General features: G+C 52.5%; 98 protein-coding genes and 1 pseudogene (2 of these 99 cut by a window edge). 66 read left to right on the forward strand and 33 right to left on the reverse strand.

Annotation, left to right across the window (positions count from 1 at the left end):
- The 3 genes from AC1W8Y_RS04000 to AC1W8Y_RS04010 all read right to left on the reverse strand — a co-directional run.
- Positions 1-1,324, reverse strand: partial view of an MATE family efflux transporter gene (locus AC1W8Y_RS04000; RefSeq protein ID WP_482013177.1) — the 5' portion only. The gene continues 86 nt to the left of window position 1, outside the view; the window shows 1,324 of its 1,410 coding nt (coding positions 1-1,324); its start codon is at positions 1,322-1,324; its stop codon lies beyond the left edge, outside the window.
- Positions 1,321-3,057: an ArnT family glycosyltransferase gene (locus AC1W8Y_RS04005; protein ID WP_482013178.1), complete on the reverse strand. Its 1,737-nt coding sequence runs from the start codon at positions 3,055-3,057 to the stop codon at positions 1,321-1,323. Before AC1W8Y_RS04005 ends, AC1W8Y_RS04000 begins: the two co-directional genes overlap by 4 nt.
- Positions 3,058-3,148: 91 nt before the next feature.
- Positions 3,149-3,415 (reverse strand): type B 50S ribosomal protein L31, encoded by a 267-nt coding sequence (locus tag AC1W8Y_RS04010; protein ID WP_482013179.1) that lies wholly within the window; start codon positions 3,413-3,415, stop codon positions 3,149-3,151.
- Between the two features lie 225 nt (positions 3,416-3,640).
- Between AC1W8Y_RS04010 and AC1W8Y_RS04015 the strand changes: the two genes are divergently transcribed.
- From AC1W8Y_RS04015 to pgsA, 10 genes and pseudogenes are all read left to right on the forward strand, one after another.
- Entirely contained in the window at positions 3,641-4,405 is a 765-nt protein-coding gene (locus tag AC1W8Y_RS04015) for a class I SAM-dependent methyltransferase (protein ID WP_482013180.1), read from the forward strand.
- Between the two features lie 25 nt (positions 4,406-4,430).
- Entirely contained in the window at positions 4,431-5,393 is a 963-nt protein-coding gene (locus AC1W8Y_RS04020; protein ID WP_482013181.1) for an ABC transporter substrate-binding protein, read from the forward strand.
- Positions 5,394-5,506: 113 nt separating this feature from the next.
- A complete protein-coding gene (locus tag AC1W8Y_RS04025) occupies positions 5,507-6,658 on the forward strand; it encodes an efflux RND transporter periplasmic adaptor subunit (RefSeq protein WP_482013182.1) in 1,152 nt (383 codons plus the stop codon).
- 9 nt (positions 6,659-6,667) lie between these two features.
- Positions 6,668-9,772: pseudogene (locus AC1W8Y_RS04030) on the forward strand (multidrug efflux RND transporter permease subunit); the annotation flags it as partial.
- A gap of 26 nt (positions 9,773-9,798) precedes the next feature.
- Positions 9,799-11,268, forward strand: coding sequence for an efflux transporter outer membrane subunit (locus tag AC1W8Y_RS04035; RefSeq protein ID WP_482013183.1), 1,470 nt, complete (start codon positions 9,799-9,801; stop codon positions 11,266-11,268).
- Positions 11,265-12,029 (forward strand): pyridoxine 5'-phosphate synthase, encoded by a 765-nt coding sequence (locus tag AC1W8Y_RS04040; RefSeq protein WP_482013184.1) that lies wholly within the window; start codon positions 11,265-11,267, stop codon positions 12,027-12,029. Before AC1W8Y_RS04035 ends, AC1W8Y_RS04040 begins: the two co-directional genes overlap by 4 nt.
- A gap of 3 nt (positions 12,030-12,032) precedes the next feature.
- Positions 12,033-12,446 carry a holo-ACP synthase gene (gene acpS / locus AC1W8Y_RS04045; RefSeq protein ID WP_482013185.1) on the forward strand — a complete coding sequence of 138 codons (414 nt, stop codon included), beginning with the start codon at positions 12,033-12,035 and terminating at the stop codon, positions 12,444-12,446.
- Between the two features lie 11 nt (positions 12,447-12,457).
- The gene (nagZ, locus tag AC1W8Y_RS04050) at positions 12,458-13,510 is read left to right on the forward strand and encodes a beta-N-acetylhexosaminidase (RefSeq protein ID WP_482013186.1); all 1,053 of its coding nucleotides are present in this window, start codon (positions 12,458-12,460) and stop codon (positions 13,508-13,510) included.
- A 53-nt stretch (positions 13,511-13,563) separates the two neighbouring features.
- Positions 13,564-15,402 (forward strand): excinuclease ABC subunit UvrC, encoded by a 1,839-nt coding sequence (gene uvrC / locus AC1W8Y_RS04055; RefSeq protein WP_482013187.1) that lies wholly within the window; start codon positions 13,564-13,566, stop codon positions 15,400-15,402.
- A 55-nt stretch (positions 15,403-15,457) separates the two neighbouring features.
- Positions 15,458-16,030, forward strand: a complete 573-nt coding sequence (gene pgsA / locus AC1W8Y_RS04060; RefSeq protein WP_482013188.1) for a CDP-diacylglycerol--glycerol-3-phosphate 3-phosphatidyltransferase — start codon at positions 15,458-15,460, stop codon at positions 16,028-16,030.
- 67 nt (positions 16,031-16,097) lie between these two features.
- Here pgsA and queF read toward each other — a convergent pair whose 3' ends face one another.
- The 4 genes from queF to AC1W8Y_RS04080 all read right to left on the reverse strand — a co-directional run bounded on the left by queF (position 16,098) and on the right by AC1W8Y_RS04080 (position 19,230).
- Positions 16,098-16,982, reverse strand: a complete 885-nt coding sequence (gene queF / locus AC1W8Y_RS04065; protein ID WP_482013189.1) for an NADPH-dependent 7-cyano-7-deazaguanine reductase QueF — start codon at positions 16,980-16,982, stop codon at positions 16,098-16,100.
- A gap of 21 nt (positions 16,983-17,003) precedes the next feature.
- A complete protein-coding gene (locus AC1W8Y_RS04070; RefSeq protein WP_482013190.1) occupies positions 17,004-17,468 on the reverse strand; it encodes a MaoC family dehydratase in 465 nt (154 codons plus the stop codon).
- Between the two features lie 68 nt (positions 17,469-17,536).
- On the reverse strand, positions 17,537-18,001 hold the full coding sequence (locus tag AC1W8Y_RS04075) for a MaoC/PaaZ C-terminal domain-containing protein (protein WP_482013191.1): 465 nt from the start codon (positions 17,999-18,001) through the stop codon (positions 17,537-17,539).
- Positions 17,998-19,230 carry a CaiB/BaiF CoA transferase family protein gene (locus AC1W8Y_RS04080; RefSeq protein ID WP_482013192.1) on the reverse strand — a complete coding sequence of 411 codons (1,233 nt, stop codon included), beginning with the start codon at positions 19,228-19,230 and terminating at the stop codon, positions 17,998-18,000. Before AC1W8Y_RS04080 ends, AC1W8Y_RS04075 begins: the two co-directional genes overlap by 4 nt.
- 116 nt (positions 19,231-19,346) lie before the next feature.
- On the opposite strand from AC1W8Y_RS04080, the gene AC1W8Y_RS04085 reads away from it, so the two are divergent.
- The 5 genes from AC1W8Y_RS04085 to AC1W8Y_RS04105 are packed head-to-tail and all read left to right on the forward strand — an operon-like array spanning position 19,347 to position 23,865.
- On the forward strand, positions 19,347-20,498 hold the full coding sequence (locus AC1W8Y_RS04085) for an acyl-CoA dehydrogenase family protein (RefSeq protein WP_482013193.1): 1,152 nt from the start codon (positions 19,347-19,349) through the stop codon (positions 20,496-20,498).
- Between the two features lie 22 nt (positions 20,499-20,520).
- Entirely contained in the window at positions 20,521-21,534 is a 1,014-nt protein-coding gene (locus AC1W8Y_RS04090) for an acyl-CoA dehydrogenase family protein (RefSeq protein ID WP_482013194.1), read from the forward strand.
- A 53-nt stretch (positions 21,535-21,587) separates the two neighbouring features.
- Positions 21,588-22,616 carry a TauD/TfdA family dioxygenase gene (locus tag AC1W8Y_RS04095; protein WP_482013195.1) on the forward strand — a complete coding sequence of 343 codons (1,029 nt, stop codon included), beginning with the start codon at positions 21,588-21,590 and terminating at the stop codon, positions 22,614-22,616.
- A 29-nt stretch (positions 22,617-22,645) separates the two neighbouring features.
- Positions 22,646-23,143 (forward strand): hypothetical protein, encoded by a 498-nt coding sequence (locus AC1W8Y_RS04100; RefSeq protein ID WP_482013196.1) that lies wholly within the window; start codon positions 22,646-22,648, stop codon positions 23,141-23,143.
- On the forward strand, positions 23,140-23,865 hold the full coding sequence (locus AC1W8Y_RS04105) for a class I SAM-dependent methyltransferase (RefSeq protein ID WP_482013197.1): 726 nt from the start codon (positions 23,140-23,142) through the stop codon (positions 23,863-23,865). The genes AC1W8Y_RS04100 and AC1W8Y_RS04105 overlap by 4 nt, the downstream gene beginning before the upstream one ends.
- Before the next feature lie 6 nt (positions 23,866-23,871).
- Here AC1W8Y_RS04105 and AC1W8Y_RS04110 read toward each other — a convergent pair whose 3' ends face one another.
- Positions 23,872-24,120, reverse strand: a complete 249-nt coding sequence (locus AC1W8Y_RS04110; protein ID WP_482013198.1) for a hypothetical protein — start codon at positions 24,118-24,120, stop codon at positions 23,872-23,874.
- Positions 24,121-24,319: 199 nt separating this feature from the next.
- On the opposite strand from AC1W8Y_RS04110, the gene AC1W8Y_RS04115 reads away from it, so the two are divergent.
- Positions 24,320-24,772, forward strand: coding sequence for a (2Fe-2S)-binding protein (locus AC1W8Y_RS04115; protein ID WP_482013199.1), 453 nt, complete (start codon positions 24,320-24,322; stop codon positions 24,770-24,772).
- Positions 24,773-24,795: 23 nt separating this feature from the next.
- Positions 24,796-26,901: a xanthine dehydrogenase family protein molybdopterin-binding subunit gene (locus AC1W8Y_RS04120; protein WP_482013200.1), complete on the forward strand. Its 2,106-nt coding sequence runs from the start codon at positions 24,796-24,798 to the stop codon at positions 26,899-26,901.
- 48 nt (positions 26,902-26,949) lie between these two features.
- Here AC1W8Y_RS04120 and AC1W8Y_RS04125 read toward each other — a convergent pair whose 3' ends face one another.
- Positions 26,950-27,831, reverse strand: coding sequence for a TauD/TfdA dioxygenase family protein (locus AC1W8Y_RS04125; protein WP_482013201.1), 882 nt, complete (start codon positions 27,829-27,831; stop codon positions 26,950-26,952).
- Between the two features lie 169 nt (positions 27,832-28,000).
- Here AC1W8Y_RS04125 and AC1W8Y_RS04130 point away from each other — a divergent pair, with 169 nt between their 5' ends.
- Positions 28,001-29,860: a phosphoenolpyruvate carboxykinase (GTP) gene (locus AC1W8Y_RS04130; protein WP_482013202.1), complete on the forward strand. Its 1,860-nt coding sequence runs from the start codon at positions 28,001-28,003 to the stop codon at positions 29,858-29,860.
- On the opposite strand, the gene AC1W8Y_RS04135 is transcribed toward AC1W8Y_RS04130, so the two are convergent.
- Complete coding sequence (locus AC1W8Y_RS04135) at positions 29,857-31,116, reverse strand: Zn-dependent hydrolase (RefSeq protein ID WP_482013203.1); 1,260 nt, start codon at positions 31,114-31,116, stop codon at positions 29,857-29,859. The genes AC1W8Y_RS04130 and AC1W8Y_RS04135 overlap by 4 nt on opposite strands.
- 121 nt (positions 31,117-31,237) lie before the next feature.
- On the opposite strand from AC1W8Y_RS04135, the gene pyk reads away from it, so the two are divergent.
- Genes pyk through AC1W8Y_RS04150 form a run of 3 tightly spaced genes read left to right on the forward strand, consistent with a single transcriptional unit; the run spans position 31,238 to position 35,099 of the window.
- Complete coding sequence (gene pyk / locus AC1W8Y_RS04140; RefSeq protein ID WP_482013332.1) at positions 31,238-32,668, forward strand: pyruvate kinase; 1,431 nt, start codon at positions 31,238-31,240, stop codon at positions 32,666-32,668.
- Between the two features lie 60 nt (positions 32,669-32,728).
- Positions 32,729-33,697, forward strand: coding sequence for a Bug family tripartite tricarboxylate transporter substrate binding protein (locus AC1W8Y_RS04145; RefSeq protein WP_482013204.1), 969 nt, complete (start codon positions 32,729-32,731; stop codon positions 33,695-33,697).
- Between the two features lie 34 nt (positions 33,698-33,731).
- The gene (locus AC1W8Y_RS04150; RefSeq protein ID WP_482013205.1) at positions 33,732-35,099 is read left to right on the forward strand and encodes an APC family permease; all 1,368 of its coding nucleotides are present in this window, start codon (positions 33,732-33,734) and stop codon (positions 35,097-35,099) included.
- On the opposite strand, the gene AC1W8Y_RS04155 is transcribed toward AC1W8Y_RS04150, so the two are convergent.
- From AC1W8Y_RS04155 to AC1W8Y_RS04165, 3 genes are all read right to left on the reverse strand, one after another.
- Complete coding sequence (locus tag AC1W8Y_RS04155; RefSeq protein WP_482013206.1) at positions 35,058-35,393, reverse strand: hypothetical protein; 336 nt, start codon at positions 35,391-35,393, stop codon at positions 35,058-35,060. The two genes, AC1W8Y_RS04150 and AC1W8Y_RS04155, sit on opposite strands and share 42 nt — an antisense overlap.
- The gene (locus AC1W8Y_RS04160; RefSeq protein ID WP_482013207.1) at positions 35,393-36,307 is read right to left on the reverse strand and encodes a recombination-associated protein RdgC; all 915 of its coding nucleotides are present in this window, start codon (positions 36,305-36,307) and stop codon (positions 35,393-35,395) included. Before AC1W8Y_RS04160 ends, AC1W8Y_RS04155 begins: the two co-directional genes overlap by 1 nt.
- Before the next feature lie 75 nt (positions 36,308-36,382).
- A complete protein-coding gene (locus tag AC1W8Y_RS04165) occupies positions 36,383-37,000 on the reverse strand; it encodes a TetR/AcrR family transcriptional regulator (RefSeq protein WP_482013208.1) in 618 nt (205 codons plus the stop codon).
- 111 nt (positions 37,001-37,111) lie between these two features.
- Here AC1W8Y_RS04165 and AC1W8Y_RS04170 point away from each other — a divergent pair, with 111 nt between their 5' ends.
- The 9 genes from AC1W8Y_RS04170 to AC1W8Y_RS04210 are packed head-to-tail and all read left to right on the forward strand — an operon-like array spanning position 37,112 to position 44,534.
- Positions 37,112-37,597 carry a chalcone isomerase family protein gene (locus AC1W8Y_RS04170; protein ID WP_482013209.1) on the forward strand — a complete coding sequence of 162 codons (486 nt, stop codon included), beginning with the start codon at positions 37,112-37,114 and terminating at the stop codon, positions 37,595-37,597.
- A complete protein-coding gene (locus AC1W8Y_RS04175; protein ID WP_482013210.1) occupies positions 37,594-38,916 on the forward strand; it encodes an NAD(P)/FAD-dependent oxidoreductase in 1,323 nt (440 codons plus the stop codon). The genes AC1W8Y_RS04170 and AC1W8Y_RS04175 overlap by 4 nt, the downstream gene beginning before the upstream one ends.
- Positions 38,909-39,712 (forward strand): DUF1365 domain-containing protein, encoded by an 804-nt coding sequence (locus AC1W8Y_RS04180; RefSeq protein ID WP_482013211.1) that lies wholly within the window; start codon positions 38,909-38,911, stop codon positions 39,710-39,712. The genes AC1W8Y_RS04175 and AC1W8Y_RS04180 overlap by 8 nt, the downstream gene beginning before the upstream one ends.
- Positions 39,709-40,929, forward strand: a complete 1,221-nt coding sequence (locus tag AC1W8Y_RS04185; RefSeq protein WP_482013212.1) for a class I SAM-dependent methyltransferase — start codon at positions 39,709-39,711, stop codon at positions 40,927-40,929. Before AC1W8Y_RS04180 ends, AC1W8Y_RS04185 begins: the two co-directional genes overlap by 4 nt.
- Complete coding sequence (locus AC1W8Y_RS04190; protein WP_482013213.1) at positions 40,902-41,432, forward strand: chalcone isomerase family protein; 531 nt, start codon at positions 40,902-40,904, stop codon at positions 41,430-41,432. Before AC1W8Y_RS04185 ends, AC1W8Y_RS04190 begins: the two co-directional genes overlap by 28 nt.
- Positions 41,429-42,700 (forward strand): MFS transporter, encoded by a 1,272-nt coding sequence (locus AC1W8Y_RS04195; protein ID WP_482013214.1) that lies wholly within the window; start codon positions 41,429-41,431, stop codon positions 42,698-42,700. Before AC1W8Y_RS04190 ends, AC1W8Y_RS04195 begins: the two co-directional genes overlap by 4 nt.
- Positions 42,690-43,271: a DUF3833 domain-containing protein gene (locus tag AC1W8Y_RS04200; RefSeq protein WP_482013215.1), complete on the forward strand. Its 582-nt coding sequence runs from the start codon at positions 42,690-42,692 to the stop codon at positions 43,269-43,271. Before AC1W8Y_RS04195 ends, AC1W8Y_RS04200 begins: the two co-directional genes overlap by 11 nt.
- A complete protein-coding gene (locus AC1W8Y_RS04205; RefSeq protein ID WP_482013216.1) occupies positions 43,268-44,068 on the forward strand; it encodes an SDR family NAD(P)-dependent oxidoreductase in 801 nt (266 codons plus the stop codon). Before AC1W8Y_RS04200 ends, AC1W8Y_RS04205 begins: the two co-directional genes overlap by 4 nt.
- Before the next feature lie 7 nt (positions 44,069-44,075).
- A complete protein-coding gene (locus AC1W8Y_RS04210; protein ID WP_482013217.1) occupies positions 44,076-44,534 on the forward strand; it encodes a nuclear transport factor 2 family protein in 459 nt (152 codons plus the stop codon).
- 79 nt (positions 44,535-44,613) lie between these two features.
- Here AC1W8Y_RS04210 and AC1W8Y_RS04215 read toward each other — a convergent pair whose 3' ends face one another.
- On the reverse strand, positions 44,614-46,338 hold the full coding sequence (locus tag AC1W8Y_RS04215; RefSeq protein WP_482013218.1) for a cation acetate symporter: 1,725 nt from the start codon (positions 46,336-46,338) through the stop codon (positions 44,614-44,616).
- A complete protein-coding gene (locus AC1W8Y_RS04220; protein WP_482013219.1) occupies positions 46,338-46,643 on the reverse strand; it encodes a DUF485 domain-containing protein in 306 nt (101 codons plus the stop codon). The genes AC1W8Y_RS04215 and AC1W8Y_RS04220 overlap by 1 nt, the downstream gene beginning before the upstream one ends.
- A 393-nt stretch (positions 46,644-47,036) precedes the next feature.
- Between AC1W8Y_RS04220 and recA the strand changes: the two genes are divergently transcribed.
- From recA to AC1W8Y_RS04270, 10 genes are all read left to right on the forward strand, one after another.
- Positions 47,037-48,152, forward strand: coding sequence for a recombinase RecA (recA, locus tag AC1W8Y_RS04225; protein ID WP_482013220.1), 1,116 nt, complete (start codon positions 47,037-47,039; stop codon positions 48,150-48,152).
- A gap of 11 nt (positions 48,153-48,163) precedes the next feature.
- Complete coding sequence (recX, locus tag AC1W8Y_RS04230; protein ID WP_482013221.1) at positions 48,164-48,667, forward strand: recombination regulator RecX; 504 nt, start codon at positions 48,164-48,166, stop codon at positions 48,665-48,667.
- A gap of 81 nt (positions 48,668-48,748) precedes the next feature.
- Positions 48,749-49,342 (forward strand): DUF2889 domain-containing protein, encoded by a 594-nt coding sequence (locus AC1W8Y_RS04235; RefSeq protein WP_482013222.1) that lies wholly within the window; start codon positions 48,749-48,751, stop codon positions 49,340-49,342.
- 60 nt (positions 49,343-49,402) lie between these two features.
- Positions 49,403-50,563, forward strand: coding sequence for an ADP-forming succinate--CoA ligase subunit beta (gene sucC / locus AC1W8Y_RS04240; RefSeq protein ID WP_482013223.1), 1,161 nt, complete (start codon positions 49,403-49,405; stop codon positions 50,561-50,563).
- A gap of 18 nt (positions 50,564-50,581) precedes the next feature.
- Positions 50,582-51,463, forward strand: coding sequence for a succinate--CoA ligase subunit alpha (gene sucD, locus AC1W8Y_RS04245; protein WP_482013224.1), 882 nt, complete (start codon positions 50,582-50,584; stop codon positions 51,461-51,463).
- 255 nt (positions 51,464-51,718) lie between these two features.
- Positions 51,719-52,651 carry a hydroxymethylbilane synthase gene (hemC, locus tag AC1W8Y_RS04250; RefSeq protein ID WP_482013225.1) on the forward strand — a complete coding sequence of 311 codons (933 nt, stop codon included), beginning with the start codon at positions 51,719-51,721 and terminating at the stop codon, positions 52,649-52,651.
- Between the two features lie 31 nt (positions 52,652-52,682).
- Positions 52,683-53,519: a uroporphyrinogen-III synthase gene (locus AC1W8Y_RS04255; RefSeq protein WP_482013226.1), complete on the forward strand. Its 837-nt coding sequence runs from the start codon at positions 52,683-52,685 to the stop codon at positions 53,517-53,519.
- Positions 53,516-54,712, forward strand: coding sequence for a uroporphyrinogen-III C-methyltransferase (locus tag AC1W8Y_RS04260; protein WP_482013227.1), 1,197 nt, complete (start codon positions 53,516-53,518; stop codon positions 54,710-54,712). Before AC1W8Y_RS04255 ends, AC1W8Y_RS04260 begins: the two co-directional genes overlap by 4 nt.
- Positions 54,713-54,715: 3 nt before the next feature.
- Entirely contained in the window at positions 54,716-56,245 is a 1,530-nt protein-coding gene (locus tag AC1W8Y_RS04265; protein ID WP_482013228.1) for a heme biosynthesis HemY N-terminal domain-containing protein, read from the forward strand.
- A 32-nt stretch (positions 56,246-56,277) separates the two neighbouring features.
- The gene (locus AC1W8Y_RS04270; RefSeq protein ID WP_482013229.1) at positions 56,278-56,976 is read left to right on the forward strand and encodes a fumarylacetoacetate hydrolase family protein; all 699 of its coding nucleotides are present in this window, start codon (positions 56,278-56,280) and stop codon (positions 56,974-56,976) included.
- Positions 56,977-56,994: 18 nt separating this feature from the next.
- Here AC1W8Y_RS04270 and AC1W8Y_RS04275 read toward each other — a convergent pair whose 3' ends face one another.
- Together AC1W8Y_RS04275 and AC1W8Y_RS04280 are read right to left on the reverse strand one after the other, a co-directional pair.
- Positions 56,995-58,185 carry a CaiB/BaiF CoA transferase family protein gene (locus tag AC1W8Y_RS04275; protein WP_482013230.1) on the reverse strand — a complete coding sequence of 397 codons (1,191 nt, stop codon included), beginning with the start codon at positions 58,183-58,185 and terminating at the stop codon, positions 56,995-56,997.
- Positions 58,170-59,120 (reverse strand): cation diffusion facilitator family transporter, encoded by a 951-nt coding sequence (locus AC1W8Y_RS04280; RefSeq protein ID WP_482013231.1) that lies wholly within the window; start codon positions 59,118-59,120, stop codon positions 58,170-58,172. The genes AC1W8Y_RS04275 and AC1W8Y_RS04280 overlap by 16 nt, the downstream gene beginning before the upstream one ends.
- Positions 59,121-59,228: 108 nt before the next feature.
- Between AC1W8Y_RS04280 and AC1W8Y_RS04285 the strand changes: the two genes are divergently transcribed.
- The 5 genes from AC1W8Y_RS04285 to AC1W8Y_RS04305 all read left to right on the forward strand — a co-directional run bounded on the left by AC1W8Y_RS04285 (position 59,229) and on the right by AC1W8Y_RS04305 (position 67,315).
- Entirely contained in the window at positions 59,229-60,143 is a 915-nt protein-coding gene (locus AC1W8Y_RS04285) for an NAD(P)-dependent oxidoreductase (RefSeq protein ID WP_482013232.1), read from the forward strand.
- A gap of 4 nt (positions 60,144-60,147) precedes the next feature.
- Positions 60,148-61,263 (forward strand): cation diffusion facilitator family transporter, encoded by a 1,116-nt coding sequence (locus AC1W8Y_RS04290; RefSeq protein WP_482013233.1) that lies wholly within the window; start codon positions 60,148-60,150, stop codon positions 61,261-61,263.
- 161 nt (positions 61,264-61,424) lie between these two features.
- A complete protein-coding gene (locus AC1W8Y_RS04295) occupies positions 61,425-62,996 on the forward strand; it encodes an efflux transporter outer membrane subunit (protein ID WP_482013234.1) in 1,572 nt (523 codons plus the stop codon).
- Positions 62,993-64,123: an efflux RND transporter periplasmic adaptor subunit gene (locus AC1W8Y_RS04300; protein WP_482013235.1), complete on the forward strand. Its 1,131-nt coding sequence runs from the start codon at positions 62,993-62,995 to the stop codon at positions 64,121-64,123. Before AC1W8Y_RS04295 ends, AC1W8Y_RS04300 begins: the two co-directional genes overlap by 4 nt.
- 18 nt (positions 64,124-64,141) lie before the next feature.
- On the forward strand, positions 64,142-67,315 hold the full coding sequence (locus AC1W8Y_RS04305; RefSeq protein ID WP_482013236.1) for an efflux RND transporter permease subunit: 3,174 nt from the start codon (positions 64,142-64,144) through the stop codon (positions 67,313-67,315).
- Positions 67,316-67,367: 52 nt separating this feature from the next.
- Here the strand turns inward: AC1W8Y_RS04305 and AC1W8Y_RS04310 are convergent, their stop codons facing one another.
- A complete protein-coding gene (locus AC1W8Y_RS04310) occupies positions 67,368-68,546 on the reverse strand; it encodes an acyl-CoA dehydrogenase family protein (protein WP_482013237.1) in 1,179 nt (392 codons plus the stop codon).
- Positions 68,547-68,653: 107 nt separating this feature from the next.
- Here AC1W8Y_RS04310 and AC1W8Y_RS04315 point away from each other — a divergent pair, with 107 nt between their 5' ends.
- From AC1W8Y_RS04315 to AC1W8Y_RS04325, 3 genes are all read left to right on the forward strand, one after another.
- Positions 68,654-69,538, forward strand: a complete 885-nt coding sequence (locus AC1W8Y_RS04315; RefSeq protein WP_482013238.1) for an NAD(P)-dependent oxidoreductase — start codon at positions 68,654-68,656, stop codon at positions 69,536-69,538.
- 29 nt (positions 69,539-69,567) lie between these two features.
- A complete protein-coding gene (locus AC1W8Y_RS04320) occupies positions 69,568-70,929 on the forward strand; it encodes a hypothetical protein (protein ID WP_482013239.1) in 1,362 nt (453 codons plus the stop codon).
- A gap of 88 nt (positions 70,930-71,017) precedes the next feature.
- A complete protein-coding gene (locus tag AC1W8Y_RS04325) occupies positions 71,018-71,542 on the forward strand; it encodes a carboxymuconolactone decarboxylase family protein (protein WP_482013240.1) in 525 nt (174 codons plus the stop codon).
- A 21-nt stretch (positions 71,543-71,563) separates the two neighbouring features.
- Here the strand turns inward: AC1W8Y_RS04325 and AC1W8Y_RS04330 are convergent, their stop codons facing one another.
- The 6 genes from AC1W8Y_RS04330 to AC1W8Y_RS04355 all read right to left on the reverse strand — a co-directional run bounded on the left by AC1W8Y_RS04330 (position 71,564) and on the right by AC1W8Y_RS04355 (position 79,145).
- Entirely contained in the window at positions 71,564-73,441 is a 1,878-nt protein-coding gene (locus tag AC1W8Y_RS04330) for a TRAP transporter large permease (protein ID WP_482013241.1), read from the reverse strand.
- Positions 73,438-74,448: a TRAP transporter substrate-binding protein gene (locus AC1W8Y_RS04335; protein ID WP_482013242.1), complete on the reverse strand. Its 1,011-nt coding sequence runs from the start codon at positions 74,446-74,448 to the stop codon at positions 73,438-73,440. Before AC1W8Y_RS04335 ends, AC1W8Y_RS04330 begins: the two co-directional genes overlap by 4 nt.
- Before the next feature lie 117 nt (positions 74,449-74,565).
- Entirely contained in the window at positions 74,566-76,137 is a 1,572-nt protein-coding gene (locus tag AC1W8Y_RS04340) for an acyl-CoA synthetase (protein ID WP_482013333.1), read from the reverse strand.
- A 14-nt stretch (positions 76,138-76,151) separates the two neighbouring features.
- Positions 76,152-77,318, reverse strand: coding sequence for an acetyl-CoA acetyltransferase (locus AC1W8Y_RS04345; RefSeq protein WP_482013243.1), 1,167 nt, complete (start codon positions 77,316-77,318; stop codon positions 76,152-76,154).
- A complete protein-coding gene (locus AC1W8Y_RS04350; RefSeq protein ID WP_482013244.1) occupies positions 77,315-78,103 on the reverse strand; it encodes an SDR family NAD(P)-dependent oxidoreductase in 789 nt (262 codons plus the stop codon). The genes AC1W8Y_RS04345 and AC1W8Y_RS04350 overlap by 4 nt, the downstream gene beginning before the upstream one ends.
- Positions 78,104-78,224: 121 nt before the next feature.
- Positions 78,225-79,145, reverse strand: coding sequence for an alpha/beta hydrolase (locus tag AC1W8Y_RS04355; protein ID WP_482013245.1), 921 nt, complete (start codon positions 79,143-79,145; stop codon positions 78,225-78,227).
- Positions 79,146-79,203: 58 nt separating this feature from the next.
- Here AC1W8Y_RS04355 and AC1W8Y_RS04360 point away from each other — a divergent pair, with 58 nt between their 5' ends.
- The 9 genes from AC1W8Y_RS04360 to AC1W8Y_RS04400 all read left to right on the forward strand — a co-directional run bounded on the left by AC1W8Y_RS04360 (position 79,204) and on the right by AC1W8Y_RS04400 (position 89,524).
- Positions 79,204-80,787, forward strand: coding sequence for an ABC transporter substrate-binding protein (locus AC1W8Y_RS04360; RefSeq protein WP_482013246.1), 1,584 nt, complete (start codon positions 79,204-79,206; stop codon positions 80,785-80,787).
- A 92-nt stretch (positions 80,788-80,879) separates the two neighbouring features.
- Positions 80,880-81,947 (forward strand): aldo/keto reductase, encoded by a 1,068-nt coding sequence (locus AC1W8Y_RS04365; protein WP_482013247.1) that lies wholly within the window; start codon positions 80,880-80,882, stop codon positions 81,945-81,947.
- A gap of 25 nt (positions 81,948-81,972) precedes the next feature.
- A complete protein-coding gene (locus AC1W8Y_RS04370; protein WP_482013248.1) occupies positions 81,973-83,493 on the forward strand; it encodes an ABC transporter substrate-binding protein in 1,521 nt (506 codons plus the stop codon).
- Between the two features lie 22 nt (positions 83,494-83,515).
- Complete coding sequence (locus AC1W8Y_RS04375; RefSeq protein ID WP_482013249.1) at positions 83,516-84,439, forward strand: ABC transporter permease; 924 nt, start codon at positions 83,516-83,518, stop codon at positions 84,437-84,439.
- The gene (locus tag AC1W8Y_RS04380) at positions 84,436-85,281 is read left to right on the forward strand and encodes an ABC transporter permease (protein ID WP_482013250.1); all 846 of its coding nucleotides are present in this window, start codon (positions 84,436-84,438) and stop codon (positions 85,279-85,281) included. The genes AC1W8Y_RS04375 and AC1W8Y_RS04380 overlap by 4 nt, the downstream gene beginning before the upstream one ends.
- Before the next feature lie 54 nt (positions 85,282-85,335).
- A complete protein-coding gene (locus AC1W8Y_RS04385) occupies positions 85,336-87,168 on the forward strand; it encodes a M14 family metallopeptidase (protein ID WP_482013251.1) in 1,833 nt (610 codons plus the stop codon).
- Entirely contained in the window at positions 87,165-87,782 is a 618-nt protein-coding gene (locus AC1W8Y_RS04390; RefSeq protein WP_482013252.1) for a LysE family translocator, read from the forward strand. Before AC1W8Y_RS04385 ends, AC1W8Y_RS04390 begins: the two co-directional genes overlap by 4 nt.
- A 100-nt stretch (positions 87,783-87,882) precedes the next feature.
- Positions 87,883-89,142, forward strand: coding sequence for a DNA recombination protein RmuC (locus AC1W8Y_RS04395; RefSeq protein ID WP_482013253.1), 1,260 nt, complete (start codon positions 87,883-87,885; stop codon positions 89,140-89,142).
- A 64-nt stretch (positions 89,143-89,206) separates the two neighbouring features.
- The gene (locus tag AC1W8Y_RS04400; RefSeq protein WP_482013254.1) at positions 89,207-89,524 is read left to right on the forward strand and encodes an NIPSNAP family protein; all 318 of its coding nucleotides are present in this window, start codon (positions 89,207-89,209) and stop codon (positions 89,522-89,524) included.
- A 14-nt stretch (positions 89,525-89,538) separates the two neighbouring features.
- On the opposite strand, the gene xth is transcribed toward AC1W8Y_RS04400, so the two are convergent.
- The 3 genes from xth to AC1W8Y_RS04415 form a co-directional block, all read right to left on the reverse strand.
- On the reverse strand, positions 89,539-90,315 hold the full coding sequence (gene xth, locus AC1W8Y_RS04405; RefSeq protein ID WP_482013255.1) for an exodeoxyribonuclease III: 777 nt from the start codon (positions 90,313-90,315) through the stop codon (positions 89,539-89,541).
- A 65-nt stretch (positions 90,316-90,380) separates the two neighbouring features.
- Positions 90,381-91,445 carry an alanine racemase gene (gene alr / locus AC1W8Y_RS04410; protein ID WP_482013256.1) on the reverse strand — a complete coding sequence of 355 codons (1,065 nt, stop codon included), beginning with the start codon at positions 91,443-91,445 and terminating at the stop codon, positions 90,381-90,383.
- The gene (locus AC1W8Y_RS04415; protein ID WP_482013257.1) at positions 91,442-92,737 is read right to left on the reverse strand and encodes a D-amino acid dehydrogenase; all 1,296 of its coding nucleotides are present in this window, start codon (positions 92,735-92,737) and stop codon (positions 91,442-91,444) included. The genes alr and AC1W8Y_RS04415 overlap by 4 nt, the downstream gene beginning before the upstream one ends.
- A 365-nt stretch (positions 92,738-93,102) precedes the next feature.
- Here AC1W8Y_RS04415 and AC1W8Y_RS04420 point away from each other — a divergent pair, with 365 nt between their 5' ends.
- Positions 93,103-93,306, forward strand: a complete 204-nt coding sequence (locus AC1W8Y_RS04420) for a cold-shock protein (protein WP_028816786.1) — start codon at positions 93,103-93,105, stop codon at positions 93,304-93,306.
- A 103-nt stretch (positions 93,307-93,409) separates the two neighbouring features.
- Positions 93,410-93,997: a nitroreductase family protein gene (locus AC1W8Y_RS04425; RefSeq protein WP_482013258.1), complete on the forward strand. Its 588-nt coding sequence runs from the start codon at positions 93,410-93,412 to the stop codon at positions 93,995-93,997.
- On the opposite strand, the gene AC1W8Y_RS04430 is transcribed toward AC1W8Y_RS04425, so the two are convergent.
- Positions 93,994-96,330 carry a heavy metal translocating P-type ATPase gene (locus AC1W8Y_RS04430; protein WP_482013259.1) on the reverse strand — a complete coding sequence of 779 codons (2,337 nt, stop codon included), beginning with the start codon at positions 96,328-96,330 and terminating at the stop codon, positions 93,994-93,996. The genes AC1W8Y_RS04425 and AC1W8Y_RS04430 overlap by 4 nt on opposite strands.
- Before the next feature lie 85 nt (positions 96,331-96,415).
- On the opposite strand from AC1W8Y_RS04430, the gene AC1W8Y_RS04435 reads away from it, so the two are divergent.
- The 3 genes from AC1W8Y_RS04435 (at position 96,416) to AC1W8Y_RS04445 (ending at position 99,033) form a co-directional block, all read left to right on the forward strand.
- Positions 96,416-96,634, forward strand: a complete 219-nt coding sequence (locus tag AC1W8Y_RS04435) for a heavy-metal-associated domain-containing protein (RefSeq protein ID WP_482013260.1) — start codon at positions 96,416-96,418, stop codon at positions 96,632-96,634.
- 153 nt (positions 96,635-96,787) lie between these two features.
- The gene (locus AC1W8Y_RS04440; protein ID WP_482013261.1) at positions 96,788-97,522 is read left to right on the forward strand and encodes a glutathione peroxidase; all 735 of its coding nucleotides are present in this window, start codon (positions 96,788-96,790) and stop codon (positions 97,520-97,522) included.
- Positions 97,523-97,608: 86 nt separating this feature from the next.
- On the forward strand, positions 97,609-99,033 hold the full coding sequence (locus tag AC1W8Y_RS04445; protein ID WP_482013262.1) for a dihydrolipoyl dehydrogenase: 1,425 nt from the start codon (positions 97,609-97,611) through the stop codon (positions 99,031-99,033).
- Positions 99,034-99,039: 6 nt separating this feature from the next.
- Here AC1W8Y_RS04445 and AC1W8Y_RS04450 read toward each other — a convergent pair whose 3' ends face one another.
- The 5 genes from AC1W8Y_RS04450 to AC1W8Y_RS04470 all read right to left on the reverse strand — a co-directional run bounded on the left by AC1W8Y_RS04450 (position 99,040) and on the right by AC1W8Y_RS04470 (position 105,099).
- Positions 99,040-99,609 carry an SCO family protein gene (locus AC1W8Y_RS04450; protein WP_482013334.1) on the reverse strand — a complete coding sequence of 190 codons (570 nt, stop codon included), beginning with the start codon at positions 99,607-99,609 and terminating at the stop codon, positions 99,040-99,042.
- Between the two features lie 92 nt (positions 99,610-99,701).
- Complete coding sequence (locus AC1W8Y_RS04455; protein WP_482013263.1) at positions 99,702-101,780, reverse strand: M3 family metallopeptidase; 2,079 nt, start codon at positions 101,778-101,780, stop codon at positions 99,702-99,704.
- 84 nt (positions 101,781-101,864) lie between these two features.
- Positions 101,865-102,722, reverse strand: coding sequence for a bifunctional methylenetetrahydrofolate dehydrogenase/methenyltetrahydrofolate cyclohydrolase FolD (folD, locus tag AC1W8Y_RS04460; protein WP_482013264.1), 858 nt, complete (start codon positions 102,720-102,722; stop codon positions 101,865-101,867).
- Positions 102,719-103,345, reverse strand: coding sequence for a response regulator transcription factor (locus AC1W8Y_RS04465; protein ID WP_482013265.1), 627 nt, complete (start codon positions 103,343-103,345; stop codon positions 102,719-102,721). Before AC1W8Y_RS04465 ends, folD begins: the two co-directional genes overlap by 4 nt.
- Positions 103,342-105,099 carry a PAS domain-containing sensor histidine kinase gene (locus AC1W8Y_RS04470; RefSeq protein ID WP_482013266.1) on the reverse strand — a complete coding sequence of 586 codons (1,758 nt, stop codon included), beginning with the start codon at positions 105,097-105,099 and terminating at the stop codon, positions 103,342-103,344. Before AC1W8Y_RS04470 ends, AC1W8Y_RS04465 begins: the two co-directional genes overlap by 4 nt.
- A gap of 243 nt (positions 105,100-105,342) precedes the next feature.
- Between AC1W8Y_RS04470 and aceE the strand changes: the two genes are divergently transcribed.
- The 4 genes from aceE to purL form a co-directional block, all read left to right on the forward strand.
- Entirely contained in the window at positions 105,343-108,042 is a 2,700-nt protein-coding gene (gene aceE, locus AC1W8Y_RS04475; RefSeq protein ID WP_482013267.1) for a pyruvate dehydrogenase (acetyl-transferring), homodimeric type, read from the forward strand.
- 30 nt (positions 108,043-108,072) lie between these two features.
- Positions 108,073-109,440 (forward strand): dihydrolipoyllysine-residue acetyltransferase, encoded by a 1,368-nt coding sequence (gene aceF / locus AC1W8Y_RS04480; RefSeq protein ID WP_482013268.1) that lies wholly within the window; start codon positions 108,073-108,075, stop codon positions 109,438-109,440.
- A gap of 9 nt (positions 109,441-109,449) precedes the next feature.
- A complete protein-coding gene (lpdA, locus tag AC1W8Y_RS04485) occupies positions 109,450-111,264 on the forward strand; it encodes a dihydrolipoyl dehydrogenase (RefSeq protein ID WP_482013269.1) in 1,815 nt (604 codons plus the stop codon).
- Between the two features lie 98 nt (positions 111,265-111,362).
- A protein-coding gene (gene purL, locus AC1W8Y_RS04490; RefSeq protein ID WP_482013270.1) for a phosphoribosylformylglycinamidine synthase crosses the window boundary here: on the forward strand, positions 111,363-115,343 show its 5' portion. 54 nt of this gene lie beyond the right edge of the window; the window shows 3,981 of its 4,035 coding nt (coding positions 1-3,981); its start codon is at positions 111,363-111,365; its stop codon lies off the right edge, out of view.

Consider the following 115,343-nt stretch of genomic DNA (forward strand, 5'->3'; position numbering starts at 1 on the left):
CCATCAACCACATACTGGTCGCGCCAAGTGGGGCGCCTGGCAGCAGCTCACGAATCACTGGGGCTAGATAGGCACTACCAGAACCAAATCCAAACCACCACCCGCCCATCAAGCCTACGCAGAGTAGCGCAAAGATCTGTAAAAGCATGGGCACAATCGCAATCTTGTGGGCACGTAGTATGTAACTATTGATGCATTGCATTGAATCGATGATGTGGAACCACGGCAGGATGGCAAGCAGCGTGAAGGCAACGGCTGCGACCTCGGCCTTATCCGTGTAGATGCCAACAATGGTTTGACGTTCAAAGAAAAGCAGTAACGCTGTCAGTATCGCCCCTGCGAGGCAGATACCCAGCCCCACCATACTGGTGCGGTGAGCATGCGCGAAGGCTTTCGCCCCTAAAGATTGGGCAGACAGCGCAGCAGTGGTGACGCCAATTGACATTGGCATCATGTACGCCAGCGCGGCAAGGTTGGACATGATTTGGTGTCCACCAATCACCGCGGTGCCTTCTTGAGCAACAAGTAAAGACATGAACGTGAAGGCGCATACTTCGACGAAGTAGGATCCCCCCATAGGAATACCTAATCTGAGAATACTGCCAATTTCTGCCCAATCAGGCCAACCAAAACGAAGATTGAATTGTTTGTAAAAAGGTGTGCGGCTCACGATCCACATGCCGACGATCAAACTGATCCAGTTGACAAGACAGGTCGAAACACCGGCACCGGCGGCGCCGAGCGCAGGCACGCCCCAATGACCAAAAATCAGTAACCAGTTACACACTGCCTTTAAGGCAATCCCGAGCAGATTGATCATCATGACTAATTTAGGTCTCGAGACAGCATTGGCCAGGGAATAGATCGTTCTGAAGATCAAAGCAGCCGGCAATGCCAGTGTCAGCGCTGAGAGGTAGTGGCTCATGCTGATTTTGACTTCAAGCGGAACGTCACCCGAGAAACTCAACCAGATATTTGGATACAGCATGACCAAGCCGCCTGCAACTGACAAACCCAGCGCAACCCAAATACCTTGACCCCAGGCGTGCCCGATGCGATCAAGCTCGTTTGCACCGTAATACTGAGCCAGAATCGGGATTAACGCATGCATGACCCCCATCAAGCCGACAAAAACCGTGATGTAAATCGACACGGAAAGCGCCATGGTGGCCAGATCATTGGCGCTGGCATGACCGGTCATGATGGTGTCCAACACGCCGAAAGCAATACCTGCCCAGGCACTGATTAAGGTCGGCCAGGATTGCTTCAGGATTGCCTTTGCTGTTGAAGACACAGACTTGGTCACGACGAGATCAACGCTCACTTGGCCAAGATCCGCAACAAGCGGTAGCGATCGAAACGATCTGCACCGCGCGAACCTTGCCAAATAACCCGTGCGCCCTCTGCGTAGCCAGCAGAGCTATCCTCAAGTTGTTGCAATGAGGTTTGCTGCAGCACAATCGGACAAGCGGAGTCGTAAGTGAAGGTAATTCTGTCGAAAACATAAAGTGAAGCACGCGGTCCCGCGGACAAGCCTTGCGCCCGAACACATTGCACAGGTTGTCCAGGTTTTGTCAGTTTCAGAAGTTCAATTTTGATGGCCTCTGACATAGGTCGATAACTGCGAACATAATCAACCGCAGGCATCCAGAGTAAGCATAAGAGTACCCAGGTACAGGTGATGCCCACTGAGCAAAGAATGACGCCGCGCCAAAGCACGCTCGGATGGAAGCGTACACGCCAGATCACTACCCAGACCCATCCCCCGGTTACAGCAGCAGCAGCGATGACTGTCCACCACCGGATCTGCGGGATGTACCCAACCGTTTGGCGGGCAATGTTGAGCGAAATTCCATGGGGGATGTCAAAGTGCAACGCCATCCAACCGACCCAAACGCAGACGACGGTCACAGAAAAACACATGACGCCAAACCAGTCCAAAGTATTGACCACCCCGCGTCGCATGGTTGGTAGCGAGAAGGCACCCAGCACCGCGCATGGTACGACTAGCATCATGTAGTCAGGTTCACCAGGCTCAGAAATAAACAGCGACACAACAAGTGTGCTGATCAAGAGGGACAAAGGGATCCAGATGTGAGGGGCAGCAAGCCATCGCCGCCACTGCCACAAAGCAAGTGCGGCCAAAGGCCAGGTTGGCCAGAGAAACCAAGGCAAGTCTCGGATCGGTCGTAAGATGATGTCCCACAGTGGTTTGCTGAAGTAGTCGCGGTTCCATTGGGCCCATTCTTGCAACCAAGCAATATTCAAGCGCTTGGCGGTCAACCACCAGCCCAAGCCAAGCGTTGCTGCGATTAACAAGGCCCAAATAAGCCAATGGACGCGACGCCAGAGTGCGCCTCTTGGCTGAAACGCTAACGGCAGCGCCAATAAGATTGGCAAGAGCCCGGGCAGCGCCTTGGTCAGGAAAGCAGCCGTCATCGCGAGCCCCAACATGGTTGCGCCGAATTTTGGCTTATCAAGCATGCGAGCTAACGCATAAAACGCGAATGCCTGACATGCTAAGGACGCGATGGCAATAGAGGTTTCATGCACTCGTAACAAAATACCGACGGTGGCCAGAATGAGCAAAATTGACGCGTCTGCCAGTAAACGTCCGTAATCTTTTTCAGAAGGTTCACCACCAAAGGGCAGGGCAAGTGGTTGGGCCTCTGCCCGACGGCCCAGCAAGTAGGTGCCATACCAAACCGATGTGATCGTGATGGCAAACCAAGCAACATTGGTGAGTCGTGAGGAGAGCACTTCGCCCATCAGTGGGCCAAAGACATAGATAAACCCGGCGCCCAGCCACATCGTCAGCGGGCCGTCTTGCGCCAGCGGGGCTGTGCCAACTTGAGGTAACCACCATGCATTGCCACCCAGATCGAGCGCGCTCAGCATCGTTGCTAAGCCGACGGCGTCATCTGTCTTCCAGGGATCACGCCCGATTAAGCCGGTCAGGATGTAAGTCACCGCCAGCAGAAAGAGCCAGACCCGGGGGAGCTTGACCGTTGCGGGCGCCGTGAGTCTGGCAGGTGTATGTGGGGTTTGGAATTGCACGTGCGATTAAGACCTTAGTAAAAAAAAAGCAGCCAACGGCTGCCTTTTGTCACGGCGAGCAAGACCCATCTCTGGATGAGTCGAGCCATGATTACGCCGTTGCTTTTTTGATGCCTGTGGTACGAGCAAAACGGGCACGGAATTTCTCGACGCGACCAGTCTCAACGATACGGGTTTGGGCACCCGTATAGAAAGGATGCGATTCTGAGGTAACGTCACACTTGAACAGCGGATAAGTCTTGCCATCAATGTCGATGTTTTCGCGGCTGTTGAGCGTTGAACGGGTGATGAACTTGTTGCCAGTTTGCAGGTCAACAAAAACGACATCACGGTATTCTGGATGGATACTGTCTTTCATAAATTTCCTTTGAAGTGATCGGGTCGCCAGCTTTTGTTTTGCACGCGGTGTTTGACCTTCGCGCTTTTCCGTCAAAGACGAACAAAAACAACGTATCCATTAGTTAGCCCGCAATTCTACCTACATTCGTGTTTTTTTGCAAAAAATCAATGATTTGCAAGGTCTTTGCTCTGCTGGTACCTGGGGTTGTTATAGTTCGATCCTTACGAGAGACGGAGTCGATTTTTGTCCAATAAGCCATCTATTCACGATGCCCCCACCATTTCTGAAGCTCAAGGGATCCGTTATCTGCATTTTGGAACAGAATGGGTGCAGGGGGCGATGTGGGTTGCCAAGCCTCACGAGCTTGTTCTTGAGTACACCGCGCAGATGATGGCGTGGCAGTTGTTCCTTGATCCTCCCGACACTCAGCGGATTGGGTTGCTGGGATTGGGGGCTGGTTCGCTCACTCGGTTTTGCTTAAAACACTATCAAAATCCTGTCACTGTTGTTGAATGGAACCCCCAGGTCACCGCTGCCTGCGAAATGTATTTCAAACTTCCAAGGCCGCGTCGCTTGAGTATTGAGCACTTGGATGCGGCCGTGTGGGTAACTCAAACTGAGCAGGCGGGGCAGATTGCTGCGTTAATGGTTGATTTGTACGATGCGCAGGCGCGTGGCCCCGTGCGTGACTCAGTCGCTTTCTATACGGATTGTCGACGCGTCTTGTCTGATGTTGGGGTCTTGACCGTCAACTTGTTCGGTGCTCACGAGAGTTTTGAGCGCAATATGAAGCATTTGAATGAGGCGTTTGAGGGCCGTTTACTGACGTTGCCGCAAATGGACGCTGGCAATCAAATTGTGATTGCCTTTAAGGGGCCACGACTTGAGGTCGCGGTCAGCGATTTACTGAGCCGGGCTGAGTTGGTAGAGTCTCAGTGCGGATTGCCCGCGCGTAAGTGGGCAAAATCGCTCGTCTCGCAATCAAAAGAGGGCATCCTGAGTGTTTGATGGGTTCAGCAGAGGCTTGCGTGTGATGAGATATGTGACTGTGCTGCTGTTGGCTTTTTGCAGTCTCAGCTTATCTGGGACATCGATGGCTCAACAGAAGCAAGTGGTCGTGGTGGTTGGACGCGACACAAGTGCGACCCCTCTTTTGCTTGCAGGGGTCAAAGACGCGCTAAAAGCAGCAGGGCTCGTCGAAGGCAAACAATACAACCTCAGCCTTCAGTCCATTGATGCGCAAGGTGGCGATTTAAACCGCCGAGCTCAAGCAGCCATTGCTGGCAAGCCCGATATCATCGTCGCGCTGACAGCACCGGCAGCGCTTGCTGTGCTTGCCCAAGAAAGCAAAATCCCGCTGCTGTTTGGTGATGTGTACGACGCCGATGCTGGCCGGCTGACCGCCGCTCAAATTTCGGTGACGGCGCCGGTGGCAGGGGTCATTTCATCGATTGCGCCTAGCCGACAAGTAGAGCTGATCAGAACGTTGGCGCCTGGCGCAAAGCGAATTGGTGTTTTGTACCGAGCCGGTTCGCCCACATCGCTTGCGTTAGTCAAACCGTTGACTGAAGCGCTGTCGAAGTTTGGGTTAGTGTTGATTGAGTCGTCCGTCAATCGAAGCGCAGATGTTGGCGCGGCTGCTCGTAGCATGATTAGTAAGGTCGATGTGTTTTTTAGCATCGATGATGCAACCGTGTCGCAGGCTTATCCTGCGCTGGTCAAAGTGGCGATTGACGCCAAGTTGCCGCTTATTGCCTCTCAAGCGCAAGCCGTAGCGCAGGGGGCACTTGCCGGTTTAGAGTTTAATCAACGCGAAGTTGGTCAACAAATGGGGCGACTTCTTGTCAAATTATTAAGAGGCAACGCGCTGGGCGCGACGCCCATCGAAACCATTGCTAAGCCCGCCTTATGGATTAATCAAGAGACAGCCCGCAAGCTTGGCTTAGTACTTCCCGATGCAGTGATGAAGAGCGCTGCTCAAATTCTCGATAGGTGAGCAATCCCCACCAGTTGTTCAGATCGTTGCGGCGACCGTGATACAGTGTTTTCCCTTGGTATTGATGCTGGTGTGTGGTTCACCACCCATTTTTGTTTGAAGAGATCTCCGACATGCGAATTTTCAGCCTATCTATGACTCGGTGGGTTGCTTTGCCCGCGGGGCTGCTGGGTGCCGTTTTTGTGTTGGCGGGTTGCAGCGACAAGCCAGCCTTCAACCCTGGCCCTCCCCAAGTGGTCACCGTGACCCTTGTGCCAGAGTCTGCGGTGGTTCAGTCCGACTTGCCTGGCCGAGTAGCGGCAGTGCGCGATGCGCAGATTCGTGCACGCGTGACAGGGATCGTTCAAAAGATCGTGTTTAAACAGGGTGCACTCGTCAAAGAAGGGGATTTGTTGTTCAAAATCGATGCCGCTCAGTATCAAGCGGTATACGACCAGGCTGCGGCACAACTTAAAAAAGCCCAAGCCGATGAATTTTCTGCAAAGATGCTGGCTCAGCGATATCAACCGCTGGTTGCAGCGAACGCTATTAGTAAGCAAGACTATGACAATGCCCGTGCTGCGGCTAACCAGACAGCAGCGCTCGTGGCCGCGGCGAAAGCCACGCTTGAAAGTGCCAAAATTAATCTTGAATACACCAATGTCAGATCCCCGATTACAGGGCGTATTGGCAAAGCGTTGGTCACTGAGGGTGCTCTAGTCGATTCAACGTCGGCGACGCAAATGGCCGTAGTACAGCAGCTCGATCCCATGTATGTGGACGTCAACGAGACGACAGCTAACCTTGCACGTCTGCGTCGACAGTTTAAAGAAGGTCTGCTGCAGCGAATATCCGAGAACGAAGCACAAGTGTCCATCGTCCTTGAAGATGGATCCCTTTATGCGAAGCCAGGGAAACTGTTGTTCACCGGTGTCTCTGTGAATGAGACGACAGGTCAAGTCGCTTTGCGTACCGAGATTCCCAACCCTGCGGAAGTCTTATTACCTGGTATGTTTGTGAGAGTTCGTGTCGAAGAAGGCATCAACAAGTCGGCCATGTTAGTTCCACCGCAGTCCATACAGCGCACGCCTGATGGTCGCACCAATGTGCTGATTGTCAAAGACGGAAAAGTCGCTCTGGTGCCTGTAAAAACTGGCCCCTCGTTCGCGGGACGCGTCATCGTTGATGCGGGTTTGCAAGCGGGTGATGAAGTCATCACTGAGGGTTACCAGAAAGTCAGGCCCGGTATGCCGGTCAAGGTTGTTCCCGCCAGCAAACAGCAATAGGGCCGTTTCATGCCACAATTTTTTATTGACCGTCCGATCTTCGCTTGGGTTGTCGCAATCTTTATCAGCTTCCTGGGTATTTTGGCGATACGGTTCATGCCGATCTCTCAATATCCGATTGTGGCACCACCGGCCATCACGATCACGGCCCTTTATCCCGGGGCTTCAGCCAAAGAGGTCTCTGAAACGGTCACCAGCATCATTGAAAACCCTTTAAATGGTGCCAAAGGCCTTTTGTATTACGAGTCAGTGAGCGACTCGAACGGCCAAGCGCAAATCACGGTGACTTTTGCCCCCGGCACTAACCCCGATTTGGCGCAAGTCGATGTGCAGAATAGAGTAGCCAACGTGGCTGCTCAGTTGCCCGATGTCGTCAATCAGCAGGGTCTGCAATTTCAACAAACCGGGACCGGCTTTCTATTGATCGGGACCTTATCGTCAACCGACAACGCCCTAGATCAGGCAGCGCTAGCGGATTACATCACCCGTAACATTCAGAATCCAATCGCTCGCTTGGATGGCGTCGGTCAGTTCCGGTTGTTTGGTGCACCTCGAGCCATGCGCATCTGGGCAGATACCGATAAGCTGACCGCGCTTGGCCTGAGCACCACCGATTTAATCACCGCGCTCAAGCAGCAGAATGTGTTGATTTCGGCGGGTAGTATTGGTTCGCCACCTAACGATCCCAAGCAGCGCACCATGGCGACGGTGTTGGGTAACGGGCAATTGACAACGCCTGAAGGGTTTGGCGAAATTGTTGTTCGAGCTAATGCTGACGGATCATCGGTTCGTTTGAAAAACGTGGCTCGGATCGAGGTCGGCTCCGATAGCTATTTGTTGGCGGCTCGTTTGAATGGCAAACCCACTGCCGCCTTTGCCGTCGTGTTAAAGCCTACTGCAAATGCACTGGATGTGGCCACAGCGGTGCAAGCCAAGATGAAAGAACTGACGCCTTACTTCCCGGCTAACGTCGAGTTCAAAATCCCGTACAACACAGCACCCTATGTTTCAACGTCAATCGAGCAAGTGATTCACACCTTATTTGAAGCAATGGTATTGGTGTTTTTGGTGATGTACTTGTTTTTACAAGATTTCAGGTACACGCTGATCCCCGCCATCGTGGTGCCCGTGGCCATGCTGGGTACCTTTGCCGTCATGCAGGTGTTCGGGTTGACGATCAACGTGCTGACCTTGTTTGCGATGGTGCTGGCAATCGGCATTTTGGTGGACGATGCTATTGTGGTGGTTGAAAACGTTGAACGCATCATGGTCGAAGAAGGCTTGTCGCCTAAACAAGCGACGGCCAAGGCAATGCCTCAGATCTCTGGGGCAATTGTCGGTATAACGGCTGTTCTGACGACGGTGTTTTTGCCACTGGGGTTCATGAGTGGCTCGGTGGGCGTGATTTATCGACAGTTCGCGATCGGGATGTCTGTCTCGATTATGTTCTCGGCGTTCCTCGCGCTGAGTTTCACGCCCGCTCTGTGTGCCACTATCCTCAAGCCAATTGCGAAAGGCCATCATGTTGAAAAAAAGGGCTTCTTTGGTTGGTTTAACCGAGCGTTCAAGCGCACGACCGATTCCTATGAAACCGGTGTGACCAAGCTTTTGCGTCGCGGCAAATCGGTCATGTTTATTTATATCTTGATGTTGGGTGTTTTAGCCTTTCTATATTTGCGAATGCCTTCTAGCTTTTTGCCTGAAGAGGATCAAGGCTACATGCTCGCGAATATCGAGTTGCCAGCAGGTGCCTCGTCGAATCGCACATTGGATGTGCTGAAGAAGGCCGAGGCCTATTATCTGTCAGATCCGAACGTGAAAGACTTGATCACCGTGAATGGCTTTAGCTTTAACGGTAATGGTATCAACACGGGGTTAGCTTTTATCACCCTCAAAGACTTTGCCCAACGTAAAGGCAAGCAAAACTCTGCGCAAGCGACTGCAGGCAAGGCGTTAGGTGCCTTGCTAACAGGCATTCCCGATGCCGTGGTTTTTACTGTCGTCCCGCCCGCGATTCGAGAGCTTGGTAACGCAACTGGCTTTGACTTCAGATTGCAAGACCGAAGCAACCTGGGTTACGAGGCCTTGATGGGTGCAACCACGCAATTGATTGGGTTAGCCATGCAAAATCCCTCGCTTGCCCAAGTGAGGATCAGCGGCTTAGGGCCAGGGTCGCAGCTATCGCTCAAGATTGACCGTGAAAAAGCGGCTGCGCAAGGGGTGAATTTTTCTGAAGCGTCGAGCTTGCTTTCTTCAGCGATGGGGGCGGCTTATATCGGCAAGTTTCCCAATATGGGATGGATGCAGAACGTTTGGCTGCAGGCTGATGCACCATTTCGCATGCAAGTCGAAGATGTCCTGAAGCTGAACGCACGCAGCGCTTCAGGCGTGATGGTGCCCCTGTCGTCGTTCGTCGATGTGGAGTGGAAGCAAGGGCCAACGCAGGTGATTCGCTATAACAGCTACCCGGCGATTCGTATTGCTGGGACGTCTGCGCCGGGGCATTCGACCGGAGAAGCTATTGCGCAGATGCAAAATTTAATGGCGCAATTACCCCCTGGGTTCGCCTATGAATGGGCGGGCTTGTCCTACCAAGAAAAGCAAGCTGGTACGCAAGCGCCTTACCTTTTATCGCTTGCCTTAATGGTTGTATTTCTGGTGCTGTGCGCACTTTACGAAAGCTGGGCGATCCCGTTTTCCGTGATGCTTGTCGTGCCGTTGGGGATGCTGGGTGCGGTTGGCTTGGCCGTTGCAATCGGGATGAGCAACGATGTCTATTTTCAAGTGGGCATGGTGACAGTGATTGGGTTGGCGGCTAAAAACGCCATCTTGATTGTCGAGTTTGCGAAAGACCTTTTCGCTCAAGGCAGAACCTTGACCGAGGCATCGATTGAAGCGTCCAAGCTACGCTTTCGTCCCATACTGATGACATCCTTCGCCTTCATTTTGGGCGTATTGCCGTTGACGCTGGCAACAGGCGCCGGTTCTGCGAGCCAGCGAGCGGTGGGGTTTGGCGTGCTTGGCGGCATGCTGGCTGCGACGCCGTTTGCGGTGTTGTTCGTCCCGCTTTTCTTTGTTATCGTGCTGCGGTTCTTTAAAACGCAACCGAGCGTGCTTGGTAACACAGGGGCCACGCCGTGATGACATTGCGTATCCTAACGAGTGCGACGCTAGTCACTTGCTTGTTGACGGGTTTGTCTGGCTGCAACTTAGCACCAGACTACGCACGGCCCGATTTGCCAGTTCAAGCTGCTTGGCATGATCAATCGACTGCCAGCTTTGATGCCACAAAAAACCTGACAACGGTGACGGTTCAGCCTGTTCGGTCGATAGAAAGCGGTCGTGCGATCTCAGAAATTGGTTGGAAGGCGTTTTATCAAGATATACGATTGCAGGCCTTGCTTGAAATCGCGCTAACAAACAATCTTGATTTGCGTTTGGCGGTGCAACGGGTTGAGCAGACACGTGCACAATACGGCATCCAGCGGAGCGCTCTTTGGCCACAAACTCAGCTCAATGTCAGTGCCACGAGAACAGGGACTGCTAACGATTTCATTTCTTCGACAGCCACCAGCGCTGTGTCAAACGCTTATACAGCCACTGCCGGTTTAACGTCTTTTCAAATCGATTTGTTCGGACGTCTGCGCAACCTCTCTGAAGCGGCTTATGAGACGTACTTGTCAACAGACGACGTTGCTCGAAACGTGAAAATTACGCTGATCGCTAGCGTTGCTCAGCAATATTTTCGCGTTCGTATGGACGACATGCTGGTTGAGTTAGCTCAACAAACCATGGCCTCACGCAAGGCATCATACGATCTCGCCACGCGCCGTTTCGACGCAGGCATTACGTCAGAGCTCGACCTGAATCAAGCAAAGTCCCTGTTGGATTCATCCGCAGCCGACATGGCTAAATACAATCGAGACCGTGCGCAGGCAACGAATGCACTTGAGGTGTTGCTTGGGCAAGCCTTCCCTTCAGACTTGCCTGCAGCAGGGCCTTTGAGTACAGAATCCATGCTCCAGCAGTTGCCGGCGGGTGCGCCGCTTGATTTACTCGTCAACAGGCCTGATATTCGCGCTGCAGAGCACACGTTGAAATCGAACAATGCCAACATTGGGGCAGCTCGCGCCGCGTTTTTCCCTTCTGTGAATTTATTGGCGTTTTTCGGGTACAGCGCTGTTTCACCGAGTTCCGTGTTTCTGGGGCAATCCAATACATGGCAGGTAAGCCCGGCAATGACGTTACCGATATTTAACGGTGGCGCCCTTATCGCAGGTCTTGATCTAGCAGATGCCAACAGCAGAGCGGCAGTGACAAGCTATCAAAAAGCGATTCAAACTGCGTTTCGAGAAGTGTCTGATGGATTGGCGGGTGAGGCAACCTATCAGGCTGAATTGAACGCTATCCTCGCTCAGCAAGCCAGTCTTAAACGCAGCCTTGATCTCTCTAATCTGCGTTACAGTCAGGGCGTGGATAGCTATTTACAGGTGCAAGTCGCCCAGATTAACTATTACACTGCTCGGCAATTAGCGCTTTTGACCACGTTCAATGCGATGGTAAATCGGGTTCAACTCTATACGGCACTAGGAGGTGGCCTCAAGCCATGATTGATCTAGGTGTGAACATTGATCACGTTGCGACCCTCAGGCAACAGCGGCATACGGTCTATCCAGACCCTATCCGCGCCGCGCTACTCGCGGAAGAAGCTGGGGCAGATTTAATTACCCTGCACTTGCGAGAAGATCGCCGGCATATTCAAGACGCTGACGTCTTTGCGATTCGTCCTTTGTTGCGAACTCGGATGAACCTCGAATGTGCGGTCACTGAAGAGATGCTTGCGATTGCGTGTCAAGTTTTACCGCAAGATGTTTGCCTTGTGCCTGAGAAGCGCACCGAGCTCACCACCGAAGGCGGTCTTGACGTGATGGGTGGGTTTACGGCGATTAAGTCTGCCGTCAGCCAACTTCAGTCACAGGGGATACGCGTGTCGCTCTTTATCGATCCTGATGAGCAACAAATCAAAGCCGCGAGCGATGCCGGTGCGCCTGTGATTGAGCTGCACACGGGGGCATACGCCGAAGCAAAGACAGCGGCTGAAATTTCCTTTGAGCTTGATAGACTGCGAGCTGCAATTCAAGTCGCGGTTGCCGCCGGGTTAAGAGTCAATGCCGGACACGGCCTGCACCTGCTCAATGTCTCTCCCATTGCTGCGATGCCAGGGATTGCCGAACTCAACATTGGCCATGCCATCGTTGCGCAAGCTATTTTTGATGGTTGGGAACCGGCCATTCGGCAAATGAAAGCCACGATGCTCACGGCCCGGTTGCAGGCACAGCGGGGCAACGCGGCAACGCATAGCCAGGCATAACCGATGCAGCCAGTCAGCGCTATCGCCGGTATCGGTTTAGACCTCGTCAAGATGGATCGAATTGATCGTGCCTGGCTGCGGCATCCAGAACGTTTTCCCGAGAAAATACTGGGCGCAGACGAGTTAAAGGTATTCAAAGCCCGTGCAGCACGCGATCGACTTCGCGGGGTCCGGTATCTGGCAACACGGTTTGCAGCCAAAGAAGCATTTTCAAAGGCGATTGGTTTAGGCATGCGATCGCCGATGTGGTGGACAAGGATGCAAACGCTCAATATGGCTGGCGGACGACCCTGTGTCGTTCTGTCCTCACCGTTAAAAGAATGGTTCGAAGATCGATTTGGTGCAGCGCATATATCTCTCACGGACGAGTCAGCGTATGGTGCAGCTTACGCGATCGTTGAATCCAAACCGCTATAAAAGGCAGTGCTATGTCCAGTAAGAAAAGAAAATCAATGACCCCCCGCGGTCCTCTGATGGTCGATGTCGAAGGTGTGACGCTGACCGATGTTGAAAAAGAGCGACTTTGCCATCCTATGGTAGGTGGCGTGATTTTGTTTAGCCGCAATTTTGAAAGTAGAGAGCAGTTGGTTGAACTGACTCGCAAAATTCATAAGCTGAGAAAGCCACGCCTGCTGATTGCCGTTGATCACGAAGGTGGTCGTGTGCAAAGATTCCGTGAGGATGGCTTCACGGTGCTGCCATCGATGCGTGATCTTGGTGACGCCTGGATGAAAAATCCGCTTACCGCGATGCGTATCGCGACAGACGTCGGTTACGTGCTCGCAGCAGAGTTGCTCGCTTGTGGCGTCGATTTGAGTTTTACGCCCGTACTGGATCTTGATTACGGGGTGAGTTCGGTGATCGGCGATCGCTCGTTTCATCGAGATCCGCGAGTCGTCGCGATGCTGGCGAGAGCTCTGGCCCAGGGACTAGGTTTTGCCGGCATGGCCGCCTGTGGTAAGCATTTCCCCGGGCACGGTGCCGTGACCGCAGACTCTCATCACGAGATTCCGCGCGATGATCGTAGTCTGACTCGAATACTTCAAGAGGATGCGGCACCGTACCAATGGTTGGGCGATCAGGTTATCTCATCCATCATGCCAGCACATGTAATCTACACCAAGGTCGACAACAAGCCAGCGGGTTTTTCTAAGGTTTGGATTCAAGAGATTTTGCGCACTCGCCTGGGTTACGACGGGGTTGTGTTCTCTGATGACCTTACCATGGAAGGTGCTTCAGTGGCCGGAGACATCGTTGATCGCGCGCGGGCCGCACTCGATGCAGGATGCGATATGGCATTGGTTTGCAATCGCCCCGATTTGGCCGATGATTTGATTCAACGCTACAGCATAGCGCCAACAAAAGCGGCTCAAAACAGAATTGCTCGATTGATGCCCAGGCGCGGTCAATTGGATTGGAAGACATTACAAAAGTCTGACGCCTATCAGCAGGCGTTGCAGTCATTGAAGTCGCTTAAATGACGGGCGTTCGGCCGACCTCAACGTTAACACCTGAGTCACCGAAGGCATAAGTGGTGACACAGCATACTGACGCGCCCGCGTTTGATATCAAGGGGTTCTTGGCGCAACTGCCGCATTTGCCCGGGGTGTATCGGCATATTGATGCAGACGATGTTGTCCTTTACGTCGGTAAAGCCCGAGACCTTAAGAAAAGGGTTTCTTCCTACTTTCAAAAGACTCCCTCCAGCCCACGAATCGGTCACATGGTGGCTCGGGTGGTCAGGCTGGAGTTCACGGTCACGAGATCTGAAGCCGAGGCGTTGATCCTCGAAAACAATCTCATCAAGACACTGCGCCCCCGCTACAACATTTTATTTCGCGACGATAAGTCCTATCCTTACTTGATGCTGTCTGGTCATGTGGCACCACGCATTGCGTATTACCGGGGGTCGACGCAAAAGAAAGGGCAGTTTTTTGGGCCTTATCCAAGCGCTTGGGCGGTGCGAGAGACCATTCAGATTTTGCAGAAAGTGTTTCGTTTGCGGACTTGCGAAGACACCGTATTTTCAAATCGTTCACGGCCCTGTCTGCTGTTTCAAATCGGTCGGTGTTCAGCGCCTTGTGTGGGTGAAATTTCAAAAGATGACTATGCGGCCGATGCCCATCGAGCGGCTCGTTTTTTAAATGGCGAAACCCGCGAGATCATGGGAGACATTGAGACACGCATGCACGAAGCCGCCAGCGGGCTTGAATTCGAGAAGGCTGCGCTGCTGCGTGACCAGATGGGGGCGCTTGCTCGGGTGTTACATCAACAGACGATGGAAGATAGCGATAGCGCTGATACCGATATCATTGCCATTGCGTCTTCCAGCGGCAAGATTTGCGTCAATCTGGCGATGGTGAGGGGGGGCCGCCATCTTGGCGATCGGGCTTTTTTCCCGACGCATACGGATCACGATGTCCCTGCAGATGTCCTCGAGGTCTTTATCGCCCAGCACTATATCGATAATCCTCTGCCTGCCATCATGGTGGGATCGCATGCACTGCCTGACCCTGAATTGATTGATTTACTGGCGAGTTCAAGGCATACCAAAGTGCGGTTTCTAACTCGGCCACAAGGATTGTCTAAGGCGTGGCTTGAACAAGCCGTGCGCAATGCAGAGATGGCTCTGGCAAACGCGTTATCTGAAGCGGGGGCGCGAAGTGCCAGAACGCTGGCCCTCGCTGAGACCCTGAGTCTTGATACCGATCCCCTGGCACTCGACGAGCTGCATATTGAGTGTTTTGATATCAGTCATACGGCGGGGGAGGCTACCCAGGCTTCTTGTGTGGTTTACAACCACCATTCGATGCAGCCCTCTTTGTACCGACGCTACAACATCGCGGGCATCACGCCCGGTGATGACTATGCGGCCATGCGGCAAGTGCTGACTCGTCGTTTCGGTAAAGTAGCTGATGGGCAAGCACAGATGCCGGGGCTGGTGTTGATTGACGGCGGTAAAGGCCAAGTCGAGATCGCTCGCCAAGTATTCGCAGAGTTAGGCCTTGACATTCAGGTGATCGTCGGTGTGGCCAAAGGCGAAAATAGAAAAGTAGGGCTTGAGACGCTAATCTTTGCAGACGATCGATCCGCCTTAGTGCTTGGTCAAGAATCGGCTGCGCTGATGTTGATCGCGCAGATCCGCGACGAAGCGCATCGCTTTGCAATCACGGGCATGCGTGCCAAGCGAGCGCGGGCCCGCAACGTCTCCAGGCTCGAGGATATTGATGGGGTAGGGGCTAAGCGCAGGCAGAAATTGCTTGCACGTTTCGGTGGTTTCACTGGGGTGGTGTCTGCAAGCATCGAGGACTTGGCTTCCGTCGAAGGGATTTCACCCGACCTGGCCGAGCGTATTTACTTCGCACTCAGGTAATTGTCTTAGACCGATTGGTCAGAACACAAGTGGTGGTATCGGTTAGCATACGGACATGCCTATTAATCTACCTATTATTCTCACGTGGTTTCGGATCGGCATGATCCCCCTCGTTGTCGCCCTTTTTTACGTGCCAGACAGCATCATGCATACGCAATTGCGCGACGCAGTTGCCGCTTCGGCCTTTATTCTCGCTGGTTTCACCGATTGGTTGGATGGTTGGCTGGCTCGACGCTGGAATCAAACCTCGTCCTTTGGCGCCTTTCTCGATCCGGTGGCCGACAAGCTCATGGTGTGTGCTGCCCTCGTTGTTTTGTTAAGCCTCGATCGCGTTGATTCGTTAATTGCCGTCGTGATTGTTGGGCGTGAAATCACCATTTCAGCGCTACGTGAATGGATGGCACAACTCGGTGCGCGCGCTAACGTCGCGGTGCATTGGCTGGGTAAAGTAAAGACAGCGGCTCAAATGGTTGCCATTCCCTGCTTGCTCTACCCTTATCCGTTGCTCGGGTTGCCCTTAGCAAAGGCGGGGGTCGTCTTGATTGTGATTGCCGCTATTTTGACCGTCTGGTCGATGCTTTATTATCTTCGACGAGCCTGGCCCGTCATTCGCGAAAAAGCGATTTAAGCGCCGGCCGCCGCTTTGGCTTAGCACGATCACGCCTCATTTTTCGGATGAATTGACCGGCTAACGATCACTGCCTCGCACTGCGATGCAATAAGGGCTCAATCATGTCCGGCGTTGCCCGCCAGGGGTTGATATCCAGACCACCCCTTCTGGTGTAGCGCGCATACACGGACAGAGAGCTGGGTTGGCATTGCTTCATGATGTCTAAAAAGATCTTCTCGACGCAATGCTCGTGAAAGCCATTATGCAGGCGGTAAGAAACGACATATTTGAGCAAACTGGCGTGATCAATAGCTGGGCCGACGTATTCGATCTCGATACATGCCCAATCGGGTTGATCCGTGATCGGACAATTAGACTTTAATAGCCGCGAAAAAACTTTTTCTCGAACCACCGGTGCGACTGGGTTGGCGTTGTCGCCTCGTTGACCAGCGAGCTTTAACAGTGCTGCGTTGGGCTGATAGCAATCAATGTCGATATCAAGCTTGTCTAGGTTGATGCCGTCGAACTCTTGTATTTGTTCTCGATCGAACTGATCAGGCCCCACCATGTCGATATCGATATCGCCGTCAACCGCTGCTTGCAAATCCTTGCGCAGCGTATCAAACACCTGGTGCACGCTTGCAAATGTTGTTTGATTAAAACTGTTGAGATAAAGCTTAAAAGACTTAGATTCAATGATGTGTGGTGTCGTACACGGCACTTTGATTTTCAGTAAGGCGACCTTAGGCAGCCCTTTGGGGTTGAGCCACGAGATCTCATAGGCGGTCCAGAGATCCCATCCCTGGAAGGGCAGTGGCTGGCCGTCGGCTAAACCGAGTTGCTCTCTGGCATCTTTGCGGGGAAATGGGCAGAGCAGTGAAGCGTCATAGTCTTTTGGATAGACAACCTCTTTGCCCAGCGGTACTGCTGAAGGGATGTTCGGTGAACTGGACGGCAGGTGTGAGGACATGGTTGAAAATCAAGCGCCCTATTAACCGTGGACGACGCTAGAAATGATACGCGTGGCTGTGTAGGTCATGACAACGACCTCATCCTGATTTTTAACATTGATTTTTGACGTGACGATGGCCCCATGACTCAATGGCGTTGGCTTGATATCGGTGATTTCGACTTCAGCCCAAATGGTGTCACCTTGCATGACAGGCGCATGCATCTTTTTCTGAACCTCGAGCAGCATTTGTACGGTCCCTCGCAACATCCCCATCGAAACCAGGCCTTCGCTCAACACGTAAGTCAAAGCGCCCGGGGCCGGCCTGCCATTGACAACCCCGTCGTTGATGGTGCTATCGATAAACACTGGCGCTAACTGGCCCGTCGACGTGACAAAGTTGGTGATGTCTGTTTCAGTAATTGTCCGCTTAAAAGTACGCATCTTTTGGCCAATGGACAGCTTTTGCCAAGGATAGCCCGCACTCATCAACGGTATTTCGTTCATTTTTTAAACCTCAGCGAGTCAGTTTGCTAGTTTGTGGATGACACCAATTGAAAAAATAATCAGTGACGTTAGCCTTTGATATCGCCCGCAATAAACCGCACGGCGGTATAGGTCATGACCTCGACATTATCTTGATTTTTGACGTCGATTTTAGTGGTGACAACAGCCCCATGATCCAGGGGCGATGCCTTGATATCCAGCACTTCTATTTCAGCCCAGATCGTATCGCCTTGCGCAACGGGCGCCAGCATTTTTTTTCGGATTTCCAATAGTGCGGGTCGAGTACCACGTGCGATGCCTTGCATGATAAAGCCCTCGATCAGCGAGTAGGTTAGCGCCGCTGGTGCAGGTTTACCCACCGTCATATAGTTATTAATCGTTGCATCAATAAATAACGTCTCTAACTGACCCGTGACGGTAATGAAATTGACGATGTCCGTTTCAGTAATCGTACGTTTGAAGGTGCGCCACCTTTGGCCGATTTGTAGGTCTTGCCAGACAATGCCGGCACCCATCAACGGGAATTCACTCATTCTGCTTCTCTCATCGTAGGTTGTTTTGCTGCGCCACTCGCAATTAAGGCGTTGACGTTCTCGACGGGCAGGCCAGCCGCTAGCAAGGTTTCGCGGGTATCAGCCCCCAATCTGGGTGGAAGCTTAGGTTGGACGTGCGATTTTTGCATACGGACGGGGTTTCGGGTAAATCGGTATCTGCGTCCCTGTTCATCCAGCAGATCTTGAAAAAAATCGACACTCAGCAGATGGGGATCAGATTCTAAGTCTTCCAGGCGATTGATTGCGGCCCCAGGTATTTCGTACTTCTCACAAAAGCTAAGCCAAAAGGCTGTGCAGTCACCCGCAACAATGGCCCCTGCGGTTTCATACAGGGCGGCAATGTGCTTCGTTCGCATCGCCATCGTGGCAAACCTTTCGTCAGTTGCTAGGGCCGGATTGCCCGTTCCATTGAAAAAGCTTGCCCAGTGCTTATCGGTGTAAGGCATCATGCAAACATAACCGTCGTTCGTCTGATAGGGTTTGCGCCACGGGGTCAACGCTCGCGGGTAACCGATTTCGTCCGAAATGTCGGGCAAGTGATGGCCATAAAAATGCTCAACCATGACAAAGCTTGTCATGGTTTCAAACATGGGGATTTCGATGAATTGGCCTTGGCCGGTTCGCGCTTTCTGAAGCAAGGCGGCAAGAATGGCATGGGTTGCGACTAGCCCGCAGGTTTTGTCTGCGGCAACGGTAGGTAAGTAACGAGGGGTACCACTTTGCCGCGTCATTAAATCCGCAACGCCGCTGAGTCCCTGAATCACGTCGTCGTAGGCAGGTTGACCTGAGTAAGCGCCATTATTGCCAAAGCCATGAAGTCCTGCATAGATGAGTGTTGGACAGCGAGCCAGCAGTGTTTCATGGTCGAGTCCAAGTGCGGCCATCTTTTGAGGACGCACGCTGTGCATGAAAACGTCGGCTTGATCGATCAGCATGAGCAGCGCCGCGAGCGCCTCGGGTTGTTTCAAATCCAAGCAGATGCTTTTCTTGTTGCGATTGACCCCCAGAAATATCGCTGACAAGCCAGGCTCGTGGTGATCACCCGTATAACGGGTCGAGTCTCCCTCGGGGGCTTCGACTTTAATCACTTCGGCGCCATAGTCCGCCAATGTCTGGCTCGCATAGGGGCCGAAAAGGACCGACGTCATGTCGATGATCTTGATACCCTCAAGTGCTGATGTTGGCTGAGCCGGCGTTGGGTTACTCATTTTTTATATGTTTTGCTTTGATGAAATGGGGCTTTTGCCAAGAAGAAAACACTCACCATGAAGCGGGTTAATCTCTTGCGTATGAAACCTTAACATGTCTATTGACGGATCCCCCTATGTTGACCGCGCTTGACTATACCCCTGTGCCCGCTGAGGAGATCGCTTTTCGAGGCGAGATCAGAGCGTTTCTGCAAGAGACGCTGGTTGACTATCCCTATCATCAGCGTGCACGCTCTTGGATGGGTTCCAGTGCTGAGTTCAGCCGCAAGCTAGGGCAGCAGGGCTGGCTGGGTTTAACCATCCCGAAAGCGTATGGCGGGGCCGGCAAAGGGTTCTTTTCTCGCTTTGTGTTGGCCGAAGAGCTACTCGCCTCTGGTGCACCGGTCGCCAGCCACTGGATCGCCGATCGGCAAAGTGCGCCCTTGCTGCTGCGTTTCGGAACGCAGGCCCAACGGCAGCGACATATCCCCTTAATTTGCCGGGGTGAGTCGTTTTTTTGTATCGGGATGAGCGAACCCAACTCTGGTTCAGATCTTGCGAGCATCAGAACGCGAGCACAACCCAATCAAGAAGGATGGTTGCTCAACGGCAGCAAAATCTGGACAACCAACGCTCACCACTGCCATTACATGATCGCCTTGGTCAGAACGTCAGGCGAGGGCGTCGATCGACAGAAAGGGTTGTCGCAGGTACTGGTTGACTTGAGTCTTCCCGGGGTGACACGCAAGCCCATCCTCGATCTGGCGGGAGACGCACACTTCTCAGAGGTGTTCTTTGACAACGTTCAATTACCGCATGACGCCCTCATTGGGGTTGAAGGTGAAGGTTGGGATCAGGTCAACGCCGAGCTGGCGTTCGAGCGCAGCGGCCCCGAGCGCATCTACTCGAGTATGGCCTTGCTCGACTGCTGGCTCAATGCCCTGCGGGTGCAAAAAGTCGCTGACTCGGCGACGCAGTCCTTAGTTGGTTCACTGGTGGCAGAGATGACTGTGTTGAGAGGCTTGTCGTTGGCCGTGACGCAAAAGTTGGTGAACGGCGAAACCCCGGCGATTGAAGCCTCTGTCGTGAAAGATTTTGGGACGGATTTCGAGCAAAAAGTCATTCGACAAATTAGTGCATGGCTGGGGTCAAATCCAGACTTCGTCGTGTCTGGCGATTTACTTAAGTCTCTCGGCTATCTCGAGCAAATGGGCGTGACGTTCTCGCTGCGCGGTGGTACTCGTGAAATCTTGCGAGGCATCATTGCTCGCGGTCTCGGTTTGCGTTGAACTCTTAAAGAAGCGAATCCTCATGCAAGACTCTTTTTTTGAAAGCACAGAAAAACTATTGTCCGACGTTTGCACGCCAGCATCAATCCGTAACATTGAACATGGCGGTGAGACGAGTGCTCTGTGGGCAAGCCTTGATTCTTCTGGGTTTGGTGATGCCCTTCTGCCAGAGCAGGCGGGCGGTGCCGGCCTTGCTCTCAGGGACATTGGCTCAGTGCTTTTTTCGATTGGCAGGCATGCGGTGCCCTTGCCGTTTGCCCATACGATCCTGGCTCGCGCGTGGCTCAATCAGGCAAATCAAGTGATCCCCGCGGGGGCTATCACCTTTGCGCCGTTTCAAGTCGAAAAGACGGGCAGTGGCATTACCGCGCATGCTGTCAATTTTGGTAAAACCACCGACTGGGTATTGGCACAACAAAAGGATGATGTGTGGTTGCTGCCGGTTGCCGAGGCGACAGTGACCACCTCGGGGGGGTATGGCTCGTTGGATGCGGATTTGCGTTGGTCAGCAGAAGTTGGGAAGCGCAGCGTGATTGGCCGCTGGCAGGTCGATCAATTCCAAACATTGTTGGCCCTGTCGCTTGCGTCAATGATTGCCGGGGGGGCAGACCGTGTTTATGAAATGACGCTTGTGTATGCCAATCAGCGCGTGCAGTTTGGCAAGCCGATTGGCAAGTTCCAAGCTCTCCAGCAGCAAATAAGCGAAATGGCTGAACAAGTATTTGGAACCCGGATGGCTGCGCAAATGGCTTGCCAGAGCAGCAGTTGGTGCCCCCAGCCGGCATTAGTCGCCATGGCTAAGGCACAAAACAGTCAGGCAGTGGCTCGTGTCACAGCGACCGCACATGCGGTTCACGGCGCAATTGGGGTAACCGCAGAGTATGACTTACAGCTGTACACTCGCCGGCTCAATGAGTGGGCAAGGCTTGGCGGGGGTCACGGCTATTGGGCGCAACAGCTCGGGGCTGCCGTATTACAATCCGAGTGGTCTGCGCTGGATTACGTCAGACTGGATTTGTTTGGTGAGCCTGCCTAGGGCAATGAACGCTTTGAACTGTGTGTATGAACCCGCAAGATTTGCCTGATTTTATGACGGGTCCTTCCAGCTGGAAGGGGCCTGCATTTGCCGCCCAAGAGAGCTGGCGCCACCAATTGACCGACGATGAAGTCATGGATGTCGAACGAGCCGCACGATCTTTTTTGCAGCATTCAGATGACATCAGCAAAATGACAAGGTCGCAGTTTGCCCTGCCACTGCTCGGTCCTCGCCTGCGGATGATTCACGACGAGTTGATCAATGGCTCTGGGGTCGCGCTGCTCAACGCATTACCCGTGAAAGAGTGGCCATTGCAGTTAAGTGCCACGGCATTTTTTGGGATTGGTTTGTATTTGGGTTTGCCGAGACCGCAAAATGCCAAAGGGCACGTGCTTGGTCATGTGGTTGATCTGGGGCTTGACGCAAACGATCCCAATGTCCGGATTTACCAGACCCATGAAAGACAAACCTTCCATACCGACAGTAGCGATATTGTCGGTTTATTGTGTTTGCAGCAAGCCAAAGCCGGGGGCGATTCGGCTTTAGTATCCTCCAACACGATATACAATGAGATCAAGCGCAAGCATCCAGCGTTGGCGGCTGCGCTGTTTGATCCGATCGCAACCGATCGACGCGGCGATATTGGCGCGGGTCAAAAGCCGTTCTTCGAAATACCTGTGTTTAACTGGCATGCGAATTTACTGTCCAGTATCTATCAACGCCAATACATTGATTCAGCGCAGCGTTTTGAAGACGCCATGCGATTGACGCCAACGCATGTTGAAGCCTTGGATTGCTTCGATACGCTGGCAAATGATCCGTCACTTAACTTTCTGATGCGGCTAGAACCGGGGTCGATGCAATTTGTGCATAATCACAGCTTGCTGCACGATAGAACGGCTTTTGAAGATTGGGCTGATTCTAGGTTGCGTCGACATCTGTTGCGTTTATGGATTTCTTCCCCACAAGCACGGCCTCTACCTGAGGTGTTTGCACAACGTTATGGCACCGTTGTGCCAGGCGAACGTGGTGGCGTGATGGTGCCGCTCGATCAGTGGCACGCGCCTTTGACACCTGTTTAATCATTATTTGTCTATATAAAGGGATTTTCATGCGTCAGTTAACGTTAAACAACCTGTTGAAACTGACGAGCATTAGTTTGCTATTGCTTGCACTTTCAGGGTGCCAATCAAGCGGTGACGCCAAGCAAGACCCTAACCGTCCGGTGCCCGTCAGTGCCATGATGAGCGGCAGCACCTTGATCGCTGCTAAAAATGCGATTTATGGGGCTTGTACCAACCTTGGTTTTAAACTGATCGCAACAAACGACCTCATTGTTTGTGAGCAAATGACGTTGAGCGAAAATCGTGAGCGAGAATTGGTGCGAGGCTTGGGTGAACAGATTCAAGGGCTGGACAACTCGTACACATTAAAGCCGCGCTCATTGGTCAGTTTTGCAGTTACCTCTAATGGCGCAGATGTCAATGTCGTCGCGAACGCGTACGCAACCATTCAAGATTTGGGTGAAATCCCAAGACAATTGAACCTGCATGATGAAACGTCCCTGCAGCAAGTTCAAGCCTTGCTTCGAGCGGCGGGCGCTAAATGAGTGGTTCGGATCATCCGGGCCGATGGGACTTCAAACCTTATCGCTTGACCGTTGCTCGGATTCTGAACGACAGTAAGCCTGCGTCGGTATTGGATATCGCGTGTGGAGAAGGGTGGGTCAAAAAATGTATGAAGACGCCAGTCTTCGTGCATGGTCTTGATTATTATGAGGCCGCCCCAGAAGATTACGATCTGTTTTCTTCATTCTGGATGGATGATGGCGTGCCTGACAGTTGTGGGGTGTTTGACACGGTAATCTGTTGTGAGGCCATCCCCTATCTACAAAACTTCGGTGTTTTTTTGCAAAGTGTGCGCCGACACCTCAAACCACAAGGCATGTTTATCCTGTCGGTCCCCAATCCCATTTACGCGGCCGCCAGAATTGATCACGTCATTCAAGGCTTTCCTCGCGCAAACAACTATTTCGTCCACGCAAAGCCTGATTCGCATATGCCTTGGTTACCGCTGAACTTTTATCAACTTCGGTTTTTGCTCGGTTTGAACGGATTTAACGATATTCAAATTCATGAGGTTGACGAGCCTAAGCCCAAACATGGCTGGGAAAGACTCGTTGGGTTCATTGCCAAGGGATATGTTCGCCGCCGCTTACGTAAGGCAACCAGTGATCAAGAGCGCCTGATGTGGCAGCAAGCCTTGTCTGATCAATTAATTTACGGTCGCCGTCTGGTGCTGTCTGCCGTCAAACAGGGTGAGCCAAATTAACGGTTGTTAACCTGACGTTTTGGCTGTTTTTGTCTTTGCAGTCTTAGACTTAGTCGATTTGCTCGCTTTTTTCTTGGCCGACGAGCTTTTCGAAGAAATTTTCTTCGTGCCGGACGCTTTCTTTGAATGGCTAGCTTTCTTTGCCTGTGTGGAAGAGGTGGCGTCAGTCGTGGCTGCCTGCGCTGAGCCCAACGGCGCAGCCGCAATCACAAACGCCGCCAAGGTCGTACTCACCAGCAATTTTTTTAACAACATAACCATTCCTTTTTACAACTTCACTGTTTTGTAACTTGATCTGACTACATTTTAATCCTATTCGCCTGATATGAATTGTCACGGCAATGACCAATTTGTAATATCCTTGCATTTGAAACACTTAGTAATGGTTATTCTGGGTGGATTCCGCTGGACGGATCCCTTTGCATAACAAAGAGAACAACTAACTGGAGCAGACATGAAGCTAAACGTAAACGGCAACACGGTAGATTTTGAAGGGGATTCAAGCACACCATTGCTTTGGGTGTTGCGCGATCATCTCAACATCACCACCCCGAAATTTGGCTGTGGTGCTGGGCTTTGTGGGGCCTGTACTGTCCATGTGGACGGGGAAGCCATTCGGTCATGCTCGTTCCCGGTCTCAGCCGCTGTTGATAAGCGAGTGACGACGCTTGAGGGTTTGCCTGTTGCACTCGCCAAGCCTATTCAAGAAGCCTGGATAGCCGAATCAGTGCCACAGTGCGGTTACTGTCAATGCGGGCAAATGATGTCTGCAGCAGCGTTGTTGTCAAAAAACAAGACGCCTAGTGATAGTCAGATTGTCGACGCCATGGACGGCAACATTTGCCGCTGTGGTACCTATTCACGCATTAAGAAAGCCATTGTTCGCGCTGGCAACAACATTGCTTGATGAACGCAATAGGAGACTAAAAAATGGATCGTCGCTCATTTATTAAATCAAGTGCCGCGCTCAGTTCGGGGCTCTTAGTTGGTTTTTCTTTCAAACAAAATACGGCGGTGGCTGGTGAGGCCGCCCTGGCGAATCCTTGGCTTCGGATCGACGCCGATAACTCGGTAACCATCACGGTCGCGCGCTCAGAGATGGGGCAAGACGTCTACACGTCGATGAGTATGTTGATTGCCGACGAGTTAGATTACCCGCTTGGCAAAATTAAGGTCGAAATGGCGGGCGTTGATCCAAAGTCCTACGGTAACGCCGCGTTAGGCGGGGCACAGATCACGGGCGGTTCAACTTCCATGCGTGATGCATGGATCAAACTGCGCACCGTGGGCGCAACCGCTCGTGAAATGCTGGTGGCAGCCGCCGCGCAAAAATGGAATGTCTCGGCGACGCAATGCGTCGCAAGCGATGGGATGGTGACCTCAGGATCAAATAAAGCAAGCTATGGTGAGTTGGCCGCTGCTGCTTCGATGATCAAGCCTAATGAAAAGCCAAAACTGAAGACATCAGACCAATTCAAATACATCGGCAAAGCGTTTCCTCGCTTGGATACCCCCGCAAAAGTCATGGGTAAGGCGCAGTACGGGATAGACGTTCGCCAACCCGGCATGCTGTCAGCCGCGATCGCGATGAGTCCGGTGATCGGTGGCAAAGTCGTTCGTTATGACGACACCGCTGCAAAAGCAGTCCCTGGCGTAGAAGCGATCGTACAAGTGCCCGATGGTGTCGCTGTGGTTGCTCGCGATTTTTTCATCGCGAAGAAAGCACGTGATCTATTGAAAGTCGTTTGGGATAATGGCAACACGGCACCTGTGGCCGATATGGCCGCCATTAAGAAAGGTCTTCGCGAGGCCAGTAAAACCAAGGGTGCGATCGTTGGTAAAGCCGGTAACGTCGAAGCACCGATGACCGGGGCTGTTAAGCAATTGAAGGCTGAGTATGAGTTGCCGTTTGTTGCTCATGCCACACTTGAGCCGATGAATTGCTCGGTAACGATTGCAAATGGTGAATGTCATGTCTGGGGGCCCGTACAGTTTCAGCAAGGGACGCAGGGGGTCGCCGCAGCCGCAGCAGGTATCCCGCCCGAAAAGGTATTTGTTCACACGACATTTTTAGGGGGTGGCTATGGTCGCCGACTTGAGAATGATTTTGTTGGTCAAGCGGTTTCAATTGCCAAAGCGAGCGGTAAGCCGATTCGGATGACATGGTCGCGTGAAGATGACATGACGCACGACTATTATCGGCCGGTCAGCTTAAGCCAGCTCTCCGGCGGGTTTGACGCCAAAGGCAATTTGATCGGATTGTCGTCAAAGTTGACGTCCCCATCTGTGACGGCGCGGGCTTTTCCGGGCTTTGTGGTGAAAGGTAACGATCCTTTCATGACGGAAGGCACCGCTAACTTGACCTACGGCGTCAAAAACTATCGCGCAGAAAATGTCATTCACGATACCGGTATACGCGTGGGCTACTGGCGGTCGGTCAGCAATAACTTGAACTGTTTTGCGATCGAGAGCTTTATGGATGAATTGGCGGCAGAGGCCGGCAAAGATCCGGTTGAGTTCAGAATGGCATTACTGAGCAAGCAACCAAGGGCGCAAAAAGTGTTGGCCACTGCCGCCGAGCGCGCTGGTTGGGGCGTGTTGCGTCAGCGAGGACGAGCGTTAGGGGTGGCCCAGACCGAATGTTATGGTGCTTATATCGCGATTGTGGCGGAAGTGTCATTGAAAGACGGTCATCCCATGGTCCACAAACTAACGTGTGTTGTGGATGTCGGGGTTGCTGTTCGCCCTGATCAGGTACGTGCGCAGATCGAAGGTGCCATGTTGTTAGGTTTTTCCACCTCGATGAAGAACGCGATTACTTTTAAAGACGGCGCTGCCCAGCAGCGTAACTTCGACACCTATCCATTGATGCGTATGTCTGAGTTGCCTGTGATTGACATCACTGTCCTTCAAGAGGGAGGTGACCCCTCCGGTATGGGTGAAGTGGGCGTACCACTGGTTGCCCCAGCCATTGCCAATGCCATCGTGGCAGCTGGTGGGCAGAGAACTCGCTCACTACCCTTTATCAAAACTTGACCTGTGTGAGTAAAACGCCCGCTCTGTGAATCACTTCAGAGCGGGCAGTTAGGCTGCTTGCGGGTCGCGACGCGGTAAATCCAAGGTGGTCACTCGGGTGAGCTCTCGCTTGTAGCGCGTATCGTCAAAGGGCCGCGCTCGATGCAAGCTGGCGCGATTGTCCCAAATGACCAAATCGCCAGGCAACCATTCATGTGAGTGAACGTATTTTTCTCGAGTGGCATGTTCGATCAGGTCTCTGATCAGTAGCCGTCCCTCCGGGATCGGCCAGTCCACGATATGAGAGGCATGTGAGGCAACGTAAAGTGCCTTGCGATCGTTCTCTTCAAACGCCCGTACCAGTGGATGCGTGGCGCCGGGCAATCGAGCACTTTCTTCTGGCGAAAAATCGAATCCCATGGTGTGGCGCGAATAGACAATGGAATGATAGGCACGCAAACTTTCGAGCCTTGATTTGGTGCCGCTATCCAGATCGTCGTAAGCTGTTCGAGTATCGGCAAATTCGGTATCGGCGCGAACGGGGGGCAAGTTCCGTGCAAACAATAGTGAGTAGCGCCCCCCCGGATCTTCAAAGGAGGCATCTGTATGCCAGATTCGATTGCTGATGCCGTTCATGCGACGTCTGTCATTCGCAGACAAAATATCGCCGTCTGACCCCACGTTTGAGATGTCGGTCAAGGCCTCATTGCCGTAACGGTTTTTTGTCATCGCCGCTGAAGAAGTCTTAGCGTGCAGTTCGCCGTCAAGACGTTGAGCAAACTCAAGCTGTTCGTCGAAGGAGAAGGTTTGATTGCGAAAGATTAATACCGCGTAAGTTGACATCCCATCTCGGATCGCCTGCAAACAGGCTTCGTCGCGCACGCTGTTCAAATCAATCTGGCTCACTTCACCGACAAAACTCGCATGGCACTGAGTAATCGTGAATGACATGTTTTCTCCTCCAGCATATTTTTATAATCAATATACCTTGCCATGGTAATAAAGATTTACTTAGACATTCATGTTGCGATGCAACAATGAAATAGGCGTGTTCTGAGTGCTACAATTTTTGGCTAATTTCAAACTTTGTCGCGATTACTCGCATAACTGAAACAATCCTATGACAGCCTCCCTTAACACTCCTGATTACGTCCGCCATGAAGGCCTGAAAACCTGGGTCGCACAAATCGCGGCAAAGACCCGTCCAGCTAAGGTGGTTTGGTGTGACGGTTCGCAAGCCGAATACGACAGGCTTTGTGCTGAGATGGTTCAGTCTGGGATGCTACACAAGCTAAACGCTGCCAAACGGCCGAACTCCTATCTGGCCAGATCGTCACCCGACGATGTGGCGCGCGTTGAAGATCGCACGTTTATCTGTAGCAAAGACAAAGCAGACGCTGGCCCAACCAACAATTGGATTGAGCCAGCAGAGATGCGCACGAAACTCGGCGAGCTGTTTGACGGTGCAATGGCCGGACGTACACTGTATGTGGTGCCGTTTTCCATGGGTCCATTGGGGTCGCCGATTGCACAGATTGGTGTCGAGCTATCTGACTCCCCCTATGTGGTCGTCAATATGCGCATGATGACTCGGATGGGGCGTAAAGTATTTGATGTACTGGGCACTGACGGCGATTACGTCCCTTGTGTTCATACCGTCGGTGCGCCACTGGCGGCAGGTCAAGCGGATGTTGTCTGGCCTTGTAACGAAACGAAATATATCGTGCATTTTCCTGAAACCCGCGAAATTTGGTCATACGGTTCTGGTTACGGCGGGAATGCGTTGTTAGGCAAGAAGTGTTTTGCACTTCGTATCGCCTCCAACATGGGTCGCAGTGCTGCGCAGGGTCAGTCACCTGGCTGGTTAGCAGAGCACATGTTGATTTTGGGTGTACAGACACCTGCCGGCAAGAAATATCATGTGGCAGCGGCCTTCCCATCGGCATGTGGCAAGACGAATTTTGCGATGTTGATCCCACCCGCTGGTCTGGCACAAGAAGGCTGGAAGATCACCACCATTGGTGACGATATTGCGTGGATCAAGCCCGACGCGCAAGGCAATCTGCGTGCCATCAACCCAGAAGCAGGTTATTTTGGTGTTGCCCCCGGTACGAACAAGTCATCGAATTTCAATTGCATGGAAACCCTTGCACGCGACGTGATCTTTACGAACGTCGGTTTGACCGATGACGGTGACGTCTGGTGGGAAGGCATGACCAAAGAAGCCCCCGCTCATTTGATCGATTGGCAAGGCCGCGATTGGACCCCCGAAATAGCTAAAGAAAAGGGGATCAAAGCTGCGCATCCTAATGCGCGCTTCACCGTGTCGGCGACGAACAATCCTGTACTGGATGCCGAGTGGGATAATCCAGAAGGTGTTGTGATTGATGCGTTTATTTTTGGGGGCCGTCGATCGACCACCGTGCCATTGGTCACTGAAGCTCGCAATTGGGCAGAAGGCGTCTACATGGCCGCGACCATGGGTTCTGAAACAACCGCCGCTGCAACCGGTCAGCAAGGCGTTGTCAGGCGTGACCCTTTCGCGATGTTGCCTTTTTGCGGCTACAACATGGCTGAGTATTTTCAACATTGGTTGTCGCTGGGCGAGCATCTCGTTGACGCTGGCGCCAAGTTGCCCAAGATCTTCTGTGTGAACTGGTTCCGTACGGATGAAAACGGCAAGTTTGTGTGGCCTGGTTTTAGCGAGAACACCCGTGTGCTGAAATGGATGTTAGGTCGTATCGAACAGCAAGCCCAAGGCGTTGAGCATGTTTTCGGGATTACCCCTCGTTACGAAGATCTTGACTGGCGTGGCATGGATTTTTCGCTTGAAAAGTTTACAAAAATCACCTCGATCGATACCCAAGCGTGGCGTAAAGAGTTCGAGTTGCATACCGATTTGTTCAAGCTACTGGCTCACGGCTTGCCCGAGCGCCTGCTCAACATTAAAACAGCCTTCGAAGCACGTTTAGGTTATTAAACACGGGCAGCACTAAGCATGGCCTGCAACAAGACGTTGCAGCCTGCTTCGACATGCTCAGGCAGGGCATCCTCAATTTCGTTATGACTAATGCCATCCTTGCACGGGATGAAAATCATGGTCGTCGGGGCAACGCGGGCAAGATAAACGGCGTCATGCCCCGCGCCACTCACAATATCCATCTCGGATAGCCCCAGCGTTCGGGCACCTGCACGAATTGCCTCAACAAGCTGGGGCGAGAACGCCTGAGGCGGGAAGTAAACCACTTGATTGATGTCAATCTTCACCTGATGTGCTTTGCTCAGTTGGTCAGCAGCGAGCCTGAGCGCTGCATCCATATCGAGCAAAGTCTGGTCATTGTCTGCCCTGAGGTCTACTGACATGTTGACTCGCCCAGGAATCACATTGCGCGAGTTTGGATAGACATCCATCATGCCAACCGTGCCCCGTGCATGGGGCGCATGGCGCATGGCGCACTCGTTGACCGTGTGCACCAGGGCCGAGGCAGCGATCAGCGCATCTTTGCGCAGTGCCATCGGGGTCGGTCCCGCGTGCGCTTCCATCCCAGTCACGACGACGTCATACCAGCGTTGCCCGAGCGCACCAAGCACGACACCGATGGTCTTGGCGTTGGCCTCGAGCACGGGCCCTTGTTCAATGTGTGCCTCGAAATAAGCGGCAATGTGGTGAGGATCGACCTGATCTACGCCAGCGTATCCAATCTTCTGTAGCGCCAGACTGACGGTCACCCCTTCTTTGTCTTTTTGTCCCAGGACAACGTCGGTTGAAAACTCTCCGACGAAGGCGCCAGAGCCCATCATGACGGGCACAAAACGTGAGCCTTCCTCGTTAGTCCAAACGACGACCTCTAGCGGCGCCTCGGTCGTCACGGCGGCGTCGTTGAGTGTTTTGATGACTTCAAGACCCGCCAAAACCCCGTAGTTTCCGTCAAACTTGCCGCCGGTGGGCTGAGTGTCAATGTGACTGCCTGTCATGACAACCGGTAGTTGGTTGTTTCGCCCAGCACGTCTGGCGAAGATATTGCCAACGGCATCAACGCGGATGGTGCAGCCTGCAGCACGAGCCTCGGCCACAAAAAAATCCCGTCCCTGACGATCAAGATCCGTCAGGGCGAGCCGGCAGACCCCACCCTTTGGGGTGGCACCAATCGAAGCCAGCTTCATCAGCGAATCCCACAATCGTTGCGGATGAATTCTCAAAGAGGACAAAGAAGATACTGTCGTTGTGTCTGACATGTCATCACCATTCGTAATATTCAGGCATACTTTCATACATACGCACGCACCCACTGAGTCGGTATGGTACGCGATTGACTTGTCTACTGAAGGCCATGAAAAAATGAAACTAGACGCCATTTTGCACCGCAATCGCAACACTAAAATCGTTGCTACGCTTGGGCCGAGTAGTAAAGATGCAGACATGATACGCCAGCTGTTTCTCGCTGGGGTAGATGTGTTCCGCATGAATTTCAGTCACGGTACGCACGCCGACCATCAGATCCGCTACGACATGATCCGCCAGCTCGAACGTGAAATCGGTCGGCCAATTGGGATACTGATGGATCTGCAAGGTCCCAAATTGCGGTTAGGTCAAATGACGGATGGCAAACTGGCTCTCGAGATTGGCCAGCGCTTGCGTCTGGACATGAATCCAGCCCTTGGGTCCCGAGAGCGCGTGCCGCTGCTGCATCCCGAAATTTTTGCGGCCGTCAAAGCCGGTGAAGATCTGTTGATTGATGATGGCAAAGTACGTCTTCGAATACTGTCTTGTGATGGTCAAAGTGCCGAGGTTGAAGCGCTCAATGCAGGGGTGATCTCGGATCGAAAAGGCGTCAATGTGCCGGGCGCGATTCTGCCGCTGTCTCCGCTGACGCCTAAAGATCGTGAAGATCTCGAGTTCGGCTTATCGCTTGGGATGGACTGGATCGCCCTGTCTTTCGTGCAACGGCCTGAGGATATGCTTGAACTCAAAGCGCTGGTTGGTAATCAAGCGTCGATCATGGCTAAGCTCGAAAAGCCCTCCGCGATTGACTCTCTGGAAGCGATTGTCGCGGCGTCTGACGGGGTCATGGTCGCGCGTGGTGATTTGGGGGTCGAACTGCCGCCAGAGCAAGTCCCGGTCCTGCAAAAGCGCATCGTACGGGCAGCTCGCGAGGCGGGCAAACCCGTGATCGTTGCGACCCAGATGCTTGAATCGATGATTGCCTCGCCCGTACCCACCCGGGCAGAAGTGAGCGATGTAGCCACTGCCGTGTACGATGGCACCGACGCGGTGATGCTGTCAGGTGAGTCGGCTGCAGGGGCTTATCCAGCAGAGGCGGTTCAGATGATGGATCGAATTTTACAAAGCATTGAAAAAGATCCCTTGCAGCGAGTGACCATGAGGGCCGTTCACTCACATCGACGCAGCGACGCCCGAGACGCGATTTCAGCGGCAATCCGCACCGTTGCAGAGACCTTACCGGTCGCAGCAACCGTCGCTTACACGTCATCTGGGTCGACCACTTTGCGAGTGGCCCACGAACGCCCCCCTGCGCCAACGCTCAGCATGACCCCCAGTCTGCCTGTCGCTAGACGTTTGTCGCTCGTCTGGGGGGTTCATTCGATTCAGGCGCAAGACGTAAGCAGTATGGAAGAAATCGTTGACAATGCGACCCAGACAGCCGTTAAACACGGGTTTGGCAACACTGGTGATGCCTTGCTCATCGTGGCGGGCCAACCCTTCGGTATTACTGGCACGACCAACCTGCTGAGAATCGCCTACATTACAGAGTCCGATAAAAATTAAACCAAAAAAAGTATCCCATAAGAATCGACGGTAAAAACATGTCGAAACGGAGACCATCAGATGAAGACCTTAAAATTATGCCTACTGCTTGCGGGTTGCTTACTCAGCGTAACCAGTGGGATCGCGCAAACCACAGATTTTCCGAATAAGCCTATTTATATCCTTGTGCCCTATGGTGCAGGTAGCGGCGGTGATCTTTACAGCCGGTTTTTTGGCAAAAAACTGTCAGAAATCCTGAAGGTACCGGTGATCGTTGAAAATAAATCTGGCGGCGGCGGCACGGTTGCGATTCAAACAATCAAGAGCAACCCAGCAGATGGTTACACCCTGTTCATGGGAAGCAATTCGCCCGCTGCTGCCAACGTGGCGACGGTGAAGAATCTCACCTATGACCCGCTTAAAGACTTTCGCCCTGTCTCGGGTATGACCCGGTCGATGGCTGTGTTCATGGTGAGCAACGATTCACCCCTCAAAACCATGGCCGATCTCTTGAAACGAGGTCATCAGCAACCCCCGTTGAATATGGCGTATTACACCTATGGCTATCAACTGGCCGCCGCACAGCTCACCGTTAAAGCGGGGATCAACAGTCAATCGGTCATGTACAAAGGTCTGTCCCAGGTGATGACTGATGTGATCGGAAATCAGGTCGATATTGGCGTGGTTGACTCAACTGGTTCGGTAAATACGGCAGTGTCGGGTAAGGTGAGGGCGCTTTTCGTGACCGGGACAAAACGCCACCCCGAGCTACCTGATGTGCCGACGTTGGTAGAAAGTGGTTTTCCCGAAGCTGTTCATTACAGTTGGACCGCGTTCTTCGTCAACTCGAACACGCCGGATAGCGTGGTGAAGGTGTTGGCCGATGCGATGCAAGTTGCGCTCGCTCAGCCAGACAGCGTTGAATTTATCGTTAAAACGAGTGCCGAACCGATGCCCTTGAATCCTGAGCAGATGCGTCAGTTTCAGAAGTCAGAAATTGAACGCTACATCAAGGCTGCTCAATCCATTAATTTTCAGGCGGTCGATTGATGTTGATTAGCATTTTTTTCAGGATTTGAATTCAGTGGCAAACCTTATTGACCAAGACAATGGTCTCGCAACGTCCAACCCAGCAAAAAGTTTAAGTGCCATCAGTGCGGTGGCGATCATCGTGGGCATCGTGATTGGTGCTGGTATTTTCAAAACGCCAGCGATGGTGGCACAGATGACGGGTGATGCTGGTTGGGCGCTTTCTGTCTGGGTATTAGGTGGTCTGATCTCGCTGGCGGGTGCACTTTGTTATGCTGAACTGGCGACTACCTATCCGCATGCCGGCGGAGACTATCACTTTCTGTCGCTCGCCTTTGGTCAGCAAGTCTCTTTTCTGTACGCGTGGGCTAAGGCAACGGTCATCAATACGGGCTCGATCGCCTTATTGGCGTTTGTCTTTGGCGAGTACATGTCTAAAGTGTTGTCTCTGGGGCCACAGTCCAATGCCATTTGGGCCGTCTCCATTGTGGTGATCCTCACTGGCGTGAATCTCATTGGCATTCATGCAGCCGCCTGGGTGCAAACCTTGCTAACGGTGGTTGAAGTCTCTGGGTTGATCTTTGTGGCAGTTGCTGGTTTTGTGATCGCCGGTGACGCGCCGTCAGCGCCCGCCATGTTCTCGCAGACACCACCCTTAGGTTTGATGGGTTTGGCGATGGTGTTTGTCTTGTTGACCTATGGTGGCTGGAATGAAGCTGCCTATATCTCGGCTGAGGTCAAGGGTGGCAAACGTGCCATTGTGCCCATTATTGTCGTGAGTATCTCGCTCATCACTCTGATTTATCTTATCGTCAACGTCGCACTGATTGCGGGTCTGGGTCTAGCCGGGCTGGCTGATAGCAAAGCCGTTGCTTCAGAAATCACTGGTCGCGCCTTTGGTGTCTGGGGTTCAAAGGCCCTCGGTGTTTTCGCGGCGGCATCGGCCTTTACCAGCATCAACGCAACGATGATCGTTGGGGCGAGAACAAATTATGCACTCGGACGCAACTGGCCAGCGCTCAGGTTTATGGCGAAATGGGATCGGGATCGAGGCTCACCGACCGTCGCATACTGGGTGCAGTCACTGATTAGCTTGGCGCTCGTCGGTGTCGGCATCTGGCAACGCGATGGCTTTGAGGTGATGGTTGAGTTTACGGCACCCGTGTTTTGGATTTTTCTTTTTTTGGTGGGGTTATCGCTTTTTGTGATGCGCTGGCGTGATCCCAACACCGTGAGACCATTTAAGGTGCCTCTGTATCCCCTCACCCCCATCCTGTTTTGCGCGACCTGTGCCTATCTCGCGTATTCAAGTGTGACTTACGCGGCCAGCCAACATGCGGTGCATATTTCGCTTTGGGTCATGGGGGCAGGGTGTGTTGCGCTAGTGCTGAACCGGTTTTTCAGTCAGACCGAGAATCGCTAGGGCCTGAGCGTAAGCAACAGGGCCTTCGCAAAGGTAGACGGCGACGTCATCACTATCCATGTTCTCAAGAACCTGAACCACTTGATCGCCATGATCACCGATATCCGTGACGTTGCCGACATGCACTTGCACGCCACTCTCAAACACGCTTGTCGGCACCAGTGATTCGATATAGCTAAGGTCTGCAGGCGCGATGACAACATAGGCCTTTACGGATAGATCATCCGCGACAACATGAAGCAACACGCCGCGATCAACGAGACTTTCTAAGGTGCTTTTAATCATCAAATCCATTATGCGGCGACCTTGATCAGCGATTTTTCTTTCAGAACGTCCAACAGACGACTGACCAGCAGATTGAGTTCAGCGCACATCAAGGTGAAATCAGCGTCGAATTTTTCAAGTTCATCGGCTGGCATTTTCGTGTCGTCCTGATCTAAGATATCCAACGGAGTGATCCGTTTGATATCCATATTGTCATGCAGTACAAATGACACTCGGTCGTTCCAGGTCAAGGCCAGACGCGTGCATTGCTTGCCTGCACTCACGTGTTTCTGAATATCTTCACTATCGAGTGCGTGTTTGACATAGCGCACGACAGCGGCTTTCTCTCCGGTGGCGCGAAGTTCGGCATCCTGATCAATCGAGAAATGGCTGGGAGCCTCGCCACTCAATATCCAATCCGTCATTGCAGCCGTCGGGCTGATTTCGACGTGAATCGGTTCAACTGGGAAGGGGTATAAAGCTTTACCGAGGGCTGAGAGAATTTCTTCAGCTTTGGTCGCCGATGCCGTATCCAGTGCCAACCAGCGATTGACTGGATCAATCCAGACACGCGCGTCACGTTGCAAGCTGAATGCGCGTGGGATTAATGACTCGGTGACCTCAAGTTTGAGATCTTTTAGCTGCTTGCGTCCCGGTTTAAAGCCTTGCTGTTCTTCTAACTCTTGCGCCCGAACTTTGGTGAACTGATTGATCACGGTCGTCGGTAAGAGCTTTTTCTCGACGCGATAGGCGCAAAGAATCTGCTTGCCAACTGGGTAAGCAAGACGAGTGTCTTGCTCTAGGGGGGCGACCCACCCCTGCGATTGCGCAACGGCGGCACCAGCAGATACAAACGCTTCTTTCACAAGCAAATCATTGAGTTGCTCTGCAGTCCAGGTGTAGGAGGTGGCCAGGCGATAGAGCTTTAGATTTTTAAACCACATGTGCAATCCAGTCGAAACAACAAAAAAGGAATCCGATTCTAGCGGAAGTAGACCGCGCTGGTCGGCTCATGGGTTCTATTTGTCAGAGGTTAGTCCGTTAAAACAGGTTCTCACTAACAGCTCAATGATTTCCTTATCGCTGAAGGCGCCGCCCTGTTTCAAAAAGTCGGCAACTGGGTCGCATGATCGAGCAAAAATGGTGTAAAGAATCACCTCACCAGGCAGGTTTGCCGCCAGTAAGCCTTCGGTTTGCGCTTGATCGATCCATTGCCCCAGTGCCTCAATCAGTTGACCTACTTTGGTCATGTAAGGTGGGTAATTGGCCAACGTTTGCTGAATGTTTGAGCGTGTCGACGGCAACAAGGGCATGGTATTTGCCAAGTGCTCGGTGACAGCCCACCTCACCAATCCTTTCAACTTATCGAGTGCATCGAGAGACGAAGGCATATCGTTGACCACCGCAAGCGCCCGATCCATCAGTCTAGCCATTGAGGCAGCGGCAAGCGCTTCTTTCGAGGCGAAATGTTTGTATAGGCTCGCCTTGGCAATACCGACTTCGCCGGCAACCTCATCCATTGTCATCAAATCAAAGCCTTTGCACGCGAGAAGATGGTTCACCACGTCAAGGATGGCGTCTTCGCGAAACTTGAGTTGTTGCGCCTTGAAAGATGCTTTTGGCGTTGTGTCTTGCATGATGATTGCCTTGACTTGAAATCTTATTTACATTCTAATCAGTTTAAATTGTAACTAATTGGTTTTTTTTTATACTAATCAGTATTTTTAATTTCAAACTCATCAATATCTATGTCAGAAAACGTGCTTGGTACGCTGCCCCCTGTCGTGACACACCAGTGGCCTGCCAATTGGTCCGTGTGCGGCAGCGGCGTGTTTCACTGGAGCGTGTTTAAACTTTACCGAGCAACGTTATATGCGCCAGGCGATTTTGATCCAAGTCAACCTTTTGCGCTCGATTTAGCCTATCTGCGGACAATCGATGCCCAGCAGATTGTTGACACCACCATGCGCGAGATCGAACGGCTTAGTCGATGTGATGCCTCAGTGCTTTCCGAGTGGAAGCTAGGTTTGTCGAAAATTCTGCCTGATGTAAAGCTGGGAGATCACTTGATTGGCTTGTTTTTGCCAAACCAAGGGGTAAAGTTTTACTCGGCAACTAACGCCTTGGGTGAGGTGATGAGCCCAGCATTTGCAGGTGCATTTGCCGCCATCTGGTTAGGCCCTGATACGCACAGTCCGACGTTGCGATCAGCATTGTTAGGATTAAAGGCATGAGTCATTCTGCGACGACACCAGCGTTGTTTAACAAATCCGGTATTGTGCCGGGCAGCCGTATCGCCGTGATTGGCGCCGGGATTTCAGGATTGAGCGCAGCTTGGCTGCTGGGTCAACAGTATCAAGTTACCTTGTTCGAAGCACAACCTTATTTTGGTGGACACTCAAATACCGTTGATGTGACCTTGGACGGCGTCACTGCGCCGGTCGACACAGGTTTTTTGGTACATAACGACCTGACTTACCCTAACCTCATCGAATTATTCCGGTATTTCAAGGTGCCCGTGCACGAGAGCGATATGTCGTTCGGCGTGTCAGTCGCTGAGCCAGACCTCGAGTGGGCAGGAACCAATCTAGGCACTGTCTTTGCGCAATCGAAGAACTTGATTCGACCTCGCTTCTGGAGCATGCTGAAAGACATTGTGAGGTTCAATGGCCAGGCGCAACGGTATCTCGAAGAAGCTACGGCTCATCCGCTAACGTTGGGAGAGTTGCTGGACAAAGAAGCTTACGGATCACCTATGCGCGATTGGTATTTATTACCCATGGCGGCGGCGATCTGGTCAGCATCGATCACCGATATTTTGCAGTTCTCTGCAAGTTCATTTTTAGCTTTTTGTTTAAATCATCGGCTATTACAAATAGAAAACCGTCCGAAATGGCGGACTGTGCTCGGTGGCTCTCGCGTCTATGTCAAGGCGATGCTTGAGCACATGACAGACACGAGAGTCGCTACAGGTGTGCAACGCGTGCAGCGGCGAGAGACAGAGATCTCTGTTTTTTCGACACAAGGCGAGGAGAGGTTTGACGCAGTGGTGATGGCGTGTCACGCGCCACAGGCGCTGGCGATGCTTGACGCTCACGAGACGGAACGTGCCGTATTGAGCGCCTTCAAATATCAAGCTAATGCGGCGGTGCTGCACACCGACGCAGCCTTGCTTCCAAGACGTAAAAAAGTCTGGTCCGCTTGGAATTATCTCAGCGTACCAAGGCAAGGCGAAAATCGGCCGGTTGCGGTGAGTTATCTGCTGAATTTGCTACAACCTTTGCCGTTTAAACAACCCGTCATCGTGACGCTCAATCCGCATCAAGCACCTTTAGAGAGCAAAACAATTGCCCGCTTTGCATACGAGCACCCGGTACTCGATCATTGGGCGGTTGCTGCTCAAAAAAAGCTGCCTAGCATTCAAGGATTGGATCGCGTCTGGTTTTGTGGTGCATGGACGGGTTATGGCTTTCACGAGGATGGATTGAAATCCGCGCTACGAGTCGTTCGTGATTTTGGCCTTCGACCCCCTTGGGATCCGGTCTATGAATGACTCGTTGATTGAAATTTGCCTCGGCAGAGTCATGCATGCGAGACTGAGCCCGTTTATCCACCGGTTCGTTTATCGCGTTTTTTGTATGCGGTACCGCATTGACCGCTTCACTGAGCTCAAAAAAATGGGTTCGTGGTTGTTTGGTATTGATCAGTCACGGCTGGTGAGTTTTCAGTCGCGTGACCATGGCGCTAGAGATGGAAGCGACTTAATGGTGTGGCTTCAGTCGCGCTTGATTGAAGCTGACGTGGCGCTAGATATTGGGGCGGTATGGTTGCAATGTTTTCCCCGCGTTCTGGGTTATGTTTTTAATCCCGTCAGTTTTTGGTTGCTACACGATCAGCGAGGGGTGCTACGCGTGGTACTCGCCGAAGTTAACAACACGTTCGGGCAGCGGCACCAGTATCTCTTGGTGGCCGATCATCTCGGGCCGATTGATGAGCAGACAACGCTGAGCTGTGCAAAAGTTTTTCATGTGTCACCGTTTTTTCCTGTCTCTGGTCGCTACGAGTTCAAGCTGCGAACGCTTGGGCAAACCAATCGGGTATCCATCAATTATTTTGATCCGCCTGAGGCAGACAGGCCAGTGCTGCTGACCGCGCTGGCAACGCAGTCGTTTGCCTATAGCACCTCGCGTCTGCTCAAGGCACTCGTCACAATGCCGATGATGACCTTTGGTGTCATGGCGCGAATTCATTGGCAAGCCTTCAAGTTGTGGAGAAAAGGGGCGCAGTATCATCCCGTGCCAGTTTTACCTGAAAATGAAATGACTGATAACGCTGAGGCATCCTCATGAGAGCTAATGAACTTGGGTTGTCGCGCCGGCTGAAATCTCTGCCTTTAACTGCGCGACTGTTTACCCACTTGCTATCGAAATTGTCGACGGGGTCACTGACACTGAAGATGCCAGATGGGTCTGTCCTCCTTTTTGGCCACTCAGGGCAGTTACCGCATGCGGAACTCAGTATTTACGACTGGCGTGCCGCCGGTCTGATCATGAGACAGGGTGATGTTGGTTTTGCAGAAAGTCTGCGTCGCGGCTGGTTGGATTCAAATGATTTGCTCGCCTTGTTTACCTTGGCGCTACGTAACCACGCTTTGACTCGCGCCATCAATGGTCATCAGTGGGCGCTGATTTTTAAACGTCTCAAGCATTGGGTGTTGCGCGATAACAGCCGGCGAGGTAGTCGTCGTAATATTTTGAGTCATTACGATTTAGGCAATCGTTTTTACCAGCTTTGGCTTGATGAGTCGATGACCTACTCAGCCGCTTTGTTTGAAGATGACCTCTCAATAGATCTTAAAGTAGCTCAGGATAGAAAATACGATCGCATCTTGGATCAGCTGGAGGCCAAATCAGGGCAGCGCATCCTTGAGATTGGTTGTGGTTGGGGTGGTTTTGCTGAACGTGCGGCGATGCGCGGGATCAAGGTAGTGGGCATCACCCTGTCCGACGCACAACTCGATTTCGCTCGACAAAGAATGCAGCGTTTGCAGTACGCGCATTTGGTCGACATCAGGTTACAGGATTATCGGGATGTGACCGAACAGTTCGATCACGTTGTTTCGATTGAAATGTTCGAAGCGGTGGGCTTGTTGCATTGGCCAAGCTATTTCAAAGTACTGGCTCGCGCCTGTCGCCCGGAAGGGCGCATCGTGGTGCAAACGATTGACATTGAGGACGAAAGTTTTGACGCCTACCGGATGGGCACCGATTTCATTCAACAATTCATCTTCCCTGGTGGGATGTTGCCGAGTCCGTCGCGGTTTTTACGCGAATGCACGCAAGCCGGCTTAAAGCAATTGCAAGTGAAATCGATGGGTTTAGATTATGCGGAAACCATGAAGCGCTGGGCTCAAAAATTTGAAAATCAAATTGCAGCCGTTCGTGAACAAGGGTTTGACGAGGCTTTCATACGTATTTGGAGAATGTACCTCGCGTATTGCGAAGCGGGTTTCCGTGAACACAGAACGGATGTTAAGCAATGGACATTAAGCGCCGCCGCCTTTTAACCACCGCGTTGGCTGCGGTCGGGTGCCATGGCGTTGCTCGGGGGCAAATCGGATCTGGTTGGAGCCAGGTCTTGCCCGGTGCAAAAAGAGTGGGCCAAGGGCGCTTACGCGTGATGGGATTCCCCGTCTATCTTGCCGAGCTTTGGGCAGAAGAAGGGCATTATGAGCCGCATAAGCCCTTTGTATTGTCTTTGACCTATTTGCGTGACATCAGTCGAACGCAAATTATCAATGCGTCCCTAGATCGGATGCATAGACTCGGTGCACCAGTTGAGCAGCATCCGGACTGGGCAGAACAATTGGCGACGGTATTTCGAGATGTCAATGAATTGGACAACATCAGTGGGGTTTTTTACCCTGGTGATCATGCGCAGTTCTATTTCAACGACAGGCCAACCGGCGTTCTTCAAGCCGCTTTGGCAGATCGTCTCGCCTCGATTTGGTTAAGCCCCCAAACCAGTGAGCCCGCATTGCGCCGTGCGCTGTTGGGTCAAACGCCGTGACCCCTAAAAAGCGACTTGCTTATTCAGCGCTAGGTTTGCCGCTCGCCATGGCGATGCTACCTATCTATATGATTTCGCCGAAATTCTACGGTGACAGTCTCGGGGTCGGCTTAGCGGCGCTTGGCTTCGTGCTGTTTGCCACGCGTATACTGGACACTGTGCAAGACCCGTGGATAGGTAGACTGGTTGACGCAGTTCAAACCAGAAAGTACGGTTGGTTGATACTGATCTCTTTTGCCGTTATTGGGTTGTCCTGTGGGTTTGTGATGCTGTTTTCGCCGCCTCAGTTTTCTGAGTCTGGCTTGTTAGTCTGGTTAGCGGTGTCCCTGTTCATTGTCTACACCTCACACAGTCTGATCAATGTTTGTTACCTCACCTGGGGCACACGATTATCCGATAACACCCATGAAAGAACTCGTATTGCCGGATGGCGCGAGACGGCAGGGCTCTTGGGTGTATTGCTGGCGTCGATTTTACCGAGCGTTTGGGTCAGCCGTTTTGGCGTCAGGCTTGGTTATCAGTTTTTTTCATGGCTATTTGTTGCGCTCTTGATCATGGGCGCGCTGGTGACCCTGAGCTTCACTGCTCGGCCACGCCAGATGAGCAATGCCGCTTTCGGCGGTTGGCACTTTGCGTTGTCGCCACCCAGTGTTCGCCGGGTGTTGTGCTTTTACTTGTTTAACGCGATCGCCGTCGCAGTGCCCGCCACCTTAGTCCTTTTCTACATTGACGATGTATTGATGCTGCAAGCGTGGACAGGGCTGTTTCTTGGTCTGTATTTCTTCGCTGGCCTGGTGACCTTGCCTGGCTGGGTATGGCTAGCAGCACGTATCGGTAAAGCAAGGGCATGGCTGGTGGGGACGGTGATTTCAATGAGTGCGCTGTTTTGCGTGCTGTTTTTAGGCGAAGGCGCTGTGCTTGGGTACGCCGCCGTCTGTGTCATGGCAGGTGCGGCGCTTGGGGTTGATCTGGTTTTACCCGTGGCCATGTTGGCCGATGCGATCCCCGTGTCGCATCGCCAGACGACAGGTTTCTATTTCGGCCTCTGGGCTCTGGTCGCAAAACTCGCCCTTGCCTTGGCTGCCGGCTTGAGTTTGCCGTTACTTGAAAGCCTGAACTACCGACCAGGTGAGCCGACGACGGCGGCTGCTGTCGCAGCGCTTTATGCTTTTTTACCGACCTTATTCAAAATCATAGCGATATGGATTATGTATCCCAGCATCCTGCTGGGGCACCCGAAGTACAAGGAGCTCGTCAATGAAACTTAAAGCGATAGTCGCGTCTTTATCGACCGCCATGCTGACTGCCTGCAGTGGGGTTGATGTCACTCAATATGCTAATGAAAATCCGAAATTGGATTTGCCTGTTTTTCTAAACGGGTCGATCGATGCCTGGGGTGTTTTTCAAAAACGCTCAGGTGAGATTGCACGACGATTTACGGTCGAAATACAAGCGAACTGGACATCACAGGATGAAGGCACGCTTGATGAGCACTTTCTTTACTCTGATGGCGAAAAACAGCGCCGAGTCTGGACACTGAAACGGCAGGCAGATGGCAGCTGGCAGGGCACCGCCGACGACGTTGTTGGGATTGCCATTGGCCACGTATCAGGTAATGCCTTGCACTGGAGGTACGTGTTGAAGCTGCCCGTTGACGGTAAGGTGTATGAGGTCAGTTTCGATGATTGGATGTGGCAGATGGATGGCCAAACCATGTTGAATCGTTCGACGATGTCTAAGTTCGGTTTTGATTTGGGCGAGGTCACCTTGTTTTTTCGTAAGAGATCTGACACGGTGGCAACATCGCCCGCCAGCCATCTGACCGCAGGTCGCCCATGATGTTTTCTTGGCTCAAACCACTGAACAAACCTGTTGTCGCTTGGGGTCAACAACGCGTTTGGATCGTTGGCGCCTCAAGCGGTATTGGTGCGGCACTGGCCAGCGCCATGTTGCAGGCGGGCGCCACGGTCACAGTGTCTGCGCGGCGTGTTGGCGAGCTGACTCAAGTTGCAGGCGCGCATCCCAAAGCGCATGTGGTCGCATTTGATGCGAGCGATTCAGCCGCCTGGCCACAGGCGATGTCGGAAACCGTGCAAAAGATGGGCGGGCTAGATCTGATCGTCATGGGGGCGGCCCGCTACGACCCCATCCAAAGCTGGGATTTCAAGGCAGAGGATATCGACTTTGCGGTCAAAAGTTTCGATTTAAACGTCGTCAGCGTCTATCGCGGCTTATCGGTCGTTGTCCCTTACTTTCTTGAGCAGGGGCACGGAGGCATTGCCATGATTGCGAGTATTTCCAGCTACACGGGTTTGCCGAAAGCGATGATTTACGGCGCGACCAAGGCTGCCATGAACAACCTGGCCGAGACGCTTTACTTTGAACTCGCGCCCAAAGGCCTGGCTATCTATCTCGTGAGTCCGGGATTTGTCCAAACGCCCATGACCTCTGGCAATGATTTCGAAATGCCAGGTCTCATGACCCCCCTTGAAGCGGCACGCGCCATGATGGTCGGTTTTGAAAGAGGGCAGTTTGAAATTCGCTTTCCTCGGGTATTTGGCGGGGTGCTGCGATTCATTAGTCGTTTGCCGTATTCGATTCGTTTTGCGATTTTGCACAAAACCACCAAAATGTGAGTGAGCCATGGCCGAACTCGACAGCACCAGACCTCGCTACCAAACGATTGCAACGTGGTTTGAGCAATTGACGCCTCAATCGCTCGAATTGATTGACACGATTTACAGCGCGAAGGCGAGCTTTTCAGATCCATTTAATGAGGTCGAAGGGATTGCGCGGGTCAAGGCAATTTACGCGCACATGTTCGACACGCTCGAGGGACCGCGCTTTACCATTGATCGAATATTGAGCCATGACCACGAAGCTTTCATGGTTTGGACATTTGAATTTGTGTTGCGAGGTCACACGCACACAATCGCAGGATGCACGCAATTCGAAATTGATGAGCAAGGCTTGATTACCGTTCACCGCGATTATTGGGATGCGGCCAAACAAGTTTATGAAAAAGTCCCCTTGTTAGGTACCGTATTGCGTTATTTTCGTCGGCAGCTGTCTGTAACAACCACGGGATCCGCACCTAAATAAAAAAGCCCCCGAAGGGGCTTGATAGGACCAGAGCAATTGAATCGCACTGGCCTTGATCGTTATCTTCATTGTTGTTGTATTAGTGACCAGACACCCCTGAGGCGCCTAATCCGGTCTCTGACCGAACTTGTTGGGCTGCAAAAAGTTCGCGCTCGGTCTTGGCTTGGTCGCTGTTGTCCGTGATCGAGAAAAACCAGACCCCGACAAAACCGATAGTCATCGAGAACAGCGCAGGCGAGGCGTAGGGAAATAATGCCGACCCTTTAGGATGACCGATGACAGCCTCCCAGACGGCGGGCGACACCACGGTCAGCGCAACCGAAGAGATCAATCCTAAGAATCCGCCAATGACCGCGCCACGCGTGGTGCAGTTCTTCCAGAGCACCGACATGAACAAGACAGGGAAGTTGGCAGACGCAGCAACCGCAAAAGCCAGTGCCACCATGAACGCGATATTTTGCTTTTCAAAGGCAATCCCTAAGACCACGGCGACAAGGCCAAGACAAAGGGTAGTGATGCGCGAGACTCGCAATTCTGAGGCGCTGTCAGCCTTGCCGCCCTTGAATACGGTTGCGTACAGATCATGAGAGACGGCAGAGGCGCCTGAGAGGGTTAAGCCCGCCACCACGGCCAAGATGGTTGCAAAGGCGACCGCAGAAATAAAGCCGAAGAACACGTTGCCGCCGACCGCTTCAGCGACCAGGACTGCCGCCATGTTTGCCGTACCCGCACCACCTTTGATGACCCCCTTAGCAACATCTGCCATTGCTGGGTTGGTCAACACCAACGTGATTGCGCCAAAGCCAATAATGAAGATGAGGACGTAAAAGTAGCCAATCCAGGTCGTTGCCCACAATACCGATTTGCGAGCCTCTTTAGCCGAAGGGACGGTAAAGAAGCGCATCAAAATATGTGGCAAACCTGCAGTACCAAACATCAGCGCCATGCCAAACGAGATGGCCGACACCGGATCACTGATAAAGCCGCCAGGACGCATGACCGATCCACCAATAATGGCGGCTTCTGCGGCAGATTTACCGTTGTTAATCGCGATGGTGGTTTTGACTTTGACCGCATCTGCGAACAATGCCTCAAGGCTGAAACCGTAATGTTTGAGCACCATGAAGGCCATGAAGGTCACGCCGCTCAGCAACATGACGGCTTTGATGATCTGCACCCAGGTGGTGGCAGTCATGCCCCCGAAAAGCACATAAACCATCATCAGCGCGCCAACAATGATCACTGCAATGTAGTAGTCCAGACCAAACAGCAGCTTGATCAGTTGCCCTGCACCCACCATCTGAGCAATCAAATAAAATGCAACAGTCACCAAGGTGCCAGATGCCGCAAAGGTGCGGATCGGGCCATTCTTAAAGCGGTACCCGGCGACGTCGGCAAACGTGAATTTACCTAAATTACGCAACCGCTCTGCCATTAAGAATGTCAGCACTGGCCAGCCGACCAGAAAACCGATTGAATAGATGATGCCGTCATAGCCGACACCCATCACCATCGCAGAAATACCTAAAAATGATGCCGCCGACATATAGTCGCCTGCAATCGCCAGGCCGTTCTGAAAGCCCGTGATGCCACCGCCTGCTGTATAGAAATCAGAGGCAGACTTGGTTCTTGCAGCCGCCCATTTGGTGATCCACAGTGTCAAGGCGACAAACGACGCGAACAGGATGATGGCAACCCAGTTAGTGGCTTGCTTTTCAGCCTGGCCAACATCAACGGCAGCGACACTCAGATTGGCAGCGGCCACAAAAGGCGAGATCGCAAGTAATTTGTGAACGAATTTCATTATTTTGCCTCTTCTAGGATTTCTGCGGTCAACCCGTCAAACTCTTTGTTGGCGTGATTCACGTAATAGAGCGTGATGAGCACGGTAAAAACAATCAATCCTAGGCCAATGGGCACGCCGATGGTGGTGACCCCCGTGCCTATTGGTGTGGACAAAAAGGCTTTATTCCACGCAATCAGGCAAATGAAACCGTAATAAGCAAGGAGCATGGCGATGGATAAGCTCCAGCCAAGGGTATTACGTCTTCTTTTGAGTTCTAAGTACTTCGGATTTGCTTGAATTTTGGCAACCGTTGGGTCGATCATGGCAATTTCCTATGCGGTCTGTTTAAGTTCTACGTGAGCACCCACTGAGGTGCTGTCATCTAGTTGCCACAATAATCCGATGCGTCACCATTGAATGCACCCTAAAAGACAGTTTCTAGGGTAAATCCTATTGGTATCAGCCCTAGTTTGGTGCTTTGGATGCTTTAATCTGAAGCCAATGAGCGGGTTTTGGTGCATGGTTCGCCCTGGTTGAGCGAGAGCACAAAATAACAACAATCTTGAAAAAAGACGTTCACGAGGCAACGAAGTCGAAGATGTGCGAGGATTTTTTCGCTATACTGTTGTTATGTACAGTATTATTTGGATGTCATAATTTCCGCATTGCGAAAGACCTCGATGTCTGCGCACCGATCAAAGTTTAAGGATATATAAATGGACGATAAAACCCTCAAGGCTGGCTCATCCGAGAAAGGCAAGGCGTTAGCAGCGGCACTCTCGCAGATTGAAAAGCAGTTCGGTAAGGGTTCGGTCATGCGGTACGGCGACAATGAGGTTGAGCACGATATTCAAGTCGTCTCAACGGGCTCCTTGGGGTTGGATGTTGCACTGGGCGTTGGCGGTTTGCCCAGGGGTCGCGTCATTGAAATCTATGGCCCTGAATCTTCTGGCAAAACGACGCTGACCTTGCAAGTGATTGCCGAAATGCAAAAAGTGGGGGGCACTTGCGCTTTTATCGACGCAGAACATGCCCTTGATGTCCAGTATGCGTCAAAATTAGGCGTCAACCTGACGGATTTGCTTATCTCGCAACCTGACACCGGTGAACAAGCCCTAGAAATTACCGATGCCCTCGTTCGCTCGGGTTCCGTTGATCTGATTGTGATTGATTCTGTTGCGGCTTTGGTCCCAAAGGCCGAAATTGAAGGTGAGATGGGTGACTCTTTGCCCGGCTTGCAGGCCCGATTGATGAGTCAGGCGCTGCGTAAGTTGACGGCCAGCATCAAACGAACTAACTGTATGGTTATCTTCATTAATCAGATCCGCATGAAAATCGGGGTGATGTTCGGCAGTCCTGAAACCACCACGGGTGGCAATGCGTTGAAGTTTTATGCCTCCGTCCGCCTTGATATTCGACGTATTGGTTCGATCAAGAAGGGTGATGAGGTTGTTGGTAACGAAACTCGCGTCAAGGTCGTCAAAAACAAGATAGCACCACCGTTTAAACAAGCAGAGTTCGACATCATGTATGGGTCTGGCATTTCACGCGAAGGCGAGATCATTGATCTGGGTGTGGTCGCAGGCGTCGTTGACAAAGCGGGTGCTTGGTTCAGTTATAGTGGCGAGCGAATTGGCCAAGGTAAAGATAATGTGCGTGAGTATTTGCGTGAAAGGCCTGCGATGGCGATTGACATCGAAAATAAAGTTCGAGAAAAGCTAGGGGTGTCGCTGCGCGTGGGTGGCGTACCCCCTGTCGCAGCCCCTGCCAAAACGTCCAAGGCCAGTAAAGCGGTCGTTGCAGAAGACCCTGCTTTGGATGATGCCGTCTAATTATCAATGCCATGTCAGACGACGATTTTGTACCAGGATCGGCAGTAAAAAAGCGGCCTGGGCTTTCCCTCAAAGCCCGGGCCGTCTCATTGTTGTCAAGACGTGAGCACAGTCGAGCCGAGTTAGCGGCTAAGTTGCAGCCCCATTGCGACAACCCAGAGCAATTAGAGACCCTTTTGAATGAGCTGGTGGCGGGCGGATGGCAATCAGACAGCCGGTATGTTCATGGTTTAGTTCATCGTAAGGCAGGTTTGCACGGCAACCTGCGGATCGTTCAAGCCTTGAAGGCTCAGGGGATTTCCGAGCAGCAGATCGCGCAAGTGAAGGATCAACTTAAAGGCACGGAGAGAGAAAGGGCTTATCAAGTCTGGCTCAAACGGTTTGGTCGAGCAGGATCACCCAAAGATGCCAATGAATATGCCAAACAAGGGCGTTTTCTGGCGGCCCGAGGTTTCTCGAATGAGGTTATTCACAAGATCTTGAAGTCTGGGTTGAGAGAAGACGATATTGATTAGGCATGCGCTATACTCAAGTTCTTGTTGCATTGCGGTATATTTATACGGTTCAATGCGATTTCTCTACCAAAATCCTTGCCCATGCCTCTACCCCAGCCCGCCGTTGCCCGAAAGCCGATGCATAATCGATCGATTCAGGTGCACTCTTTTGAGAGAGAAGACGGCCTGTGGGATATCGAAGCCGAATTGATTGACACGAAATCTTACGATTTCACTCAAAATGATGGCGGCATCAGACCGGCCGGCTTTGCGTTTCACCACATGCATGTGCGCATTACCATTGATCACACTTTCGAGATCGTGCAGGCTCAAGCAGTCTACGACTCGGCGCCTTTTGATGGTCGTTGCACAGAAATTGCTCCGGTATATCAAGAGCTTATTGGTATGAATTTGCTTAAGAGTTTTCGACAACAAGTCAAAGACCGCTTTGGTACGACCAGTGGTTGCACTCACATCAGTGAACTGACATCTGTTTTGCCAACAGTCGCCATACAGACGATGTCTGGTCGTCGGCGTTCAGATCCCAACAAGTCAACGAAAAAGCCGTTTATGCTTGGCGGTTGCCACGCGTGGCGCCTAGATGGTCCCGTGACAAAAGAGTTCTATCCAGAATGGTATCGAGCACCTGAGTCTGACGTGTGCGAGCTGATTGAGACTAAAAACACAGGTGATTAGTGCTCAATTTTTTCGTGCTCAATTAAACTTTTACCCATTATTAAAACTGACAGGATTCCCATGAAGATCCATGAGTATCAAGGCAAGGAATTGCTAAGAAAGTTCGGTGTCACCGTCCCCCGTGGCATCCCCGTATTCAGCGTCGAAGAGGCCGTGAAAGCTGCCGAGCAGTTGGGCGGCCCAGTGTGGGTCGTCAAGGCTCAAATTCACGCGGGCGGTCGCGGCAAAGGCGGTGGTGTCAAGCTGGCTCGTTCAATTGACGAGGTTCGTCAACTGTCGTCTGAGATTTTGGGCATGCAACTGGTCACGCATCAGACTGGCCCTGCTGGGCAAAAAGTCCGTCGTCTGTTGATTGAAGAAGGCGCTGATATTAAGAAAGAGTATTACGTTGGTATTGTGACCGACCGTGGTACACAGCGCGTTTGCGTCATGGCATCCAGCGAAGGTGGGATGGATGTCGAAGAGGTTGCTGAGCATCATCCAGAGAAAATACTGAAAGTGTTCGTGGATCCCGGCACAGGTTTGACCGATGATGAGGCCATGACGTTGGCGCGCGGTATCGGTGTGCCTGAGGCCTCCGTCAAAAAGGCAGCAACTGAGTTTCAAAAGCTTTATCAAACCTATTGGGATACTGACGCATCCTTGGCCGAAATCAATCCGCTGATTCTGACGGGCAGTGGCGATATTATCGCTTTGGACGCAAAGTTCAACTTTGATACGAATGCTTTGTTCCGCCATCCTGAGATTGTTGCTTACCGCGACGTGGATGAAGAAGATCCAGCCGAAGTTCAAGCCAGTAAGCATGATCTGGCCTACATTCAGTTGGATGGCAACATTGGTTGTCTGGTCAACGGCGCCGGTCTGGCGATGGCAACGATGGACACGATCAAGTTGTTTGGTGGCGAGCCCGCTAACTTTTTGGATGTGGGTGGTAGCGCGACGGAAGAGCGTGTCACTGAGGCATTCAAGATTATGCTGGCCAATAAAGGGACCAAGGCGATTCTGGTCAATATCTTCGGTGGCATCATGCGGTGCGATGTCATTGCACAAGGCGTGATCACTGCATGTAAAGCAGTCAACTTGAACGTGCCACTCGTCGTACGGATGAAGGGGACGAACGAAGAGTTGGGCAAGCAATTGCTCGCAGACTCGGGTCTGCCCATTATCAGCGCTAACACCATGGCCGAAGCGGCTACTCGTGTTGTCGCGGCTGCCAAATAATTCGCCAAGGATGCTGAAATGTCGATTCTGATTAACAAAGATACGAAAGTTGTTACACAAGGCATTACGGGTAAAACGGGTCAGTTTCATACCCGCACCAGTCGTGCATATGCCAATGGTCAAAATTGCTTCGTCGCGGGTGTCAACCCCAAAAAAGCAGGTGAAGATTTTGAAGGTATACCGATTTTTGCTTCCGTGAAAGACGCAAAAAATGAAACGGGCGCCAATGTCTCTGTCATTTACGTGCCACCCGCTGGCGCGGCTGCGGCCATCTGGGAAGCGGTCGAAGCAGAGCTTGATTTGGTGATTTGCATCACTGAAGGTATCCCTGTTCGCGACATGCTCGAGATCAAATACCGCATGCAAGCGTCAGGTAGCAAGACGCTGCTCTTGGGGCCAAACTGCCCAGGTCTGATCACGCCAGATGAAATCAAGATTGGCATCATGCCTGGTCACATTCATCGTAAAGGCCGCGTTGGTATTGTCAGCCGCTCTGGCACGCTCACCTATGAGGCTGTCGCTCAAGTCACCGAGCTCGGCTTGGGGCAATCGAGCGCGGTGGGTATTGGTGGTGACCCAATCAATGGTCTGAAGCACATCGATGTCCTCAAGATGTTCAACGAAGATCCAGATACAGATGCTGTTATCATGATCGGTGAGATCGGTGGTCCTGATGAAGTCAATGCCGCATTGTGGGCCAAAGATAATATGAAGAAGCCACTGGTTGGCTTCATTGCCGGGGTGACGGCACCTGCCGGCAAACGGATGGGTCACGCCGGTGCTTTGATTTCAGGCGGCGCAGATACGGCCGATGCTAAGCTCGAGATCATGGAGGCCTGCGGGATCCGTACGACGAAGAATCCTTCAGAGATGGGTGCGTTGCTGAAATCGGTCTTGTAATTTGCCGATAAGAGATTGATCAATATTTGATGAGTCGACGACGCCTGCCTGATCAAAAAGGGTGGGCGTTTTTCTTTAAAAGTTGATGCGATGACAATAGAACAACCGGTTAAAACACCGGCTCGTAAGGGTAGAACACTTCTGCAACGCTTATCTTTATTGGCGTTGATTGGTATCGTTCTCACTGTTCTTGCACAATATCTCAGATAATCGTGTCTGAATGCTGTTTTTTGTCAGTCATTCGAGGAGACTTCAATGTCTGAGCAGTTGGTGATCGCCACGCGTGCGAGTCGACTAGCGCTGTGGCAGGCTGAATACGTGCAGGGTAAATTGCAGTTGCTTTATCCTCAAATGACTGTCGAGTTGCTGAAGTTGTCGACGCGGGGTGACGAAATTCTCGATCGAAGCTTATCCAAAGTGGGTGGCAAAGGGCTTTTTGTCAAAGAGCTTGAGACCGCGTTACTTGATGGGCGTGCTGATCTGGCGGTCCATTCTCTCAAAGATGTACCTGTAGATTTACAGGCATCTTTTTCCTTGTCGACAATTTTGGCGAGGGCTGACTGCCGCGACGCGTTTGTGTCTAATCGTTATGATGCTTTGTCGGCGCTACCTGCTGGGGCTGTTGTTGGGACATCCAGTCTGCGACGTGAAGCGCAGTTGCGGGCGCGTTTCCCGCTGCTGCACATTGAACCGTTGCGCGGTAATTTGGATACTCGGTTAGCCAAGCTGGATAACAACCAATACGATGCAATTATTTTGGCGGCGGCGGGCTTGGATCGGCTCCAGTTATCGCATCGAATCCGCAGCTATATTGAAGTCGAGCAATCATTGCCCGCCGCAGGGCAAGGTGCCTTGGGTCTTGAGATTCTCGCCTCTAGCGACAAGTTGAGACGCTTGCTGCAGCCCCTCGTGTGTGAGACAACGACAGCGTGCGCCATCGCTGAACGAACAGTTTCGAAAATGCTCGGTGGCTCTTGCCAGGTGCCATTAGCTGCCTACGCGCAGATTGAAAGTGGAGAGTTAAATTTGCAGGCCTTGGTTGCCATGCCCACTGGCCTTTGTATCTATCGGGCACAGGCCAAAGGGCATCCCCATGATGCGGTCGAGTTGGGTAAAAAGGTCGCTAACGAGCTGATTGCCCAGGGCGCAGACAAAATCCTTGCTGCGCTCAGCGAACCGGTTCTCTAGCGCCTTGACGTTGCATGGATTGACAGCACTCATGCACCAACACATCCAAGAACGTCCATCTCACATTGCAATCCTCACCCGACCTGAAGGACGCAATGCTGACGTGAGCGGCGAGCTATCTATGGCGGGATGGACGGTTCTAGAATGTCCGCTGCTTGCGGTTCAGTTTGACGGTGTCGACGACGGGCGCGCGATCCCTTCCCCAGAAGACTTTGATCTGGTGATCTTCACCAGTCGTGCGGCGGTTACTGGGTATGCCAAACAACTCAGCCCGGCATATTCCTGGCCGGATGGTTGCATGATTGCAACAGTCGGGTCGACCACGGCAAACTTCGTGCGAGAGCAGTTTGGCGCAAGCTTGAACGTTGTTTATCCGGCAGGTGAACAAGCAGATTCAGAGTCGCTGTGGGTTGAACTACTCAAGTTGATTCCTTTGCCAAGGCGTGTTTTATGGGTGCGCGGACAAGAGGGTAGGGATTGGTTAGTTCATCGAATGACAAGTGAAGGCATCAGCGTCACGATTCATGCGGTCTACCGACGTACGCCTCGGGCCTTGCAAGCCGACACCTTGGCGGCGCTCGAATCACTTGCAAAGGCCAACCAAAGTGCGGTTTGGTTATTGACGAGTGCGCAGTCCCTTGAAAGTTTGTTTGAACAGGCTCATAGAGCAAACTTATTGTCTTGGTTATCGACTTGCTCTTTTATACTGACACATGACAAATTTGGCTCGTTGTTGCAAAGGCGCTTGTTGGGGTTGAATATCGCTTCTCATGACCTTGATTTAACCGTTTGCCGACCCGATGACGTCTCCATTATTCAGTCTTTTTTGACACGTCCAAACGTACCTAAGATTACAATCGCTTCATGACCGAAAATTTAACGCCAAGCGTGGATCACAAGACATTACAATCAGATGTCGGTGCAACCAAACGACCTAAGTCGTCATGGAAGACCAACCTTTTCATCGTTCTGTTGATTGTCTGCGCCGTGCTCGGCGCAGCACTCTGGTTTGCTGAAAAAAGATTTGAAACGGCCAACCGTTCAGTAGCGTCCCAATTGCAGACGTTGCGCGCTCAAATCGAGGCGACTCAACAAGAGGCAAAGAAAACCGCTGATTTAGCCGAATCACAAGCTGATCGAATTGTTCAGCTTGAGACCTCGCTTCGTACCGCGCAAGAGCAATTCGACGCGCTGGAACAGGCCTGGCAAACGTTTAACAACGGCATGGATAAAGGCCTGTTGCTCAACGACGTTGATCGGTTGTTGACGCTGGCGAATCAGCAACTTCGGCTAGCGGGTAATGTGAACAGCGCCATCATGGCGCTTGAGACTGCGTTGGCTGAACTGGTTAGATCAAATCATCGTGAGTTTGCCTCTTTGCAACGAGCGATTAGCCTGGATACCGAACGACTAAGGGCTGCCCCAGGCATCGATCTGTCGGTGTTATCCACTCGATTAGAGTTGTTGATCACCCTCACTAGCCGAGCCCCGCTGTTAGTACCTGATGGTGCTGCTGCTTTGACGAAACTGCAGATCCCCGGGGATGGTTCGGTTGCTAAGGCCGTGAGCGACAAGTCAGCACCTATCGTTGAGAAAGCCGAGGTCGCTTCAGATGTCACCGGTGAATCATCAGGCAGTCCTGATGCGTCATCGGCCTCTTGGTGGGATATTGCTCAGGACAAAATGTTGAATTGGGCGACCAACGTTGCCATGGTCATCGCCAAGGATTTGGCGGGCGTTATCAGTATCCAGCATGTGAATGACCCGAACGCCTTGTTGTTGTCACCTGAGCAAGGGGCTCAGTTAAGAGAAAATTTGAGGGCCCGTTTGCTGACGGCTCAATTGTCCCTGCTGATGCGCCAACCGAAGGTGTGGCGCGACGAGTTATTGATGGTTGAGTCAATTGTGCAGTCCCGGTTTGATCCCAAATCCTACGATACGCTCGCGGCGATCAATCTGGTGCATGAACTGCAAGCAATTCCGGTGATGACGGCGTTACCCGATATCTCTGGCAGTTTTGGGGCACTTGAGGCGACTCGGTCGTCTAAGGGATCGGATTAACTCATGCGCACTTGGTTCTGGACCTTGCTGCTCACGACATTGGCTGTCGCGTGCGCCGTCAAACTTCAATCTTTCGGCGGCAATGTCCTCGTCCTGATTGGCCACACTCGCATTCAAGTGTCGTTAGCTTTTGCAGTGATCGTGGTTCTATTGATGTTCGCTTTGCTGTATGTCAGTTTGCGCGTGATGTTCTGGATGACCGAAATACCCAGTCTGATCCGGGATTGGCATTTCAAACGTGTTGTGCGTCGCGATCACGAGTTGCTCGAATTGGGCTGGACAGAACTGCTAGAGGGGCGATACGCTAAGGCAGAGAAAGACCTGACTAAACTGATTAACCGTAGTCGTAGTTCGAGTCAACAGGTGTTGGCCGCTCTGTCGGCTGCGCGCGCCGCCCATGCCATGAGTGAGTTTGAACGCCGAGATCAACTCCTTGAGCAAGCCGAAAAGAAGGCAATGGGCGATGCACCTTTAAAAGACGCAGTCGCCGCAGCCGCCGCTGACCTGCTGCTCGATCAGGGCTTTGCCCAACAAGCGTTGGATCGTTTGGCACCCTTACAAGCGAAGGCGGCCAGGCACGTGCATACGATGCGCCTACTTTTACGCGCTTATCGGCAACTGAATCAACACGATCAAGTATTCGCGTTAGCGAGAAGTCTGCATCGGCGTTCGGCACTGAGCGACGTGGAAGCGACTCAATTGATCGAATCATCGGCTGCTGCTCAGATTCGCGCAACAACGGATAACGGTCAATGGCGCGAGATCTGGAAAGACCTGAGCCAACGTGAAAAAACGCTCACTGAAATTGCGTTGGCCGCAGCTGGGGCTTTTGAATCAATGGGTGAAATGGATGATGCCTCTAAGGTGCTTGAGCAAGCCATTCTTGTTGATTTCGACGCACGGCTTCTTGCGGCTTACGCACGGGCAGAGCCTTCGCAGACGGCACGACGTTTGCAAAAAGCAGAGCAGTGGCTAAATACTCGGTCTCGCGACGCTGAGCTGCTCGCGGCGCTCGGTATGCTTTGTTTGACAGGTCAAATTTGGGGGCAGGCTGAGCGATATTTGCAGGCTAGCTTGACCATTCGTGACGACGCACGCGTTCACGCCATGTTAGCGAGCCTGTATGATCGTCTTGGCCGCACAAACGATGCCGCAAATGAATGGCGCCGTGCAACGAGCGTGACGTCTAGCTTGCCTACTATCCTGCAAGACTCAGTATTGCCAGCGGCAGATACCCGTGACGACCCGGGCATCTTCAATGCAGAGGGCTGGACTGAACTCTCAGATTTCTACACGGCACCACGTGCTGGCGCGGGCGCGGGTAAAGACGAGGGCGAACTCGCTGAGCCGACCTCATCGACACTCGACGGCGAAAGTGCCGCACGGCAACCGAGTCATGAGCAATATGAAGATTATTTTGATAGTGCGCCGGTGCAAGGGTTAGGTGAACCCGCTGCGGTCACTGCTATCTCAAGGCCGACCCTCCCCGCGAGTGAAAACTCACCGCAAAGCTCACCAGAAAAATCAAAGTAACCGTTGTTTATTTCAGCCTCTCGGAGCCCTAAATGAGTTCATACGTTATTCCAGCATCTCCCGTGGTTGGGTTGCCCATCGCCGGCAGCGACGACTTGTTTCCTGTCCGACGGGTTTATTGTGTCGGCCGCAACTATGCCGAGCATGCGAAAGAAATGGGCTTCACCGGTAGAGAAGATCCCTTTTTCTTCTGTAAACCGGCTGACGCCGTGGTCGTGGTTGCTGCGGGCCAGACCGGTCAAATCAAGTATCCATCGAAAACCAGCAATTTCCACTATGAGATGGAGTTGGTCGTAGCATTGGGTAAGGGCGGCGTTGATATCCCCGTTGAACAAGCCAACGATTGCATATTCGGCTATGCACTTGGCTTGGATATGACGCGTCGCGACTTGCAAGGCGAGTCAAAAAAGCAGGGTAGGCCTTGGGAAACGGGCAAAGCCTTCGACGAATCAGCGCCGGTGGGGCTTCTTCACCCACGTGCTCGGGTTGGTACGCTCGACAAAGGTGTTATCAGTCTTCATGTCAATGGTGAGCAGCGACAGATCAGCGATCTGAGCCAAATGATTTGGGGCATCCCAGAAACCATCAGCTATTTGTCAGGCTTGTTTGAGCTCAAGGCAGGTGATTTGATTTTTACGGGCACCCCAGAAGGGGTCGGTGCTGTCGTGAAAGGTGACAAGATGGTCGGCCATATTGCCGGTCTGGGCGATTTCGAAGTACAGGTGGTCTAAACGTCGTGAGCCGATCCGTTAAATAATGGATCGGTTTCTCCAGTCTGCCAGCGTTGCTTCATCAATGCCGAGCGAGGTCAGCACCTCGTTGGTGTGTTGCCCCAAGGTCGGTGCTTCACTTCGTATTTGACCTGGGGTGACACTCAGTTTGGGCACAATGCCAGGGACAGTGACGGGCGAACCATCGGGTAAGACAGCCTCAAGCAACATATTTCGAGCGTGGTAATGCTCATCGTTGGCGATGTCTTGCGCATCATAGATTTTACCGACAGGCACACCGGCTCGATTCATCAGTTCGATCACGTCGTTCAAATGATGCTTTAGCGTCCAGGCTGAAATGATTCCGTCAAGTAGCTCGGCGTGTTCGGATCTGCCTTCATTGTCGGCAAACCGAGGATCGCGAGCGATCTCATCCTGGCCGATCATTTCCATGAGCCTTTTAAAGATACTATCCCCGTTGCCCGCGATCAATGCGTATTTGCCGTCTGCGCAAAGATAAGCGTTTGATGGCGTAATGCCCGGTAGTGAAGACCCAGAGGGTTGCCGAATAGCCCCGAATTTAGAATATTCAGGCAGAAGACTTTCCATCATGTTGAAAACAGATTCATACAAGGCGACATCAACTTCTTGCCCAAGCCCGCCTTGTTGTTCGCGATGACGTAACGCCATCAAGACACCGATGACGCCATGCAGACCCGACAAGGTGTCACCAATAGACACCCCGACCCGGACTGGGGGTCGACCGGGTTCACCGCTCAGATGGCGCAAGCCACCCATCGCTTCACCAATGACCCCAAAACCTGGACGGTCACGATAGGGGCCTGTTTGACCGTAGCCAGATACCCTGAGCATGATCAGTTTGGGATTAATGGCATGCAGCTCATTAAAGCCTAAACCCCATTTTTCCATTGCACCAGGGCGAAAGTTTTCAATCAAAATATCAGCATCGGCAGCGAGCTTACGAATGACATCTGCACCTTCTGGCTGTCGAAGGTCTAGGGTGACCGATCGCTTATTGCGGGCATGGGCAGCCCACCAAACGGATGTGCCCTCATGCAGCATGCGCCATTTGCGCAACGGATCGCCCGTGACGGGTGATTCAATTTTGATGATATCGGCACCAAACTCGGCCAAGATCTTTGCCGCGAAAGGGCCTGCGATCAGTTGCCCAAGTTCAATGACTTTGAGGCCTTCTAGAGGGAGTGACATTGATCGACAATCGTGTGATTAGCAACATTAACAGGGTCTACGTGCGTCATCACGCTGAGGACGCGGTGGTTTTTCAACACAGTTTGCTGCACTGAGAACGCAATGTCATGCCCTTGTTCGACGGTGAGCGTTGCGTTGACTTCGATATGGGCATCGACCACGATCATATCCCCCATTTTGCGCGTACGGATATCATGAACCCCCAATACGCCAGCTGTCGCTTTGATGGTTTCAGTGATCGCGACCACGTCACGCTCGTCTGCCGATCTATCCATCAGATCGTTAAATGCTTCGTAACCGAACTCCCAACCCATTTTACCGATCATGAGGCCGACGATCAGTGCGGCGATGGGGTCGAGGATCGGATAACCCATCAAATTACCGATGATGCCGAAGCCGACAACCAGCGACGATGCTGCGTCAGATCGAGCATGCCATGCGTTGGCGATCAACATACTTGACCGGACTCGCTTTGCAATTTTGAGCATGTACCTGAACAAGGATTCTTTCGCGATGAGTGCGACGACCGCAATCCCAAGCGCAATGCTGTGGACCGCAGGGATAAGGTCCGGATGCTTTAGTTTTTCTATCGCAGCCCAGAGCATACCGACGCTGACTGACAAAAGCAGCAAACCCAAAGCGACCGACGCAGCGGTTTCAAAACGATGGTGGCCGTATGGATGATCTTCATCCGCATCCTTCTGGCTATGATGATTGGCAAACAAAACGATGCCATCCGAGACTAAGTCCGATAAAGAATGTACGCCATCGGCGATCAATGCTTGAGAGTGCGCGAATACCCCGACAGTCATCTGGCAAATCGACATGAATAAGTTGACCACGACACTCACGAGCGTGCTTTGACGCGCCGCCGAAGCTCTGTCAACCGCGCTCATCGGGCTGTCTGTTTCATTGCCCATTTCAGTAAATTTCATCCGACTGCCTTGTGATCAAAACCACGTTTATTGTAATAGCGTAGGCTGCAGTTATGATGTCGACATAGTTTTTTCATATTGTCACCAGTTTATTGTGAGATTGTCAGGATGAAAGCGGTCTTTATTGATGCAACCCCAGCGCTTGCCGAGATATTTGAGCGTTTGCAACGCGTTGGCGATATTCCCCTCGCAGTTCATCGGCAGGCAGAGATCACACCCGAAGAAATTCCCGCGGTGATGGCAGACGCCAATATCCTGATTGTTGATCACACGAACGTACCAACAGAGATTGCACAGCGTTGTCCTCAGTTAAAGCACATTGTGTTTTTGGGGACGGGTGCCCGGTCCTACATGGATCCTGAGGCGCTCGCAGACATCGGCATACAAGTTCATATCATTAAGGGATACGGGGATACCGCAGTTGCTGAGTGCGCCTTTGCGTTGATGTGGGAAGCGGCCAAGGGCTTCGCCAAAATGGATCGAGGCGTGCGTGCGGGTCAGTGGTTACGGACAGAAGGTGTCCAATTGACCGGTAAAACACTGGGACTCATCGGTTTTGGGGGGATTGCAGCCGAAATGGCACGACTCGCCACGGGCGTGGGTATGCGCGTGCTAGCTTGGAATCGATCACCTAAGACGCATGCTGGGGTGACCTTTGTCGGCTTAGATGAACTGTTGGCTGAAAGCCGAGTGCTCTCTGTACATTTATTGCTCAACGACGAAACGCGAGGCTTTATCAGTGGCGATCTGATTGCCAAGATGCAGGACGGTGTGATTCTAGTCAATACCGCTCGGGGGGCTGTGATTGACGAGCCCGCGTTGATCGACGGGTTGGCGAGGGGGAAAATTGGCCACGCGGGGTTGGATGTGTTTGATATCGAGCCGTTACCCGTTGACCACGTGTTAACCAAGCTAGACAACGTCACGCTCTCAGCGCATTCCGCATTCAGGACGCCCGAGGCAAGTGATAATCTCATTGAGGCTGCGCTCGATCACTGTCGTCGAATCGCAAAAGGGGGATAACTCGATGTCGAATCCTCTCGGGCAGGAAGGTCAACGGCACGATGGCCATGACCACCATGACCACCATGAGCATCACGATCATCACGATCATCACGATCATCACGATCACGATCACGATCACGACCATCACCATCACCATCACGCTCATGACGATCATGAACCTACCCGCGATGGTCAGTCGCATCGCGGTCATCAGCACGGTAGTCACCAGCACGGCAGCCATGGCCACCATCATCTGCCAGCCGATTTTGGTCGGGCTTTTGCCGTCGGGATATCACTGAATCTCGTTTTTGTCGTTATCGAGGCGATTGTTGGTTGGCGGGCCAGTTCTCTTGCGCTGCTGGCGGATGCGGCTCACAATTTGAGTGATGTTGCCGGACTGGTGTTGGCGTGGGTTGCCATTTTGGTTGCCAAGCGCTCGCCGACACGACGATTCACGTATGGTTTGCAACGGGGATCGATTATCGCCAGCTTTATCAACGCGGTGATCCTGTTAATGGCGATGGGGTCGTTGGCCTGGGAAGCCCTCTCGCGTTTGCAGCAACCCGAGTCCTTTGATGCCATCTCGGTCATGGCTGTTGCTGCCGCCGGTGTGGTGGTCAACGGTTTCACTGCTTGGATGTTCATGTCGGGAAGTCGCGACGATATCAACATTCGAGGCGCTTTTTTACATATGCTGTCCGACGCCTTGGTGTCTGTCGGGGTCATCTTCTCTTCTGCGATTTTTCTCTGGAAGGGATGGATGTGGATTGATCCCCTCGTTAGTCTGCTCATTGCCTTGATTATCGTGGGGGGCACTTGGTCATTGTTTAAGCAGTCACTGCACCTCATGTTTGATGGCGTGCCCGCGCATATTGATGTCGATAAAATTTCTATGGCACTTCGGCAACTGCCCAACGTAAGCGCGGTGCATGACGTCCATGTATGGGCGGTCGCAACATCGAAAGTTGCGTTGACCGCGCATCTGGTCGTCAGAGAAGACCCAGTCGGCGGTGATGACCTTCTGATTCGAGCGCACGAAACCCTGAAGTCGCGGTTTGGTATTGAACATGCGACTTTGCAAGTTGAATCAATGGCTTACTCAAAGGGTTGTCACGATTGTGCGGGGGGCTTGCTTTAAGGTGATCGTGGTCCTTGTCTAGCTGAGATGGGGTTGCTATTTGCGCTCGATCAGTATTCACAAACTTGTAATAGAATTGGCGAATAACGGTGAGTAACAGTAAGTAACAGTAAGTAACATTGAGCAACAAAGCGCTGCACGAGAGGCAATGGCACTTGATAATGAAGAATAGAAAGCATCGAATTGTGACGACAGTTGCCTTGCTGTCGGTGATGTCGGGTTGTGTGGTTGGCCCTGATTTCACCACCCCAAGCAGCCGTCTGCAGAACGGTTACGACGCGCCAGCGCAAACAGAGTTTACTGACGGGACGAAGATCGATATCGATCACGCGATTGATCCCGTTGCTTGGTGGACGAGCTTCAAAGATCCCGTTCTGGTTGAATTGCTGGCAAAGTCATCAGAACAGAATTTATCTTTGCAAGCCAGCGCTGTCAGGGTTTATCAGGCTAGAGCCCAGCTCGGGATTAGCGAAGCGACATTGTTGCCGTCTGTGAATTCATCCGGATCGATCACACAGGCGAATCAAGCGAGTCTGGCAGCACAGTTAGCAAGCACCTCCAACGTATCGACGACCCAAGTGTTGGGTCTGCAAGCCTCCTGGGAGCTCGACTTCTGGGGCAAGATACGACGAGGCGTTGAATCCAACGTCGCGGGCTATATGGCCTCGGCATCGGCGTTCTATGCTGCACAAGCGTCTCTTGCCGCTAACGTCGCAAGCACTTATGTGGCTATCCAAAGTTATCAGCAATTGATCGACGTCTCCAAGACCAACTTAGCGTTGCAAGGAGAGAGCCTGCGGATCGCGCAGGTTCGCTATCAGTATGGTGAGACCTCGCTTCGTGACTTGTCGCAAGCACAATCTCAATACGAGCAAACCAAATCGCAAATTCCGATTCTGTTGGCCAATTTGCGCCAGAACGAAACGGCCATGAGTGTGCTGCTAGGTGAAGCACCTGACTACTACAGCAAAACCTACGGCGCCAAGACAGGTAGTTTGACGGCACCAGCCGTGTTGCAAGTGGCTATCCCTAAAGACCTGATTCGACGTCGCCCCGACGTGAGACAGGCCGAGTTTGTGGCGGCGGCGCAATCAGCCCTGATTGGGGTCAGCACGGCCGCGTTGTATCCCAGCTTTTCTTTGTCTGGCGTGTTTGGCTTTCAAATGGCCAACTACGGTGGTATCACTGGGAGCCCCTTGTTTTCTTGGGATAATAAAGTCGTAAACGGCTCTGCGGCCTTTAGCTTCCCTCTGTTTTATCGAGGTGCATTAGTTGACCAGATTCGCGTTCAGGACGCTGTCTTTCAGCAGAATGTCTTGAATTATCAGAATCAGGTACTGCAGGCACAAAAAGAAGTAGACGATGCCCTCATGGCCATATCAACCACTCGCAGCTCGGCAGATGCCTTGGTTAAAGCGGTGAAGGCAGCCCAAGAAGCGGCATTGCTCGCGCAAGAGCAGTACAAAGCGGGTCAGGCAGATTACAACACCGTCATTCTTGCGCAACAGCAATTGTTGTCCGTTCAAAGTTCACTGGTGCAAACGAACACCAACAATTTGCTGGGCTACGTGTCAGCGTTCAAAGCCCTGGGTGGTGGTTGGTCAGGTGAGATGGATTTGCCTCGGTTATCACCCACTGTATCTAATCCAATGAAACAAAGAACCGATTGGGGAAGCGTTCTAGAAGGCGCCTCCGACCCCCGTTTAATGAAGTCAAGTGAGACGATTCAATGAGCACAATGATGCGTATTTCGCTCTTGCGTAAAGCAGCGACCGTAGGATGCCTTGGGGCGATGATCCTGCTAGCAGGATGTGACAAGAAGGCCGAGCATCCGCCAGCGGTTGCTCAGGTGACAGTGGCTAAACCTTTAAGTCAAGAAGTGGTGACCTATCAACTGTTTGACGGCAACGTACAAGCCCTGAAATCGGTGGATTTGACGGCACGCGTCTCTGGGTATTTGTCGCAAATCAAGTTCGCAGATGGCGCTTACGTCAAAAAAGATCAGTTGTTGATGGTGATACAACAAGATCAGTATCAACAGCAAGTTAATCTGGCTCAAGCGGTTTATACCCAAGCAAAAATTGAATTAGACCGGCAACGCAATCTGCTCAAACAAAATGCGACATCGCAGGCGTCTGTTGACAATGCCGTGTCTGCCTATTCACAGGCAGAGGCAAACCTGCAGTTAGCCAAGTTGAGTCTGAGCTACACCGAGATTCGTGCCCCCTTTGATGGCCTCATGGGTCGCCATCTCATTGACGTGGGCAACTATCTTAATGGCAGTACTGGGGGTGTCAAACTGGCGTCTATCGACATGATTAGCCCAGTGTTTGTCTATTTCTCGGTCAACGAGCGTGAAGTGCTTCAGTTTCGGAAGGATCACGCCGAAGATGCTGTCAAGAAGAGCATGGTGAACAAGCTTCAGGTTTACGTTGCCTTGCAAAATGAACAGGGATACCCACATCACGGGACCCTTGATTTTGCCTCGAACACCCTGAGTACCAGCACAGGCACGTTGCAGTTGCGCGCTGAGTTACCGAATGTGGATTTAAGCTTGTTGCCCGGCTATTACGCCAAAGTCATGGTTGAGTACGGAAAACCGCACCAGGCGATCCTGATCCCCGCATTAGCGGTACAGACCGATCAACAGGGTCATTATATTTTCGTCATGGATGACGCTAAGGTGGCTCATCGCCAGAATATCGTTGTCGGGCAGAAATTCGGGAAGCTGGTAGAAGTGACGACGGGACTCACGGCATCGCAGTCGGCAATCATCAATGGCTTCATCAACGTGAGAGATGGGCAAGCAGTCAGCCCGTCTGTCGCGACGATTGAGCCGTTGCCCAAGATGCACGAATGATAGGCAACGAGAAGACTTATGCTTTCTAAATTTTTCATCGAACGCCCGGTTCTTGGCAACGTCATTGCCATCATCACCATGATTCTCGGGGCGGTATCCATCTTTGGGTTGCCGATCTCACAGTATCCCCCCATGACACCCCCGACCATTCAGGTGACCACCAATTGGCCAGGCGCCAGCGCCGCGATGATGCAGCAGATGGTGGCAACCAGCATTGAGACGCAGGTCAATGGCGTCGAGAATATGCTCTACATGCAATCGGATTCGACCAACGATGGTCGCTATACCTTAACGGTGACCTTTGAAGTCGGTACTGATCCGAACATCGCGCAGGTGAACGTGCAAAACCGCGTTGCTATTGCGGTGCCTGGCTTGCCGCAGGCTGTGCAAAAGCAGGGGATCACGACCAAACAGCAATCTACGTCAATCTTGCAGTTTGTCACGCTCACCTCAAATGACCCGGCTCATGACGCACTGTTTTTAAGTAATTATGCCAATCTGCAGATGCAAAATCGCTTGGCTCGAATCAAGGGCGTTGCGGCAGCCAATGTCTTAGGGGTTGGCAATTACAGTATGCGAGTGTGGCTCGACCCAGCCCAACTACAGGCCCGGTCGTTGACACCTTCTGATATATCCAACGCAATCTCGCGTCAGAACGTCATGCTTGCTGGGGGGCAAGTCGGGGCGCCACCGGTACCCAACGGCCAGGATTTTCAATATACGCTGAACGTTCAGAGTGCCCTGAACAATGCTGAAGAGTTCAGTAACATTCTGGTGAAGGTGGATAACCAGGGCAATATCACTCGATTGAAAGATGTTGCGCGCGTCGAGCTGGGCAGTCAGAACAATAGCCAATTTATTAAGCTCGGTGAAAAACCTGCGAGCAGTGTCGCGATTTATTTGTTACCCAGTGCGAATGCGATTGCGACCGCGCAAGCCGTTCGCGATGAGATGGAAGTTATCTCAAAGAGTTTCCCCAAGGATGTGAAGTGGGAAATCCCCTTTGATACCACCATGTTTGTTTCTGCCTCAATTAATGAGGTGTATCACACCTTGTTTGAAGCGGGTATTCTGGTGTTGGCCGTGATCTTGATTTTTCTACAAGACTGGCGTGCTGTATTGGTGCCTGCAACGACGGTGCCGGTGACCATCATTGGTGCCTTTGCCGCCATGGCCTCGATGGGGTTTTCAATTAACCTGTTGACCCTGTTCGCCATCGTGCTTTGTATTGGTATTGTGGTCGATGATGCCATCGTGGTGGTTGAAGGTGTCGCCAAGAAAGTTGAACACGGCGAAACGCCTCACGACGCCGCAGTCAATGCGATGAACGAATTGATGGGCCCCATTATCGGTATTACGCTGGTATTGATGGCGGTGTTTTTGCCTGCTTCCTTCATCTCGGGGATCACCGGTCAGATGTATCGTCAATTTGCGCTGGTGATCGCGGCCACTGCGTTAATCAGCGGTATCAATGCTGTTACCTTGAAGCCGACCCAGGCGGCGACTTTTATTCAGCCCAAGTTACCCGGTATCGTTAAGAAAAATTGGTTCTACAAAAAATTCGACATGGTTTTTGAATCTATATCGAACTCGTATGCCCGATTAATGCAAGGGTTGATGAATCATCGCAAGCTTTCCATGATCTTTGGTTTTGCGTTGATTGGCGTCGCTATCTTTGGCTTGGTCAAACTGCCAACTGGCTTCATCCCTAACGAAGATCAGGGTTACTTGGTCGTATCGGTCCAGTTGCCGAATGCTGCTTCGCTGCAAAGAACTGAGAGGACCATGTCTGATGTGGTCAAAGTGGTCGAATCAGTACCAGGCGTGGAGAATGTTGTTTCGGTGGGCGGCGTGAACGCCGTGAACAACAGCGCATCGCAGGCAAACGCAGGGGTGATGTACGTGATTCTCAAGCCCTGGGATGTGCGAGCAAAAGAGAAAGGGCAAGATCTGAGAACGATTTTCGCCACCATGAATGGCAAGCTGCAGTCGGTTCAAGAGGCGACCTCGAACGTGTTGTTGCCACCAGCGATACCAGGGCTTGGTTTGTCTGGTGGTTTTCAAATGCAGGTCGTTTTGACTGACTTGAGCAATGATTACGGCAAATTGTCTCAAGCGACAGATGCGCTGATACAAGCGGCCTTTAAAAGACCTGAGGTGATGGTTGCGTTTACTCCTTTCCGCTCGACAGTGCCCCAATTTCAACTGAAATTCAATGCCGCGCGCGCTGAAACATTGGGTGTGTCTCTGGGGGATGCCTACGACGTGTTGCAAAGCTCGATTGGTTCAACCTACGTGAATCAGTTCTTTACTTTCGGTCAGACCTATCAGGTATACATACAGGCTGATGGTAAAGACCGAGTGTCCACAGATCAAATTGCCAAGCTGTATGTCAGAAGTGCGAACGGTTCGATGGTGCCCTTGGGGTCGTTTGTTGAAATATCGGAAACGACCGGTCCGGGGATCGCATCGCAATACAATTTGTTCCCCACCGCAGCGGTGCTTGGGGCGGCGAATGGTGCCTACAGCTCTGGTCAGGCGATGACGGCGATGGAGGAGGTGGCAAAAGAAGTGCTACCACCTGGTGTCACGTACTATTGGACCGCCATGTCTTATCAAGAGAAACTCGTGGGCAACACCGTCGTGTTGGTGTTTACCTTATCGATATTGCTCGTCTACTTAGTGCTGGCGGCACAGTATGAGTCATGGGTAGCCCCTTTTGCCGTGATTCTGGCCGTACCTCTCGCCTTGGTCGGTGTGGTCACTGCACTTTTTCTCACGGGATTGCCCAATAATATTTATGTGCAGATTGGTCTGGTGCTGATGATTGCGCTCGCCTCAAAAAATGCCATTCTGATTGTTGAGGTGGCCCTTGAAGAGCGAAAACACGGGTTGGGGTTGGTTGAAGCGGCACTCAAGGCCTCGCATGAGCGGTTCAGGCCGATTGTGATGACTTCTATCGCCTTTATTCTCGGTGTCGTCCCGCTGTTGACGTCGTCTGGGGCGGGAGCTGCCTCACGCGTGTCGATTGGTCTAACGGTGTTTAGCGGCATGATTGCCTCGACGGTGTTTGCTGTGGCGTTGGTGCCAATCTTCTTTGTGCAGATTGAAGGTTTTTTTGAAGCGAGAGCAGAAAAATCAGCGAAGAAGAAAGCTGAGAAGCTTGCAAAGACGATTGCCAAGCATCAATAAGTTCATCGAACAAGGTCGCTCTGGGGGCGACCTTGGGATGATGCTCATTTGATCAGTAAGATTTGGGCAACCCTAAGACGCGCTCTGCGACGTAGGACAAAATCAGCTCTCTGCTCACCGGTGCGATTCTGGCAATCATCACCTCTCGAAAATACCGTTCGACGTGATACTCGCGCGCATATCCAAACCCGCCATGTGTCATCACCGCTTGCTCACAGGCATGAAAGCCCGCCTCTGCAGCCAGATACTTACCCGCGTTGGCCTCTGCAGCACAATCTTTGTTTTGATCGTAGAGTGTCGCCGCTTTCATGATCATTAATCGTGCTGCTTCCAGTTCCATCCAATTCTTTGCCAGAGGATGCTGAATCGCCTGGTTTTGACCGATCTTGCGGTTAAATACCACGCGTTCATTGGCATAGGCTGCGGCTTTACGCAAAGCAATACGGCCAATCCCAATGGCTTCTGCCGCGATCAGCATGCGCTCAGGATTCATGCCATGCAGAATATATTTGAACCCTTCGCCTTCTTCACCGATGCGATCTTCGACTGGGATTTCCAGGCCATCGATAAATAATTCGTTCGAGTCAACAGAATGCCTTCCCATTTTGTGAATCAGACGAACCTGGACTTTGCTTCTATCCAGATCGGTATAGAACAAGGACAAACCGTGTGTTTTGCTTTTACACGCTTCGATAGGGGTCGTGCGCGCTAGCAACAGTATTTTGTCAGCAACTTGTGCCGTGGATATCCATACTTTCTGGCCAGTGACAACATAATGATCACCTTTTAAAACGGCACGTGTTTTCAATTCAGTCGTGTTGAGTCCCGTATTGGGCTCTGTGACCCCGAAGCAGGCCTTCACCGTCCCATCGATGACTGGTGGCAGGTATTTCTGCTTCTGCGCTTCGGTCCCGTAGACCACGATGGGGTTTAAGCCGAAAATGTTCATATGAATGGCTGAGGCACCCGACAGACAAGCGCCTGTTTCGGCAACGGTCTGTGTCAGTAGTGTGGCTTCGGTCATGCCCAACCCTGATCCGCCATAGTCTTGCGGCATCGCAATGCCGAGCCAGCCCGCTTTAGCCATCGCGGCATGGAAATCATGGGGGAAGACGCCGTCCTCGTCGCGCGCCAACCAGTAGTCTTCACCAAATGGCGAACAGGTCTGGTTTACTGCATCAACAATCGCCTGTTGGTCGGTCGTCAGATCTCGATAGAACAAATCTTGCATAGCTAAGCCTCAGTTTTAGATGTCTTATTGGCGCTTGACCGTCTTCCCGCGCGCGCCCGTGTTTATCCACTATATTAGCGAGTATTCAATTGAGGAGAAGACGAGCGATGTTACCCGAAACAAAACAAGCAATTGGTCTGGTCGGCTTGGGCGTCATGGGCAGAGGGGTGGCACAGAACCTGATCAAGCATGGCTATCAAGTGGTTGGTCGTGATGTAAGTTCAGAGGCGCTCAAATGGCTCGAATCCATCGGTGGTGTGGCGTCTCGTCAGGCGGCTGACTTGACCTCAGTTTGCGATGTGGTGATCAGTTTTGTGGTGAACGACGTGCAAACAGAGGCGCTGTTGTTTGGCGACGATGGGCTGGCCCAGTCGATGCGTCCTGGCACGGTCTTTATTGCTTGCAGCACGATGGCACCAAAGTTTTTGAAAGAACTCACCCAGCGATTGGCAAAGCTTGAGGTTCATTTACTTGACGCACCCGTCACGGGCGGTCAGGCGGGGGCGAGAAACGGCACCATGACGATCATGGCAGCGGGCGCAACTGAAATTTTTGAGCGCGTTCAACCTGTGTTGAAGTCCATTGGGGGCAAGATCTTCTTTCTGGGCACCGAACCAGGCATGGGGGCCCAGATGAAAGTCGTCAACCAGTTGCTCTGCGGTGTGCACATCGCTGCGGCTGCCGAGGCGTTGGCCATGGCGAAGAAACACGGCCTACCGCTGGATACAACACTTGAAATTTTGAAGAGCGGGGCAGCCTCCTCTTGGATGCTGGGGGATCGAGGGCCACGCATGGTAGCTGACTCATTTGACGATGTTCAGTCTGCGGTAGATATCTTTGTCAAGGATCTTGGTCTTGTGCTGGATTCGGCCAAACAGGCTAGCTTTGCTGCCCCGATGGCACATACTGCTTTTCTGCAGTTCTTGGAAAGCAGTGGGCACGGGTTAGGTAAGCTGGATGATTCTGCCGTCATTCGTAATTACACAGACTAAGTAATCGTCATCACCGGGTAGCCCAGCCGATGCAAATACTACCCATGCCCATGCGGCAAAACGACAATCATTTCACGCACGTAGCGAAAAATTCGCTGATCGTGCTGTTAGGGGCTTTTGCGTTTATCTGGCCAGCCCTCATGAACGGGTATCCACTGGTGTTCAGTGACACCAGTGTGTTCATCGCTCAGCCTGCCCCTGGTTTTTTCAATTGGGATAAGCCATTTATTTATGGCCCCTGGATGCTCTTGCTGCACGGCTGGCGCTCGCTTTGGGGCGTTGTTGCTGCACAAGCCTTACTGCTCTCGCACTTGATCTGGCTGGCAACGAATGCCGTCGCTGATCGATCGCCACTTCGTCATCTGTTGACATGTCTGGTTCTCGGTTTAGTCAGCACGGCGCCCTGGTTTGCGTCATTCTTGATGCCGGATATTTTCGCCGGCATGGTCGCCATCGCGCTCTTTCTGTTAGCTTTTATGAACGGACTGAAAGGCTGGATGAAAGGGTGGTTGGTGTTGGTGGCATCGCTAGCCATTGCCGTCCATCTTTCGCATTTGATCATTGCAGCGGCTTGCTTGTGCGTGGTCTTGCTGTTTAGACCTACCCGTTTTTTACTGGCACTCATGCCAATGTTACTGGCGCTGCTGATGTTAATGGCGACCAGCTACGTGGCCTTTAACGTCTGGTCAGTCTCCCCTCACGGATCAGTGTTCATGTTGGCACGTCTGTCTGCTGACGGGCATACGCAACCCGTTTTAGATAAATATTGCGCGACAAAAAGCTGGTACCTTTGCCAGTGGTCCGATAGATTGCCCTTTGACAGTGATGTTTTTTTATGGGACGGCAAAGGCGTGGTCTGGAGTCATCCTGGGGGCCCCATCGGTTTGGCGCCTGAAGCGACCGAGATCGTGCGAATGATCGTGACTGAAAGACCGGTGCAAGTTTTCAGGTCTTCCGTTGTCAATAGCATCGATCAAATGCGCTTGATCAAACTGGGCGATACGCTGCATGCGGATTACTTGGATGTGACCGTTGACAAGATGCTGCAAGCCTATTTCCCGGAGGCAGAGGTACAACGTTTTAGAGAGGCACTTCAAACGCGTCACAGCTTGGTCGGCGAGGGGTTCTTGGTGAGGCTGGGTGTCTACAATAAGGTGCTACTGGCGGCCGTTTTATTCGCGTTGACAATATCGCTTTACCTGATGGCTAGAAGCCCTAAGCAGGCGGGCCCATTGGTTGTCATGGTTTTTGCTGCGTTTGTCGCCAACGCGATTGCGACAGGGGCTTTATCAAAACCCCAAGACCGTTATCAAGCACGTATCTCTTGGTTACTCTTTCTGCCACCACTTTTGTTGGTGGGTCAGCGTCACCAACGTCGCCTCGAATGGTGAAAATGTGCTCGCAGGCTTGATCTAAGTGATTCTTTAAGCGATTATCGAAGCAGTACTTTTCTTCAACCTCTTTTAAAAGTAGACCATCATGGCACGCATCGATTACGCAGATTTAACGCACGCTGAAACCAAGCCTTTAGTTGATCGTATCGTCGCTGAGCGTGGCAAGGTATTACATCTCTATCAAATGCTGCTCAATGCGCCCCCGGTGGCAGAGGGGTGGTTGACGTTTCTGACCGCCATTCGCCAGAAAAGCACCTTGTCACCGGCATTGCGAGAGCTGGTCATCATGCGGGTTGCCGTGATCAACGGCGCACCCTATGAGGCAGAACAGCATGCGCCCATCGCTTTGAGAGAGGGGATTACGCAAGCGCAGCTTGATGATTTGGATCAGTGGTCAGCATCTGACAAGTTTGATGCCACACAATGCGCTGTGCTCGCCTACACCGATGCCATGACAAAAAATGTGCAAGTGCCGCCGGACGTCTTTGCTAAGGTGAAAGCAGCCGTGAATGATCGCCAGCTCGTTGAACTCACGGCGACGATCGGTGCTTACAACATGGTGTCTCGTTTTCTTGAAGCCTTGCAAATTCATTCTCACGACCAGACCTGATAGGACTGGTCGTCCGCTGCTCTACAGAAATCCGATCGAGATCCAGGGCACACAAGCGACAATCACAATACCGATGAATAAGGCCAATAAATAGGCCAGAATCGGTTTGATCCCAACATCAGGATTGACATTGCCAATAGCACACGCGGCGTAATAGCCGACGCCGACAGGCGGGGCAAACAAGCCCAAGCCCATTGAAAGCACCACAACCATGGCGTAATGCACCTCATGTATCCCGAGCTGTTTGGCAATCGGAAACAATAAAGGACCAAAAAGTACGATGGCAGGGATGCCTTCAAGCACAGAACCGAGGACAACAAAGGTGACCAGAGAGACCGCCATGAACATGCTAGCCCCCCCCGGTAGCGATGCCATCAGTTGGGCGAGCCATTTCGAAAACCCCGACTGCGTCAAGCCCCATGCCATGGCTGTCGCTGTCCCGATAATTAACAGAATGGCACCCGATAGAGAGGCCGTGCTGACCAGCATGGGGATCAGTCGCCTGTAGTCGAATTGTCGGTAGACCACCAGCCCCGCGATGATGGCATAGACGATCCCTATCGTGGATACTTCGGTCGCCGTGGCAATCCCCTCGATCACCGTGGCACGAATCACAAAGGGCAGGGCAAGCGCCGGGAAGGCGATCAAAAAGAGTTTGACGATGGTGAGGACAGGCGTTGGCCTGACCCCGCTAATATCATCATGGCGATTACGAAACCACACGACGAGACACAGCATGGCACCCAGTACTGCCGCGGGTAACAATCCCCCCGTAAACAGGGCGGCGATCGAGACGCCCGTGACAGAGCCGATGGTGATTAAGACAAGGCTAGGTGGCACCGTTTCGGTTTGAGCCCCAGTGGCTGACAACAAAGCCACGAGATCCCCTTCAGAAGCACCGCGTTTCTTCATTTCAGGAAAGAGTGCGGGGGCAACGGCGGCCATATCAGCCGCCTTTGAGCCAGAAATCCCAGACACCAAGTACATGGCACCGATCAGGACGTAAGACAAGCCGCCTTTCACCCGCCCCAGAATACTGGCAAGAAATTCGACCATGGCCTTTGCCATGCCTGTCATTTCAATCAAGAGGCCAAGAAACACAAATAAGGGAACGGCCAACAGAATCAGATGCGACATGCCATCGTTCATCCGGCCAATCATGACGGATAAGGGTGTGCTGGTGCTAAGTGCTAAGTAGCTAAGGGTGCCCAAGCCAAAGGCAAAAGCAATCGGTATGCCCAGAAAGACAGTCGCACCCACGACGCCGACAAAAAATATCAGCAAGTTAATTCGACCTAAATCTTCAAAAAGCGGTGATGCAACCCAGAAAGCAGCCACCACACACACCACGATTAAACCGGCTTGAAGCATGTGTTGGCGCGTCGAGGTTCGCCCCAGTCTGATCAGCGAAAATAGGGCCATCAAGACGACACCCACCGGCAGTGCAGTCGCGCGCCAGCTATTGGGGATGTCGAGTGCAGGCAAAGTCATATCGGCTTCTTCGATCGCATTGATCAAGGCTGGCCAGGCAATCAGTACCAAAAACGCTAATGACGCAAAAAGTGCTACGGTCTCGAGCAAGGCACGCCGTTGCGGGCTGAGGCTGCTCACTAACGCCGTCATTCGCATATGCTCACCGCGTCTGAAGGCGACAACAGACCCCATCATCGCCATCCAGATAAAAATAATTGACGCCAACTCGTCTGACCAAACCAAGGGTTGGTGAAGCGCGAACCGAAAGATGACGCCAGCCAAGAGCACCACAATATCCGCTAATACCAAAAGAGCCGCTGGGATTTCAACCATCCATCCCAGCGCACGATCTAGCTTGGTCAACAAAGGGTGTGCGTCGATCTCTTGTTCTTGAGCGGCGTTAGGGCTGTGATGCGCTAGCGTCATGCAAGCTTACCGGTGTATTTCTCAAGGGTGGCCCACCCATCGATACCAAACTTGGCTTTCCATTCAGCATAGAAACCAGCACTGATGAGCTTTTGACGCAGTGACTCTTTGTCGACTTGGTTGACCTGCATGCCATTTTTTTCAAGCACGGCTTGCAAAGATCCGTTCAACGCTTCAACGTCAGCACGCTCTTGCACGCCAGCGTCATTCATGGCTGTGGACATGACTTTGCGAGCATCCTCTGGTAAGCGATCCCAAGCCTTTTGATTGACCACCTGCCAGTAGCCATCCCACATGTGGTTGGTGAGCGACAAATATTTTTGTACTTCGTACAGTTTTGCAGTCTCGATCACGGCAAGCGGATTTTCCTGTCCTTCTACGATTTTGGTTTGCAAGGCAGAGTACACCTCAGCAAAGTTGATGGACGCTGGTGCCGCACCAAACGCTTTGAACATCGATGTCCACAAGGGTGAGGGTGGCACACGCAATTTCATCCCTTCCAGATCTGCCGCGCTCTTGATAGGTTTGGTTGAGGTCGTGATTTGTCTGAAACCGTTATCCCAGATTTTTTCTTGGGCGTATAGACCTTTCTTAGCGATTTCTGAGCGCATGTAAGCGCCGAGGTCGGCATCCATGGCTTTCCAAACTGCAGGGTAGTCCGGGAACGCGAACCCCAAACCAGAGATGCCAGCTGCCGGCACCAAGGTTTGCAAAATGAGACTTGCGATAGAGAAAATTTCTATCCCGCCATTGCGCACCTGACTCAGCATGTCGGTATCGTTACCCAATTGGTTATTGGGGAACACTTGTATTTCTACCAAACCGTCCGTGCCCGCTTTGACTTTCGCAGCGACGGATTCGGCCGCTTTGTGAAGCGGATGCGTGATGGGCAAATTGTGCGCATACTTGTAATTGAACTTTGCTTTTTGCGCAAAGCTAGAGGCAAGCGGTGAGACGATAGCGACTGCACCCGCACCGAGGATAAGACTGCGACGATTGATTGTCATGTTGTTTGTCTCCTGAAGAATGAGACGTTTTTAACATGACCCGTATGTCTTGAGGGGCTTGTTTACTGGCGTTCTAGGGTTGTCCCTAGTGCCTGTTGCTCAATCGTATTGCCGCGTTTATACCGCGGCCGTAATTTCTCCGCGTTCAATCAGTAGCCGCTTGATATCCTTTTTGACAATTTTTCCATAGCCTGATTTGGGCATGGTGTCCCAGAAAAAGAACTTGCGCGGCCAACGATATTTTGCACACCGATCTTCGAGATGGGCCAGCAGTTCAGCATCGGTGACATCCGTCATATGCTCTCGCAAGACGATCACCGCAACACCTATCTCGCCCCACTTCTCGTCGGGCACGCCGAGTATGGCAATTTCAGCAACCGCGGGATGGGTCAGCAGGACTTCTTCCACTTCTTTCGGATAAACGTTTGAACCGCCGGAAATGTACATATCCGACTCACGGCCAGTGATATAGAGTAGGCCGCGCTCATCTAGCCTGCCGAGATCACCCGTGTGAAACCAACCGCCTCTCAAGGCCTTTTGAGTCGCTGCTTCGTTGCCATAATAGCCAGCGAAAACGGCCGGGCCTCGACAACAGATTTCACCAACGTCGCCGGTGGCGACAGGTTCGCCATTTGAATCGAGAATGGCGATTTCCATGCCAGTGCGTGGGCGACCACAAGAGCCGATATTCGCGTTGGGGTCGTTGTCATCGGCAGAGTGCATGTCTGGGGGTAAGACAGTGATGTTGCCAGTGACTTCACCTAACCCAAAGTACTGAACCAGTACTTTGCCCAATTTTTGCAAGGCACGCTTCTGGTCTGCTCGATACATGGGTGCACCAGCGTAAATCATATAGCGCAACGAACGATGATCGTACTGGTCAACCGCAGGGTGCTCGACCAGCATCTTGACGATGGTCGGGACAGTAAAAAGGTTGGTGACTTGATATTGTTCGACCAATTGCCAAAATTGTTCGGGGTCGAAGCGTTCGCTGGGCATCAGAATCGAACAGGCACCTCGAGCAACATTGAGTAAAGCATGAACACCAGCGCCATGAGAGAGTGGTGCGACGACGATCGAGACGTCCTTCTCGGTGGTGCCAGGGGTAAGATCGGCTAAATGATTCGTCACCACAAATGCGAGTTGCCCGTGGGTCAGGATGCCCGCTTTAGGTTTGCCGGTGGTCCCCGAGGTATAGAAAAACCACAAGGGGTCATCGGCCAACACTGTCGTTTCGATCGCGGGTGTGCCGAGGTGCTGCGCAACCAGATCCTCGTAACTGAGCTCGCCCGTGCGTGGGGTGCCGATCGTGATGACATGGCGGATGCGGTTAGACGCGGCAACGACGGCATCCACATGACCGGCAAAAATATCTTCGACCACCATCACGACTGAATCGCTGGATTCACCCAAGTAAGCAACTTCATGCGGGGTGAGACGAAAATTGGTCGGCACCCAGACACAGCCCATTTTGAAAGCAACCCAACAGAATTCGAACATCTGCAGGTTGTTTCTGGATTGCATCAAAATCTTCTCGCCTGGCCGAACACCCAGCGCGCGAAGCGCATTGACCATAGCATCCACGCGGTCGTTGATCTGCGACCAAGTCCACGCTCGGTCTGCCTGTCGCAGAGCGGTGTGGTGAGGAAAGAGCTTTGCTGTGTGGGTCAATAAGCGACCCAGATTCATGACTTGCGCTGGGTTCAAGTGGACTCCAGCACACTCAGATAATTGGCGACAGCAGCACCCCCCATATTGAACACAGCGCCCACCGTGGCATTACTGATTTGCATCTCGCCGGCCGTATTCGACAATTGCATCGCGGCCATCACGTGCTGTGACACACCAGTGGCGCCGATGGGGTGACCTTTGGATTTCAAACCACCTGACGGATTGACCGGTAGTTTGCCATCCTTGCGTGTGATGCCATCGAGAATCACATGCGCGCCTTCACCATGCTTGGCCAGCCCCATGGCCTCGTACTCGAGCATTTCTGCGATGGTGAAACAATCGTGTGTTTCAACGAATTTGACATCATCAAGCGTCAGCGCGGCATCCTTTAAACCTTTGGCCCACACCATCGCCGTACCTTCGAACTTCGTGGGATCGCGTCGCGACAACGGGAGGAATTCATTGACCTGTGTCCGTGAACGCCATCTGATCGCAGGTACTTTTGCGCCGGGCAAGGGCCGATTCGACAGCACGAGCGCAGCGGCGCCATCAGACACCAGCGAGCAATCTGACCGCTTCAACGGACCAGCCACGAAGGGGTTCTTGTCTGAAGGGTTGCGACAGAAATCAAAACCGAGATCCCTACGCAGATGGGCGTAAGGGTTATGGACCCCGTTCGCGTGATTTTTGGCCGCAATGGCCGCTAAGGCGTCGGATTGGTCACCGAAACGGGTGAAGTACTCTTGCGCAATTTGACCAAAGACACCGGCAAAGCCACCGGGTGTGTTGCCTTCTTCTTGAACATAAGAAGCTTTGAGCAAAATGTCACCAATCTGCTGATTCGGCAAGGTATTCATTTTTTCCATGCCAATCACCAACGCACGTTGGATGCGGCCGCTGGCTAACGCATCCAGGGCGTTATGGATCGCCGCTGAGCCCGTTGCGCAGGCATTTTCAAGCCGCACGGCTGGGGTATGTCTAAACTCGGGGATCGCGACGGCGGCCAACGAGGCACTGAAGTCCTGAGGGACAAAGCCGTTATTGAAATGTCCCATGTAGATCGCGTCGATATCGCCTGGCTCAAGTCCTGCGCTGTCCAAGGCGGGATAAACCGCGTCGCGAATGAGCTGCTCGAGCGTCATGTTATCGAGTTTGCCAAAGGGGGTGTGGCCCCAGCCAACGATGTAAGGTTGATTCATTGCTGATAGCTCCTGAGTGTGGGGATACCTACGCCTGAGGCGTCAAAACCCCCGTCTACTGCCAAATATTGCCCATTGATGAAAGACGCCTGCTCACTGCATAAAAATCCGACCGCATTGGCAATTTCTTCGGTGGTGGCGTAGCGATTCATGGGGATCGTGTCGTAATAGTCTGACCGGATTGCGACGCTATGCACGAGCTTTGCCATTTCGGTATCGACCGGGCCAGGGCAAACGGCGTTTGACCGTATACCCTCAGTCCCGAGCTCAACCGCCTGTTGTTTAGTCAGGTGCAGCAGTGCGGCCTTGCTTGTGCCATAGGCAATCCGCAAGGTGCTGGCTCTCAGCCCAGAAATAGAGGCGATATTGACAATGGCACCGCCTTTTCCCCCGGCGCGCATCACAGGGATACAGGCTTGAGAACAAAGGAAGGCACCGTCGAGATTCGTGCCTAGTACATGTCTGAACTCTTCAAAGCTCGTCTCGCTGATGGGCTTGAAAACCGCGACGCCTGCATTGTTTACCAGCGCGTCGATGCGCCCGTATGCTTGAACCACACGATCAACGGCTAGCTGCACTTGCTCAGGCTTGGACACGTCACAGGGCAAGGCGATGATGCGATCCGTATCCAGACTGTTCTCTGTTTTTTTGAGCTGACTTGCATCAATGTCAATCAGTGCGACGCGATAGTGATGGGCCAAAAACCACTGGGCAATGGCCAGGCCGATGCCGCGCGCAGCACCCGTCACGAAAGCGACCGGCAGGGAGTTATCTTGAGCAGTCATGCAATGTCTCTTAATTGTTTTTTATCAAAGTCACAGTTTATATTTTTCTGTCGCTTGAGTCTTGCGGTTCTCTTTAAGGCTTTATGCGCGTGTACAACCACCATCGGGCAGCGGCCTGAGGCTAACTTAAACACCGCTTAACTAATGTCGGCGTATATCCTTCGCTGTTTTCGAACTCTTGCATGACAGAATAATGATTGAGCCCCGGCCTGACGTGCATATTGACCGCACATCCGTGCCGGTAGAGATGTTCACTGAAGTCAGTGGATTGTTTGACCCAACCCGCCGGCTCTGCACCGCCCGCCAGCACTTCGTACTGCACCGCTTGAGGCATCGGAAACCGCATGGGGCTCATCAGCGGCACTTCTTGCTCGGTCATGCGGATTTCTTCATTGACCGAGATCTTCAAGACAGGTGTGCAGTCATAAATACCGCTGACGAGGATCGCGCGTTTAACGAGGTGGTCGGGCAATTGATAGCGCTGCCCCGTTTGCGCCAAGGTCATGGCCAATAAATGTGCGCCGGCTGAATGGCCCGCTGCGATCAGCCCAGGCTTGAATCCCAGCGTCGTCTGCTGGTCTGCCAGCCAGACAAGACCATCCCTGATCTGTTGAGTAATGGCAGTGACGGTAAGAGCAGGGCAAAGGTCATAATTCATCAAGGCGACATTCAAGCCCAGAGGCCGCATTGAATTCACGACATAGGCAAAATCTTTTTTGTCGCGACCGCGCCAAAAGCCGCCATGAATGAACACGAACAGCGGCTGATCTTTGTGTGCGCAGGCAAAGTAGTCGATCGTCGTTCGTTCACCTGAGGCATACTTCAGATCTGCCTGGTGAGGGTAGGCGTGATAGGCTTTTTCGCTCTGCTCAGTGCCGCGTTTGATATACGGCTCAGTGTCCGGTACCGACACCCGTGGATTGAACTCTTTTTCAATGGCTTCGTTGATCATTTTTTCTTGAACAGAGATAAGATGTTTAGCATCCAGCGTATCCCAGAACGACGGCAGGCGACAACTGGTGACTCCAGCCTTAGATGGCACGATACTTGCAAGGGCTTTACGCTCGCTGTGTTCAATCGACTTAAACAGAGGCCTGACTATGTTTCATCATGTAAAGCAACGAATGCTGGCAGGGGGGCTTACTGTGTTGATCAGTCTAGGCTCAGCCTTTGCCTCAGATGACGTCAACGTGCTTCGTCTCGTGCCACAGAGCGACTTAAAAATTTTGGATCCCATCTGGACGACCGGATTTACCACGCGTAATCACGGTTTCATGATTTACGACCAGCTATTCGGGATCGACGCTCAAGGGCAGATTCAACCGCAGATGGTTGATACTTATACGAAATCATCTGATTTCAAAGTGTGGACGTTTACTCTGCGCAAAGGGTTGGTATTTAGCGACGGCGAGCCGGTCACATCAAATGATGTGATTGCTTCGATCAATCGGTGGGCGAAACGAGACGTCTTTGGCCAAGTCATGGCACAAGAACTGCAGGTGTTTGAAGCGGTGGATGATAGCCATTTCAAGATGGTCTTCAAGACACCTTTTCCGATGGTGCTCGATGCGTTTTCGAAACAATCGGGCAGTCCGTCCTTCATCATGCCCAAGCGCGTGGCAATGACGCCTGCGGATCAACAGATCAAAGAATATATCGGCTCAGGTCCCTATGTCATCAAAATGGATGAATACAAGCCTGGGTCAAAGATTGTCTATCTTAAAAATGAAAAATATATCCCTCGGACAGAAGCACCCTCGGGGACTGCAGGGGGTAAGCATGTTTATGTGGATCGGCTCGAGTGGATTGTGCTCAAGGATGCGCAAACGCAGGCAAATGCAATCGCCAACGGCGAAGTGGACATGATAGAGCTCATGCCGCCAGAGCAGTATGCAACGCTCAAAGCGAATCCTAAATTGGAAATTGTCAAGCCAATGCCGTCGGGCTCTTCGTTTATGCATCTGAACCATTTGATCCCCCCTTTCAATAACCCTCAGATTGCGCGAGCGGCTATCATGGCGATCAATCAAGAGGCGCTGATGCGGGCGCAGTTTGTGAACAAAGATTTGTATCGAACGTGCACGTCAATTTATCCGTGTTCGTCGGCGTTCGTGTCGCCTCAGACGGACTATTTCACGGGTAAGCCTCAGTTTGAGGCGGCGAGAAAGGCCTTGCAGGATGCGGGCTATGACGGTAAGCCGGTTTTGTTGTTGTATCCGACGGATCTGGCGACGATTAACAAGTTTCCGCCTGTGTTGGCTCAGTTGCTCAAGCAGGCTGGTTTTAATGTCGATATGCAGGCCATGGACTGGGCGTCTGTTCAAACGCGGCGCGCTAAAAAGGATTTACCGGAAAACGGTGGCTGGAATGTGTTCGTCACGGGTTTTGGTTACCCCGATATGATGAACCCGCTGTTCTTCCCACCATTGACGGGGAACGGGGAGAAGGGTTGGTTTGGCTGGACAACCGATCCCAAATTGCAGCAGCTCAAAGCAGATTTCATGTTGGCACCCGATCTAGAGACTCGCAAGAAGATTGCGATAGCCCTTCAGTTGCAGAACTACGACACTGGCATCCTCGCCAAGATCGGTGATTATGATTACAACTCGGTGGTGCGTAAGGGCGTCGTGACGGGTTTGCTCTATGCGCCGGTGAACGTGTTCTGGAATCTTAAAAAGAACTAGTCGTTGAGTATTCAGGCCTGCATTGAATGTTAATCTTGGGCGCACCTCCTATCCCCATTTCAAATCGCCAAGAAAGAGTCAGTAGACACTCAATGAAAACGCTTCAACTAGGGCAGTCTGATTTGCAAGTTACCCCCATTTGCTTGGGTACGATGACGTTTGGCGAGCAAGTCGGTGAGCGACTGGCGCACACGATTCTCGATCATTCGCTCGCCCGTGGGGTTAATTTTCTCGACACCGCAGAAATGTACGCGGTGCCAACCAAGCCTGAAACTTTCACGTTGACCGAACAAATCATCGGTAACTGGCTCGGGCAGCGGCCTGGCGTACGCGAGAAGATCGTGCTGGCGACAAAAGTGGCCGGCCCCTCACGAGGTATGCCTTGGATCCGTGAGGGCAAACCCAACCTGACCGCCAGCGATATTGAACAAGCCTGCAACGACAGCTTGAAACGGTTGAAAACGGATTACATCGATCTCTACCAGATTCATTGGCCCGTCAGACATGTGCCTGCCTTTGGCGTGATGTATTTCGATCCGGCAAAAGACGGAGAAAACCTGACGCCAATTCATGAGCAATTGCAAGCCCTTGGTAAGCTCGTTAGCGCGGGCAAGGTGAGGCATATCGGTTTATCGAACGAGACACCCTACGGGGTTCACGAGTTCGTGCGGTTGAGCGAACAACACGGCTTACCGCGGGTCGCTAGCGTACAGAACACGTATTGTTTGCTGAACCGGACGGTGGAAAATGCGTTGGATGAAACCCTATACCGCTTGGGTGTTGGTCTGCTTGCCTACTCGCCATTGGGGGTTGGATTGTTGACCGGTAAGTATGACAAGAGCGGAATCGCGGGCCCCGATGCGCCACCGGGTACTCGGCTTTCGGGCTATGAAAGCGTGCGTAAGCAACGCTGGGGTCGACCAATTGCCTTCGAAGCGGCACTGCGCTACAACAATTTAGCGCGTGAGCATGGCCTGACGCCAACGCAAATGGCTTTGGCTTTTTGTTATCACAACTGGCACGTGGCGAGCACCATCATCGGGGTGACCTCTGTGGCGCATCTTGACCAGAACTTGGATGCGTTTAATATCTCACTCAGTCCAGAGGTGTTGGCAGCAATCGATGAGATTCGTTTCGAAAACCGAGATCCTGCTTACTAAACCCGTTCATCGAGGAGGTTTGACAATGATTCGTTTTAAACATGCGGTGCTCGCGAGCATGATTGCCCTAGGCGTGGCCGCAGCGCCTGCCAGCCAGGCCGCGGGCACGCTGAGTATTGCGGCGTCCGCAGGGGATCCAGGCAGTTGGGATCCGATCGATACGTTTTTGGTGACGTGGGGGGGCATTGGTAGCCAGATTTATGATGGTCTGACCATGCGCACCGCTGATATGAAGCTGGTGCCTGGGTTGGCGCTTTCCTGGGAGATGCTGGATAAGGACTCTCGCATCCGTTTCAAGCTGCGCCAGAACGTCAAGTTTCACAATGGCGAGCCCTTTAATGCCGATGCGGTGAAGTTCACCTTTGACCGCTTGCTCGGCCCTGAGGGGGCTAAAGGCGCACAGCAATCGAACTACAACGCGATTAAAGAGGTCAAGGTCATTGATCCCTTCACGGTTGACTTCATCTTAGCGCGTCCCGATCCGGTGCTTCTGGTCAAGTTGGCGGGCTACGGCGGCATGATTGTGCCACCGAAGTACGTGACCGAAAAGGGTGAAGAGTTCTTTAACGCAAATCCGGTGGGCACTGGGCCTTTTAAGTTTGTTGAGTACAAACCTAAAGTCAGTCTGACGCTTACTCGTAACCCTGATTATTGGGATGGTGCGCCTAAACTTGATGGATTGGTATACCGCTTTATCACCGAACCTGCGACGCAAGTTGCAGAATTGCAAGCCGGCCGCTTGGACATTGCGACAACGATCCCCACCAGTATGCTCGATGTGGTCGCTAAAGATGCCAAGTTAAAGGTCGCGAGTATCAATGGCCCCGTCACGTTGGCACTTCGGTTCAACACCAAAGAGGGGATTACCAAAGATGTCAACGTACGAAAGGCGCTGGTCATGGCGGTTGATCGCGACACCATTGTGAAGCAGATCCTGGGTGGTAATGCCGAGCCTGTGGCGAGTTTCCAAGGCAAACTGTCATTTGGTTTTGATCCTGCACTCAAACCTATGCCGTTCGATCCTGCTGAAGCGAAAAAGCTGCTTGTGGCTGCGGGTGTGCCGGCGGGCGCTGCCGTCCAAATCGATTTTCGTGGTCCTGACAGTAACTTCAGAGAAGTCGCTCAGGCGATCGCCGGTTACCTTCAGGCGGTTGGCATCAAAGCAAACCTGAAGGCTTACGAGACAGGCGTGCTGTTGAACGACATCATCCCTAACGGTAAAACGGGTGATATGTGGCAAAACCAGTGGGGCGGGTGGACGTTTGATTATGACAACACGGCTTATGCCATGTATCACAGCGGTCAGCGTTGGAATCCCTACGACAAAGATGCCGCTTTGGATAAATTGCTTGAAGCGCAGCGTGACACCTACGATCAACAGGCAAGACAGCAGACCTTAAGAGAGATTGCGAAGTACGTCTCCGAGCAGGCGTTAGAGATGCCTCTATACAGTCTGAACACGATTTACGGTATCAATAAACGCGTTCAAAACTTGACGTTACCTGCGGATGGTCGGTTTCGCTTTGTCAACGAATCGATTCAGTGATGTTTACTTCAGGTGACGTCAATTGACCGGATTCATTGTTAAGCGGTTGTTGCAAGCTTTGTTTGTGGTGTTTGTGGTGACGTTGCTAGTCTCTTGGGCTGTGCGCATGACGGGTGACCCTGCCCTCATGCTCTTTCAAGGGGCTGGCAGTGTGACTGAGCAAGATTTGATCAATATTCGTCAGAGTCTGGGGCTCAATCAGCCCTTTACGCAACAGTATTTCAACTTCATCACAGCATTGCTGCATGGCGACTTTGGCCGCAGCTTTCTTGGCGGCACGTCGGTTGCCCGGTTGATCGGCGATGCATTACCCGCTACGTTAGCGTTGACGTTTTGTTCACTGTTTTTCTCTTTGTTGCTTTCGGTTCCTCTCGGGATTCAAGCGGCTGTGAACAAAGGGGGATGGTCAGATCAGCTGATTCGCCTCGTCTCTTTAGTGGGATTGTCGTTTCCCAACTTCTGGCTGGCCATTATGTTGGTGTTGTTGTTTTCAATTGCCATCCCGATTTTTCCTCCTTCGGGGATGGACGGTTTGTCCAGCTTGGTATTGCCAGCAGTGACGATGGGCATCATTTTGACAGCGACCAATGTGCGGTTGGTCAGAACTGCCATGCTTGAAACGTTGTCTGCTCAGTACATTACGGTGGCTCGCAGCAAAGGTTTGCGCGAGCAAGTCGTTCTGTATAAACATGCTTTACGCAATTGCGCTATCCCGCTAATTACCTTCATCGGCTTGCAATTTGGTGGTTTGATTGGCGGGATTGTGGTGGTAGAAAAAGTGTTTAATTGGCCAGGTTTGGGTACCTTGGCTTTTGAGGCGATCTCTGGGCGAGATTATCCTGTCTTGCAATCGACGGTGACGGTGCTTGCCTTGTTGATCGTGACGGTGAACTTACTCACAGACATTGCTTATGGTCTGGTCGACCCCCGGGTGCGGCTCAAATGAGTGGGCAAGTGTCCGCAGGGATAGGGCGAAAGCGTTCACTTGAGTTGGTGCTCGGCCTCTTGTTAACGGGTAGCCTGTTGACCTTGGTTCTTTTGTCAGGATGGATATTTCCGGACGAAGGCACCAGCATGGATCTCGCCGCGCGCTTGCTCAAACCGTTTCATGCCGTGGCCCATGGGTTAGGTACTGATCCGCTGGGACGTGACGTTTTGGCTCGGGTTGCAGTCGGCGGACGCGTCTCGCTGACTGTCGGATTGGTGTCTGTGCTCGGGGCCGCTTTCATCGGTATTGTGGTTGGACTCGTTGCTGGCTACTACCGGGGTATCTGGGAAATCATCTTGATGCGTTGCGCAGATATTCAGTTGGCGCTGCCTTTCATCTTGATTGCGATTACCTTTATTTCAATCTTGGGTGGTGGCTTAGTCAACATCATCTTTTTTATGATCATCTCTCAATGGGTGCAATATGCGCGCTTGGTTCGTGGACAAGTGTTGGTGTTGCGTGAGCGTGAGTTCATCGTTGCCGCAAGGGCGATAGGCGTGAGCAATGCCATGATCGTCTGGCGGCATTTGTTACCTCACTTGCTCGGCCCAATCATTGTGCTGATGACCTTGAACATCGCCAATAATATTTTGCTAGAAAGCAGTCTGACTTTCTTGGGTTTGGGCGTCGACCCTGCTATCCCGAGTTGGGGGGGCATGCTGGCTGACGGGCGCAACTATTTACAGACGGCGTGGTGGGTCAGTGTGTTTCCGGGGCTTGCCATCATGTCTTGCGTCCTCGGTCTGAACTTGCTTGGTGATTGGTTGCGAGACAAAACTGATCCCACAAACCAAGGGTAAGCCAATAATTTGGCAACTACGAGGCAACCAAGAGGCAACAATGAGCCAACAGCGATGAACCCCGCGACCGATTCAGTCATTTACCAACAAGCCATCCCGGTGACAGGGTTGGCGCTGGTTGAGCGCATTGAGCAAGACTTGTCGGCTTGGCAGGGTAAGGCCATTGAGCTGTGGTTGTTTCAAGGATTCGCCGCGAGACAAGTCTTAGTAGATCGATTCGAGGCACTTGGCATCCCGGCGGTCATTCGAAGCGCCTACAAACCCCTCGTCCATTGGTTCGCTGAAGAAGTGCTTCCCTCAGGTCTCGCGCAAAATCTGATCGAAATTGAAATCAGTTACCCCGTCGATCCCTCAACGGATGCGTTACGGTTTTTGTCTGAGGCTTACCCTCTCGACTTGCTCTGTCGCGACACGCCTATTCGATGGCGGGCCCAAGCGCCCAGCGAAGTGCATGAATACCACGTCGCGCTTTTTTTCGACGACGGGACGAACCAAACGTTTACGGTCTTTGCACCGAACGACAGCTTTGACGACCATCTGGGCCAACCGACGCTTGCACCGACGGGCTATTTAAAGGTATTCGACAAAACCACTGAACAGCTGCTACAAGCCCAATGTCTGCAAACCGAGATTCAGCAGGCTTATCGGTCGGTCATGCAAGCGATTCAAGATCAGCCCTGGGGGCAGCAAGAGCCTTATTTTGAACGCCTGCATATCCGCATTGATTTGCCCGGCAATGAGTTGATCAGTGCATCTGGGGATTTTCTGGCCAGTACCTATGAAGCGCTGCACGAAGATCTGTATTTCTCGGTGCTTGAGTTCTTTCAGCATTACTCAGGCAGACCGAGAGGCGATAGAGGCTTGCAACCAGGGCAAATCGTCTCTGATATTAGAGCCCTCGAAGGGGGGCATGCAGACACCGTTTCGATTCTCGTGACACGCGTAGATCAGCAACAATTGCTGACGCCGCTGGTGGTCATGCCGGTCGCGACGCCTCAAGCGTCTGCGAGCGAGTCAATTGAAACCGCCAACGCAGCGTTAACGCATCGTCAGGTGGATCTGGCACTTGAGCAAATAGCAGGTGACGCCTTTGCGTTTGAGTCGTGGCAAGGGCGCACGCTTAGAGGCAAACACCGCGCTGGGTCGCTTCCTGGCATCGTCGTCACCGGAGGACAGCATGCCAATGAGTCTACTGGCATCGTCGGGGCCTTGCGCGGTGCCCAGTGGCTTGAGCGTGTCGCAGAGGCGAACTTTGCCGTGGTGCCGCTAGAGAATCCCGATGGTTATCAACTGTTTCATGAATATTGCCATCTTCACCCACGACACATGAACCATGCAGCGAGATATACGGCTCTCGGAGATGACCAAGAGTATCGCGAGAAAGCACCTTGGTATGAGCGGCAAGGGCGGATGCACGCGCTGAAAGTCACTGACGCACAACTGCACTTGAGTTTGCATGGTTATCCTGCCCATGAGTGGACTCGACCTTTCAGCGGCTATTTGCCCCGAGGTTTCGAGCTTTGGAGTGTGCCGAAAGGGTTTTTCTTAATTGTCCGGTATCGCGAGGGTTGGCAAGAAAAAGCTGCCGTGATGCTTGAGCGGCTGGTACTTGGGTTAGCCAATATGCCTGGTTTGTCGGCTTATAACGCCGACCAGTTAGCGAGATACGAGACTTATGCTGGCAAAGTCCCCTTTGACATCAAGCATGGCATCCCCTGTCTGTTTCTGCCAAACGATCAGCAGACGCCAGGGGTCGTGATTGTGACTGAAATCCCCGATGAAACGATTGAGGGCGAAGCGTTCACTTTTGCACATCAAGTGCATACCGAGACCGTCAAACTGGCCAGCACGATTTGGTGGCAATTGATGTCGGATCCCACACCATGATTTTGACGTTTCTGCTTGCAAGTATTGTGTTGGCCGTCACCCCAGGTCCTGGGGTTTTTTATGTCATTACTAGAACCCTGTCCCAAGGCAGGCGTGGTGGGCTTGTCTCAGTTGCGGGCGTGGCAGTGGGTAATTTAGGTAACGCCATTTTCGCTTCGTTTTTATTAGCTGGCATTTTCGCGATGTCTTCATGGGCCTTCATCGTGATCAAGTACGTGGGCGCAGCCTATCTCGTTTATATGGGTCTTGTCGCTTGGTTGAATCATGATCCAGCTGAGGCAGCCGCAAGTTTCAAACAACAGTCAGATCAGCAAATTTTCAAAGACGGATTTCTAGTCGCACTTTTAAATCCTAAGACCACCGTTTTTTACACCGCTTTTTTGCCACAGTTTTTGCAGGATCATGACCATGTGATAGGTCAAACTATCCTGCTGGGCTTTATTTTTGTGATCACTGCAGCGCTCACGGATGCGAGCTATGTGTTGCTGGCAAATAAGATCAAGCCTGATTTTGCCTCGTCGCAGCGAGGCCGAACCATTGGCCGATACATAACAGGGGGGGCTTTTGTCGCCTTGGGTCTGTTCACTGCTTTTGTTGATTTGAATGTTGGCTAATCTAAGGCCAAGCAGTAAGGCCAAGCAGTAAAGCGCCATCACGCGACGAGCCACTCAGTAAACTATCACTAAATCACACTGTTTTTATTTGCCAAACTATATGAACTTACTTGATCTGCTCTTTCTTGCTGTGGGCTTGATTTTCGGTGCAGGATTCACCTGGGTGATTGTTAATGGCCGTATCACGGCTAACGTGAAAATTGCAGAAGCAACCATCCGTGCAGCGTTGAGCGGTGAGGTCATTCGGTTAACCAGTCAGCTCGATGCCGAACGTAAGCAGTTCGAGTTTGAGCGCACTCAAGCCGAAAAAAATCTGACGTTTTTGCAAGAGGCTAAAGATGACATGTCTAACCGCTTCAAAACACTCGCGCAAGAGATTCTTGAAGACAAGTCGCAACGATTTACCGAGCAGAATAAAACGAACATCGGGCAAATTCTTGAGCCACTGCAAACCAAGCTTAAAGATTTCCAAGAGCAGGTGCAAAAGTCATACGTTGACGAGAATGTTCAACGCGGTGCCTTGGCTGCTCAAGTACGCGAGCTAATGGCAATGAACAAACAGCTCAGTGACGAGGCTCAAAATCTGACCAACGCACTGAAGGGATCCAACAAAACTCAAGGTAACTGGGGTGAAATGATTCTTGCTCGTGTGCTTGAGAACTCTGGTCTGCGCAAAGGTTATGAGTATGACGCACAGCAAAGCCATACGCTTGAGGACGGGAGTCGCCTGCAGCCCGATGTCGTGATCCATTTGCCTGAAGACCGTCATCTGGTGGTGGATGCCAAGGTGTCTTTGACTGCCTACGAGAAGTATGCCTTGGCGGCAGATGATAGAGATCGTGAGGCCACCGCTAAGCTGCATCTGGATTCTGTTCGTGCGCACATCAAAGGCCTGTCACCTAAGAATTATCAAGACTTGTATCAATTGAAGTCACTTGATTTTGTCTTGATGTTTATCCCAATTGAACCCGCCTTTATGCTAGCCGTCACCCACGACAGCGAACTGTTCATGGACGCGTGGGAAAAGAATGTATTGTTGGTAAGCCCATCGACTTTACTGTTTGTGGTTCGCACGGTTGCCCATCTGTGGCGACAACAAGAGCAGAGTGCTAATGCACAGGATATCGCTAAACAAGGCGCTGTGCTTTACGACAAATTCACCGCTTTTGCTGCTGATCTGGAAAAAATCGGTGATCGAATTAAGCAGACTCAAGCTAGCTACGAGTCAGCGCACACGAAACTGACAGGCAGAGGTTCTTTGGTTTATCAGGCACAGAAACTCCAGCAATTAGGCGTCAAACCGACGAAGTCAATGCCTGCTGGCTTATTGCACGAGACTGATCACAATCCTCTTGAGTGATCAGCCATGGTTGGGGTAATCTAAATTAGCCAAAATCATGCATGAAAAAAAAGGGGACATCAACATGGCTATTTACGAATTACGCACTTACAGTGTTGTGGTCGGCAAAATGGGTGAAGTGACCGAGCTATACAAATCACTGGGTTGGCCGGCGTTGTCAAAGCATCCGCAAAAGCTGGTCGGCTATTTCACCGGCGATGTTGGGGCCATCAACGAAGTCATTCATCTCTGGAAGTTCGATGACGATGCAGATCGCCGCAGTTTCTGGAACGGTGTTTTCGGTGATGATCAGTTCATGGCTTTTGCAAAGCAACTGCGCCCTTTGCTCAAGCATCAAGAAAACAAATTAATGCTGGCGGCGCCCTGGGGCCCGCATCCCTGAGCTGTTTTTTTGAATCAAGCTAAGGTAGCGATGACGGGGGTGTGATCAGAAGGTTGCTCGTTCGCCCGAGGGGCCTTATCAATGATGCATGCCGTGCAGCGTTTGACCAGTTCTTTTGACAGCAAGACGTGATCTATGCGCACGCCCGCATTGCGCTTAAAACCGTTCATACGGTAATCCCACCAGCTAAACGATTTCGGCGCTTGCTCAAACAGTCTGAATGAATCCGTTAACCCCAGGTCGATCAGCGCGTTGAATGCGTCACGCTCGGGTGCTGACACCAATACTTGACCCACCCACTTAGCGGGATCGTGGACGTCTTCGTCAGCCGGTGCCACGTTGTAGTCGCCTAGCACCGCAAGGTGCTCGTGTCGTTCGATTTCTTCTGCAAGCCAGATTTTAAAGGCGGCGTACCAGGCAAGCTTATACTGATATTTGTCGCTGTCCAGCGATTGACCGTTGGGGCAGTAGGCACTGATCACACGTATCGTTGACTGACCAAAGGGCAGGGTGGTCGCAATCACCCGTTGCTGGTGGTCGTCATAGCCGGGGATATTTTTCACAATGCCACTGCCTGGTACCTTGGATAAGATGGCGACCCCGTTATACGTCTTTTGCCCGGCCCAGTCTGCGTGATAACCGATATCGGTGAACGCCTGCAGCGGAAACTTATCCTGATCGAGCTTTAACTCTTGCAAGCACAGGGCATCGACAGGATTGGCAGACAGCCAATCCAGCACCTGCGGTAGACGGACTTTAAGGGAGTTGACGTTCCAGGTAGCGAGTTGCATAAGCGATTCTTTTTGAGCAAATATCGTATAAGTTTAGACGCGATTAAGCCTCGCCGACTCTTCGCTCACCGATACACCCGCGCGACACGTTTCAAATTGCACAGCAACTCGTAAGAGATCGTGCCAGCCAGCTGAGCGACTTGATTGATGTCAATCTGAGTGCCCCACAGTTCAACACTGCTACCAATTCTGGCCTCTGGCAGATCGGTCAGATCTACGGTCAACATATCCATCGACACTCGGCCGATGAGCTGTGTCAATCTGCCATCCACCGACACGGGTGTGCCATTGGGGGCGCCGCGGGGGTAGCCGTCCGCGTAACCGATCGCGACCAACCCCACCCGAGTGGGCCGGCTGGCAATGAACGTTGCCCCGTAACCAACGGGCTCGCCAGCGGCGATGTTGCGCACGGCAAAAATCTCACTTCTCAGTGTCATGACGGGTGTTAAACCGTGGTCAGCGTGTGGCATGGGGTCAGCGCCATACATCATGATGCCTGCGCGAGCCCAATCGCGTCTGGCGGCGGGCCAAGCCAACACCCCACCCGAGTTGCAGAGGCTTCGATCGCCAGGCAGACCTTCAGTGGCACGATCAAAGGCCGCAATCTGCCTTGCTGTCGTGTCACTGTCTGGCTCATCGGATCGTGCGAAGTGTGTCATCAGTGTCATTGAGGCAACTGCAGCACAGCTTTCGATACGACGATAAACTGCCTCGACATTCTCGAGCGCGAAACCTGCTCTGTGCATACCCGAGTCGACCTTTAACCAAACGTGCAAATGATGAGCAGGTAAACGTGACGCTTCTAGCAGCTCGATTTGACTGTTTTGGTGAATGACCGTCCAGATGTGTTGGTCAGCCATGCGCTGAAGATCGTCAGCATCAAAGAAACCTTCCATGACCAGAATAGGGGAATCGATGCCAGCTGCCCTCAGTTCAAACGCCTCTTCAGGGATGGCCACAGCAAAGCCATCGGCAACCTCTCGCAGGCATTTGGCGCAAGCAACCGCACCATGCCCATAGGCATTTGCTTTGACCACGGCCAGCGCCCGACCACCATGCAACCGACGGGCGACCAGATAGTTATTTCGCAGGGCTGTCAGGTCGATGTGCGCTTGAGAGGGACGGGTCATGCATGCACCGGTTGTTGTTTATACGAATGAGCCGATTGCGCGTTGGTGTAGCGATCAATGGCGAGGCCATCAATGCGAATCTCAGGTTGCCGCTGCGTCATGATGTCTGCGACCAGTTTGCCGGATCCGCATGCCATGGTCCAACCCAGCGTCCCATGCCCGGTGTTGAGGTATAAATTACTGAAACCTGTTGCCCCGATCACCGGGGTGCTATCGGGGGTCATGGGGCGCAGCCCTGTCCAGAAACTCGCGCGGCGACTGTCTGCACCGGGGAAGAGTTCGTTGACGACTTTCTCAAGTGTTGCTCTGCGCCGTGGGTTGAGTCGCAAGTCAAAACCACCTAGCTCTGCCATGCCACCGACCCGCACGCGTTGGTCAAAACGGGTGACTGCGACTTTGTAAGTCTCATCCAAGATGGTCGATTGAGGGGCTCGCGATTCGTCGATGATAGGCGCAGTCAACGAATAGCCTTTGACTGGATAAACCGGAAGCTTGATACCCAGGGGTAACAGCATATGCCGTGAGTAACTTCCCATGGCCATCACGTATTGATCGGCTCGTTGCACGACCCCATCAACCACAACCCCATTGATCTGATTGCCCATGGTCTGTAACTGCTGGATATTGCGGCCATAAACAAACTGAACCCCCAGTTCGCGCGCCATGTCTGCCAGTTTGTTGGTGAACAAATGGCAATCGCCGGTCTCGTCATGTGGCAAGTGCAAGCCCCCAGCGAGCGGCACCTTGGCAAACGCCAAGCCAGGTTCGACTTGCGACAATTGCTGACCGGTTAGCAGTTGGTGAGGCACCCCCAGTTCACTGAGCACTTTCATGTCTAGCTTGACAGCCTCAAGCTGGGCATCCGTGCGAAAGACCTGTAACGTGCCACCCGTGCGCTGCTCGTATTGAATACCCGTGGCTGCCCGCAAGGCTTGCAGGCAGTGCCTGCTGTATTCGGCGACGCGCATCATGCGCTCTTTGTTGACTTCGTAATGCGCGGGATTACAGTGGCTCAGCATGCTGAGCATCCACCTGAGTTGCCATAGGTTGCCATCCAGACGGATCGCCAGCGGGGCGTGCTTTTGAAACATCCATTTCAGGGCTTTGAAAGGGATGCCAGGTGCCGCCCACGGGGTCGCATAGCCAGGTGATATTTGCCCCGCATTGGCAAAGCTGGTTTCTTCTGCCGGCCCCCGTTGACGATCAAAAACCGTGACGTCAGCGCCCGCTTGCGCTAAATAGTACGCCGTCGTGGTACCAACGACCCCAGCGCCTAAAATGATGACTTTCATGGTGTTTCTCCTCACCCAAATGGATATAGAGAGTGTAGGGAAACTTACCTAGTGAATTTTTCTAAATTGCATTGGTAAATGCTAAGGGATCCATTTTTTGCTCGGTACAAACGCGTTTTGACAGCGGAAAAAGCAACAAAACCGTCAAATCATCCATATTTCGGTTCTTTTGTGAAAATAAATGCAGAATCAATTGACTCATGTCATCTTCCCCCCTAAACTAAATATGCAAGATTTTCAAGCGACGTGGTTTTTGTCCCAGATCTGTCGCCCTTAGTGGTAATACATATTGGCTATCCCTTCCTTGACCATCTAGCACGTTGGGCGTTTATTTGCCCGTTTTTTTACTTATCAAGGAAGTTTAAATGGCAACTGGTGTCGTTAAGTGGTTCAACGCCGAAAAAGGTTATGGTTTCATCATGCCTGATGGCGGCGGCAAAGATCTGTTCGCTCACTACTCAGAAATTCGTTCAAGTGGTTATAAAACCCTTGAAGAAAATCAAAAAGTCAGCTTTGAAATCGGCCAGGGCGCTAAAGGCCCTAGCGCGACTAACATTCAAGTGCTGTAATTTTGATTTAAATTGCTGGTCTGCCTAGCAGATCGGCGATGACTGGCCCAGCCTCACCCCGGTGTCGCTGGGTTTTTTAATGCTTAGAAATTGGATGTGCTCAATGACTGACTCAACGATGGCGCCGATTGACTGTTTAACTCACCGGCGTTCGCAAAAATTGGTGACCGCGCCGGCGCCGACCGATGATCAGCTGCAGCAGATCTTGCAAACAGCGATGTGCGCCCCGGATCACGCCGCCTTACGGGTTTGGCGCTTTGTCCTGATTAAGCAGCCGCAGGTCGGCGCGCTAACAGACCTTGCCATTGGTGCAACTCGTCGATCGGGGCGTGATATTACCCCAGAGAAAGAACAGAACATGCGCAAGTGGCTGGCGGACGTTCCCTTGCTGATCGGCCTAGCCTACAAAGTCTCTCACGACAATGATAAGGTGCCAGAGATCGAGCAAACCTTGTCGATGGGGGCCGCCGTCATGAATATCCAGAATGCGGCTCACATGTTGGGTTTCGCTTCTTACTGGAGCACCGGGCTCGGCACTTACACCGACGAGGTGCCTGAGGCTTTGGGTTTTGATACTTTAGATTATCGATTTGTTGGCTTTTTAGCCATAGGCACGCCCAAAGTGAAATTGCCCGCCGCGCAGCGTCCCGATCCCATGACCATGACACATAGCTGGGCTGGTACGACTTAGCTCGCAGGCTTTCCAGACATGGTTTCTTCGCTTGATGTTTTAAACCTTTTAAGACGCAGCGCGTTGGTAACCACAAAGACACTCGAGCTGGCCATGGCTGCGGCTGCAAACATCGGCGACAGGGCGATTCCAAAATGCGGGTAAAGAACACCTGCGGCGATAGGGATTAACGCCACGTTATAGCCAAAGGCCCAGCCCAAATTCTGCTTGATGTTGCGCATGGTCGCTCGCGAGATGGCAATCGCGGTCACCACGCCAGACAATTGGCCTGACATCAATACAACCGAGGCAGACTCAATCGCCACGTCGGTGCCTGTGCCAATCGCGATCCCGACGTCTGCTGTTGCCAGGGCAGGGGCGTCGTTAATTCCGTCGCCGACAAAGGCCAGCACTTTGCCTGACTCACGGATAGTCCTCAAGGCCAAGGCTTTGCCCTCTGGCAAGATCTGCGCTCGGACATCGTTGATCCCAAGTACACCAGCGATGGCCTGTGCCGTTAATTCATTATCACCAGTAATCATGACAGGTGTCAGCCCCCAACGGATCAGCTGGTCGATCGCCCGTTTTGCGTCTGGTTTGATCTCATCGGCGACGGCCATGACTGCCGCGATTTGGTTGTCAACTGCCAAGTAGATCGGTGTTTTTCCGGCACGAGCGAACTCAGTGGTTTGCGCCTCGGCATGACTGATGTCTATGCCTCGCGCTTGCATGAGGCTTGCCGCCCCACAAAGCAAGGCGTGCTGAGCAACGGTGGCTTGCACGCCCATCCCACTGATGGCGGTTACCTCACGCGCAGCAGGTAAGAGTAACTGTTCACGCGTGGCCGCTTGGGTGATGGCGTACGCGATGGGATGCTCTGAATAGGTTTGCATCGCCGCTGCCCAAGCGAGCAACGAACGTCGGTCGTAAGCGGTCGAATTGACGACAAAGTCCGTTAGCACGGGTTTGCCCTCGGTGAGCGTGCCGGTTTTATCAAAGGCAACGACGCTGGCATCACAAAGCCGTTGAAGGGCGTCTCCTTGTCTGAACAGAACCCCCAACTCAGCGGCGCGGCCCGAGCCAACCATGATCGACGTGGGTGTTGCTAAGCCCATGGCGCATGGGCAAGCAATGATCAAGACGGCGACGGCGTGGATCAGTGCATTACCAAATAGGTGCTGAGGATCGAACGCAAGCCAGCTGATCAAGGTGGCTAAGGCGATCGCGATGACTGCGGGCACAAACCATAACGTGATGCGATCGACGATTACTTGAATGGGTAGCTTTGCTTCTTGCGCTTTTTCAACGAGGTGAATGATGCCAGCTAACACGGTATCGTTACCGGTGTGGGTTGCAACAAATGAAAAACTTGTCCTAGTATTGAGGGATCCACCGATCACCTTGTCGTGCATGCCACGCGACACGGGTAAGGGTTCCCCGGTCAACATGGATTCGTCTAAAAACGCTTGACCTTCACTGATCTTGCCATCGACAGGGATTTTTTCGCCTGGCTTGATCACCAGCGTGTCGCCGACTGCTATCTGCGCAATCGGGATTTCTAGTGGTTTGCCAGCGCGCATCACCGTCGCCGTGCGCGGTTGCAGGCCGATAAGATGTTCGATGGCAGCACCTGTTCGACCTTTTGCACGCATTTCGAGCAGACGTCCGAGCAGGATCAGCGTGACGATCACTGCTGCTGCTTCAAAATAAACAAACCGTGCATTGTCGGGAAGCCATTCAGGGAAGGCTGTCACCACGACTGAATAGCCCCACGCGCTTGCAGACCCGAGGGCCACCAATGCATTCATTTCAGGCGCCAAGCGAATCAGCGCGGGAATACCTTTGATAAAAAATACTCGGCCAGGCCAAACGAGTACCGCAGTCGTGAGCACGCCCTGTACCAGCCAATTTGTTCGATCGCCGAGATGCTCATGAAGCCACAGGTGCATCGCCGGTATGAGGTGGGCGCCCATGGCAAGGATAAATACCGGTAAGGTCAATATCAAAGCGATGATGAACGAACGTTGTAAAGCGTTTGCGTCGTCGTGCCTGGTTTGGGCGAGACGCTCGGTCGTCGGTTGATCTTGACTGATTGTTTTTGCGCTATACCCAGCAATAGTGATCAAGTTGATGGCATCGGCGACGGTGTCATGACTTTTGTCATCAACGCCACCTGTTGGCGTTTTCAGGATGATGTGAGCGCGTTCAGTCGCCAGGTTCACGGTCGCCGCTTGAATCTCTGGGCTGGCTTGCAACGCCTTTTCTACGCGCAAGACACAAGAGGCACAGGTCATCCCACCTATCGCCAAGTCGAACTCGCGAAGCGTCTGAGGTAATTCAGTGGCCGGTATCATTCGCTTGTCTCATTGAATTACCTTAACATCTCCATCATGCACGCTCAACCGGAGGGTGTAAATCGATTTGATGAGAGGTAAGATCATGATGACCTTAAACGTGGTTGATATGACCTGCGGGCACTGTGTCAAAACGATCATCCGTGCCATCCACGGGGTTGCACCAAATGCGCTCGTCTCATGTGATGTTCAAAGCAAGCTCGTGAAGATAGATGGCGAGTATGTAGAGAAAGACGTGCAAGCGGCCATCGCTGAGGCAGGATTTAATCCGCAAATGGTTGATTTAAAAAATAAAATGAATTAATAGTTTTTAACATTTATAAAAATAACATCAATAAATTTTAACTATTGATAGTTTAAATAAATACAATTATATTTTGTAATAGTTAATGATTATGATTCTTTCATGCCCGGTCGCAACGGTGCGGCAGGACCAATTCAATGAAAGGAAAGTACCATGTTGCAAAATAAAGAAGGTCAGCGAGTCCCCAATGTCACTTTTTCGGTGCGGGTAGATAATGAGTGGAAAAAAGTAACTTCGGCTGACGTATTTGCAGGTAAAACTGTCGTTTTGTTTGCGCTGCCCGGTGCCTTTACCCCAACCTGCTCCTCGACCCATTTGCCGCGCTATAACGAGCTGGCCTCCACCTTTGCTCAAGTCGGCGTTGACAGTGTTGTCTGCCTGTCGGTGAACGATACCTTTGTCATGAATGAATGGGCCAAAGATCAAGAGGCGGGCAATATTACGTTGTTGCCAGACGGTAACGGTGACTTCACTGCGGGCATGGGCATGCTGGTCGATAAAACGGATCTCGGGTTTGGTCGGCGCAGCTGGCGGTATTCGATGCTGGTCAAAGACGGTGTAGTGCAAAAGATGTTCATCGAACCTGAGAAAGACGGTGATCCGTTCGAGGTGTCAGACGCAGATACCATGCTTAACTACATCGATCCTGAGGCGAAAGCACCAGATCAAGTGGTCGTGTTTTCAAAGGTGGGATGCCAATTCTGCATTGAAGCGAAAGAAATTTTGAAGGCACAAGGGTACGATGCAATTGATATCCCGCTGGATCACAAAGTGAGAGCTAGGGTGATCGGCGCGTTGACAGGCTTAGGCACGGCACCCCAGATTTTCATCAACGGCGAGTACGTCGGCGGGTTGGATCAGCTCAAAGCGAAATTAAGCCTTCAGTAGTTAGCGCCATACGGATCGATAGCAGCACCCGTGGTGCCGGTATCGATCCCTTTTAAACGCATGGTTACGGATTCGGAGAACGGAAGATGAAATCTCTCAAAACAGATGTCGCGGTGATTGGCGCGGGTACAGCTGGGTTAGCAGCTTACCGAGCGGTGGTCGCGGCCGGTAAGTCGGCTATTTTGATTGAAGGCGGCCCACACGGTACGACGTGTGCTCGCGTGGGATGTATGCCCTCGAAGTTGCTGATTGCCGCAGCAGAGGCCGCGCACAGCGCCCAACACACGAGTCCATTTGGCGTTCATGTCGACGGTCCCGTGCGAATTGACGGACGTCAAGTCATGGATCGAGTCAAACGTGAACGGGATCGCTTTGTCGGCTTCGTGATTGAGGGCGTTGACAACATCCCTGCTCAGAACAAGCTCACGGGTTATGCAAAATTTATTGCCCCTGGCCGATTAATGATTGACGAACACACTGAGGTAACGGCTCAAAGCGTTGTGATTGCAACGGGTTCTAGCCCCGTGGTACCTGAAGCTTTTCAGGCACTTGGCGATCGGATTGTGCTAAACGACGACGTATTTGAGTGGGATGACTTGCCTAAACGGGTTGCTGTTTTTGGGCCAGGGGTCATCGGTCTCGAACTCGGTCAGGCGTTGGCTAGGCTCGGTGTGACCATCAGAGTCTTTGGGGCGAGTGGATCGCTCGGTGGGATGACGGATCCGGCGGTGCGTCTGGCCGCTAAAACGATTTTTCAGCAAGCGTTTTATATCGATCCAGAGGCACAGGTGCTTGAAACCAAACGTATGGGTGACGAGGTCGAAATTCGATATGTTGCCCTCGACAATACCGAAAAAACAGAGAGATTTGATTATGTGTTGATGGCGACTGGGCGTCGACCCAACGTGGCGAAATTGGGGCTGACACTGGCGGGTATTCAGGTGGAAAAGGGCGGAATCCCCGCCTTTAACCGAGAGACCATGCAGATCGGCCACACTGGGGTGTTTATCGCGGGCGATGTCAACGGCGATCTGCCGCTATTGCACGAAGCTGCCGATGAGGGCAAGATCGCTGGTATGAATGCTGCCAGTTATCCGTCTGTGACACCTGGCTTAAGAAGAGCGACCTTGGGGGTGGTCTTTTCAGATCCGCAGATTGCGTTGGTCGGTCGTTCGTACGCCAAACTCGCCGCCGATACCTTCGTGGTGGGCGAGGTCGATTTTTCTGATCAGGGTCGTTCGCGCGTGATGTTGAAAAACAAAGGCTTATTGCACGTTTACGCAGACGTCAACAGTCGCCAGTTTTTGGGGGCAGAAATGATTGGGCCGAGCGCAGAACACATTGGTCATTTGCTGGCCTGGGCGTTGCAGCAACGTTTGACCATTGAGCAAATGCTAGCAATGCCGTTCTATCATCCCGTCATCGAAGAGGGATTAAGAACGGCGCTTCGTGATGCGTCAGCAAAGCTCGATCAGGTGGGTGCTCAACACCAAGTCCATCAAGTCGCCTGACTTTTTTTAAGAATGGCTGGCCGACGACTTCGTCAATTTAAGCAGTTGACGAAGGTCTTTGGTCAGCGATTCGGTTTGCTCTGAGTCAGACGCTAGCAATCTTGCCCGGCCGGTGTTGTCAAACACAAAAACCCCGCGACTGTGCGTCACGTCGTAATTATTGGGGTCGTCGCCAGGTTTTGGTTTTTCGATTTGATAAGCGACGCGATAGCGACGCGCCAGATCTGCAACTTGTGCCTCGTCCCCAGTCAAACCAATGGCATTTTTGTTGAAGGCATCTACATAGGCCTGAAGCATGTCTGGTTTGTCACGATGCGGATCCACACTGATAAAGAGGATGCGTACTTCTTTCGCGTCATCCCCCAAGTCGTGAATGACTTGGCTGAGTTGAGCCATCGTCGTGGGGCAAATATCCGGGCAACTGGCATAACCAAAAAACAGCAAGACAGTTTTACCCTTCAGATCAGCTTGCGTCAGTGTCGTGTTGCCGGCTGCTTGAAGACTAAAGGTCAGATCTGGCAAGTGGCCTGATATGTCATACAGTGACCACTCGGGTGATTTCTCTGAACAGGCCATCAACGACAGAAATACCCCGGCGATCAGCCAGCGACCGATCGTCTTGAGTAATTTGATAAGCAGGTTCACAGGTGAGGGTCTCTGGGGCAGTGCTAGCTTGCGGCTCGTGCTTGATCCGTCATGCCGCTATGGCGAAGCAAGGCGTCAATACGGGCGTCACGCCCTCTGAACGCCTTGAAGGATGCTGCTGCTGAACGTAAACCCCCGACCGCCAGAATTTCTTTCTTGAAGCGTGCACCGGTAATGGGGTCTAGCGTGCCTTTTGACGCTGTCGCTGGGGTGCCGCTTGCGGCTTCTTCAAAAGCTTCATAGGCATCCGCCGACAGCACTTCTGCCCATTTATAGCTGTAGTAACCCGCACCGTAGCCGCCTGCAAAAAGATGCGAAAAACTATGAGAAAAACGATGCCAGGCAGGGGGGCGCAGGACGGCAACTTCTGATCTGACGTCTTCGAGCAGCGCCAGGACAGCAGAGATAGATAGCCCAGTTGCTTTGTTATGCATCAGTATGTCAAAGAGTGAGAACTCGATTTGACGAACCGTTTGTAATCCGCTTTGAAAGTTTCTTGCTGCGGTCATCTTGTCGAATAAAGCTTTTGGTATCGGTTCACCCGTGTCGACGTGAGCCGTCAATTGCTGCAAGACAGACCATTCCCAGCAAAAGTTTTCCATGAACTGTGAAGGCAATTCGATGGCGTCCCACTCAACGGCCGAGAACGCAGAGGCCCCAGGTTCATCGACTTCAGATAACAAGGCGTGCAGGGCATGACCACTTTCGTGAAAGAGAGTGATCACATCATCGTGAGTCCAGAGGGCAGGTCGGTCGCCCTGTGGCTTGGCAAAGTTGCAGGTCAGATTGATAATCGGTAATTCAATGTGATCACTGAATTTATGGCGAGCGCGTTCACTATCAACCCAGGCGCCGCCTTGTTTGCCTGTTCGTGCGTACAGGTCTAACAGTAAGTAACCGATTTTCACGCCTTGCTGGTTCAGAACTTCAACGCCACGAGCCTCTTCATGCCACGGGCTGAAGGTGATGGGATTCAGTTGCACTTCAAACAGTTTCTGGATGACATCAAACAACCCAGACAGCACACGAGGTTCGGTGAAATATTGTTTAACTTCATCTTCAGAATAGGCGTAGCGTGTTTCACGCAGGTGCTCAGACGCAAAGGGTACATCCCAAGGTTGCAGGTCCGTCAGGCCAAGCGTCTTGGCTGCGTAGTCGCGCAGTTCATCCAAATCGCGACTGGCGAAAGGTTTAGCGCGGGCAGCAAGTTCACGCAGAAATGCGATGACTTCTTCGTCAGACTTCGCCATGCGGGTTTGTAATCGCAGTTCGGCAAAGTGTTTGAAACCGAGTAATGCAGCCTCTTGTGCGCGCAGTTGCAGCGATTCTTCGATCAAGGTCGAATTATCAAAAGACGGATCACCAAATTCAGAAGCAACCGTGGCATAGGCCCTGTAAAGCGTACTTCGCAATTCGCGGTTTGTCGCGTACTGCATCAGTGGTAGGTAGCAGGGCATTTTAAGGGTGACCACCCAAGCCTGCTTTTCTGCGTTGAACAGTGAATCCAGCACGTCACTCGGCACCCCGTCCAACACGGTGACGTCGGTGACCACCAGTTCCCACTTATCTTTCGCATCCAGGACGTTTTCAGAGAATTTTTGAGACACCTGAGATTGTCGCTCAGCGTTGGCCCTATATTGACTGCGGGCTTCGCTCTTGAGTTCGACACCACTGAGTTTGAAATTGCGCAACGCCAGCGTAATGACTCTTTGCCGCGCGGCGTTCAGCAAATCGAATGCTGGGCTTGCCGCCATGCGTTGATACTGTTGGTAGAGGCCTTCGTGCAAGCCGACCCATGTCGAATATTCGGTGACAGGCCCGAGCATGGCGTTGTATGCATCTCTAAATTCAGGGGTATTGACGACAGCATTTAGGTGTCCTGCGATCGACCAGGCGCGCCAAAGCGGATCACATCCCTGATCCAGAGGCTCAACAATCGCCTGCCATGTTGCGGGTAAATCCGGGTTGGCTGCGTGAATCACTGCTTCGCGCGCTCGCACCAAATGCGCTTCGATTGCTTGTTTAATGTCATTCGGTGTGATCGAAGCATAATCGATCAGACCCTCTCCAAATGATGCAAGCGGATTGGTTCGGGTTGACATGTTGATCCTTTGTCGATGCTGGATGCGTACTGAAGCGTACTGGTTGAGTGCTTCAGAAGCGCCGTAAATATATCTTAAATTGTCTCAATGATTCGCAACGCTTCTTTCTGCTGCTTCAATCGTATTGACCAGTAACATGGCGACTGTCATGGGCCCCACGCCGCCGGGCACAGGGGTAACGGCAGCAGCAACTTCAAGCGCGCTTTCAAAATCGACATCGCCACATAATTTACCGTCAGCGCGACGGTTGATCCCGACATCTATGACCACCGCGCCAGGTTTGATCATCGCGCCAGTCACCGTGCTGGCACGACCTGTTGCCACTACCACGATGTCAGCGTGGCGTGTATGCCAACCGAGATCACGCGTCTTTGAATTACATAGGGTGACTGTCGCGCCTGCGGCCTGCAGTAACAACGCCATGGGCTTACCAACATTGTTGCTCGCACCGACCACGACAGCTACCGCGCCCCTGATCACAACGTTTTCAGATTCAAGCATTTTCATGACGCCGTAGGGTGTGCATGGCCGAAAGAGCGGCGCACCAGTCATGAGCAAGCCAGCGTTGCTGATATGAAAGCCATCGACGTCCTTTTGAGCGGAGATCGTTTCAATGACACGATGGGCATTAATATGTTTGGGCAGTGGTAACTGCACCAAGATGCCATGGATAGCAGGATCGTTATTCAATGCATGGATACGGCCAAGCAAATCTGCCTCGCTCATCGAATCATCGTATTGCTCAAACACAGAGTGCAAACCCGCTTTCTCGCAAGCAGAAACCTTGTTTCGCACGTAGACCTGTGAGGCTGGGTCTGCGCCCACAAGAATCACAGCAAGCCCGGGTTTGACGCCCTGTTCGGTCAGCGTGGTGGCGCGTATCGCAACATCCGTTTTAATCTTGTTGGCTAATGCGACACCATCAATGATTCTGCCCGTCATGCCACGCCTTCTGGTTTAGCCAACGCAACTTTCATCAAGTCTGCGACGGTCGTGACCTGGAGCTTTTCCATGATGTTGGCTCGGTGTGCTTCTACCGTTTTGATGCTGATGCCCAAGTCGTCAGCAATCTGCTTGTTCAATCGACCAGCAACGATACGTTCAAGAACTTGTTGCTCGCGGGCAGTCAGACGACCTAGCATCGCTTCGTGACTGCGTTTAGCTTGAGCCAACGAAAGCCGTTGGTTCGCTTGCTCGAACATGCGACTGACGATCTCGCGCAAATCCGTTTCGCTGAAGGGCTTTTCGAGAAAATCAACGGCGCCTTTTTTCATGGTCGAGACTGCCATGGGGACATCGCCGTGTCCCGTGATAAAGACGATCGGCATGCCTGACTTACGTGCAATCAATTGCTCTTGCAGCTCAAGACCGCTCATGCCCGGCATACGCACGTCAGCAATCAGCACACCCGCTTGTTGCTCGTCGTATTCGGTGAGAAAGGTTTCAGCGCTGGGATACGCGCGCACACGATAGTTGTTGGCCTCGAGCAGCCAACGCAGCGAGTCGCGCACAGCCTCGTCGTCATCTACGATATAGACGGTGCTGGCCACTTGGGGGATATTCATGCAGATAACTCCTCGGACGGGTAAGGCTCGTTTTTAGGGCTGTCAGGTTCAGCACACGGCAGTGTAAAGCAGAAGATAGTACCGCCTTGGGGGTTGTTTTCTGCCCACAAGCGACCGTGATGCGACTCGATGATGGTGCGACAGATATTAAGCCCCATCCCCAATCCCTCACTTTTGGTACTGAAAAAGGGTTCAAAGAGACGGTCCGGATCGACTAAACCATGACCGCGATCGATCACCGAGATCCGAATATATTCACCCTCGATCAGCAACTGAATCATCAACGTTTCAAGAGATGACTCTTCAGTTGCTTCAAGGCCGTTTTTAATTAGGTTCAGGAGCACTTGTTCGATCAAAATGGGGTCTGCCAGCACGTCGGGCAATTCTGACGGGATCTGGCATTCGATGCGCACATGTCGCTTGCGTGCGTGAATCTCGGCAAGGCTGATCGCATTGTCGACCACTTCTTGAACCTGGATGGGTTGTCGCCGTGGCTCACTGCGTTTAACAAAGTCACGGATCCGGCTAATGATTTTGCCAGCCCGTTCGGCTTGTGCGGCTGCCTTTTCGAGGGCTGGCAATAATTTGTTGAGATCGGCGTTACCCGATTTGAGCATGGCGACCGCACCCATGCTGTAGTTGCTGATTGCAGTTAATGGTTGATTGAGTTCATGAGCCAGCGACGAAGCCATTTCGCCCATGGTTGTCAGGCGACTGGTGAGTTGAATTTTCTCTTGTTGGATTCGTGACTCTTCCTCATGGCGGCGACGCTCGGTGATGTCTCGCGACACCTGCAGGCGTACTCGACGTCCGTCTGTCCAGGCCAGCATGCGGTGTTGTACTTCAAACCACCGTTGCACCGAGGCAGAGTAAACCTCGACCGATTCATCGGTGTAACGGCCTCGGCGACCTGCCAGCAGCTCTTCGTGGCCACTGGTCTGCGAGCCAAATAACCGGCGGTAAGTTCGATTGGCGAAGAGAAGCTCCATGCCGTCCGCGGTATCGGCAGACACTGAAATGGCGTCGTCCAGCCCTTCGAGGACGGTCATAAACCGCTCGTGTGCAGCGGTCAATGCTTCTCGGATTCGTTTAGGTTCGGTAATGTCGGTCATGGATGTCATCCAGCCGATTTGTACGCCCTTAGGATCGCGCAACGGTGACACATACATTCGAGCAGTAAACCGAGAGCCATCGCGTCGTTGGGTTTCGACTTCGATGCCACTGCTCGGGGTGCGCCCCGTGAGCATGTTGTTAAGCGTTTGCAGATGTAGTTCGTGGCGACCCGGCACCCAATAAGGGAAGGGTGGCAAACGACCAATGAGGTCGGCTTCGTTCCAACCAACCATGCGGCAAAACGAGGGATTCACATAGGCGATACGGCCGTGCATATCCAACACACGCATACCGGTTGACATCGAATCCTCCATGGCACGACGAAAGCCCGTCTCAGCAATCAGCGCTGCCTCGGCCTCTGAACGAAAACGGGTATAGCGCCAGAGCATCAGCAGGGCAATCACGATCACCACGGACAGGGCGCCCACGACCAACAGCAATCGGTTCTGCCGGGTCTCTTGATCAATCGTCACAAACATGACGCTGCCTTCATGCAGACGCTGCAGCCAGAAGAAGGCGGCCATCACGCAAGCATAAAGGCCCAGCACCAGCACAGGCGTGATCCAGTACCAGCGGCGATGCTTTAACCGCGGCTGGTCTTTGAAAGGCGCGGCGATGATGGTTTTTTGCTCTTGAGCCATGAGGGGTTTCTCGTCAGAACTGTAGTTTAAACGGGTTGGGCAAAAGCGATATATTTCATAATATGAAATTACATTCCGTAACATGAAATTTTACTTGCTGATTATCAATCTTGTACCTAGAATGCGCAAAAGTGCATTTTTGCCTTCGTGTAAAAATGTTTTAAGAATGTGTCCACAAGCCGATGGGAAAAATTGGTAAGGTCACGACAACATCACACGGCCTCAGTGCCACAGGAGATCGCTATGGCACCACAAGCTGCCGCCTATAACGCTGCTAATGATGAAGACATGCTCGAGACGCAAGAATGGCTCGATGCCTTGGCAGCCGTGCTGGACAAGGAAGGCCCAGAGCGCGCCCACTACCTGTTAGAGCGACTGACGGATTTAGCGCGTCGCTCCGGGGCCAATATCCCTTACTCAGCCAACACGGCCTACTTAAATACCATCCCTGCCGGGTTGCAGGCCCCCTTGCCAGGTAACCCTGACATCGAAGAGCGAATTCGCGCGTATATCCGCTGGAACGCCATGGCGATGGTGGTCAAGGCAAATAAGCATAATCCTCCCGATGGTGGTGATCTCGGCGGCCACATTGCATCGTTTGCCTCCTTGGCAACCATGATTGGTTGCGGTCAGAATCACTTTTGGCATGCCGATACGCCTGAGCGTGGCGGCGATCTGGTTTACTTTCAGGGCCACTCATCGCCAGGGGTCTACGGGCGTGCCTACCTCGAAGGTCGTCTGACTGAAGACCAACTGGATAATTTCCGCCAAGAAGTTGACGGTAAAGGCCTGTCGTCTTACCCGCATCCAAAGTTGATGCCAGAATTCTGGCAGTTTCCAACGGTGTCGATGGGGCTGGGGCCCTTGATGGCCATTTATCAAGCTCGCTTTTTAAAGTACCTGCATGCACGCGGTATTGCCGATACCAGCCAGCGTAAGGTGTGGGTTTTTTGCGGTGATGGTGAGATGGATGAGCCTGAGTCACTGGGTGCGATCAGCCTTGCTGCCCGTGAGAAGCTCGATAATTTGATTTTTGTCATCAACTGCAACTTGCAGCGACTGGATGGCCCGGTGCGCGGTAACGGCAAGATCATTCAAGAGCTCGAGGGTGACTTCCGTGGCAGCGGCTGGAACGTCATCAAACTAATTTGGGGCGGGTACTGGGATCCTCTCTTAGCCAGTGATAAAGAGGGTATTTTGCGCAAGGTCATGGAAGAAACCGTCGATGGCGAGTTTCAGGCGTACAAAGCCAATGACGGTAAATTTGTCAGAGAACACTTCTTTGGCAAGCATCCGCAGTTGCTCGAAATGGTTTCGCGCTTGAGCGATGACGATATCTGGCGTTTGAACCGCGGCGGTCACGATCCTTACAAAGTGTTTGCTGCCTTTGACGCAGCGACGAAGACGGTCGGTCAGCCAACGGTGATTCTCGCCAAGACCATTAAAGGGTTTGGCATGGGCAATGTGGCGCAGGGTAAGAACCCAGCGCACCAACAGAAGAAACTTGATCACGACAGCGTTAAAGAGTTTCGTGATCGCTACAACATCCCAGTGACCGATGAGCAGCTCGATGATCTGCCTTACTACAAACCAGCTGAAGATTCGCCTGAAATGGCCTATATGCATGAGCGCCGTAAAGCCTTGGGCGGTTACTTGCCCAAGCGCAGGACGAAGGCTGATGAAAAGCTCAAAGCCCCCGCGCTTGAGGTGTTCAGACCCGTCTTAGAACCCACCGCCGAAGGTCGCGAAATTTCGACCACACAGGCGTTTGTTCGCATTCTGAATCAGGTCTTGCGCGACAAAGAGCTGGGGCCGCGGGTGGTGCCTATCCTTGCGGATGAATCCCGCACCTTCGGTATGGAAGGGTTGTTCCGTCAGATTGGTATTTACGCCCCAGAAGGCCAAAAGTATGTGCCGGTAGATCGCGACCAAGTGATGTATTACCGCGAAGCCGCTGATGGCCAGTTGCTGCAAGAGGGCATCAACGAAGCGGGTGCGTTCAGTTCTTGGATTGCTGCGGCGACCTCATACTCGACCAATAACCGTATCATGATCCCCTTCTTTATTTACTATTCCATGTTCGGGTTTCAGCGGATTGGTGATCTGGCGTGGGCCGCTGGCGACATGCAAGCGCGCGGATTTTTGTTGGGCGGTACCGCGGGTCGTACGACCCTGAACGGCGAAGGCTTGCAGCATGAAGATGGCCATAGCCACATCATGTCTTCTACCATTCCGAACTGCGTGTCCTATGACCCGACCTTTGCCCATGAACTTGCGGTGATCGTACAACACGGCATGAAGCGCATGATCGAGGATCAGGAAAACGTTTACTACTACCTGACCGTGATGAATGAGAACTATGCGCAGCCCGGCCTGACCGCAGGTGACGAGGCTGGCATCATCAAAGGCATGTACAAACTCAAGGCCGGTGGCAAATCCAAATTGCGTGTTCAATTGATGGGGTCAGGCACCATTCTTCGTGAAGTCATGGCAGCCGCTGACCTGCTTGAGCAAGATTGGGATGTCGCGGCCGATATCTGGTCGGTCACGAGTTTTACTGAACTGCGTCGTGACGGCATGGATTGCGAGCGCCATAATTTGCTGCATCCCGAAGACGCGGTGCAGGTTCCTTATGTGACCCAGTTACTTGAAAATAACCCCGGGCCCATCATTGCCTCGACGGACTACATGAAATTGTTTGCTGACCAGATTCGTCCTTTCATCCCCAGAGGCCGTGATTACAAAGTCTTGGGTACGGATGGTTTTGGTCGCTCGGATTTCCGGGCGAAGTTGCGCGAACACTTTGAGGTGGATAGACATTTCGTTGTCTTGGCTGCGCTGCGTGCCTTGGCTGACGAGGGCAAAGTCCCTGTGGCCAGTGTTGCGCAAGCGATCAAGAAATACGGTATCAATCCAAACAAAGCCAATCCTCAATACGCTTAAATGCACCTGATTACGTAAAAGAGAAAAACCATGAGCAACGTGACTGCTATTACGGTTCCGGATATTGGGGACTTTGACGCTGTTGAAGTGATTGAATTATTGGTCAAGGTGGGTGACACCATCAAAGCCGAACAAAGCCTGATTACCGTCGAATCCGATAAGGCTTCTATGGAAATTCCCGCCTCACAGGGCGGGGTAGTGACCTCCATTGACGTAAAAGTTGGGGATAAAGTCAAGCAGGGAAGTGTGGTCCTGCATGTGCAAGCCAGTGCTGCGGCTGACACCGCAGCGAGTACGGTGTCATCAACGGCAACGGCCCAGCCCGTAGTGGTTGCCCCCACAGTTGCCCCCACAGCTGCCCCCACAGTGGCACCAGCTGCACCTGTCACAGATGCACCATCGAGCGACGCAGCGGCAACTGCTGCGGCAGCCGCCCCAGCCGCAGGTAAGCTTGAAATGCCGGCGTCTACCGCTGGTTTGCCGCATGCCTCACCTTCTGTGCGCAAATTCGCACGTGAGCTCGGTGTTGATTTGACCAAGGTTACCGGGTCAGGTCAGAAACAACGAATTACCCAAGAAGATATTCAAGCCTTTGTTAAACAAGCGTTGGCGGCTGCATCATCTGGCACATCGAGTGCATCCACCGGCGCATCCCTCGGAGGCGGGCTTGATTTACTGCCTTGGCCCAAAGTTGATTTCGCCAAGTTCGGTGCGATTACCCCGAAACCTTTGTCACGGATCAAAAAGATCTCTGGCGCGAATCTTCATCGCAATTGGGTCATGATCCCCCATGTCACCAACAACGACGAAGCGAACATCACTGACCTTGAAGCGTTGCGTGTGACGTTGAACAAAGAGAACGAGAAAGCGGGTATTAAGTTGACGATGCTCGCATTCTTGATCAAAGCGGTGGTTGCCGCTTTGAAAAAATTCCCTGAGTTCAATGCGTCACTTGAGGGCGATAACCTCGTCCTGAAGCAGTATTACCACATCGGGTTTGCTGCCGACACGCCCAATGGCCTGGTCGTCCCCGTGATCCGGGATGCAGATAAAAAAGGGGTGCTGGATTTGGCTCGTGAATCTGGTGAACTCGCCAAAAAGGCGCGTGACGGAAAATTAAGCCCAGCAGAGATGCAGGGTGGGTGTTTCTCGATCTCTTCCTTGGGTGGGATTGGTGGCACTAGCTTTACGCCCATCATTAACGCGCCCGAGTTGGCCATTCTTGGCGTATCTAAGTCCTACATGAAACCGGTTTGGGATGGCAAGGCTTTCGTGCCGCAATTAACGTTGCCGATGTCTTTGTCCTACGATCACCGGGTGATCGACGGTGCCGCCGCCGCTCGGTTCAATGCGTATCTGGGCAGCTTGCTGGCCGATTTCCGCCGTATCGCACTGTAAAGGGACATCATGAGCAATCTCGTTGAAGTAAAAGTCCCCGATATTGGTGATTTCGATTCGGTTGAAGTCATTGAAGTGCTGGTTGCGGTCGGCGATATCGTTAAGGTTGAACAGAGTCTGATCACGGTCGAATCGGACAAGGCCTCAATGGAAATCCCGTCTTCTCACGCAGGGGTGGTCAAGGCTGTGTCGGTCAAAGTGGGTGACAAAGTCAAGCAAGGCAGTGTGGTGCTACAAGTCGGCGTGCAGGCTGGTGCCACTGCGGATACCGCTGCAGCAACAGTTGCTGCACCGGCTGCTTCAGCGCCCGCAAGCGCGCCCGCCGTGGCGGCCGTGGCGGCCGTCGCTACTGCTGCTTCGTCGACAACGCCGCCACCTGCGGCATTAAGCGTCCCAAGCTACACGGGCCAGGTCGACAGTCAATGCGACCTACTGGTCTTGGGTTCTGGGCCCGGTGGCTATTCTGCGGCATTTCGGGCCGCCGATCTTGGTTTAAAAGTCGTCTTGGTCGAACGCTATGCGACGCTAGGGGGCGTTTGCTTGAATGTGGGATGTATTCCCTCCAAAGCCCTGTTGCACACCGCGGCCGTTCTTGAAGAAGCTCAAGCACTAGCGGATCATGGCATTAGCTTCGGTGCACCCACGATCGATCTTGACAAGCTTCGTGCTTTTAAAGATGGGGTCATTGGCAAGCTCACGGGCGGATTGGCTGGCATGGCCAAGGCGCGCAAAGTCACGGTGGTTCAAGGCGTCGGTGAGTTTGTTGGCCCTCACCACTTGACGGTGAAAGGGCAAGCCGGTACCCAGACGATTGAATTTGCTCAGGCGATCATTGCCGCTGGCAGTCAGTCGGTCAAACTCCCCTTCATGCCAGAGGATGAACGCATTGTTGATTCGACGGGCGCGTTGTTGCTCAAAAGCATCCCTAAAAGGATGTTGATTATTGGTGGCGGCATCATTGGTCTGGAAATGGGGACCGTCTATTCTGCGCTCGGCGCGCGTCTCGATGTTGTTGAAATGCAAGATGGCTTGATGCAAGGAGCAGACCGCGATTTGGTGAAAGTATGGCAAAAAATGAATGCGCCTCGCTTTGATCATTTGATGCTCAAGACAAAGACCGTCGCTGCCGTCGCCAAACCAGATGGCATTTATGTGACCTTTGAAGGTGAAGGGGCACCCAAAGAACCCCAGCGTTACGACCTCGTCTTACAGGCGGTCGGTCGCACGCCAAACGGCAACAAAATTGGTGCAGCCAAAGCGGGTGTCGCGGTGACTGACCGAGGGTTTATCAATGTCGATCGTCAGATGCGGACCAACATGCCGCATATTTTTGCCATTGGTGATTTAGTCGGTCAACCGATGCTGGCGCACAAAGCCGTTCACGAGGGCCACGTGGCAGCCGAAGTCGCTGCTGGTCAAAAGAGCTTCTTTGATGCGCGAGTGATCCCGTCGGTTGCCTATACTGATCCTGAGGTTGCGTGGGTAGGTTTGACGGAAGATGACGCCAAGAAGCAGGGCATCGCGATTACCAAGGGGTTGTTTCCCTGGGCGGCGTCTGGGCGTGCGATCGCTAATGGGCGGGATGAAGGCTTTACTAAGCTGTTGTTTGATGCGGCAACGCACAAGATTCTCGGCGGCGGTATTGTCGGTACGCACGCAGGTGATTTGATCAGCGAAGTGGCACTTGCCATTGAAATGGGTGCAGATGTTGTGGATATTGGCAAGACCATCCATCCTCACCCCACTTTGGGTGAATCGGTTGGATTAGCGGCAGAAGCGGCAGAAGGTCATTGCACCGATTTGCCGCCTGTTCGAAAAAAATAACCAATCCTGGGTAATCAAGGCTTTGGTTCAACATGGTAGGCGCAGTTTGTTGGGTGAGGGTAAACTCTAGTCTCACCCAACTAGCCACTAATTGACCTGTGTCCCATATTCTGCAACTGCCCGGCTCCAGTGTCCTCTCAACGTTTCGTCGAGAGAAGCTTGTCAAAAAACTTCAATCCCTCGGCCTGCCAGTGTCGGCAGTCGAGGCAAGTTTCCAGCATTTTGTTTCCATGGACGAGGCACCTGATCACGAGACCCTTGGCCGTGTGACTGCGTTGCTCAACTACGGGTCGCCGCTGGATGGACAAGGCCAACAAGATCAAGGGGTTTCTTTGACCGTCATCCCCAGATTGGGGACAATTTCTGCTTGGGCAAGTAAAGCGACAGACATTGCGCACAATTGCGGGTTTTTTACCGTCCGGCGCATCGAAAGGGGGATCAAATACACCCTGATCCCTGAACGTAGTTGGTTGAAGGCGAAAGCGTTGAATGCAGACATGCTGGCACAGGCCGCGGCATGCCTGCATGACCGTATGACAGAAACGGTGGTTGATGATAGCTTTGACTTTAGTCATCTGTTTGTCTCTTTGCCGGGTAAGCCAATGTTGACTGTGCCCGTCGTCGCAGACGGTCGAGGCGCGTTAGTCAAAGCCAATACCGAGCTCGGTCTTGCACTGTCAGACGATGAAGTCGATTATCTGACCAAGGCGTTCACCGACTTAAAGCGTGATCCAACCGACGTCGAACTGATGATGTTCGCACAGGCAAACAGTGAGCACTGTCGTCACAAGATTTTTAATGCTCAATGGGTCATTGACGGCCAACCTCAGCCGAACACCTTATTCAGCATGATTCGTGCGACGCATGCAGCACAACCTCATGGCACGGTTGTCGCTTATTCCGACAACGCAGCCGTGATGCAAGGCGGTCGTGCACTGCGTTTTCAGGCAGCCAACGCGACTGAAACCGAGGCACCCATTTATGCCGCCCACGAGAAGCTCGTGCATACGTTGATGAAAGTCGAAACGCATAATCATCCGACGGCAATTGCCCCGTTTGAAGGTGCAGCGACCGGCTCTGGGGGTGAAATTCGCGACGAAGGCGCGACAGGTCGGGGCTCTAAGCCCAAGGCTGGTCTGGCCGGCTTTACTGTGTCACATCTGCGGTTGCCTGAGGCACCTCGCGTTTGGGAAGCCGATCATCACGCAAGCCCCGACCGCATTGCGTCACCGTTGGCTATCATGATTGACGGTCCTCTTGGTGCGGCGGCGTTCAATAACGAGTTTGGCCGGCCCAATCTACTGGGTTATTTTCGCTCGTATGAGCAAACCACTGGTGACACGAAATGGGGTTATCACAAGCCCATCATGATTGCGGGTGGTCTTGGCAGTATTGATGCGGGATTAACTAAAAAGAACATTATCCCGCCCGGTGCCTTATTGATCCAGCTGGGCGGGCCTGGTTTGAGGATAGGGATGGGGGGCGGTGCGGCATCCAGCATGGCGGTAGGTACGAATAGCGCCAAGCTGGATTTTGATTCGGTGCAGCGAGGCAACCCAGAAATCGAGCGTCGTGCTCAAGAGGTGATTGATCGGTGCTGGCAACAAGGTGATCGAAATCCTATTATTGCCATCCATGACGTGGGTGCCGGCGGGTTGTCAAATGCCTTTCCTGAACTGGTGAACGACGCCGGCCGTGGCGCACGATTCGATTTGCGCCGCGTGCCACTCGAAGAATCCGGTATGTCGCCCGCTGAAATCTGGAGCAACGAGTCACAAGAGCGTTATGTGCTCGCCATTGCACCGGAAGATCTTGAACGGTTCAAAGACATTGCCACTCGCGAACGCTGTCCCTTCTCTGTCATTGGTGTGGCCACCGAAGCGCGTCAATTACAGGTGGTCAACGGCGAGGGTGTGACAGGTCTGGATCAGATTCAGCCCCAACAAGGGACACGCCCCGTGGATGTGCCGATCGATGTGATTCTTGGCAAAGCCCCGAGGATGACGCGTGAGGTCGACCGGTTGCCAGGTAAAACCGAGCCCTTAGATCTGACGCTGATCACGCTTGAGGAAGCAGCCACCAGGGTGCTGCAACATCCAACAGTCGCTAGCAAATCGTTTTTGATCACGATTGGTGATCGCACCGTGGGTGGCTTATCGAGCCGCGATCAGATGGTTGGCCCATGGCAGGTACCCGTCGCGGATTGTGCGGTGACGCTCGCGGATCACGACGGGACGCGCGGCGAAGCAATGGCCATGGGTGAACGCACCCCACTGGCCGTGACCAATGCGCCAGCCTCGGGTCGGATGGCAGTGGCTGAAGCGCTGACCAATCTGGTGGCTGCCGATGTGGCAAAACTGGAAGACATCAAGTTGTCAGCCAATTGGATGGCTGCTTGCGGTGCCCCAGGTCAAGATGCCGCGCTCTACGACACGGTATCAGCAGTCAGTGAACTGTGCCAAACCGTCGGCTTGTCCATCCCCGTGGGCAAAGACTCATTGTCGATGCAAACCGCATGGACAGAAGGGGATGAAGCCAAATGCGTGATAGCCCCAGTCTCACTGATTGTGACTGCCTTTGCACCAGTGACCGATGTTCGTCACACGCTCACGCCACAGTTGCGTACGGATGTGGGCCCGACGAGCCTGATCATGATTGATCTCGGTCTCGGTAAACATCGGCTGGGTGGATCGATTCTCGCTCAAGTGAGCAATCAGCTTGGTGAGCAGACCCCGGATATCGATGATGCTGAGCTGTTGCGGGTGTTCTTTGTGACCATCCGCGCGCTGGCTGAGTCGGGCGTTATTCTTGCCTACCATGATCGATCCGATGGTGGCTTGTTTGCGACGGTTTGCGAAATGGCCTTTGCAGGTCATGTCGGGGTGTCAATCAATCTTGATATGTTGACCATCGATCCGCATGCTGCAGATTGGGGCGATTACAAGATTCGCCCCGAGCAGGTTGCTGTGCAACGCAATGAATTGACGCTCAAAGCCTTGTTTTCAGAAGAGGCTGGTGCCGTGATTCAGGTGCCTGCCGCAGAGCGGGATGCCGTGTTGCAAGTCTTGCGAGCCGCAGGTTTATCAGCGGCATCACATGTGATTGGCAGTTTGAATGAGCGCGATGATATTGAGTTTTATCGCGATGCCAAAAAGATTTGGGGACACCCCCGTGCTGAACTTGGCAAAATCTGGAGCGAAGTCAGTTATCAAATCGCTCGTCAACGTGAAAACCCTGCCTGCGCGCAGGCCGAATGGGATGGATGGTCGGATCGTGACGATCCTGGTATGACGCCTAAGGTATCTTTTGACCCCCAGCACAACGTTGCTGCCCCTTTTATCAATCAGGGCGCTAGGCCTCGCGTGGCGATCTTGCGTGAGCAAGGTTGTAACAGCCAGGTTGAAATGGCTTGGGCGTTTGATAAGGCAGGCTTTGAGGCCTGGGATGTTCACATGACTGATTTGCAGAATGGTTACGTTGATCTGTCACTGTTTCAAGGGCTCGTGGCTGTGGGTGGTTTTAGCTATGGTGACGTGCTTGGTGCCGGTGAAGGCTGGGCACGCAGCATTTTGTTCAACAACCAACTGTCGGATCAGTTCGCACAATATTTTGCCAGACCGAACACGTTTGGTTTGGGTGTCTGTAATGGTTGCCAAATGCTCGCGGCGCTGGCGAAGATGATCCCTGGTGCAGAGCACTGGCCGCGGTTTACGCGTAATTTGTCTGAAAAGTACGAAGCTCGTTTCTCGATGATTGAAGTGTTGCCGTCGCCGTCACTGTTCTTTGACGGTATGCACGGTGCGCACATCCCTGTTGCGGTCGCTCACGGTGAGGGTTTTGCTAACTTTAGCCAGCAAGGTGATGCGAGCAAAGTGCTAAGCGCTGCGCGTTTTGTTGACAATCGCGGTGCGGCGACTGAGCAGTATCCGTTTAACCCCAATGGCAGTCCGAATGGATTGACCTCGGTCACCACACAAGATGGTCGTTTTACTGCCTTAATGCCGCATCCAGAGCGCGTCACTCGCAATGTGATGATGTCTTGGCACCCAGAAAAGTGGGGTGAAGCTGATTCGGTCGGG

The sequence above is a fragment of the Jezberella sp. genome (assembly GCF_964834465.1).

What these genes read in the sequence shown, in the direction of transcription:
- AC1W8Y_RS04010 (WP_482013179.1), bottom strand. Translation starts at nt 3,415, where the DNA reads ATGAAAGACAGTATCCATCCAGAATACCGTGATGTCGTTTTTGTTGAC.
- AC1W8Y_RS04020 (WP_482013181.1), top strand. Translation starts at nt 4,431, where the DNA reads ATGAGATATGTGACTGTGCTGCTGTTGGCTTTTTGCAGTCTCAGCTTA.
- AC1W8Y_RS04025 (WP_482013182.1), top strand. Translation starts at nt 5,507, where the DNA reads ATGCGAATTTTCAGCCTATCTATGACTCGGTGGGTTGCTTTGCCCGCG.
- AC1W8Y_RS04035 (WP_482013183.1), top strand. Translation starts at nt 9,799, where the DNA reads ATGACATTGCGTATCCTAACGAGTGCGACGCTAGTCACTTGCTTGTTG.
- AC1W8Y_RS04040 (WP_482013184.1), top strand. Translation starts at nt 11,265, where the DNA reads ATGATTGATCTAGGTGTGAACATTGATCACGTTGCGACCCTCAGGCAA.
- acpS (WP_482013185.1), top strand. Translation starts at nt 12,033, where the DNA reads ATGCAGCCAGTCAGCGCTATCGCCGGTATCGGTTTAGACCTCGTCAAG.
- nagZ (WP_482013186.1), top strand. Translation starts at nt 12,458, where the DNA reads ATGTCCAGTAAGAAAAGAAAATCAATGACCCCCCGCGGTCCTCTGATG.
- pgsA (WP_482013188.1), top strand. Translation starts at nt 15,458, where the DNA reads ATGCCTATTAATCTACCTATTATTCTCACGTGGTTTCGGATCGGCATG.
- queF (WP_482013189.1), bottom strand. Translation starts at nt 16,982, where the DNA reads ATGTCCTCACACCTGCCGTCCAGTTCACCGAACATCCCTTCAGCAGTA.
- AC1W8Y_RS04070 (WP_482013190.1), bottom strand. Translation starts at nt 17,468, where the DNA reads ATGAACGAAATACCGTTGATGAGTGCGGGCTATCCTTGGCAAAAGCTG.
- AC1W8Y_RS04075 (WP_482013191.1), bottom strand. Translation starts at nt 18,001, where the DNA reads ATGAGTGAATTCCCGTTGATGGGTGCCGGCATTGTCTGGCAAGACCTA.
- AC1W8Y_RS04080 (WP_482013192.1), bottom strand. Translation starts at nt 19,230, where the DNA reads ATGAGTAACCCAACGCCGGCTCAGCCAACATCAGCACTTGAGGGTATC.
- AC1W8Y_RS04085 (WP_482013193.1), top strand. Translation starts at nt 19,347, where the DNA reads ATGTTGACCGCGCTTGACTATACCCCTGTGCCCGCTGAGGAGATCGCT.
- AC1W8Y_RS04090 (WP_482013194.1), top strand. Translation starts at nt 20,521, where the DNA reads ATGCAAGACTCTTTTTTTGAAAGCACAGAAAAACTATTGTCCGACGTT.
- AC1W8Y_RS04095 (WP_482013195.1), top strand. Translation starts at nt 21,588, where the DNA reads ATGACGGGTCCTTCCAGCTGGAAGGGGCCTGCATTTGCCGCCCAAGAG.
- AC1W8Y_RS04100 (WP_482013196.1), top strand. Translation starts at nt 22,646, where the DNA reads ATGCGTCAGTTAACGTTAAACAACCTGTTGAAACTGACGAGCATTAGT.
- AC1W8Y_RS04105 (WP_482013197.1), top strand. Translation starts at nt 23,140, where the DNA reads ATGAGTGGTTCGGATCATCCGGGCCGATGGGACTTCAAACCTTATCGC.
- AC1W8Y_RS04110 (WP_482013198.1), bottom strand. Translation starts at nt 24,120, where the DNA reads ATGTTGTTAAAAAAATTGCTGGTGAGTACGACCTTGGCGGCGTTTGTG.
- AC1W8Y_RS04115 (WP_482013199.1), top strand. Translation starts at nt 24,320, where the DNA reads ATGAAGCTAAACGTAAACGGCAACACGGTAGATTTTGAAGGGGATTCA.
- AC1W8Y_RS04120 (WP_482013200.1), top strand. Translation starts at nt 24,796, where the DNA reads ATGGATCGTCGCTCATTTATTAAATCAAGTGCCGCGCTCAGTTCGGGG.
- AC1W8Y_RS04125 (WP_482013201.1), bottom strand. Translation starts at nt 27,831, where the DNA reads ATGTCATTCACGATTACTCAGTGCCATGCGAGTTTTGTCGGTGAAGTG.
- AC1W8Y_RS04130 (WP_482013202.1), top strand. Translation starts at nt 28,001, where the DNA reads ATGACAGCCTCCCTTAACACTCCTGATTACGTCCGCCATGAAGGCCTG.
- AC1W8Y_RS04135 (WP_482013203.1), bottom strand. Translation starts at nt 31,116, where the DNA reads ATGTCAGACACAACGACAGTATCTTCTTTGTCCTCTTTGAGAATTCAT.
- AC1W8Y_RS04145 (WP_482013204.1), top strand. Translation starts at nt 32,729, where the DNA reads ATGAAGACCTTAAAATTATGCCTACTGCTTGCGGGTTGCTTACTCAGC.
- AC1W8Y_RS04155 (WP_482013206.1), bottom strand. Translation starts at nt 35,393, where the DNA reads ATGGATTTGATGATTAAAAGCACCTTAGAAAGTCTCGTTGATCGCGGC.
- AC1W8Y_RS04160 (WP_482013207.1), bottom strand. Translation starts at nt 36,307, where the DNA reads ATGTGGTTTAAAAATCTAAAGCTCTATCGCCTGGCCACCTCCTACACC.
- AC1W8Y_RS04165 (WP_482013208.1), bottom strand. Translation starts at nt 37,000, where the DNA reads ATGCAAGACACAACGCCAAAAGCATCTTTCAAGGCGCAACAACTCAAG.
- AC1W8Y_RS04170 (WP_482013209.1), top strand. Translation starts at nt 37,112, where the DNA reads ATGTCAGAAAACGTGCTTGGTACGCTGCCCCCTGTCGTGACACACCAG.
- AC1W8Y_RS04175 (WP_482013210.1), top strand. Translation starts at nt 37,594, where the DNA reads ATGAGTCATTCTGCGACGACACCAGCGTTGTTTAACAAATCCGGTATT.
- AC1W8Y_RS04180 (WP_482013211.1), top strand. Translation starts at nt 38,909, where the DNA reads ATGAATGACTCGTTGATTGAAATTTGCCTCGGCAGAGTCATGCATGCG.
- AC1W8Y_RS04185 (WP_482013212.1), top strand. Translation starts at nt 39,709, where the DNA reads ATGAGAGCTAATGAACTTGGGTTGTCGCGCCGGCTGAAATCTCTGCCT.
- AC1W8Y_RS04190 (WP_482013213.1), top strand. Translation starts at nt 40,902, where the DNA reads ATGGACATTAAGCGCCGCCGCCTTTTAACCACCGCGTTGGCTGCGGTC.
- AC1W8Y_RS04200 (WP_482013215.1), top strand. Translation starts at nt 42,690, where the DNA reads ATGAAACTTAAAGCGATAGTCGCGTCTTTATCGACCGCCATGCTGACT.
- AC1W8Y_RS04205 (WP_482013216.1), top strand. Translation starts at nt 43,268, where the DNA reads ATGATGTTTTCTTGGCTCAAACCACTGAACAAACCTGTTGTCGCTTGG.
- AC1W8Y_RS04210 (WP_482013217.1), top strand. Translation starts at nt 44,076, where the DNA reads ATGGCCGAACTCGACAGCACCAGACCTCGCTACCAAACGATTGCAACG.
- AC1W8Y_RS04215 (WP_482013218.1), bottom strand. Translation starts at nt 46,338, where the DNA reads ATGAAATTCGTTCACAAATTACTTGCGATCTCGCCTTTTGTGGCCGCT.
- AC1W8Y_RS04220 (WP_482013219.1), bottom strand. Translation starts at nt 46,643, where the DNA reads ATGATCGACCCAACGGTTGCCAAAATTCAAGCAAATCCGAAGTACTTA.
- recA (WP_482013220.1), top strand. Translation starts at nt 47,037, where the DNA reads ATGGACGATAAAACCCTCAAGGCTGGCTCATCCGAGAAAGGCAAGGCG.
- recX (WP_482013221.1), top strand. Translation starts at nt 48,164, where the DNA reads ATGTCAGACGACGATTTTGTACCAGGATCGGCAGTAAAAAAGCGGCCT.
- AC1W8Y_RS04235 (WP_482013222.1), top strand. Translation starts at nt 48,749, where the DNA reads ATGCCTCTACCCCAGCCCGCCGTTGCCCGAAAGCCGATGCATAATCGA.
- sucC (WP_482013223.1), top strand. Translation starts at nt 49,403, where the DNA reads ATGAAGATCCATGAGTATCAAGGCAAGGAATTGCTAAGAAAGTTCGGT.
- sucD (WP_482013224.1), top strand. Translation starts at nt 50,582, where the DNA reads ATGTCGATTCTGATTAACAAAGATACGAAAGTTGTTACACAAGGCATT.
- hemC (WP_482013225.1), top strand. Translation starts at nt 51,719, where the DNA reads ATGTCTGAGCAGTTGGTGATCGCCACGCGTGCGAGTCGACTAGCGCTG.
- AC1W8Y_RS04255 (WP_482013226.1), top strand. Translation starts at nt 52,683, where the DNA reads ATGCACCAACACATCCAAGAACGTCCATCTCACATTGCAATCCTCACC.
- AC1W8Y_RS04260 (WP_482013227.1), top strand. Translation starts at nt 53,516, where the DNA reads ATGACCGAAAATTTAACGCCAAGCGTGGATCACAAGACATTACAATCA.
- AC1W8Y_RS04265 (WP_482013228.1), top strand. Translation starts at nt 54,716, where the DNA reads ATGCGCACTTGGTTCTGGACCTTGCTGCTCACGACATTGGCTGTCGCG.
- AC1W8Y_RS04270 (WP_482013229.1), top strand. Translation starts at nt 56,278, where the DNA reads ATGAGTTCATACGTTATTCCAGCATCTCCCGTGGTTGGGTTGCCCATC.
- AC1W8Y_RS04275 (WP_482013230.1), bottom strand. Translation starts at nt 58,185, where the DNA reads ATGTCACTCCCTCTAGAAGGCCTCAAAGTCATTGAACTTGGGCAACTG.
- AC1W8Y_RS04280 (WP_482013231.1), bottom strand. Translation starts at nt 59,120, where the DNA reads ATGAAATTTACTGAAATGGGCAATGAAACAGACAGCCCGATGAGCGCG.
- AC1W8Y_RS04285 (WP_482013232.1), top strand. Translation starts at nt 59,229, where the DNA reads ATGAAAGCGGTCTTTATTGATGCAACCCCAGCGCTTGCCGAGATATTT.
- AC1W8Y_RS04290 (WP_482013233.1), top strand. Translation starts at nt 60,148, where the DNA reads ATGTCGAATCCTCTCGGGCAGGAAGGTCAACGGCACGATGGCCATGAC.
- AC1W8Y_RS04295 (WP_482013234.1), top strand. Translation starts at nt 61,425, where the DNA reads ATGAAGAATAGAAAGCATCGAATTGTGACGACAGTTGCCTTGCTGTCG.
- AC1W8Y_RS04300 (WP_482013235.1), top strand. Translation starts at nt 62,993, where the DNA reads ATGAGCACAATGATGCGTATTTCGCTCTTGCGTAAAGCAGCGACCGTA.
- AC1W8Y_RS04305 (WP_482013236.1), top strand. Translation starts at nt 64,142, where the DNA reads ATGCTTTCTAAATTTTTCATCGAACGCCCGGTTCTTGGCAACGTCATT.
- AC1W8Y_RS04310 (WP_482013237.1), bottom strand. Translation starts at nt 68,546, where the DNA reads ATGCAAGATTTGTTCTATCGAGATCTGACGACCGACCAACAGGCGATT.
- AC1W8Y_RS04315 (WP_482013238.1), top strand. Translation starts at nt 68,654, where the DNA reads ATGTTACCCGAAACAAAACAAGCAATTGGTCTGGTCGGCTTGGGCGTC.
- AC1W8Y_RS04320 (WP_482013239.1), top strand. Translation starts at nt 69,568, where the DNA reads ATGCAAATACTACCCATGCCCATGCGGCAAAACGACAATCATTTCACG.
- AC1W8Y_RS04325 (WP_482013240.1), top strand. Translation starts at nt 71,018, where the DNA reads ATGGCACGCATCGATTACGCAGATTTAACGCACGCTGAAACCAAGCCT.
- AC1W8Y_RS04330 (WP_482013241.1), bottom strand. Translation starts at nt 73,441, where the DNA reads ATGACGCTAGCGCATCACAGCCCTAACGCCGCTCAAGAACAAGAGATC.
- AC1W8Y_RS04335 (WP_482013242.1), bottom strand. Translation starts at nt 74,448, where the DNA reads ATGACAATCAATCGTCGCAGTCTTATCCTCGGTGCGGGTGCAGTCGCT.
- AC1W8Y_RS04340 (WP_482013333.1), bottom strand. Translation starts at nt 76,137, where the DNA reads ATGAATCTGGGTCGCTTATTGACCCACACAGCAAAGCTCTTTCCTCAC.
- AC1W8Y_RS04345 (WP_482013243.1), bottom strand. Translation starts at nt 77,318, where the DNA reads ATGAATCAACCTTACATCGTTGGCTGGGGCCACACCCCCTTTGGCAAA.
- AC1W8Y_RS04350 (WP_482013244.1), bottom strand. Translation starts at nt 78,103, where the DNA reads ATGACTGCTCAAGATAACTCCCTGCCGGTCGCTTTCGTGACGGGTGCT.
- AC1W8Y_RS04360 (WP_482013246.1), top strand. Translation starts at nt 79,204, where the DNA reads ATGTTTCATCATGTAAAGCAACGAATGCTGGCAGGGGGGCTTACTGTG.
- AC1W8Y_RS04365 (WP_482013247.1), top strand. Translation starts at nt 80,880, where the DNA reads ATGAAAACGCTTCAACTAGGGCAGTCTGATTTGCAAGTTACCCCCATT.
- AC1W8Y_RS04370 (WP_482013248.1), top strand. Translation starts at nt 81,973, where the DNA reads ATGATTCGTTTTAAACATGCGGTGCTCGCGAGCATGATTGCCCTAGGC.
- AC1W8Y_RS04380 (WP_482013250.1), top strand. Translation starts at nt 84,436, where the DNA reads ATGAGTGGGCAAGTGTCCGCAGGGATAGGGCGAAAGCGTTCACTTGAG.
- AC1W8Y_RS04385 (WP_482013251.1), top strand. Translation starts at nt 85,336, where the DNA reads ATGAACCCCGCGACCGATTCAGTCATTTACCAACAAGCCATCCCGGTG.
- AC1W8Y_RS04390 (WP_482013252.1), top strand. Translation starts at nt 87,165, where the DNA reads ATGATTTTGACGTTTCTGCTTGCAAGTATTGTGTTGGCCGTCACCCCA.
- AC1W8Y_RS04395 (WP_482013253.1), top strand. Translation starts at nt 87,883, where the DNA reads ATGAACTTACTTGATCTGCTCTTTCTTGCTGTGGGCTTGATTTTCGGT.
- AC1W8Y_RS04400 (WP_482013254.1), top strand. Translation starts at nt 89,207, where the DNA reads ATGGCTATTTACGAATTACGCACTTACAGTGTTGTGGTCGGCAAAATG.
- xth (WP_482013255.1), bottom strand. Translation starts at nt 90,315, where the DNA reads ATGCAACTCGCTACCTGGAACGTCAACTCCCTTAAAGTCCGTCTACCG.
- alr (WP_482013256.1), bottom strand. Translation starts at nt 91,445, where the DNA reads ATGACCCGTCCCTCTCAAGCGCACATCGACCTGACAGCCCTGCGAAAT.
- AC1W8Y_RS04415 (WP_482013257.1), bottom strand. Translation starts at nt 92,737, where the DNA reads ATGAAAGTCATCATTTTAGGCGCTGGGGTCGTTGGTACCACGACGGCG.
- AC1W8Y_RS04420 (WP_028816786.1), top strand. Translation starts at nt 93,103, where the DNA reads ATGGCAACTGGTGTCGTTAAGTGGTTCAACGCCGAAAAAGGTTATGGT.
- AC1W8Y_RS04425 (WP_482013258.1), top strand. Translation starts at nt 93,410, where the DNA reads ATGACTGACTCAACGATGGCGCCGATTGACTGTTTAACTCACCGGCGT.
- AC1W8Y_RS04430 (WP_482013259.1), bottom strand. Translation starts at nt 96,330, where the DNA reads ATGATACCGGCCACTGAATTACCTCAGACGCTTCGCGAGTTCGACTTG.
- AC1W8Y_RS04435 (WP_482013260.1), top strand. Translation starts at nt 96,416, where the DNA reads ATGATGACCTTAAACGTGGTTGATATGACCTGCGGGCACTGTGTCAAA.
- AC1W8Y_RS04440 (WP_482013261.1), top strand. Translation starts at nt 96,788, where the DNA reads ATGTTGCAAAATAAAGAAGGTCAGCGAGTCCCCAATGTCACTTTTTCG.
- AC1W8Y_RS04445 (WP_482013262.1), top strand. Translation starts at nt 97,609, where the DNA reads ATGAAATCTCTCAAAACAGATGTCGCGGTGATTGGCGCGGGTACAGCT.
- AC1W8Y_RS04450 (WP_482013334.1), bottom strand. Translation starts at nt 99,609, where the DNA reads ATGGCCTGTTCAGAGAAATCACCCGAGTGGTCACTGTATGACATATCA.
- AC1W8Y_RS04455 (WP_482013263.1), bottom strand. Translation starts at nt 101,780, where the DNA reads ATGTCAACCCGAACCAATCCGCTTGCATCATTTGGAGAGGGTCTGATC.
- folD (WP_482013264.1), bottom strand. Translation starts at nt 102,722, where the DNA reads ATGACGGGCAGAATCATTGATGGTGTCGCATTAGCCAACAAGATTAAA.
- AC1W8Y_RS04465 (WP_482013265.1), bottom strand. Translation starts at nt 103,345, where the DNA reads ATGAATATCCCCCAAGTGGCCAGCACCGTCTATATCGTAGATGACGAC.
- AC1W8Y_RS04470 (WP_482013266.1), bottom strand. Translation starts at nt 105,099, where the DNA reads ATGGCTCAAGAGCAAAAAACCATCATCGCCGCGCCTTTCAAAGACCAG.
- aceE (WP_482013267.1), top strand. Translation starts at nt 105,343, where the DNA reads ATGGCACCACAAGCTGCCGCCTATAACGCTGCTAATGATGAAGACATG.
- aceF (WP_482013268.1), top strand. Translation starts at nt 108,073, where the DNA reads ATGAGCAACGTGACTGCTATTACGGTTCCGGATATTGGGGACTTTGAC.
- lpdA (WP_482013269.1), top strand. Translation starts at nt 109,450, where the DNA reads ATGAGCAATCTCGTTGAAGTAAAAGTCCCCGATATTGGTGATTTCGAT.